Source organism: Variovorax sp. GW821-FHT09B01 (genome assembly GCF_059418345.1).
On sequence record NZ_JBWKPQ010000018.1, the window covers coordinates 1 to 109,487 of the forward strand.

The window sequence follows — 109,487 nt, forward strand, 5'->3', positions numbered from 1 at the left end:
TACGACTTCGCCGACAGCCGGGCTGGCCAGCATGCGCAGAACTTCCTGGGCGGCTGGCGCGGCGCGCTGGTCTGTGATGACTACTCCGGCTACAAGGCCCTGCTGGCCAAGGGCGTTGTCGAAGCTGGCTGCCTGGCCCATGCGCGGCGCAAGTTCGTCGAGCTGCACACAGCCAACAAGAGCCAGATCGCCGAGGCCGGAATCCAGTACTTCACTCGGCTCTACGAGATCGAGCGTGAGGTGAAACACTTGGACCCCGATGAGCGGCGTCGGATACGCCAAGCGCGGGGTCGACCGATCGCCGAGGCGCTGCATGCCTGGATGATCGCGCAGCGGCTCAAGGTTCCAGAAGGTTCAGGGACAGCCAAAGCACTGAACTACAGCCTGAAGCGCTGGGCCGCGCTGACGCGCTACCTGGACGACGGCAACTTGCCTGCAGACAACAACTGGGTGGAGAACCAGATCCGGCCGATCGCCGTAGGCCGCAACAACTGGCTGTTCGCCGGAAGCCTTCGTGCCGGGCAGCGGTCCGCCGCCATCATGAGCCTCATCCAGACCGCCAAACTCAACGGCCACGACCCCTACGCCTACCTCAAGGACGTCATGACGCGATTGCCAACGCATCGGGCGCGCGACATAGCGGAACTCCTGCCACATCGCTGGGACGCGGCTTAGTCACGGCAAGGCGTAGTTGTGGTGACGGAGGCAACTCTCCGTCATGTTTGGGTTCGGAAGATCGTCCAGTCGTGAACGCAGTAACCGACGACCGGTGTAGAGGCGTGCTGTGACACGTCGGCCTCCACAGCGACTATCGCGATTCCTGGGATGTACTCGCCCTCGCCATCGAGGCGGTAATACATCTCGTCTCCGCCGTCGAAGTCGAGCTCCATAGTCGGTGACAGCAGCGACAGCATGTCACCGACCCGCACTCCTTCGTAGGCGCCAAGATAGCCCTCGAAGACGTAAATGCACCTGAGCACCCCACCGGGAGAGAACACTAGCCGGACGACGTCTGAACCAAAGAATATGGCGGTTTCCCCAGGGTCGCCAAAGTTCCGAAGAACAAGAGCTCCCTTGTTCTCTGCCAGCGCGGCCACGAGGTGAAAGCCCGGTACATGGTCCTTCCTGCTTGCACCATGCAGCAAGGATTCAACACTTGACAGCGATTGCCCAATCTCGAATCCCGCGGCAGATGTTCCGGGTACAAGTGGGGCGTGGAGATCAAGCATTTGCACGTATCAGACCGTTTGAGAGCGACCATTGTGCGACCGCTACCCACCCACGGCAGAAGACGTCAACATGACTTCTCGGGACGCTTACGTCACGGTGTCAGCCATGGAAGCGGACCGCTCGGGTGCTGGCAGGATCGACGGTCCATGGACTGGAGCGTGATCGGCGAGCACCGCATCCAACTGCGCCTGCAGATCCTCGGATACCTCTGGTGTGAGTTCGGCCGGCGGGTGCGGGTCGAAGCTGGAATGAGTCGCTTGGAGGAGGCCCCTCATCTGCGAGGTATCGGCTCTCGCTCACAGGTCAGGTAGAGCTTGAGGGGCCCTTCGACTCAATGCGAACGCTGCTTCTTTCCGTGGAAGCTGCGATGCGCGGTTCGCGCCGCATAGGCTGCCTTCGCTTGATCTACCGCAACTTGCGAAAGCAACTGGACCTTGCCGCAGTTATCGCACAGGTAGGCGCGCATCCACCAGAACACCTTCATCCATCTGCGCCGCTCGATGCGGCCGAGGTGGTCGACGCTGCACGTGCAAGGGGTGAAAACGGTCATGGGAGGACTGCGTGTAGTGGTTAACCCCACTGATTCTGGTGGGTTTCCGTGACGTTTGTCTCCACTTCGTTAAAACCTAGTCCTACAGTCTGTTTCGAAACCCCGAAGTCACATTGTGAGCTTCGGGTCTTATGGGCTGTGCGACTCGGAGGAAATCGTTCCGATGGATCTGCTTCGTCGGATCGAACGCGCCACTCGACGAGAGGCTGTTCTGCCTCAGTGCCCGGTCGGATATACGAAATCAAGTTCGATGGGTACCGGCTGCTGGGAAAGGTTGATGGCCACGCGCCTTCGCACGGATGCGACGAAGCGGTTTCGGTAGGTCGTAGCCAAGTTGGCAAGCTGCTCGGCAAGCATGAATCTTGAAAGGGACGTCTGTGCGCTGGACAAGCGAAGCAGGAACGACTTCGACTGCCCAAAGGATTGGGCGACGCGCGGGCGTTGAGACGCCCGCTTTGAACTGATCGTATTCGGTGCATTCGACCTTCTGGTCGAACGTCGGATCGGCAGCGCCGGCAGCCACTGGTTGAGCGCAAGATGGCGCTCGCAGCACTTCTCAAGAAGGCCCCCGAGTACTCTACGTTGGGCATTTTCCAGCCCACCCAGGCCAGCTGGTCCTCCCAAAGGCGGTAATTCTCTGGACGTTAGAGGGCCTCATGGCGAGCTCGAGTCCAGCATCCACCAGCCTAGCATGTGGTTGCAAGCTTGGGGAAGTTGAAACGCCAGGGCGCTTTGCGCGTGGAACGGTTTAATCGCTGAAATTGCGCTCTTGACCGGAGATCCACCTAAAGGCATCTTTCTTCAGGGCTTCGGCGAGCTGAAGCCGGGTCCTGTAGACGCCAGAGGAATTGATGGTGGACTTGACGTGATCGCCTCGCAGAATCTCTGCTCGAATCTCGCCATCAGCTTGCGGTCGCCCTTCATGTCCTCGGTCATCGGCGTGAAGGTCAGGCTCGGGCAGACGGCGTTGAAGCGCACGCCGTCCTTGCCGTGGTCCAGCGCGAGGGCCTTGGTGAAGTTGACGATCGCGCCCTTCGAGGCGTTGTAGAACCCGAGCGCTCAATCGCCGCCGAGCCCCGAGATCGAGCCGGTGTTGACGATGCAGCCGCGGCTCGCGATCAGGTGCGGCATCGCCGCGCGGCAGCCATGGAACACGCCGCCGATGTTCGTCGCCATGGTCCTGCCCCAGCCACCCAGTGGCGCCTCGGTCACGCTGCCCTCGACCGCAATGCCTGCGTTGTTGAACAGCACGTGCAGCGCGCCGAAGCGCTTGATTGTGGCGGCCACCAGAGCTTGCACCTGCTTGTACTTCGAGACGTCGGCGACCTTGACCAGCGTGCGCTCGGGCGGCAGGTCGGCAGCGACGCGCTCGAGCTTGGCCTTGGTGCCGCCGGCGAGCACGACGCTGGCGCCCTCCTGCGAGAAACGGCGGGCAGTGGCTTCGCCGATACCGGAACCGGCGCCCGTGACGATGACAACGCGATCGGTGAAACGTTGCATGCTGCTGCTCCTAGATGTTGAGGTGCAGGAGCTTGTGGCGGGCATAAGGCTAGGATGTCGGCCTACGGCGATTGCGCTGTCGGACGCTTGCCTGTCGGTTCTCAGTCCCGATATCTGCGTACGCTGAGTTCGCCGTCACTTTCTAACCGCGCAATGCGTACCTCAGACAGATCCGAGATCCCTTTTTCGCGCAGCTTGGACAGCAACTCCTCCACGGTGATCAATTCGCGGCGCAGCGTGCGCTGAAGGATCCTGCCGTGTTTGACCAGTGGCTCGGCCGGGGGTTCTAGAAGCCGAGAAACCGTCGGGGAATGGTAGCTGGCCCAGTCCAATGCGTAGTTCCATGCGATCAGCGTCGAGATGAGTACGAGCCCATCCCCAATCGTCTTGTAATCACCCTGCATGGCGTTGCTAGACGCGTCGGCGATCAAGACGACAAATAGTAGGTCCGCCACGCCCAGTGATCCAACTCCCCGTCGCAGCAAGAAGCGGAAAACGATCAAAAGAAACCAGTAAACAGCCGTTCCTCGCAACACCATTTCCGAGAGAGGTGTCTCGATTCGCAGCAGATCCAGAAGTGATTGCATGAGTTCAGCCAAGCGGACACAGCACTCTGATGGTCCGAACGACGGTGCGTTGTCCCGCCGCCGTCTTGTGTAGGCCGGCGTGACGGCAGTGAGCCGGAAGATGGAACTTCCATCGTGCCGGGGCACCGGTGTCAGACGAGGCCGCAAATGACGCCACGTCGCATTCTCGGGAGTTCCTTCACGATGAAGAATAGCGAGGCGTCCATCAAGCAATGAGTTCGCTCCATGCCTTCACGAACCTCGGGCCTTCTCGCATCCGAAAGCGCGGCAGGCCATACCGCGTTGTTGATCATCGACATGATCAACTGCTGGGACTTTCCCGACGCTGACAAGCTGCTTCCTGGCGCTGCATCGATCGCGCCACGCATCGCGGCACTGAAGGCTCGCTGTCGTCGCGACGGTGTGCCGGTGATCTATGCGAACGACAACCGCGGCCGCTGGCGATCTGATTTTCCGGCACTGGTGGAGGAGGCGCTGCGCCAGGGCGGCCTTGGCTCAAAGATCGCTGCCGCTCTGAAGCCCGAGGCGGACGACTACTTTGTGCTGAAGCCCAAGCAGTCAGCATTCTTTGGCACTCCGCTGGAATTGCTGCTGCAGCATTTGAAGGCGCACCGTCTGATCCTGACGGGCGTCGCGAGCGATCAGTGCGTGCTCGTCACTGCGACCGAGGCTGGCATGCGCGATCTCGCAGTGGTGGTCCCCCGCGACTGCGTGGCGTCCCAATCGAGGATGCGAAACATGCTGGTGCTCCGCCAACTTGAAGAGTTTCAGAAGTTACCAACCACACCCAGCACGCGGCTGCGCTTGATCTCTGGTCCGCGCCGCGCTTGACGACACAGGCGCGACTGAGGCGGCCTGCACTACGGTCGCATGAAATGGCGATTTTCAGGAGGCAGCGAGGCTGCCCGTCACATTGCAGCGCTGCCATCCGGCGATCGTTGTTCGCTGCGCGTGCCAGGATTAGTCCATGCTGCGGCGTCGCCACCTTGCCGTCACCGTCGTTCAACCTGCTGCGGGCGCTTTCGGCCGGAGACTGGTGGAGTTCCTGTCAGGGGCCAGTGGAGCCCAATGAACGGACAACTCCATCCGGAAAAGGACTGCAGTGCTGCCATGGCGGCCGGCTTGCTCCGTTTGTAAGGAATGGTCGAAGAATCGAACGTCGGGCCGCGCGAGGACGAGATGGTTGTGCCTGCCGCAAAGAGGACATCGGCATGTTCGGATTCGGCTTCGGTTTAGCGAAGTAGCAGGGGGGCCAAGGCGCCGCGGCCCTCTAGAGTGCCTGCATCGGTACGCGCCGCCGTCCGACAGGCCGGTCCTGCGCGAGATCGCAACTTTGGCGCGTTCCCGTTATCGTTAAAAAGGAAGTGGCCATGAGACTCGAACAAGCCAGAAACGATGAGCGCGACAACCGGCGGATCTTTCGCTGGGGCGTTGGCGCGGTGATCGTGGTGGTACTGCTGGTGGTGGCCTACAACGTCATGTCGCACCGCCGCAATGACGCCCCACCAACGGGCGCACAGGGCATGACCCAGCCTGCGCCGCAATCGGCGCCGACGAGTCCGAGTGGCGGCGGTGCGGCGGGTGTCGGTGGCGTGACCGGCAATGGCGGTGGCGGCGGGCAGGGACAGACCAGTACGCAATGAATCCCGCCCTATCCCGGCCGACGCCTGCCTCCGGACCCTGTGTGAGACCATCACTCCAGACGATTGGGTAGAGCCGCATCGTGCTGGGATCACGCCGCGAGCAGCGGCATCCACTGCATCGCCGCCGCGCCGATCGCGGTCTGCGCGCTCACGCAATGCCACAGCGGCTGCGTGTTGTCGATCGTCGCGCGCGCATCGGTGCGCAGCCGTCCGCGCCACGAGCGCGCGAGCACATAGCCCCCCATCAGCAGCAGCACCGCGAGGTGGAAGCCCTGGTAGCCCAGCAGCATCGCCACGCTCGCGCTCCAGGCCTGCGCGCGCGGATCGAGGCCGGCGCCCGCATGGCTCCAGAGGTCGACCCCGTAGCCCGCGGCCGCGCAGGCCATCGCGAGCGCGACCAGCCAGCGCAGGCCGCGCTGCCGCGCCGCGTCGTCGTGGCGCAGGCCGCGCGCCGCGAAGGCCAGTGCAAGCGAGCCCGCGAGCATCAGCAGCACGGCCGCGGCGGGCCAGCGCAGTGCCGGCAGCGCGGCACCGGGTGGCGGGCAGACCTCGGCCGCCATCGACACATGCACGTGCGCCCACAACAGCGAGGCGAAGATGCTCATGTCGACCGCGACCAGCACCACCATGCCCCACCATGAATGCGAGGCCCGGCCGATCGCGCCGACCGGCAGCCGTCGGCCATGCCCCACGTCGGCCGTGGACACGGGCGGCGGGCTGTCCGATCCCCAGAGCCAGAACACGATGGCGGCCACCGCGAGCACGCCGCACAGCCCGGCGAGCAGCACCTGCTCGACCGTCAGCAGCAGGAAGAAGCCGGCCGTGCCCGCGGCCGCCACCAGCGGCGACCAGCCGTCGGTGGGCAGGCGCAGCAGGTGCAGCGGCCGTGCGTCGCGCGGGCTCGTGACCAGCGTCTCGCGGCCGCCGAAGACCGTGCCCGGCAGCCAGTGGCGGCCTTCCTCGACCTCGCGCGCCAGCGTGGGACGGCGCCACAGCGGATAGCGCGAGGCGATCTCGGGAATGCTGCGCACCGCGTACTCGCGCGCGGGCAGCCATTCGAGCGTGCCGGCGTTCCAGGGGTTGCCGTGTTCGCGCTCGGGCTTGCGCAGCGTGCGCGCCACGTCGACGACGAACAGCAGCACGCCCGCGGCGAACACGAAGGCGCCGATGGTCGACAGCAGGTTGAGCCCGTTCCAGCCGAGGTCGCCCGGGTAGGTGTAGACGCGCCGCGGCATGCCCATCAGCCCCGCGATGTGCATCGGGAAGAAGGCGAGGTTGAAGCCGCCGAACATCAGGCCGAAGACCCAGCGCCCGCAGCGTTCCGAGAGCCGGTGGCCGTTGAACAGCGGTGCCCAGTGATAGAGGCCCGCGAACACCGGGAACACCATGCCGCCGATCAGCACGTAGTGCAGGTGCGCGACGATGAAGTAGCTGTCGTGTGCCTGCCAGTCGAAGGGCAGCACCGCCACCATCACGCCGGTGAGCCCGCCCAGCACGAAGATGAAGTGGAAGCCCAGCAGGAACAGGGTGGGCGTGTCGAGCCGGATGCGGCCGCTCCAGAAGGTGGCGATCCACGAGAACACCTGCAGCCCGCTGGGCAGCGCCACCGCGAAGCTCGCGGCCGACACCAGCCGCAGCGACCAGGTGCCCAGGCCGGCCGTGAACATGTGGTGCACCCACAGCAGGAAGCTCAGGGCGCCCACGGCCATCAGCGCGATCACCACCGCGCGGTGGCCCACCAGCGGCGTGCCCGCGAGCGTGGCGGCCATCATCGAGACCAGGCCGGCGGCCGGCAGGAAGATGATGTAGACCTCGGGGTGGCCGAAGAACCAGAACAGGTGCTGCCACAGCACGGGATCGCCGCCGCGCGCGGCGATGAAGAAGGGCCAGTCGAAGGCGCGCTCCATCTCGAGCAGCAGCGTGGCCGCGATGACGGCCGGGAACGCGAACACGATCATCAGCGCGCTGACCAGCATCGCCCACGCGAAGATCGGCATGCGCGCGAGCGTCATGCCCGGCGCGCGCGTGAACAGGATGCCGATGATCAGCTCGATCGCGCCCGCGATCGCCGAGATCTCGATGAAGCCGATGCCTAGCAGCCACCAGTCCGCGCCGCGCCCCGGCGAGAACTCCTTGCCCGTGAGCGGCGGGTACATGAACCAGCCGCCGTCGGGCGCCTCGCCGAAGAAAAGCGTGCCGAAGAACACCAGGCCGCCGATCGCATAGGCCCAGAAGGCATAGGCCGACAGGCGCGGAAAGGGCAGGTCGCGCGCGCCCAGCATGCCCGGCAGCAGGTAGACCGCGATCGCCTCGACGATCGGCACCGCGAACAGGAACATCATCACCGTGCCGTGCATGGTGAAGAGCTGGTTGTAGGTCCTGGGGTCGACCAGGTCGTTGTCGGGCACGGCGAGCTGCGCGCGCATCACCAGCGCGAGCACGCCGGCGAGCACGAAGAACAGCATCGCGGTCGCGATGTAGAACACGCCGATCTGCGTGTTGTTGACGGCCGAGAGCCGGCGCCAGCCCGAGGGCGGGCGCCAGGCGCGCTCGAGGGCGTCGCGCCCGGCATCGGGTTGCGGCGCGTTGGCCGCCGGGTCCAGGGGGGTGTTCATGGCGGTGCTCATCGCAGCTGCGCGAGCCAGCGCGCGATCGATTGCAGCGTGGGCTCGTCGAGCCGTTCGTGCGAGGAGGGCATGCGCGCGCCGGGTTTGGCCTGCTGCGTGTGCGCGACCCAGGCCGCGAGCTGGTGGGGCGTGTTGGGCATGGTGCCGGCGCCGAGGTAGAGCCGGCTGCCGACGTGCGTGAGGTCGGGGCCGAGCCGGCTCTCCTCGCTCACGCCGCGCACCGTGTGGCAGGCGTTGCAGCGGTTCGCGAGGAAGGCGTCGCGCCCGCGCGCCAGATCGGGCGCGAGGGTGGCGCTCGCGGGCCGCGCCTGCGCCGCGAGCCAGGCATCGAAGGCCGCGGGTTCCTCGGCCACCACGTGCAGCGCCATGCGCGCATGCTGATCGCCGCAGTACTCGGCGCACTGGCCGCGCCAGGCGCCGGGCCGGTCGGCCTGCAGCAGCAGGTGCTGCACGCGGCCCGGCAGCATGTCCATCTTGCCGCCGAGCGCGGGCACCCAGAAGCTGTGGATCACGTCGGCGCTCGTGAGGCCGAAGTACACCGGCCGGCCCGCGGGAATGCGCACCTCGTTCGCGGTGCGGATCTCGGCGCCGCTGGCCGGGTCGCGGTAGCGCACCTCCCACCACCACATGTGGCCTGTGATGCCGATCACCAGCGCATCGGCCGGCGGCACCGGGCGCCACGCGGGGCGATGGCGCTCGCCATAGAAGAACAATGCGACCAGCACCACGGCCGGAAACGCGAGGCCGCCGCCATAGAGCCACCAGCGGGCCTGCGCGCGCGGCATCGCGCGCGGCGTGTTCCGGTGCGCGCGCCGCACCGCGAGCGCGAGCAGCGCCATCACGAGCACGAAGATCGCGGCGGCGCCGCCGATCAGCACCCAGCTGACCTCGAGCAGCATGTCGGCCATCGGTCCCGCGGCATCGAAGGCCGAAGGCGAGGGTGGCGTGGCGGCGGGCCGGCTCATTCGAGCGCCAGCAGGTAGGCCGCCATGTCGCGCGCGTCGCGCGGCGACACGCCCATCGACGGCATCGCGGTGCCGGGCACCAGCGCGGCCGGTGCCTCGATCCAGCGCGCGAGCGTCTCGGGCCGGTTCGGCAGGTGGCCCGCGATATAGCTGCGGCGGCCGAAGGCATCGAGCGGCGGCGCGAGGCTGGCGCGCGCCGCCGGCACCTTCGGGATCGCATGGCAGCTGCCGCACTGGTATTGCGCGAGCAGTTCGCGCCCACGCGCCAGTTGCGCCGCGGGCGCATCGCCGTACGGAAGCGGCGCGGGCCCGAACGCGGGCAGGCCGCGAGCCGAGAGTTCGCAGCCGCCCGCGAGCCCGATGGCCGCCACCGAAAGCGCGGCCAACGCGGCGCGGCCGTGGCGTGCGCGAAGCGGCGGGCGAGCGTGCGGCGCGAGGGGCATGGCCGATTCTTGCGGTGTCGGACGCGGTTTGCGCCGACAGGGCGGCCCGCACCCGCGTCGGACAATGCCGCCACATGAATGCGCCCAAGACCGTCGCGCTGACCCTGGCCGCGCTGGCCGGCGGCGCCGCCATCGGCGCGGCGGTGATGGTGTGGGGCGGCGTCTACGACGTGGCCTCGAACGTGCAGCACACCCAGCCCGTGTATTCGCTGCTCGAGACCGCGATGCGCCAGTCGGTGCGCTGGCGCGCGCGCGGCATCGAGGCGCCGCCGCTGGGCGACGCGCGGCAGCTCGCGCAGGGCGCCGCCTGCTATCGCGCGCGCTGCGTGCAGTGCCACGGCGCGCCGGGCGTGGCGCAGGACGACATCGGCAAGAGCATGCAGCCGCTGCCCGGCCCGCTGGTCGATGCGCGCCAGCGCTGGAGTGCGCGCGAGCTCTACTGGCTCACGCGCAACGGCATCAAGATGAGCGGCATGCCGGCGTGGGAATACCGGCTCTCGGACCAGGAGTTGTGGGCCGTGGTGGCCTTCGTCGAGCGGCTGCCCGACATGACGCCGCAGGCCTATGCGCAGGCCACGGCCTTCGAGCCCGTGCCCGGCACGCCGCGCACCGGGGCGACTGGCGCCGCGATCGGCTGCAACGCGCTGGCCGCGCAGCCCGCCACGCGGCCCGGCGATGCATTGCGCGGCCGCACCGCGCTGACGCAGTACGCCTGCAACGCCTGCCATGCGATCCCCGGCGTGACCAGCTCGCATCCCAACGTCGGCACGCCGCTGGCCGGCATCGGCGGGCGCGGCCTGATCGCGGGCCGGCTCGCCAACACGCCCGAGAACATGGTGCGATGGCTGCGTCACACGCGCGAAGTCGATCCGCTCACGGCCATGCCCGAGATGGGCGTGACCGAGCAGGACGCGCGCGACATCGCGGCCTACCTGGGTACATTGAAGTGAGTCTGCTACGCCAACGAATTCTGACGTCGGGGAATGTGTCGGAATCCGGGCCTGAGTAGCGCGCTCCGCAAGGTGTCTTAGCGGCTAAGGCAGGAATTCCCTCTCGCCTCGGTTGTCGCGAGGTCGCTTGGCAGGCTGACTATGCTCGGACTTGCGAGCCTTTGGTCCGGCCGCTTCCAACCCCATATGGTTCGGATCGGCCCTCCGATCCCTGCCGAGTCTTTGCCACGGCTCTTCCAATCCATGGTTCTTGGCAACCTTAGTGGCGCCGCGCGCAGTGTCGGCCCCGGTCTCTACATCGTGAGCAAAATTGCAGAGGCTCACGGCGGACGTGTCACCGTAACGTCGGACAGCGAAGCAAGGAAGGCGTTCACTTTAATCTTTCCCATAGAGGGACTTGGTCATTGCACCTGAACGGCACAGGATACCCTGCCAGGGTGACGCCTGATGGACGGAGAAGAACGTCGCGCATGCACTCTTTACTCCAAAAGACCCGGCTTGGCATTAATGTCACTCGACCCAGTTCGAGCAGGACTGGCTTGCCAATCAGCCAAGGCAAGCCAACTCATGAACTCGGCGATGGGGTACGGATTCCAAGGGCAAGGTCACTCGAGTGAAGTCTCTGCTCCTCAACACGGGTCCCGAAAGGGATGGGCATCATGACCAAACCGGAAGAGGCATCGGCTTCAGCAGACAATTTTCTTAGAACGGAAATGGCGCTGACTGTAGCTTTAAAGGCAATTATTAAGACCCAACCCCAGCCCGCTCTGTTGGCGCAAGAGTTGGAGCAGCAGCGGCAGTTTTCACAGGCACATTTGAGGCAACCCCCGTTTCAGATAAGGCCTTGGTGGGCTTTGAGCTCACCTGGGCCCTGATCCTTCATCAGGACCCGGCTCAGGAGGTAAGGCTCGTCACGACGGCCTGAACTTAGGGATGTTCTGAGAGCGCGCTAACCACGAGGCCGGCGGCATGTCTCTGTTGGGTGCCCGGCACAGGAGTCGGACTCCCCTGCGCATGTAGTCGTTGTGTTTAGAACAAGAAGTTGTAGATGTCCTACGAAGCGGCCCGAGAGCACGAGCTTCAGTTTCAGTTTGAATAATCATCGACCTTTTAATGCGATAAGGTGATATAATATTCCCCATGGCCACGGCAGCTTGCGCTGACTCGTCATTTCAAAGGTTGTATCGGGGCGGCGACATCCCGTAACTGCCAAGGTTGCGACCTTCGTCGCCCGGTTGGTCTGTTGAGCTGCAGCCAGCATCCCCCGATGCTCAGCGCAGGTGTCTTCTTACCTGCGATCACGATTGAAATAGATTCCTTCTCTCGCCATTTCCATTGGTAGGCTCGTCGTCTCGCCCGCGACACACACCAACGACTGCGGCCGCTTTCGCGCTTCTTTCTCGATCCATCGTTTCAAAGGAAACGGTAACTCGCACCGGGTGTTCCACTTTGATAAGGCTTTCGCTTCGCGCGAAGCTGCCCAAATTTTTGCGGTCACACAAGGCTGGCTGCGCGCGTGCATACAACCTGTTCTTGCGTGTTGATGGTCTGCTGTCGCAGATTGCCTTCGCGTTTGCCAGTTAGGCGTCTACTCGGCAGAAGCCGTGTCGGCTGCAGCGCGCGAGACAACGGTCCGTCGCGGCAGCCTCGCCTGCGCCGAGAACGAAGCGACGTGCTTGTCGGTGTCGCCACGCTTTTCTCGTCTTTCGCGCGTTTCGCGTCGATGACTTTTGCCGGGCAGGCTCGTAGCGCGATCGCGCCATCCACACGCTTTTGTTCCACCGGTGCGCCATTCGGTGCGTACCTTTATCCAGAAAGGCTTATTCAATGAGCAAAAAAATCTTCGTAGGCAACCTGCCTTTTTCCGTCACCAATTCCAGCCTTGAAAGCAACTTTGCTGAATTTGGCAGCGTCTTGTCGGCCAAGGTAATGATGGACCGTGAGACCGGCCGTTCCAAGGGCTTTGGCTTTGTGGAAATGACGTCGGCGGAATTCGCCCAGGCCGCCATCACTGGCTTGAACGGTATGTCCGTTGATGGACGCTCCATTGTCGTGAGCCTGGCGCGCCCGCGCGAAGCGGGTAATGGCGCGGGTAGTTACAGTGCGGCAGGCAACAGCGCGAGCAACCGGGCCGACATTGGGTACGGCAATGGCGGCTTCGGTGGCGGTCGTTACTGAGCACAGGACATCTCCCTGAAAAAGACCGGCTCTGATAGCCGGTTTTTTTGTGCCTAGATACCTTATGAAGACCATCGAGCGGAACGCGATTCTCTGAGTCGATCTTCGTTTTCGATGCTTCGCTTGATAGGGCCCCGCCGTGAACGTGCGCGACGATTTCTGGATGAGCGTCGACAGTGAAGCGCCATTGGAAACCGGGACTGGCTGTTTCTCCGTGGAGGTAGCGGCGAACGGGTTGGTTTGACTGACAGGGACAGGGTGGGGTGCACGGCGGCACCCTAGTAGCCTTCTTCATGACGATCGAGATGAGCGTGGCGCTGCGGAATGCCGGCAGTACCCAAATCGAGACGAGTATGGGTACGACGCCGAAAATGCAAATCCGCACCGGCGCACTGCCGGCCAACTATGCGCGACTGACACCGTTACGCTCCTCGCAGAATTTACCCCGGCGTCCGGTCGGGCGAGCCAGGCCGCCGGTGTCCCAATGTTCAGCGACGGGCGAGAGCGTGGGCGGGGTAGCGCGCAAATTTTGCTACTTCGACGACCCTTGACGGTGGGTTGTATGGTCACGCTCGGCGAGCCGCGGCACGGGAGTACGGCAACTCGGAGCTCGGCCGTGCCCACGACGTCGATCTTTAGCCGCACCGATCGCATCAGTGGCTTGATGATCGCGCATGAAGGCGAGCGATGCCTCGATTTGCGAAAGTACTGAGGTCCATGGAGTTCCTCAGCCATGCGCAGAAAACCGCCTCGTCCGAGTTTTCTGAGAGCCCTTACCGCGTTGCACAACTGGTCTCAGTGCAACCTAGGCTCTCGGTCCAGGACTGCAGTGCATGGGGATTGTGCAAGGCAATGAGCCTGCGATCGAACGCCGTCTTCTTTGAATCGTCTGCCATAAGGATCGCTTGGAGGTTGTTCGGTCACCGCCTCAGCCATCGGCGAAGGGGGCAACGAGAACGCGGATTGGTGCGCTGCCGTACAGACACCGGCCATCCTGGCGCAGAATGATGCGAACTTTGGAAGCGCTCCGCCATGGCATCGTCGCCGCGTTCGTCTTCACTGGAGGCGGCTGTCCCCCGCAACGGCCTGCTCGAGGCCATTCCCGCCGAGGTCATGGCCCGGATGGAACCCTTTCTCGAACGCGTGCCGTTGCGGCTTGGAGAGGTGCTCTACGAATCCGGTGTCGTGCAGCAGCATGTCTTCTTCCCGATCGACTGCATCATCTCGCTGCTCTACGTGCTGGAGAACGGGCAGTCGGCCGAGATCGCCGTCGTCGGCCTCGAAGGCATGGTGGGCGTGTCGCTGCTGATGGGCGGCGGCAGCACGCCCAACCGCGCGGTGGTGCAGAGCGCGGGCCACGCCCTGCGGCTGGGCGCGAGCCACGTCCGGGCGCTGACGGAGCAGGGCGGTCCGCTGCTTCACCTGCTGCTGCGCTACACGCAGTCGCTGATCACGCAGATGTCGCAAACGGCGGTGTGCAACCGTCACCATTCGCTCGAGCAGCAACTGTGCCGCTGGCTGCTGCTGAGCCTCGACCGCCTGCCCGGCAACGAGCTGGTGATGACCCAGGAGCTGATCGCCAACATGCTCGGCGTGCGGCGCGAGGGCGTCACCGAAGCGGCCGGCAAGCTGCAGCGCCTGAAGCTGATCCGATACGCGCGGGGTCGCATCACGGTGCTCGACCGCCCGGGCCTCGAGCAGCAGGTGTGCGAGTGCTACGAGGTCGTGAAGCGCGAGACCGATCGCCTGTTGCCGCGCCACCTGGCGACCTGAGCGCGCGGACGCGCACCGTTCCCATGTACGCCTTCGCACAGACGCGGTGGCCCCCCTCGGACAGAATGCGCTCGCTCGCGCATTCCCGCGCGGCGCTTCGCTACAGGCGGCTCAGTGACATCAGACCCGACCCGCCCCGTGCTCAATCGCCTGCTCGAGGCGCTCCCGCCGAGCGACAGGGCGCACCTGCTCGAGCGCTGCGACAGCGTGCCGCTCGCGCCGGCCCAGGTCCTCTACGAGCCGGGCGACGTCATCGATCACATCCATTTCCCCACCAGTGCCTTCGTCTCGCTGGTGTCCACCGCCGACGGCCACGATGGCCTGCAGGCGGGCATGGTGGGCAACGAGGGCGCGCTGGGCTGGGAGCTGTCGCTGGGCGTGCAGCGCGCGCCGCTGCGTGCGCTGGTGCAGGGCCCGGGCATGGCGTGGCGCCTGACGGCGCATGCCTTCGCGAGGGAGCTGTCGCGCAGCCCGCCGCTCGCGCGCGTGCTGCATCGCTACGTGTGCGTGCTGCTGACCGAGTTCGGCCGCTCGGGCCTGTGCCACCGCTTCCATGCGATCGAGGAGCGGCTCGCGCGCTGGCTGCTGACCACGCAGGATTGCGCGCATTCCACGCAACTCGCGCTGACCCATGAAGTGCTGGGCCACATGCTGGGCGTGCGCAGGGTCGGCATCACCAATGCCGCCACCGCGCTGCATGCGCGGCACCTGATCGACTACCGGCGCGGCGTCATCACGATCACGAACCGCGCGGGCCTGGAGCAGGCCGCGTGCGATTGCTACCGGGCCAACCGGCGCAGCTATGCGGAACTGATCCCCTGAAGGCTCGCGCCGCTAGCCCGTGCTGCGCAGATCGTGCTCCCGCAGCATCACGGGCGGCGTCGATCCCTGCGCCAGCCGGCGCCGCACGGCGGCATCGATCTCCTCGGCATGCGATGCATAGGTCTCGAGCGGATCGGCGTTGTCCCCGGTGCGGAAGTGGTAGTGCAGGGTCGTCTTGCCGATGCTGGCGCCCACGGAGTGGCCGTCGACCGTCACGAAGAAGCGGACCGCGTTCGAGGCATCGTGGAAGAAAGGGGCGTCAGGCATCGCGCCGGCTCCCATGGGAAGCGGGCGCGACCCGCGCAATGTGAGAAGAGGACGGGACAGCTGTGTCATGGCGAGCCTTCGAGGTGACGGGGAACGAGCGCATCCGGGCCGCGCGCCGTGCCGTCACCGGACGAACCCCGAGGGGCCACAGGCCCGCTCTTTTTCGGCCGCGATCGCCGACAGCCCCGCCGCCGTGATCTGGTGCACGCGCACGGCATACATGTCCGGTATCCGCTTCTCGGACCGGAGCTGGCCCGTGATCTCGATCATTCCGGCCCCGACCAGTCGCTTGGCCGCGGCGATATCGGCCGACAGGGCCAGTGTTCGGGGCGGCATCATGCGGCCGAGGCGAACCAGCAGCTGGATGTCCATCTCGTCGCCTTTGGACAGCTTCTCTCGCGCCGGCGGCCGCGGCTGCGGCCACCCGTGGGTCTGGGTCGTCGACATGCTCATTCCTTGTGGTCGCCGGTCTGCAGCAGCTTGCGTTCGAGTTGCAGTTCCAGCGCCTCGACCATGCCGTAGGCCTCCATGTACTTCTCGCTGGCGCCCACGGCGCGCCAGGCGTCGCGCTTTTCTTCCTCCTGCGCGATGCGCAGTTCGAGTGCGGCGATGTCGTGGGCCAATGTCATGGAGGTTTCCGGGCAGGTGGGACTCCAGCGTGCGCCGGCGATGCGCGCCTGTCCGTTCGCTGGCGCACCGAACTGCCGGTGGGCGCATGTTTTTTCCTGCAGCCCCCGACGCAGGCCTTCCGTGCGCAGGTAGCGGTGCAGCGCTTCAAGATCGACAGAGCACTCCAGCACCACCTGTTGAAGGCGATAGACGCTGGCCGCCGACGCCTCAACCGATCCTGTGCGAACGGCAGAACGCAACCGGACACTTAGTGCTTGCAGCAGGTCCATGCTGTTCTGGAATGCTTCGCCGCCTGAGGATGCGGGAGCCCTTGAGGAGGCTCGCGAGAATGCGCCGAACGAGGGAATGGGGGCGGTATGGATCATGGGATGCCGGGCCGAAGTGCTACGCGCGCGATATCCGCTTTTAGGCCGATGGGCATGCAGTGTCAGTGCGCTGGAGCGCATAACGTATCCGGGCCCTTATAAATGTGCCTCGATCACCCAGAGCGCGACCAGCACGGCGGTGTAAAGGACAACCGCAAGGACTAGCGCCGCGGAAAGCGAACTCATCTCGGCTTCGATCGGCGTGAGAACTGACGGGGATGGGGGATGGCGGGGAGGGGAGGGAGGGGAGGGAGGGGAATTCTCATGGAATTGCTTCTGTGTGAAGCCATCGCACCGGACGACGTGCATAGATCAAGTCGGCGATTTCGCATGGAGCGGAAGCCGGACCGAGAACTCGCTGCCACGTCCCTTGCCGTCGCAGCGAACCTCGACGAATCCGCCATGGGCGTGGACCAAGTCGCGACCCAAGGACAATCCCACGCCGAAGCCGCCTCCCGACCGGCTGTGATTCTCCTGCGTGAAGAGTTCGAAGATCACTGGCAGCAGCGCGGGATCAATGCCGATTCCCGTGTCCTGCACCTTCACCACGGCATGGTCGATCTCGACCGTGCACTGAATCCAGATCTGACCCGCTTCGGGCGTGCACTTGATGGCGTCGTGGAGCAGGTTGAAGAGGATTTGGTGAATCCGTTGCCGATCCGCGACGATCGCGACCGACGCGGGTATCAACCTTGTCTGACTAGCCAAATTTGACTACCCGGAAGCCCAGCCGCCTCTATGGCGAAAGCGCATGCCGCGAGTTTTCACCAAGCATCGTTGGCCCCCTCGGCCGCCGGGCGAGCAGGCAGCCCCGACGAGGATGCAGTAGGTATGGAAAAAGCCCGCGCAAGGCGGGCTTTTGAATGTGGTCGTGAACTCTTACGCGGTCCACGCTACGGCAAATTCTTTTGCATGAAGTCATTTTTGTTTTTCTCGTCGTGATGACTTCGACGCGCTGGTATGAGATTCAGCTTGCCTGGCTAGGCGAGCGCTCAGGAGATCTGAGTGCTATGTCGATTCTAACATTGGCCTGCTGTCCGCAGTCGTCGTCGGCCAGGAAGAGATGTGCGGAAGCGTCAAAATTCGGATTCGTGGCACGGGGGGTATGAAGCGTCTTCGAGCGCTGTCGCCGGTCACCGGCACGAGAAAATGCCAGGCAAGCAATACCGCCGTCGATGAACGAGCTGATTGAGTATTAGCGAGGGTTTCCCCAGGCCAAGTGCGTTCCTTCAGACCAATTGAACCGACACGAGGAATTGCAGTTTCGGGCGCCACAATCTTGTTTGTACCTTACTTTTCTTGCAGTTTTCCATCGATAAATATGACTTCAAGTCGTTGCGAGATGCGTAAATGAAAAGAGCCCTGGCTCCCAGTCGATTCACGTTTCGCCAAGAAAAGAGCGCGGACTGCGTCGGGAGAAATGCGCTGCCGGCAAAAAAACAAGTCACATTGGAAGTTGTTTTGAAAATTCGGATTGCTGGCACATTTTCCGTCATACCGGCTGCAAGGACAAAAATGGCTTGGCGCGGGCTCTAAGGGCCGCACTGTGTTCGATGACTGGGGGCTGATGATGTGGAACGTAATGTCGCGCGACAGCGATGCCGTGAAGCATGGTTCGTGAATGCGATCGAAGTCCATCGACCACGCTGACCGCAGCTGATCTCCAGCGGGTGGTGGCCCGGTAGCGGTCTTTCCACCACAGCGCAGCAAGCCCACCGCCTACGGTGTGTGGCAGGCCCCGGCCGCCCACTGCGTGGCCTTAGCCCCTTTTCCCCGTCAGGCCCCATGCTTCATACTGCCCCAAGCGCACCTCCCTCCTTTCTGCTGCTGCTTGAGGGCCGCGCGATGGCCGAAGTCGCAGCCACCTTCGCTTGCTGGCCGCTACTGCAGATGGCGCCGCGCGGCGACGGCCATCCCGTACTCGTGCTCCCCGGCCTGGGCTCCGATGACAACGCCACCCATCTTCTGCGCCATTACCTCGGTTCGCGCGGCTATGACGCCCACGGCTGGAAGCAGGGGACGAATTGGGGCATCCGGCCCGGTCTGGAAGCCCGGCTCGAAGAACGCCTTGACTATCTCGCGGCCACATCGAAGGGGAGTGTCAGCGTGATTGGCTGGAGCCTGGGCGGCGTGTACGCGCGGACGCTGGCAGTCCGCCGGCCCTCGGCGGTGCGATGCGTGATTACTCTGGGCGCGCCACTAAACGGGAGCGCAGCGAAGCGATCGTTGTCCGTACCCACGACTTCGATTTTCAGTCGAACCGATGGCATCGTATCCTGGCGATCGAGCATGCAGTCGCGCGAGGCTGCGACCAGCGAAAACATCGAGGTCCATGCGAGCCACTTGGGCCTCGGCAGTCATCCGTCGGTGCTCTATGCGATCGCAAACCGCCTTGCCCAGGGGCCCGGTGAATGGCGGCGATTCGTCGCACCGCGCCAACTGGCCGAACACTTTCCCGATCCGCACCGGCCCTGAAGCGAAAGCGTGGGCGCGGGTGCCGGAAGGCGCGTCCGCGAACCTGGCCAGATGGACGTTGCATGCCGTCGACAAACGTCGCAACACAGGACGTCGGCGCAGGCTGCTGACCGCTCCATGATGGATGCCCCACGTAGTGCCGGGCTCATGTCCGACGAACTGCCGCCGTCGCTTCCATAATTTAGCGGCCTCTCACTGCGGTTGTGCGTGCGAGCTAGAGCACTCTCAGCCAAGGATCACGATGACCGATCCCACGAACGAGCCCGCGTCCGCGCGGCGGGCGCCTTCGCGCCAGCTCCTGAGCTTGCGGATCAATGGCGCGCCGCAGGCGCTCGAGGTCGAGGCCTGGGTCAGCCTGCTCGATCTGCTGCGCGACCGGCGCGGAGTGACTGGCAAGGCCCTCGGCCGCACGTGTCAGAGGAACATTTTTCGTTACGCTCCCCTTTGAGGTGATGGTCAATATATTTGCGCAGCATCTTGAACTTGGCATCGAACTTCGCGTTGATCTCCTCGGCGTTCTGGATCTGGGCGATCAAGTCCTTGGCGCTGGCGCGCTCGACCTCGGCCCCTTCGAGCCGACGATTTGATCATAGGCCGCGAAGAGCGTCTTCACGTTCTTGTGATCCGCGCCGAGCAGGGTGCAAGCATCCGACTCGGCGCGCTGGGTGGTCATGAGAATTTTCTTTGCAGTTTGTGGGAGCCGTGACATTCAGCTCGAGCCTGCTGATCCGGCATGGGTCAGTCGACGCCGTTTTCCGGCTCCGTAGACGCGATCAGGAGCTTACGCGCCGCCGAGAGAGTCGCCGGATTTGGAGTGCGAATACTCTACGGCGGGTTTCCCTCTCGCACAGCCGACGTGCTGAGGCTCGCATACAAAGCCCGGAATTGCGCCATCTTCAGCAGCTGCAATGAAGCCCACGCTCGGGTCTGAGGCCACAACAACCGCCTAGTACGACAGAACGGCCCGTTTCACGACAGCTGACACGCAGCCCCAACGGGCGTGAACGTCACGCGAGGACACTTGCGAGACCGAGGCGACCGCAGGGCGGGCCCGCACGTTACTCGGCGCGCTACGCCCTGATCGGACTCCGGCACTTCATGCCCACGTACCTATAGCGACCGCTCCGGGCTTCGATGCAGTTCGGCTGCGCGCTGTGCACCAAATCTAGCAGCTCCTTCCTTTGTGCGGCCGCGAGCAGGCGGCCACGGCTGCATTCTTTCGGATGCATGCACGGACTTTTGAACTACCCCTTGCACCTGCGAACGAAAAACCGCACAATCCAAAAAAAACGAAGCCTCATTCATTTTGATAGGAGACAAATGCTAGTTCTTCGAGATCAACTTCGCGCGCACCGGCGCCCTGCTTGGCTGCGAGCCACGATCGCCATTGCCTGTGGCAGCGTGCATCTTTACGCCAGTGCGCAGTCAGAAGCATCACCGGCTGTGCCCGCCGCCGAGTCCGTTACCCCCAAATCAATTGAATCGATCAGCGTCACCGCGCAGCGGCGAAGGGAGCCTGCAAGAGAGGTCCCGTTGACGGCGGAGGTGCTCAAAGGAGAGGACATGGAGCGCGGCGGTTACCAGTCGCTGAGTGACCTGGCCGCGTTGCTGCCGGGCATGAACCACAACCAGTCGGGGGGTGGCACAGGCGGAAGCCAGATCACGATGCGCGGTATCTCGACGGGCTCGCAAGTCGGCGCGACGGTGGGCATGTACGTGGATGACGTTCCATTCGGCTCGAGCTCCGCCTATGCGGGTGGAGGCTCGTCCTCGCTGGACCTGGGCCTGTTCGATCTCGCGAGCGTCGAGTCGCTTCGTGGACCCCAGGGAACGCTGTATGGCGCCGGCGCCATGGGGGGGCTGATCAAGTATGTGGCAGTAGAGCCGGATCCGAGCGCGTTCAGCGGCCAGGTCACCGCTGAAGCCTCCGGCGTGCACGGCGGCAAGGCCGGGCACGTCATGCGCGGCATGCTGAACGCGCCGCTGAGCGACGGCGTCGCCGGCTTGCGGGCGACCGTTTATCAGCGTTCGGATGGCGGATTCATCCGTGACGTCAATCGCTCCGGACGCCTGGTGGACGGTTCGAAGACGGACGGTGCTCGCGTCGCCTTGCTGCTGACGCCTTCGAAGGACGTGACTGTCCGGCTGACCGCGTTGACCCAGAACCAGGAGCGTGACGGCGCCTCAACGCAAGACATGGACATCGCGACAGGTCGACCTCTCTACGGCGCACTGACGAAGCGGCTCATGTTGAGCGAGCCATCCGAGGTCCGCAACGACCTGGTATCCGCAGCACTCAAGGTGGACCTGAAGTGGGCCACGCTCGATGCGATCACCGGATGGCAGCGCACCTCGAGCGCGGGGCGCGTGGACACCTCCGCACTCTACGTGCCGTTGCTCGCTCCGCAAGGGATCGTCAACAGTGCCTACGGCATGGACTATGGCTTCAGCAACCGGAAGTTCACCCAGGAGGTGCGTCTGACCTCGCCGCGCAGTCGGCAGTTTGAATGGCTGGGGGGCTTCTTCTATACCGACGAAACCGGCTCCAAGACGCAGCATCTCAGCCCGTTCAACGCGTTCGCGCAGCCGACGAATCCGATTCTGGCGGATGCCAAATTTCCATCGACCTTCCGTGAAACCGCCATCTTCGGCACCGGCACTTACTACATCACGCCGGATGCCGACGTCACCATGGGGGTGCGCCACAGCCGTAACAGCCAACGCCTCGATCAGCAGTTCAGCGGCATCTTCGCGCCAAAGCCCCAGCCTGCGTCTCAGTCATCGGAGGGTGTGACGACCTGGTTGCTCACAGGAAGATGGCGTCCTGCCGAACATCAAGCGATCTATGTGCGCGCTGCGAGCGGATACCGCCCGGGGGGGCCGCTGCCGCTCATCGTGAATCCATTGACCGGCGCACCGCTCACGAACTCCTCCTTCAAATCCGACAGCTTGTGGAGCTATGAGCTGGGCTGGAAAGGCGACGTGATACCGGGCCGCTTGTCGACTGAGGTGGCGCTGTACCAGATCGACTGGAAGGACATGCAGGTGTTCACGTCGAGCGCGGGCTTCTCCGGCATCGGAAATGCGGGGCGCGCGCGTTCTCGCGGCCTTGAATGGACGATGCGGGCTGCCCCGATCGACTCGCTGCGATTGGCTACCTCGCTCAGCGTCATCGACGCGAAGCTGGTGGACGACAGCCCTGATCTGGGCGGAAGGGCTGGCGATCGACTGCCCAATACGGCGCGCGTATCGGCCGCGGTGCAGGCTGACTACAACTTCAGCGTCAGCGGCTATCCGGCGTACTTCGGCGCGACGCTGCGCTATACGGGCGACCGCTTGAACAGCTTCAAGTCCTCCCCCGGCATTCCGCAATACAGGTTGCCAGCCTACACCGCGATCGACCTGCGCGGCGGCGTACAGGTGGGTAAGGTCAATGTGGGTCTGTTCGTGCGCAACTTGACCAATCGCCGTGGACAGACGGCAGCGGACACCACGCTGAGCACTGCGGGCGGACCGGCACGGGTGAACCTGATCACGCCGCGCACCATCGGGTTGCAGTTTTCGATGGACTTCTCCTGAGGGTGAAGACGCGATGGAAATTCTCGCGTCCGCGCAGGACATCCTTTTCAAGCAGCCGTTGGCCATCGCCGGGCGTGTGCTGTCGGGTCAGTGCGTCCTGAACGTCGACGCGCGCCACGGGCCTCATGTCGTGCACGCGGAGGCTGCCGGTGTGTTCTACCGCGGCGAGGATGGCCTCCGAATGAAGCAAGACATCGAGGCCATGCGCGAATGGGTGCCGCAAGACCTTCTCGGCGCGTGGCGCGAAGTTCAGAAAATGCCCACAGGTGGCGCGCGCAATGCGCTCGATTGGGTGCTCTGGCAGCTCATGGCAGCGCACCGGGGAGAACCCGTCTACCGCATGGCATTTCTGCCCTCGCTGCGTCCACTCCTCACCATGGTGACGCTTGGCGTCGACGATCCGGAACAGATGACGCAGGTGGCGCGCTTGCATCCGAGTGCCAAAGCTCTCAAGCTCAAGCTCGAAGGCAACGACATCGATGTCGATCGGGTCAATGCGGTGCGTGCGGCACGGCCGGACGTCACGCTCTCCATCGACGCGAACGAGGGTTGGTCGATGGCCCATCTCGAGCGAATGATGGGTACGTTGCTCGCCTGCAGGGTGGCGCTCATCGAACAGCCACTGCCCGCAGCCAACGACCGCGATCTACAGGGCTACTTCTCGCCGATCCCGATCGCCGCGGACGAGTCGTTGCAGACCATCGAGGACCTGGACCAAGTCGCACAGAGATATCAGGTTGCCAATATCAAACTCGACAAGTGCGGCGGCCTGAGCGCTGCCATGCTGTTGATCCGCGCTGCACGCGAGCGCGGCATGAAAGTAATGGTCGGCTGCATGGGGGGACGATCTCGTGCCATCCAGCCGGCGTTCATCGCGGCCCAATGGGCCGATCTGGTCGATCTCGATGCGCCCCTGCTGATGGCTTCGGACACCGCGCCAGCGGCAACCTATGCGGATGGCTACATCGGCTTTGACGATACAGCCTTCGCCATCGAAACAAGTGAACGGCCGCCATGGGCTAACGCTTCACCTTCACGGGGGCGCCATGCAGCAACTTGATCAGCAGCCGTGCGGCCTTGAGTTTGGCTTCCGCATGGGTAGGAACCCCGATCAACATCTGAGCTTGAGCCGCTACAAGCAGCGCCAGCATCGATTCGCCGATGGCGAGCACTTCAGTGTCATCTCCATGACCAGATGCCTGGCCGATGCGCACCACGGCCTCGAGCAGGGCGCGGCGCAAGCTCTTGAAGTTTCTGGTGACAACGGCTTGGACCTCGGGGTTGCGTCGCGTGATGGCGGCTACTTCGAGTGCCGTGCGCGCCGTCTGGTTGCTGGCATCCGGCCGCTCCTGAGCCTTCAGCAGGCCCTCGACAAGACCGAGCAACTCGCCCGCACTGGTGCACTGCTCGAAAGGCGATGCATTGACGTCTGCCGCTTCGATCAACTGAAGCAGGACGTCCTCCTTTGCACGGAAGTGCACGTAGATGGTGCCGATCGAAAGGCCCGCTTGGGTGCTGATCTCGGCCATCGATGCGTCGGCGACTCCCTTGCGCTCAAAAACGACGCGGGCGGCGTCCAGGATTTGCTTGCGCACCGACGCCATGTGGCTCTCATCTCGTTTGGGCATGCCGCTTCAAAAAATAATGATTGATTGTTCATTTTAGGACTGAATAAATACCATGACCCTTGACCGCACAGAAAAGCTGGAAGCCGTGCTTTCCTCGCTCCACCGCAACGACGCTCCCGGCCTGGTGGCGAGCGTGCAGCACCATGGGAAAACGTTGCTGCGCCGGGGCTACGGCATGGCGAGCCTGGATTCGGGCGTCATCAATACGCCCTCCACAAAGATGCGTATCGGCTCGACGAGCAAGCATTTCGCCTGCGCGCTGGCGCTGCTGCTTCGCGATGAAGGCGTGCTTTCGATCGACGAGCCGGCGAGCCGTTGGCTGCCCGAGCTCCCAGCAAGCCAGGGCGTGCGCACGCTTCGGCAGTTCATGAACCACACGGGGGGCACGCGCGACTATTTGGACCTCTCGTTGTTGTCCAACGGAATGACCGTGGTGCCGAGCGAAGGGGCCTTCGAGTATCAATGCCGACAGCAAGAGCAAAACTTCGAGCCTGGCGAGCAGTTCATGTACAACAACGGTGGATACCGCATGTTGTCGAAGGTGCTCGAGCGTGTGCTTGGCGTATCGTTGGCGCAGGGGCTGCGAGAGCGGTTGTTCGAGCCGCTGTCGATGAACGACACCTTCCTATGGTGTACGGACCTCGATCCGCTGCTGGGCAGCGCAACATCGCACATTGCCAAGGCCGAAGGCGGGTTTTCAAAGGGGATTTTCCCTTCCGTCATTCTGGGCGAAGGTGGCATCGCTTCCACATTGGATGACATGCAGCGCTGGCTGAGCCATCTCATCACGCCCAGGATCTGGCCCCAGGCGCTGTCGCAGGAAATGATGGCGCCGACCGAGCTGAACAATGGATACCTCAATCCGTACGGCTTCGGTCTCATTCGTGAGACTTGGCGCGGCGTGCGGATCTTTCATCATGCCGGGGGCGTGGTGGGCGGGACATGTCAGATGCTCGCGGCGCCCGAGCATGGCGTACAGATCGTGGTCATGAGCAACCGCAGCGACGTGACCGCGGCGGAGATCGCACAACAGCTGCTGATCGTGATGCTCGAGGATGAGCTCGAACCGCCGGAGGCTCCGGTGAGCCCGCAGCATTCGGATGCGCTGTGCGGTGACTACCACTGCGCCTTGAACGGTCGCCACTTTGCCATCGCGAAGCACGAAGAGACCCTGGTCCTTCGCAGCTTCGGGCTTCCGCTGCCGTTGACTCAGGCGACATCGGATGTGCTGCGCGTGAACCTGCTGTCGGTGATTGCCTTGACGGTCGAACTCGTGCGCGGCGATACCGAAAGGGTTATCGCCATCGACGTTATCGAGCAAGGACGCCGCTATCGGTGTGATCGGGTTGGGGACGCCGAAAAGGGGCCGCAGGTCGTCGAGCGCTTCGCGGGTAAATGGCACAGCAATGAACTCGGTGGCGATGTCGTGATTGGCGAAGGGCGCCCCGAATCGATGCGCGTCGCGGGACTGTATGGCCGTAGCACGTACAAGTTGGAACCCTTGCTCGAAGACACATGTCTGATGGTCAGCGAAGACCCCGCAGTACCCCTGCACGGCACGCTGCGACTTGTGACTGGCAAGGATGGCCAACGCGAGATGCTGTTGGATACCGCACGCACACGACAGCTACGGTTCACAAGGGATCGCGCCCATGGCTGAGATGCGCGCGCCCTCGCGCATAGCCCTGGCTGGATTCGGTGCCGGGGCGTTCGGCTCGACTTTGAGTTCTGGCGTGGTGCCTCTGCTCTTTCTGTTCTACCTGACAGAGTTTGCAAAGATACCACCCGCACTTGCAGGCGTGCTGTTGGCCATTCCCAAGCTCGCTGATCTGCTGCTCGACCCATGGATCGGGCGCCGGAGCGACAACGCCGCGCGCGCGGCGGGCAGTCGAAGTCATCTGATTGCCTTCAGTGCCTTCTCGCTCCCCTTGATTCTGGTGCTGCTCTTTGTGCCAACAGTGGCCTTTCCGATGCCGGTCAGGATCTTTGTGCTGGGGTCCTTCTTGGTCCTGCAATCGCTGTTGCTCACCGTGTTCACTGTAGCCCACACTGCAATCGCGAGTGATATGTGCGATGGCATGGAACATCGCAGCACCTTGATGTCCTCACGCGCACTTGGACAAACCATCGCAGGACTTTTGGTGACCGTGTTGGCGCCGCAGATCGTCGCACGCTTCAGCGCATTTCATGGCGGTTACCTCGGCGCAGCACTGGTCCTCGCCGCCGGCGCTTTTGTCGCTTTGGGTGTCTGTTGGTGGGTTGTGCGGCGGGTTCCATTGCGCACCGGAGTCGAGCGAGAGCGGCCGCCGTCGCTGCCGAAGGCTCTGCGGGCAACGCTACGCAACAAGGCCTTCTACGGCGTCGCTCTGATCCTTGTGCTGCTCGGCACCAGTTCGACTGCGCTCTTCAGCGCCTTGCCCTACGCCAACAAGCATTTGCTCAAGGCAGGTCCAGAAAACCTCTCGGTACTGCTCACGCCGATCTTTGTCGCCCTGCTGGCGGGAGTCGCCGCGGCGCCATGGGTCGCGCGTCGCGTTGCACCCGCGCGCATCCTCGGCGGCGCGCTATTTTTGGCGCTCGTCGGCGTCGTCTGGTTCACGGCCGGGCCGCGCACGCTGACGTCGATGGTCGCCGGGGGCGCGATGTTCGGTGTCGCGTGCGGAGGACTTACGGTACTGATCACCACACTGGCAATGGAGACTGCCACGCGGTCGTCCGCGAAAGGCGAAAGCCTCGGGCTCTACCTCGGCGTTCTCTTTTCCGCCGAAAAGCTTGGCCAATCGCTCGGCGGCATCGTCGTCGGGATCGGGCTCGACTGGGTCGGGACCCTGGGCGCGACGCCCGATGCGCCTTCGCTACAGCGCCTGGCTTCGCTGTGGATGGCGGCGCCGGCTTCGGTACTCGTGCTCGCGCTGGTGATGGTCGCTTCGCTCGCGCCACGTTTGCGTGCGCTTTAAGACAGGCTTTTTCATGAAGATTTTTACTTCTGCGCTGGTCACGGAGACCAACACGTTCTCGGAGCATCCAACCACGCTCGCATCGTTCGAGGAGCTTGGCATCATTCGTGGGCCCACGCCGGCGCGAGCGCTGGGCGATGTTGGCCCGATTGTGGAGCAGTGGCGTCTTCGCGCGCGCCGCTATGGCGATGATGTGATCGAAGGCGTGTATGCCATCGCGCAGCCGGCGGGGCGCGTGAGGGCCGAGGCATACGCACAGTTGCGTGGGGAGATCCTCAACGCAGCGCGCGCAGCGATGCCGTTGGACATGGTGCTGTTGTTCCTTCACGGGGCCATGGTGGCCGAAGGCGAAGACGACTGCGAAGGAGATCTGATCCGGGCCATGCGCGAACTCGTGGGCCCGCAGTGCGTGATCGGCGTTGAACTCGATCCGCACTGTCACATGACGTCCACCATGACCCAGCATGCCGATGTCATCATCCTCATGCGCGAGTACCCGCATACCGACTACGAAGCCCGGGCCACGGAGCTGTTCGATGCGTGTCGGGCCGCGGCAAGCGGCGTCACGCGTCCGGTCATGGCTGTGGCGGATTGCCGCATGGTTGGCTTCTATCCCACGACCATCGAGCCGATGCGCGGGCTTGTGAACTGGATGAGCGAGGTGGAAGCGCGCCCTGGCATCCTGTCGGTGAGTCTCGTGCATGGATTTCCATGGGGCGATGTGCCGGATGCAGGGACCAAAGTGCTCGTGGTGGCGGACGGCGACGCCGCCTTTGCCATGGCCCAGGCAACGGAGCTCGCACAGGCGCTCTATCGGATTCGTCATGCGATGCTGCCCCGCCTGGAAACCGTCAGGCAGGCGCTCGATGGCTTCGATGCACAGGGCGGAAAGCCACGACTGTTGGCAGACGCAGGCGATAACCCGGGCGGCGGGGCGCCAGGCGACCACACCGTCCTGCTCGCCGAACTGGTGCAGCGCACGAAGTTGCGTAGCGCTGTGGGGATGTTGGTAGACCCGGAGAGTGTCCAGGCGTGCTTCGAGTCAGGTATCGGAGCCCGCTTGCAACTGAGCCTGGGCGGCAAGGGGGGCGCGGTATCAGGACAACCGCTCGAGGTCGAAGCAAGTGTTCGGGGACTCGCACTCGACCATGTTCAGTGGGTTGGGAATATTCGCGACCCACTCGGTCGCGCTGCATGGATCCGAGTCAACGCCACGGACATCGTCCTGAGCAGCCGACGGCAACAGACGCTGTCGCCCACCGCTTTTACCGGCCTGGGCGTTCCACTTCACGAAGCGCAGGTCATCGCGGTGAAGTCCAGCCATCACTACTACGCGGAGTTCTCCAAGCTATCGACCGACCGGCACGTGATCGAAACCGGTGCTGCACTGTCGATGGACTTTGCGCATCTTCCGTACCGCAATCGACATATGCACTTCTTTCCCGCGACGGACAACCCGTCTCCGCATTTGGCATGAATACCACTACCTCCCTCGCTGCCGGCGAACGACAACCCCGTCTTGTCGGGTCGCCCAGTGGCGCGTCGATGATGGTTGACGGGCGGGAACTGCTTTGCTTTGGCGGTTCGGCCTATCTCGGTCTGGGCGGCATGCCCGAGCTCGTCGAGGCAGGTTGCTCCGCATTGCGGCAGTTCGGCGCGAGCACCCATCTTCCGCGCCACTATGGTTTCAGCTCGGGCGCGAACCAGCAGGCCGAGGCTGAAGCCCGTCGATTCTTCGGCGCGGAAGCTGCGATGTACTTCGGAACCGGCTATTTGTTCGGCCTCGTTGCTCTCACCGGTCTAGCACTCGACTGCGATGTCATATACATCGACGAATCGGCTCACTACAGCCTGCGGGACGGTGCGCATGCGACGGGAAAGCCAATTCATTCGTTTGCCCACTGCGATGCGGAAGACCTGGCGCGCGTTCTCGTGCATACCCTCAAACGCGGTCAACGGCCACTTGTTGCAACAGACGGCATGTTCGCGACGACGGGTGCGATCGCGCCGCTTTCGGCTTACGCACAGGTCATCGCATCTTCAGATGGGTGGCTGGTCGTTGATGAGTCGCATGCCTTCGGAACGATCGGTCCGCAGGGGCGGGGCAGCGCGGAACTTGCGCAGCTGCCTTTCCATCGCCTGGTGGTCGGTGGCTCCGCGGCCAAGGCTTTCGGAGCGCACGGAGGACTGGCACTCGGTGATGCGCGGGCCATCGCACAACTCTGGCGGACACCGGTGGCGCGTGGCGCGGTGCTGGGTTGCTCCGCTGGCGCCGCAATGACCGCGGAGAGCCTGCGCCTGATTCGCAAGCGCCCCGAAATCCTTCAGCGCTTGCGAGAGAACGCGCGTTCGCTCAAGGCGGGGCTGCGCGCACTGGGTCTGACGGTAGAGGACAACGCCGGACCGATCGCTGCCTTCGTGCATGGGGACAGTCTTCGCATGCAGCGCATCCAGCGCGCACTCTGGGACCAGGGCATCTTCGTTGCGTATTCCACCTATGTGGGTGCCGGACCCATGGGCGTGCTGCGTTGCGCTGCCTTCGCGGACCACACGCCTGAGCAGATCGCCCGGCTGCTCGGGGCATTGCGCAAGCTGCTGTAAACCGCGCGCAGCCCGATCGCTCGTAACGCTGAGTCGAGCTTTTCATCTTTCAACCCAAAGAAGTTCTCTGTGCCCCAAGGGCGAGACAGAACACATCATGACTCTTACTGCCAACCAACTTCCGTTTTCCAAGCTTCGCAGTACGAATGGGCTGCTTTTCCTTTCCGGTGAGCTCCCGATTCCAGATGCCGGACCCATACCTGAGGACATTGCGCTTCAAACTGATCTGACACTCCATCGCATCGATGCCTCGCTCCGTGGTGTCGGCCTGAGCTTGGCGAGTGTTGTGCAGGTTACCGTTCACCTCGCGCGGGCGGAAGACTTTGCGGCGTTCAATGCAGCGTACCGCAAGCACTTTCAATCGCCGTATCCGACGCGCACGACCGTGGTCGCGCAGCTATTGCTGCCCGGAGCGCGCATCGAGATCACGGTGATCGCAGCCATGGAACCAGCAACTGAAGCCACATCCGATGCCAGATGAAATCGTGGTGTTGGGAGCGGGCATGGTCGGCACCTGCACGGCCCTCGAACTGACGCTGCGCGGGCATTCGGTCACGCTGGTCGATCGCTCGCCGATTGGTCGGGAGACGAGTTATGGCAATGCGGGTGTCATTCAGCGCGAGGCCGTCGAGCCCTACACGTTTCCGCGCGACTTGAAGGCACTGATGCGGGCTGCCCTGGGACATGGGCTGGACATCAACTATCACTTCACCGGCCTTTTGGCCGCTCTACCTCAATTGGTGCGCTACTGGAGGAACTCGGCCCCCTCCCAGCATCGGCGCATCAGTCGTGAGTATGCCGGTCTCATCGAACATGTCACCGATGAACACGGGCGCTACATCGCCCTTGCTCGAGCAGAAGATCTCGTGCGGCGCAAGGGCCTTCGCTTGATGTACCGAACTCAGGGCGCGTTCGAGGATGCGGTCGTTCAGGCCGAGCGTCTGAACCAAGAGTACGGCATCTCCTTTGACGCACTTGACAGCCATGACATGGCGTTGGCCGAGCCGTCGTTCCGAAGGCCCGTCGCCGGTGCTGTGCATTGGGTGCAGTCATGGAGCGTGAGCGACCCAGGGGCGCTGGTCGAACGCTACGCCAAAGCCTTCGCGCGACGGGGCGGCCATTTTTTGCGTGCCGATGCGATCGCGCTGCAGGAGCGTTCCGTTGGATGGGAGGCGCGCCTCGACGGGGGCATCCTGCACGCACGGCATGTGGTGGTCGCGCTTGGGCCTTGGTCCGATGCATTGATCAAGCCCTTGGGTTACCGGTTGCCGCTGTTCGTCAAACGCGGTTATCACAGGCACTACGTCGGGGGTGACGGGGTGCTGGTTCCGACGTTGGACGCCGAGCGCGGCTACGTGATGTCCTCGCAGCGCCGAGGCTTGCGCATTACGACAGGCGCAGAGATTGCACGCATCGATGCGCATCCGACCCCACGCCAACTCGCCGGTGCAGAAGCCGAGGCGCGCGAACTGTTGAGTTTGGGAATTCCCGTCGAAGACGAGCCTTGGATCGGCGCGCGGCCATGTTGCGCCGATATGAAGCCGGTCATCGGGCGAGCGCATCGACACCGGGGACTGTGGTTCAACTTCGGGCACGGGCACCACGGATTCACGTTGGGGCCGGCGGGGGCACGGCTTCTGGCTGACCTCATCGAGTGCAAGCAGCCATACACGGAGGCGAGGGCGTTCTCACCCTCGAGGTTCGCATGAACGGATCGCTCAACGCTTTTGTTGCCATCGATGCATCTGCATCGACTTGTTTCTTGCCGGCATCTGGTCGGCAGATCGACGGCTAGGGGATTGATCAATGGATTTCAGTGAAAGCCGAAGACCCGGAAGCAAGGTGGTCGGGTTCTGTATCGTGGTGGGGCTGCATCTGCTTTTGGGCTGGGCGCTGGTAAGCGGATTGGCGCGTCGGGTCGTGGAGGTCGTGAAACCACCCGTTGAAGTCAGCATCCTGGAGGAGCCCAAGGCACCGCCTCCCCCGCCGCCACCTCCCCCGCCGCCGCAAGAGCCACCCCGACGGCCCCCGCCTCCGCGCAAAGTGGCGCCGCCTCCGCCAAGCTACATGCCTCCGCCGGAGGTCAATGTTGCTCAGCCTGCAGACCCACAGCCGTCCATCACGGCCAGCTCTGTGCCGCCCCCTCCCGCGCCGGTGGTGATTGCGCCGCCAGCACCGCCCGCTGCGCCTCGAGCCTTGGGTACACCTGCACGGATCGACGTGTCGTCTTGCGAGAAGCCCGAATATCCGAGGTCGGCACTGCGTGCGGAAGTCACCGGGACCACACGCATACGCTTCACGATCGATGCCTCGGGACGCGTGGCGAAAGCGGAGATAGATCGACCCTCAGGACCCACCCGAGAGCACCGCTCGTTGGACGCGGCGGCGGTGGAGGTCCTGAGCAGGTGTCCGTTCAAGCCCGGTACCGATACCGAGGGGCAGCCAGTAGGCGGTGCGGTGGCCACCGTCGAGTACGTGTGGAAGCTCGAATAGTGCCTTGTCCGCCGCCGTGCTCCCCCCGCCCCACATCCGCGTCCCAGGTCGCCCGAGAAGCGGCCAGGCTCGATCCACGTGCCAGTGATGCACGTCCTATCAAATTTTCTAATGGAGAAGCTCTCATGACCCTCGTCAAATTCCTTCGCAGCACCATGCTTGCTGTCATATCTGTCGCCCTGCTTCTTGGCGCACTGGCTGCATCGGCCCAAAGTGCGCTGGGCCCGGCGGCGCCGGTAGCCAGTGCGACGCCAGCAGCAAACACCAACGCGAGCGTATCCTCATCGACGACAGGCGAAGGCCCGGGCAATGCCGCCGGTGCATCGTCTTCTACCCATGCCATCGAGAATCCCTACGGCTTGAGCGCCCTGTGGGCTCAGGGTGACTTTGTCGCCAGAGGCACGCTGATCATCATGGTGATCATGAGCATCGGCAGTTGGTGCATCATCTTCGTCAAGCTGTACGAACAGCAGAAACTGCTCAACGCCGCCAATGCGGCCAGCAAGTCGTTCTGGAAGGCCGGCAGTGTGCAGGCTGGCGCGCAAACATTGCGCAACGGAAGCGCTTTTCGCTATATCGCCGAGCAGGGCTTGACTGCCAGCCAGCATCACGAGGGGACACTGGTCGAGCAGATCGATCTGCACACCTGGGTGACGATGAGCATCCAGCGCGCTGTGGAGAAGGTGCAGAGCAGGCTGCAGGATGGGCTCGCCTTTCTTGCGACTGTCGGTTCTACCGCGCCTTTTGTGGGACTTTTTGGCACGGTCTGGGGCATCTACAACGCACTGACGGCGATCGGTGTATCTGGCCAAGCTTCAATCGACAAGGTGGCTGGCCCCGTCGGTGAGGCGTTGATCATGACCGCCATTGGCCTGGCTGTCGCGGTGCCTGCGGTGATGGGGTACAACTGGCTGATCCGGCGCAACAAGAGTGCCATGGAGCGGGTGCGCAATTTCAGTGGCGATCTTCACAATGTGTTGATCGGAGCCAAGCGATGAGCCTCGTCGTTCTCATACCGGCTTATCTGCTCCAGGCCTATGGAACGGTGGGCTTGTCGTCGCCGCCCGTCAAGACGGAGCCATGAAATGGGAATGAACGTCAGCGCCGACGGAGATGATGAGGCTTTGAACTCCAGCATCAACACGACCCCTTTGGTCGATGTGATGTTGGTACTGCTGATCATCTTCTTGATCACCATCCCGGTTGTGACTCAGTCCATCAAGCTCGAACTCCCGAAAGAGAGAAACGTCCCCACACAAACCAAGCCGGAAAACATCGTGCTTGCGGTCAGTCGCAATGGCGAAATGTACTGGGGAATCGAGCGTATGCCCGACGTGGAGACAGTGGTCGCGCGACTGAAGACCATCGCAGTCAAGGAGCCGCAGCCCGAGGTCCACATCCGCGGCGACGCGGAGGTTCCGTACGAGGCGGTCGGGCGACTGGTGGCGGCCTGTCGACGGGCAGGCATCCAGAAGGTTGGATTCATCACCGAGCCGCCTGCGGGTAGCGCGAGTCGATAGGAGAGCAAAAATGGCAATGAGTGCAAGCAGCGGCCACGGCGATGAAGAGATCATCGTCGACATCAACACGACACCGCTGATCGATGTCATGTTGGTCTTGTTGATCATGTTCATCATCACGATCCCCATCCAGACGCATGCTGTAAAGATGAACATGCCGATCCCGAGCAGTGATCCGCAACCGCCGATCGCTACGAAAGAGATCCGCATCGAGGTCGAAACCGATGGAACGATCGGATGGAACGGAGAAGTCGTTTCAGGGCGACCTGATCTCGAGCGACGGCTGGCGACTGTCGCCGCACAGCCCGATCAGCCCGAAGTGCATCTGCGTCCGAGCAACAGTGTTCCCTATAAGCATGTGGCAGGCATCATGGCCAGCGCGCAGCGCCTCGGTGTGGTCAAGATCGGGATCGTCGGCAGCGAGCAGTTTACCAACTGACACACTGTCGGAAAGAGGCGGGGCCGTCGCCTTCGCATCTGACCGGGCCTCGACGCCCCCAGGAGGCCGAAAGAGCGATCGGAAGACTTTTGGTCAGTTGTGGCCGCTCCTGAGAGTCCCGGCCCAGTACTGCCGGCGGTATTCACTCGGCGACATCTTGAGTACCCGCAAGAATGCCCGTCGCATGACTTCTTCTGCGGAAAAACCGCAGCGCAAGGCAATGGCTTTGAAGGACATCGGCGTTGTCTCGATCTCATCGCAAGCCCGGCTGAGACGGAGCAACTCCAGCGCGCGTGCCGGCGTGATGCCAGTGGTCCGAAGATAGAAGCGACCGAAGGTTCTTGGCGTCATCGACAACCTTTCGGCGAGCGTGTTCACTGACAGGCGCTTGTGCAGGTTTTCGACCATCCAAGCATGCAGGGCAATGACACGCGTGTCCCCAGTTGCGCGTTCGGGAAGGTCGCTGCGAAACCGAAACGGTGTAGCGATCGGCTCCCAGGAGGCGCCGATCTGCGCGGTCACCCTGATGGCGATAGGCTGCCCGAGGTCGTCTGCCACCAGCTTGAGCGCGAGCTTCATTCCCGAGGAGGCCGACACAGCATCCCACAGGCGCCGTGTATCCGATGGGGCTGCTCTTTGATGCGCGGCATCGGCGACTGTGAAGCCGATGGTCCCGACCGACGCGATGCGACCGATTTGCGATCGATGCTCGAGGATCCATTCTCTCGCTCGCCTCATGTGTATGGAGGAGTTGCCCAGCATGTTCCATGCTGCACCACCGATCACCATCGCCGTGTGAACTGCTTCGCTCATATTCGATGGCAATTCGCGTGCGTTCAGGAAGGCGCTGCCTGCGCCTTGGACCGGCGTTGGCGCAGGAACGAACGTGTGGATCTCATAGAACGATCTTCCATGGCTCTCAGAATGAGCAACATTGGCGGCCTCGAAGACCTGCATCGCCGCGGCAACATCGAACAGTTCGAATCCGTCGACAACGATCAGCCAGATTTGCGCCATTAAAAGAGACTTGCGGTAGTGGGCGCGCCGAGAAATTCGGGCTCAACGCTCGTGGTTGATCCTAGATGCCGTTGCTTCGAAATGACTGCGAACGTGCTGCCGTGGCGAGAAGGGTGGAATATTTGTCGGTGTGTCGAATAAAAACTGTTCTTAGACTGTCTTGCGTCCAATTGGTTTTTCCGTCTCCATGCCCTTTAGAGCTGCACGGTGATTGATGTAGAAATTCGTTCAATGAAAGTTCGACAGTGAAGAAAATTCGCTACCTACCATTTTTGGAACAACGCCTCGGCCGCACGCTGCGGCTCGCCAAGCCTCGACTGAGCGAAAGCTTCATTCGAACGAACAACTTCTTTCTGGAGATCCACGATGCGTTGAGACGAGCTTTGGGAGCGGCTTCCAAGTTCGAAGTGATTGCGCGGGGGGCGCGACGTTTGGGGTTTGAGCACTGCGCCTATGGCGTAAGGTTCTTCGACTCTTTCGCCCGCCCGAAGACGCTGATGATCAATAACTATCCGTCGATCTGGCAGCACCGTTATCGTGAACAGGACTATCTCGCGATCGATCCGACGGTGGCGCACGGAGTTCGCTCGCGCGCGTCGTTGGTCTGGCGTCAGGAAGTCTTCGAAGCCACGCCGCAGCTTTGGTCGGAAGCGCGTGAGGCGGGATTGCGTGTGGGTTGGGCCCAATCTTCCTTTGATCCGAACGGCAGCGTTGGGATGCTCACGCTGGCGCGATCGCGAGAGATGCTCTCGCCGGCAGAACTCCTGGGGCGAGGAGCGCAGATGCAGTGGTTGGCGGATGCTGCACACTTTCACCTTTCGGACGCGCTCTGGCCGGATCAACATCGGGTGTATCCGGCGCTCACGACTCGGGAGTTGGATGTCTTGCGATGGACGGCAGACGGGAAGACGTCGGAAGAGGTTGCCATCTTGTTAGGTGTTTCGCCTAACACAGTCAACTACCACGTGAAGAACGCAATCCGAAAACTGCATGTGACAAACAAGGCTGCGGCGGTCGCGCGTATGTTGCGTCTTCGGCTGCTGATGTGAGAATGCGCAAGGTGGTGACGACGTCGCTCGAGGGTCCGATCGCTACTCTGAGAGGGCTTGGCGTAGTAGACATACCACAAGCATCGAGCCAACATTCAGAGAACTGGTTGAAGGCATGAGCGGCTGCGCATCGAGGGCTCAATTTCGATCCGACATGCGTACACGAGAAGCTGGTTCAGGCAAACTGGTCTGCCCATGCGATGTGCAACGATACCGGCGCGTCGAAGAATGCGCTCAACCCCGAGCGGCGAAACCGTGATCAGTTCGTCCGCACCACTGAAGGCCGCGAGCCGCATGACGACGTCCAGCAATGCCAACGCGCGACCAGGTGCCTCGCCTGGCTCCTGGGTTGCTGTATCGGAAGCGTCGAGGTCGATGACAGCGAATCTGGAAAGCTCCCACACCTTCGCGCTGCGCGGAGGTGGATGGCCATCAAGCAGATCCGCAAAAACGTCGCTCAGCAGGTAGGGCCGATCGGTCGGAAGAAGTCTGGCAACGCCTCGCAACCGGGCGTCTCGTTCGCGAGCCATGACATACAGGGTGTCGGCACGGTCGAACTGATCGAGTTCGGTGATGCCATCGTTTGCGAGCTTCCAGCCAAGTTTCTCGACGAATACTCGATAGCGGTAGTGCGCCATTGCCGAAAATGCGCTGGTCGACAAATTGTTGGCTGTGCCTGCGACGATGTGCATGTTTCGCTTTCGCTGGGTTGACGAGCTTGATTAGATGAAAGCGAAAGCAGTTTAGGAACTACCAGATTTGACGAAAGCCATCGGCTGGGGCCGCCGCTCGGCCACCGCCTGCCGAGTCCGAACACGTTGTGGGGATCTGGGTAGGAGAAAAGTTCAGGACATCTCGTTGCGCGGTGGCACTGGATGGCCCGCCGCCGGGATTTTCGCGATGCCGGGGCCTTTGAGGGAAATTGCGTCGCACGAAACCCGTGCCGGTGCACAGCGGGATAGTCCTTGTACGGCGCGGCTTGGCGCTCGCTGCACGGTGAGATCCGAGCGCCTTGATTTGCTTGCCATGCAAGCCTTGCTGTCGATGGCGGAAGCGATAAGGATTGCGTCCAGGAACACTTTTCACCGGACGCATGCAATCACCATCCTCGTTCTACGCGCTTGACATTCAGGCACCAGGCGCCAGCTCCGATCAAGCGCTCGTTACTCTGAAAGCACTTCACGATCAGCTCGATGGTGTAGACGAGCGTCTGCTCCAGGCACTTCGCCAACGGCTGGACTGTTGCTGGCGCATCGGTCTTCACAAGCGCAAGCACGGTATGTCGCTTCTGGAGCCTCGGCGCATGGATCTGGTCCAGCGAAGGGCTGCGATATTTGGTGCCGACCACGGCATTCGCGGCGGCTTTATGCAAGCGCTTTATTCGCTGATCATCGATGAGGCATGTCACCTCGAGCTTGAAGCCATGAAGATGCCATGCGACAGCGGATTGAGCTGACGTCGCTTGGACGGCCGCGAGCGGCTGGATCGGATGCCTTGGTAAAACCTTTATCTACACACGGGGACGACACAGCAAGCCGCCCCGCGATCGGGGGTCCATCGAGACGGCCGAGTGCCCGATGGGATACGCAGAGCGGTAGGAACTTGTTCGATCTCCGTACGGCAGCTTGCCTGTCCCAAAAGCAGCTGGCCAGAATTGCCGGTGTGCCGTGCTCGATGATCTCTCGCATAGAACTTGGCCAAGTTCAACCGCCGCCGGACGTTCTTGAGCGAATCGCATGCGCGATCGATCTGGTGGTGGCGGGTCGTTTTTGCTCCCTGTAGGAAGTCGTTGGTGGGAGTGGGCAGACGCCAAGGGACGGGGGAAGGCCGCACTGTGCGGGGTCTTCCAGCCCAGATCTCTTGATGGGACGATAGTTAGAATGGGTGAGGGTAGAGCGTCCGGCATCGCAGGCTTGCACGTGTCGTCCGACAAGGCATGCTGCGACGCCGCTATCGTCCTGTCTCCGAGATTCCACATGAAAACTCACCGCCAACGCTTGCAGCGCGCGCACTTCGCGTTCATGCGGGCGTTGATTCAGGGGCTCGACGCCCGAGCGAGCTGGGATCGGTATCTGCGTCTTGAGGGTGAGTCGGCAGACATGCGCAACGTGAGGCGCACGATCGGCTGGATGCGCGATGCCTTCGCGGCTGCTGCGCGGCGTGAGCGCCGCCCCGGTACTGCACGGCTGATCCTGCTGGATCCTGAACGCTTTGCAAGCTCGCCCAAGCTGCCGACGCTGGAGGATTTCGCCCGCGAGCAGGGATTGGAAGACTTTTCCCATGCCGAGCAGATCGAGGCTTACGAGGCGGCGCATCCAGGCGCCGGTCCCAGCGATGGTGTCGGGCAGGGCGTCGCAAGTTCGCGTCGCGCGCGGGTTGTGCAACGCCAGCTTGAAGCGCTGCGCTGGCTCGAAGACCTGACTGCTGAAGATCCTCGACCTGACGATCCGGTAAGCGCTTGGTTGAATCCCTTACTGGCTGGCCGGTTGGAGCGAAGTGGGTTACGTACGCTGCGGGAGTTGGTGGAGCACGTCAATCAGAGCGGCGCGCGCTGGTGGGTCAGGGTACCCGGGATCGGTGCGCACAAGGCGGCGCGAGTGGCTGAGTGGCTTCAAGCGAATGAGCAAGCACTCGGCCTGCGCGTGGGGCGACACGCGCTGCGAAAGCGTTCGCAACTTGCCTTCGACGAGCTCCATGCGGCGGTGCAGCCTGCGATGGAGCTTCGGCCTCTTGAGAAGTTGATGCTGCCCCCTTCTCTGGACGGCAGCCGAGGGGCATTTCGGTGTGCTCCTTCGATTGAAGGCAAGTCGCCTGAGAGCAACGATGTCGAGGCTGTTCTTGAATGGCTTCACAGCCGGGGTGCGTCATCGGGTTTGGAGATCTCGTCGATGCCGCCGGTGCTCAGCGCCACACAGCGGTCCTATCGCAAGGAAGCCGAACGTCTGCTTCTGTGGGCCACGCTCGAGCGTGGCAAGCCACTGTCGTCGCTCACGGCAGATGACGTTGGTGCTTACGCAGATTTCCTCGTCTCACCGCCCGCCGCATGGTGCGGTCCGCGTCACCATCAACGCTGGTCGCCGATGTGGCGACCTTTCGAAGGCGCGCTCTCTCCTTCGGCACGGCGCCAGGCGCTGGTGATCCTGCGTAGCCTTTTTTCACATCTCGTGCATCGCGGGTATCTCACATGCAGCCCCTTTGCGACCCACGCTTTGCCTGTGATTCCCCCGGTGGCAGTGCAGTCTGATCAAGCAGATCCAATGCAGTGGGATCACCTAGACCGGCAGTTGGGACTACAGAGCGACGAGGAGGCGGTGCGCCGGCTGCGTCGGGCGCTGCGATGGATCCGTGCCACCGGTTTGCGGATCGGTGAAGTGGTTTCGCTACGTTGCGAAGACCTTATTCCGCCCAGAGTCGAGGAAACTGCCGACGCCGAAACGGCGTGGCTGCTCGAGGTCAAGGATGCCGCAGGCATGACCAGGCGACTGCCGATTGCGGCCGCGCATGTGCGCGAACTGGAGGAGGAGCTGGCGCGCCATGGACTCGAGCCACATGTGGACGCGCAAAGCAATCGCGGCATTGCGGTACTTGCGCGCTTCGCTGCTGGGGTGCCTCGGCCTCCCCCCTGGTCCGCCTCAGGCTTGCACAAGGCGATGAAGCGTTTCCTGCTCCAAGCGGCACAGGGACTGGACGAGGCACAGGCAGCACAGGTTCGACGTCTCAACACGCACGATCTGCGCCGCGTTGCGCGACGCGCGACGCCCGGATCAGCCGCGGCATGAGTCGCGGTGGGGGCACGTCTGACTACGTCCAAGGTCATCGACAACCCAGGCGTCGCGTCGCATGATGGCCGACGTCGGCCGGCCCGTTGGGCCCCGGCGCCCCTCCCGGATTCGAAAGCCTTTCCCATGCCCACAGCAGAGACCCTCGAGAAATTCATCGCGCGCGTGGAGTCCAACTTCCACGCCGAAGCCCTCGCCGAGTTCTACACCGAGGACTCGTCCATGCAGGAGAACCAGTCGCCCCCGCGCGTGGGCCTGGCCGCCAACATCGCGCGCGAGCGCGCCACGCTGGCCCGCGCCTCCGCGGTCCGTTCGCAGTGCGTGCGGCCGGCCTTCGTGCAGGGCGACCATGTCGCGATCCGCTGGATCTTCGAGTTCGACTGGCTCGACGGCAGCAGCAGCCGCATCGAGGAGATCGCCTGGCAGCGCTGGTCGGGCGAGCGCATTGCGGCGGAGCAGTTCTTCTACGACCCCGCGCAGATGGCGCCGAAGAAGCCCGCGCCATGAGCGAGCCCAAGCAACTGGCCTACGCACGCTCGGTGCTGCAGGCCCAGCCCTTCAGCGTGCTGCTGGGTACCGAGATCCTGGCCTTCGGCCCCGCACTCACCGAACTGCGCCTCGCGCTGCGACCCGAGCTCAAGCAGCAGCACGGCTTCGCCCATGGCGGCGTGCTCAGCTACCTGGCCGACAACGCGCTGACCTTCGCGGGTGGCAGCGCGCTGTCCGATGCCGTCGTCACCGCCGAGTACAAGATCAACTATGTGCGCCCCGCGCAGGGCGACACGCTGCTCGCGCGCGCTCGCGTGCTGCACGGCGGCAAGCGCCAGGCCGTCTGTGCCTGCGAGATCTTCGCGATCGACGCCGAAGGCGGCGAGAAGCTGGTGGCCGTCGCCCAGGGCACGATCTCCGCGATGGGCGAGCGGCCGGCCGTGTGAGCATCGCGCTGATCCTGCGCCGCACGCGGCTCGAGCACGGCATCAGCCAGCTCGAGCTGGCGGGGCGTCTCGACGTCTCGCAGCGGCACATCAGCTTCCTCGAATCGGGTCGCGCGCTGCCGAGCCGCAGCCTGATCCTCGCGTGGATGGCCGAGCTGGGCGTGCCGGTGTCGGTGCGCAACGCAGCGTTGTTGCAATGCGGCTTCGCACTGCCGCAGCCCGACGAGGACACGCAAGGCGCCGAAGCCACCCTCGTGCGCGAGGCCGTGCGTCGCACGCTCGAGGCGCACCTGCCGCATCCGGGCCTGGCCTTCGATGCCGACTGGAAGACGGTGGAGCAGAACCGTGGCGCGCGCTGGCTGTCGTCGGTCGTGATGCCCGGGCTCTGGCGCACGGCCGGCGGTGGCGGCATGGGCCTGGACATCATCACGGCCATCGGCCATCCGCAGGGCCTGTTGTCGCGCGCCCGCGAACCCGAGGCCACGGCCGCCGCGCTGCTCACGCAACTGCGCGCCGAAACCTGGAGCCGGCCTGCGCTCGCCTCGCGCGTCGAATGGCTTGCGCGCGCGCTCGAGCGCCGCTATCCGGGCCGCATGCCCGAACGCGGCCGCGCGGTCGGCGTGCCGTATTTCAGCTTCGTCTTCGACACCGAGTTCGGTGCGCTGTCCTTCGAGGTCATGCAGAGCGTGTTCGCGCTGCCGCAGGACGTGACGCCGGCCTCGCTGCGCGTGGAGATGTGGTTCCCGCGCGATCGGGCCACCTCCGAGGCGATGGCGCGCCACGTTCCCTTGGCGCCCGCGCTTCAGGTGCCGTAGAGCACGAACGGCGCCCAGTAGGCGGGCTTGCGCAGGCGTTCGCCGTATTCGCCCTCGGCGAAGGCACGCTTGGTCTCCGCCAGCGCGCGTTCCACCGGCAGCCTGCGCTCGATGCGCGCGAAGAAGGCCTCCATGAAGCGGGCCGTGCTCTCGTCGCTGACCGGCCACAGCGTCATCACCGTGTTGACGTTGCCCGCCACGTACAGCGCATAGGGCAGTCCCATCACGCCGTCGCCCGCCACCACCTTGCCGATGCCGGTCTCGCAGGCCGACATCACAACCAGGTCGCTGCGCAAGGTATAGCCCGGCCATTCCGCGGCCGTGACATAGCCGTCCACCGACGGCGGGTTGTCGACCTGGCCCAGCACCAGCGCGCTCAGCGCCGGCACGCTCGGGCTCAGGTAGCCGTGCACCGAGAACAGCAGGTGCCGGTACTTCGCGAGCTCGCCGCCGCGGTCGAGCCGCTGCAGGTTCTGCTCGGTCGCGTCGGCGCCGCTGATCACCTCGACCTGGCGATGCCGGAACACGCGCGCGATGCTCTCGAGTTCGCGCTGCGTGCCAGGCAGGTTCTCCCAGCTGTTCTCGCGCAATTCCTCGACCGCCGCGCCGATGCCTTCCTCGCTCTCGGCCGAGGCCCGGGCCGACAGCAGCGCGTCGTCGCCGGCGGCCGCGCCGCGTTTGGCCGAAGGCTGTGCCGCCCGTGCATTGCCTTCGTACACCGGATTGCCGATCGCCAGCATCGCCTTGCGCGGCGGCAGGCGGCCGTAACTGGCCGCGCGGCGCTGCAGCAGTTCCATCATCGAGAGCGACTGCACATAGCCCACGCTGTGGCGCTGCGCGAGCAGCTCGCCGTCGACGGGCAGCGCCTCGAAGGGCAGCATCGCGAGCGCGCCATCGGGAGAGACGATCAGCCGCCGCCGTGTGCCGATGCTCGCCTGCAGCGGCGCGATGAGCCGCCGCGACAGCCATTGCCCGATCGGCGCCGTATCGCTCACGCGTTGCGCGCCCTCCTGCGGCGGCTGCGCGGCCGGTGCCACGCGATAGCGCTCGGGCCCGAGCTGCCACACCGCCTGCCCCTCGCCGAGCGCATCGCCCACCAGCCGGCGGTAGGCATCGATGCTGTCGGCCAGGCCGGGTAGCGGTGCGAGCTCGGTGGCCTGCAGCAGCCCGCTGCCGTCGACCACGAAGGCCATCACGCGGTCGCCATCGAGCAGGTAGCTCACGAACACGCTGTCGGCCGGCAGCAGCCGCTTCGCATCGGCCAGCGAGGCGAGGTGCGGCTGCGACTGCTGCGCGTACTTCGGATGCTGCGAACGCAGCCGCCGCTGCAGGTCGGCATAGGACAGCACCACGCGGTTGCGCTCGGCCTCCAGCGTCTGGCGCCGGTCGACCTGCGCGCCGGTCTCGTCGAGGCTGCGGTCGATGCGCGCCAGCTCGGCCTCGTGCCGGTCGACCGCTTCCTGCTCCTTCGCGGGCAGCAGCCGGCCGCGGTTGGCCTGCTGCAGCGCCGTGCTCTCGATCAGCGTGCGCGCCTTCGACAGCTCCGCGATCTCGAAGGCCCGCGCGTTCTCGCCGTCGCGCACGCTGGCCAGCGCATGGTGGCGATAGCCTTCCACGTAGCGTTCGAACAGCGCGCGCCGGCTCTTCACGCTCAGGCCGTGCTGCGCCCGCAGCGCTTCCACGTCGCGCTGGAACTGCGGCATCAGCGGCTTCACCGTGTCGAGCCGGTCGGCTGCCAGCGCGGCGCCCATGCGCTCGATCAGCGACAGCAGCGTTTCGGGATGCGCGTCGCCCAGCAGCGCGCGCCGGCCCTCGTGCGCGCGCTCGAACAGCGCGAGCGCCTCGTTCGCATCGCCGGCCGACAGCACCGAGCGGCCCAGGCTGTGCACCGCGGCCAGCGTCAGCGGATGTTGCTCGCCCATCAGCGCGACGCGGATGTCGAGCGCCTCGCGCGAGCGCTGCGCCGCTTCTTCGTGCCGGCCCTGCGCCTCGAGCACGCTCGCGTAGACGTTGAGCGCGTAGAGCGTGTCGGGATGGCCCGCGCCGCGCGCGGCCGCGAGCTGCGTCCAGGCCATGCGCGCCTTGTCGTGCGCCGCGCCGAGCCGGCCCATGCGCCGCAGCTCTATGGCCTCGGCGCTCGCGGCCCGCGCGCTGCGCGGATCGGCGTCGCCGTGGGCCGCGGCCGTGAGCTCGTGCACGCGCTGCGCATAGGCCAGGGCCTCGCGGTGGCGGTACAGCGCCGAGTAGGTGGCCGACAGGCTGGCCAGCGAACTCAGCGTGTCGGGTGCCTGCGCGCCCAGAACGCGGCGGCGCGCTTCGTAGACCTGCTCGTGCAGCTTCAGCGCCTCGGCGAAACGGCCGAGGTCGGTGAGGTTCACCGCCACCGCATTGCGCATGCGCAGCGTCGTCGGATCGTCGGCGCCCCATTGCGCCTGCGCGGCTGCCGCAAGCTCGTCACCGATCGCCAGCGCCTCGCCGTAGCGGCCCGATTCGCCGAGCGTGCCCGCGAGGTTGTGGCGCGCGACCAGCGTGTTGCGCGCGGCCGGGCCGGCCGATTTCAGCGTAAGGCGATGGATCTCCTCCTGCAGTGCGAGCGCCTCGCGGCAGCGGCCGACCTTGCACAACTGCAGCGCGAGTGCGTTGCGGCCCGACAGCGCCGCATTGGCCTCGCGGCCCCAGAAGGCATCGCGCCAGGCTGCGCGCTGTTCGAGCCATGCCAGCAGGGCGGCATCGTCGGCGCGCGCATCGCTGTTGTCGGCGAGCCGGCCGAGGATCAGGTCCTTCGCGAGAAAGGCCTCCATCGACAGCGAAGTCGCCTGCTCACGCGGCAACTGCCGCAGCGCGCGGCGGAGCAGTTCGTCGCTGTCGCGAAAGCGGCCGGCTTTCTCGAACTCGTCGGATTCGCGCACGAGGCCGCCGACTTCCGAATAGGCCGCGCCCAGCGGCGGAAACGGCGGTGCGGCCGCGGCGGCCAGCGGCAGCAGGAGCACTGAAAGAAGGAGGCGGTGGAGCAGCGTGGGCAATGACATCTTTCGCGCGGTGGATGCCCCGAAGCTAAGGGCGCCGGCGCGGCTTCACGACTACGAGCTTTCGTAGCGCGAGGCCCGCTGCGATGGCGCGAGACTTTGGTCTTCGGCAATGGCGAATGGCGAGGCAATCGATGTTCAAAGGAAAGTTCTCAACCCTGGTCTTCCTGCTCTGCGGCGCGGCGTACTGCCATGCCGCCTCCAGCCTCGAGCTGATCACCGATGCCGAAGCGAAGCTGCCTTCGGCCTATCTGGAGAACAAGCGCGCCGGCCTCACGCGCGGGCCCGGCATCGAGGTCGCGAGCCCGAGCACCGAGGCCGGCCGCGAGGCGGTCGCGCTGAAGATCGGCTTCAAGCCGCGCGGCGGCGTCGTGATCGATCCGAAGACGGTGAAGGTGCAGTACATGAAGGAACCGGTGGTCGATCTCACCGAGCGCGTGCGGCCCTACATCAGCGACACCGGCATCGCGATCGATGCCGCACGCGTGCCCGCGGGCGAGCACCAGCTGCGCGTGCAGGTCGGCGATGCCGAGGGTCGCGTCAGCAGCAAGTTGATCCAGTTCAAGGCGCAGTAGGCCGCATGGGCGTTGCCGCAACCTCGCCGGACGCGCCGCGCACGGTCGCCTGCCCCTACTGTGCCGAACCCATCGCCGAGCAGGCGCTGGCGTGCCGGCACTGCGGGCGCGACCTGTTCTTCTTCGCGCCGTTGCGGCGCGAGCTCGAGGCGCTGTCGCGGCGGGTCGCGGAACTCGAGGGGGCGCTGAGTGCATCGCGCAGCGCGGCGGCGATGCCCGTTGCCGCTCCCGTGGACGCGCCGGTCGCGGCACCGGAAGCAGCCGAGCCCGCGATCCCGCCAACCCCGGCACAACCCCAGCGCCCCGGCATCGGCTCGGTGCTGCTGTTCCTCGTGCTGCCCGTGCTGTGCCTGGTCGCGATGCATGCCGTCACCATCGTGCTGCTCGACCTCAACGAGCTGTACCTGCGCGTGGCCTCGGTGATGCTGCCGCTGGGCCTGGGCATGCTGTTCGTCGCGCTGTTCAGGGTGCGGCTGCCCTACCAGCTGCTGATGGCCGTGGCCATCGCCGTGCTGTCGGTGCTCGGCATGGCGGCTGTCATCGCCTACACCGACGACGTGCCGCTGATGCCGCAAGGCGCGCGCGAATGGCGCGAGATCCTCTACTACGTGACGAGCATCGCGTTCAGCCACATCACGGGCATCTTCACCGGCCTGCTGGTGTTCCATCGCCGCAACCGCGGCATCGACCGGCTCTCGCACCGCCTCGCGAGCGCGCTCACCGACGGTTCGCCCGCACCGGGCAAGGCGCAGCGGCTGCGCCAGTACACCGAGCGCATCCGCGACTTCATCACGCTGGTCACGCCGATCGTGACCGCCATCGTCTCGGTGGTCACGGGCATCGTGACCTTGCTCAAGAAGTAGGGAAGCACCGGCCGACCATGGCCAATGTCCTGCATGCGCTGTCGCCGAAGGATGGCGTGCCGCGCCGTGCGCGCTGGCGAGGCTGTGCGTTTCACCCGCACAAGCCCGCCAAAGGAGGTCCCATGGCAGCCAATACCCGCAGCGCCGAGCACGCAGAGAACACCGAGCCGCTTCCGCGCGAGGAGCCCGAGGTCACCCGCGAGGAGTCGGTGCCGACCGACGGCCGCGACACCGAAGGCGAGAAGCTGATGAAGGAAGTGAAGAACCCGAAGCTCCACGAGCCGGGTCTGGCCGAACACAAGACGCCCGAGAAGGCCGAGGGCGGCAAGAAAGCCGCCTGATCCTCGGTCAGTCGAGCACGAGCTGCGTCTGCGTCACCAGTGCACAGAGCCGCCCGTCGGCATTGGTGACCGAGGTCTGCCACACCATCGTCGTGCGGCCCCGGTGCAGCGCCACGCAGGTGCCGGTCACGGTCGTGCCCAGCTTCGCGCCCGCGATGAACTTGGTGCTCGAATCGGTGGTGGTCGTGCGCTTGCCCTCGGGCAGGTTCGCGATCGTGCCGACCGCGCCCAACGTGTCGGCAAAGGCCATGTAGGCGCCGCCGTGCAGGATGCCGCCGGCGGTGCAGAGGTCGGCACGCACCTCCATCTGCGCCACCACGCGATCGGGTTCCAGCACGGTGAGGCGCACGCCCATCAGGCCGGGGAAGATCGGTTCCAGCAGTTGCTGGAGCGAGGCGATGTCGAGCATGCGGGTCTCCTTGCGTGTGCGTCGATCCTAGCCAGCAGCGGGCGCATCGCCAGGCGGGTTTTCCGCGTCGCTGCCCGCGCGCGGAAAGTGCTTGACCTCCAGTGCACTCGAGCCCTTGCAATGGCGGCGGCCCCGATGGGCCGATGCTTCCACCGCCATTGAAAGGACCTCTCCCGATGACCCATGCACCGAGCTCCACGCTGTTCCACAACCCCGCGACCCTGCCGCCACCGGTGGGCTACTCGCACGTGGTGCAGTCCCGGGGCGGCCGCCTCATCCACGTGTCGGGTCAGGCCGCGCGCGACGCCGATGGCGCGCTGGTCGGCGAAGGCGACTTCACCGCGCAGCTGCATCAGTGCTTCCTCAATATCCAGCACGCGCTCGAAGCCGTGGGCGCGTCGATGGCCGACCTCGTCAAGCTCAACTACTTCTGCGACGAGCGCGTGCCCCAGGTGGACCTGCGCTCGGTGGTCGTCGTGCGCGACCGCTTCGTGAACACGCAGCGGCCGCCGGCCAGCAGCTTCGTCGTGGTCAAGCGCCTGGTGCGGCCCGAGTGGCTGATCGAGATCGAGGCCGTGGCGCATGTCGCCGCAATCGAAGGGAGCGACGCATGATCGCGGTGCTCGGGCATATCGAGGTCGACCCTCGGGCCGCCGAACGCCTGCGGCAACTGGGCATGGTGCTCGAGTGCGCTACGCGCGCGGAGCCGGGCTGTCGCCACTACGCCATCGGATTCGACGCGCAGGTGGCGGGGCGTGCATGGCTCAGCGAGCTGTGGGACGACGACGGCGCCCTGCAGGCCCATTTCGAGACGCCCCACATGAAGGAATTCCGCGCCTGCCTCGCGGCGCTGCCGGGACTGGCGGTCGATGCGACGCGCTACCGCGTCGAGGCCGGCGAGGTGCTTGTGCGGCGCGGGCATCGGACATGAGAGCGCCGCGGGCGACGCCTTCAGAGCGTGAGCCCGCCGTCGATCGTGAAGCTCGCGCCGGTCACGTAGCGGGCTTCGTCGCTCGCCAAGTAGGCGATCAGGCCCGCGATCTCGCGCGGCTGCGCGACCCGCTTGAGCGGGCTCATGCCGGCCAGCGCGTCGATCGCGCCGGCATTCATGTCGGTGTCGGTCGGGCCGGGCTGGACGTTGTTGACCGTGATGCCGCGCGGCGCGAGGTCCAGCGCCACGCCCTTGACCAGGCCCGCGACTGCGGTCTTCGTCAGCTGGTAGACGCTCGCGCCGGCCAGGCCGGTGCGGATCGCCACGTTGCTGCCGATCGTGACGACGCGTGCGCCGTCGCGCAGGTGCGGCAGCGCGGCCTGGATCGCGAGGTAGACGCCGCGCACGTTCACGTCGAGCATGCGGTCGAGGTCCTCGAGGCTCACCGTGTCGATGGTGCCCATGCGCAGCAGGCCGGCGTTGACCACCAGCACGTCGATGCTGTCGAAGCGCTCGACCGCGCGCGCCACGGCGTGGCGGATTGCCGCGGGATCTGCGCTGTCCGCCTCGATCGCCAGCGCCTGTGCGCCGCCGGATTCCACGGTGGCCACCACTTCGCTGGCCTTGTCGGGGCGCGACACGTAGGTGAAGGCCACGGCATGGCCGTCGGCCGCGAGGCGCTGCACGGCGGCGGCACCGATGCCGCGTGCCCCGCCGAAGACCAGTGCCGTCTTCACGCCGTTAGTGCCCTTTGTGATGTTCATGTCGTTCATGGCGTGCTCCTTCTCAACGGCTCGCAGCCTCGACGATCACGCGCGTGACCGCCTCGGGCTGCGAGGTCATCACCACATGCGAGGCGCCCTTGACCACCACCGTCTTCTTCGCATGCGCGCGCTCGGCCATAAAAGCCATCGCGGCCGGCGGAATGTTCTTGTCGCGATCGCCATAGACGAACCACGAGGGCACCGACTTCCAGGCCGGCGCCTGCGCCGCTTCGTTGAGCGCGGCCTCGGCGATCGGGCGCTGGCCCACGGCCATCAGGCGCGCCTGGGCCAGCGGCACGTCGGCGGCGAACTGCGCGGGAAACTTGCCCTGGTCGATGTAGAGGTCCTTGCCGCCGTCGGCCAACGGCACCGGCGGTGCCAGCGTCGGGCCGAGCGTGCTGCCCGGAAACTGGCCGGTGAGACCGAGCGCGGTTTCGCCGGCCTCGGGCGCGAAGGCCGCCACGTAGACCAGCGCCTTCACGTTGGGCTTGCCGTTGGCGGCCGCCGTGATGACCGAGCCGCCATACGAGTGGCCCACGAGCACCACGGGCCCCTTCACCGAATCGACCACGGCGGCGACCGAGGCCGCGTCGGAGGCCGGACCGCGCAGCGGATTCGCGGCCGCGATCACGGGGTAGTGGCGTTTCTGCAGGTCGCGCACCACGCCGTCCCAGCTCGACGAGTCGGCGAAGGCGCCGTGCACCAGCACGATGGTGGGTTTGGGCGCCGGTGCGCCGGGCGCGGGCTGCGCGAAGGTGGCCAACGGCGCGAGGGCGGCGAGGCCGAAGGCGCCGGCGAGGAGGGTGGCGCCGAGGCGGCGGGAGATCGGGGTCATGGTGTCTTTCCTTGCTTGAACAGGGGGAGGAGGGTGGTCGGCATCGGCCGATGGCGCTGAATCTAGGGGTGCTGCCGCACGTGCCCGCCGCGCTCTGTATGCCTGTGTGTCCAGGCGACCCATGAGCACATTACTTTTCATGCCGGGGTGTCAAAACCCCGCTTCGGCGCCGTCGCCTAACAACGCCTAACACCCGCCAACGCCAGCCGCCGTCGCTGCGCGACCAGCGCGGTTCCAATCGAAGCCGACAGTCAGAAGCAGCCGAGGGACCGGGAAACATGGACGGCGCATCTGCATCGCACGGCCGCCGTGGCGGCCCGCTCAACGCAGGAGGCTCACACCATGCAGGATCAGGAACTCGGTGAACGCAACCCGGCGGCGGCGCCCGATCCGCTCGAACGGCAGGCCATGCCGTTCCAGGACTTTCGCGAGCTCAGCGGCGGCATGCCGCGGCTCGAACGCGCGCGGGCCGGCGCCGGGCCCACGTCGCTGGTCGCGGGTCGGGGCCAGGCCACGCCGGCCGCGGCCGCGCTGCTGCAGCGCGAGTACGGCATGCGCCATGTGCTGCGCGACGACTGGGCCGCGCTTCCCGTCGCGCTGATGCCGCACGGCGAAGGCGCGCTGCTGGTGCTGCGCGATCCGGGTGGCGAGACCGTGCGCGGCAGCGGCGCGCGCGCCAGCGACACGGCGGCCTTCCTCGATCTCGCGCTGCGGCTTGTCGCCGCCGTCGGCGCGATGCATGCGGCCGGCGTGCTGCATCGCGCGATCACGCCCGACCGCCTGCTGCTCGCGCCCGACGGCCGCGCCTGCCTCACCGGCTTCGGCCATGCCGCCACCCTGTCGGACGCCGAGGCCGCGCCCGATCACGGCGAGGCCGCCTGGGACGAGGACTGCTTCCATTACATGGCGCCCGAGCTGGGCGCGCGCATGAACCTGCGCGTGGACGCGCGCGCCGATCTCTATTCGCTGGGCTGCGTGCTCTACGAGTTGCTGACGGGCCGCCCGCCGTTCCAGGGCGAGGATGCCGCGGCACGCGTCCATGCGCATGCGACCCGCACCGCGCGCGCGCCCGGCGAGCTGGTGGCGGGCGTGCCCGAGCAGCTCTCGCTGCTGATCATGAAGCTGCTCGAGAAGGCGCCCGAGCAGCGCTACGCGGACGCCGCCGGCGTGCTGGCCGACCTGCGCCGCTGCGACACCCTGCTGCGCGAGCGCGGCGGCATCCCGCGCTTCGCGCTCGATGCCCATTCGGCGCTGCGCCGGCTGCCGCGCCTCACGCGCGTGCTGGGCCGCGATGCCGAACTCGAGGCGCTGCTCGCGCTGTACCGTGGCGTTGCGCTCGATGCGCGCTCGCGCGTGGCCTGGGTCTCGGGCCACTCGGGCATCGGCAAGTCGACGCTGCTGCGCGAGGCCATGCTGCGCATGCAGCAGTCGTGCGCGCCGCTGCTGGCCACGGCCAAGAGCGAGGAGGGGCGCCGCGGCCGGCCCTATGCGCTGGTGGTCGATGTGCTCGAGCAGCTGCTGCAGTTCGTGCTCGGTTGCGCCGAGGACGAGTTCGCGCTCTGGCGCCGCCGCATCGCCGCCGCGGCCAAGCCGGTCGACCGCACCCTCGCGGGGCTGCTGCCCGCGCTCGCCGTCGTGCTCGGCGCACAGCCCGAGCCACCCGATGCGCCCGACGCCGCTCCCGGCCTCGAGCGCGAACGGGTGCTCCAGGGCATGGCGCGGCTGCTGGCCTGCTTCGCGAGTTCGGCGCGGCCGCTCGTGATCCTGCTCGACGACCTGCAATGGGCCGATGCCGGCACCCTGCAGGTGCTCGAGCGCCTGCTGCACCAGCACGAGGACGCGGCCCTGCTGCTGGTGGGCGCCTACCGCGCGGGCGAGGTGGCCGAGGACCATCCGCTGCGCGCCGGCCCGCTCGCGCAGGTGCCCGGCGCCGCGCGCATCGAACTCGGCCCGCTCGACGAAGCCGCGCTGCGCGAGATGATCGCGCAGGCGCTGCAGCAGGCTCCCGACGAGGTCGACGAACTCGCGCGCGCCATCGGCCACAAGACCGGGCGCAATCCGCTCTTCGCGCACCACCTGCTGCATCTGCTGGCCGACGACGGCGTGCTCGTCTACGACGCGGACAGCGCCTCATGGCGCTGGAGCCTCGAACGACTCGCCTCGCACCCGGGTGTGGACAACGTGGCCGAGCTGATGGCGCGCCGCTTCGAGTTGCTGCCTGCGTCCGCGCAGGCGGCGCTGCGCGTCATGGCCTGCCTCGGCCACCGTGCCTCGGCCGAGTCGCTCGCGGTGGCCATGGGCCTGGCGCCCGGCGCCGAGGCGACGCGCGCGCTCGATGCGGTGCTCGAACCCGCGCTCGAGGCCGGCAGCGTGCACTGCGAGGGCGAGGACTGGGTGTTCTGGCACGACCGCATCCGCGAAGCCGCCTACCTCTCGCTCGCGGCCGGCGAGCGTCCGGGCCTGCACCTGCAGATCGTGCGCCGCCAGCTCGCGAATCAGGGCATGCACCAGGGCACGTATCAGGGCGCGCCGTCGCAGCGCTTCACGCTCGCCGTGCAGGCCAGTCTCGCGCGACCGGCCGTCGACGCGCCCGAGGAGCGGCGCGCCTTCGCGCGGCTCAACCTCGAGGCCGGCCGGCAGGCCAAGGCCGCCACCGCCCATCACTCGGCGCTCGGCTTCTTCCGTGCCGCGCTGGCCTTCCTGGGCGAAGACGACGCGAGCGAGGACGGCCTGCATGCACGCGCCCTGTGCGGCGAGGCCGAGTTCATGACCGGTGCGCTCGAGGTGGCCGAGGCACGGCTGGCGGCGCTCGAGCAGGTCGCGGGCGAGGGCATCTTCGGCGCCGATCTCACGCGTCTGCGCGCGGCGCTTTACACCACGCTGGGCCGTTTCGACCGCGCGCTCGACGTCGGCCTGGCCTTCCTGCGCAAGGCCGGCATCGAGCTGCCGCGCCAGCCCGATGCCGCCGCGGTGGACCGCGAGCATGCGGCCCTGCAGGCCTGGATCGAGCGCCACGGCATGGCCGCCTTCCGGCAGTTGCCGATCGTGGCCGACCCGCTGCGCCGCGCCATCACCGACATCTTTGCCGACCTGATCCCGCCCGCGCTCTACACCGACCAGAACCTGGTCGACCTGATCCTGCTGCACATGGCGCGGCTGGGCATCGCGCACGGCCATGCCGATGCCTCGGCCGACGGCTACGTCTGCATGACGCAGGTGTTCGGCGTGCGCTACGGCGACTACGCCACGGCGCGCGAGTTCGGCGCGCTCGCGCTGCACCTGGTCGACGAGCGCGGCCTCGCGCGCTACCGCGGCCGGGTCTACATGACCTTCGGCACCATGGTCGTTCCGTGGTCGCAGCCCGCGCGCGCGGCACGTGACTACATCCGGCGCGCCTACGAGCTCGCCGTGGCGAGCGGCGACCACACCTTCGCGATCTACTGCGGGCGCAACCAGGCCACGGGCATGCTGTTCGCGGGCGAGCTGCTGGGCGACGTGCGCGACACGGTCGAGCGCGGCCTGGCGATTGCGCGCGACGCCAACTTCCAGCTCGTGATCGACGCGTTGCTCGCGCAGAAGCAGCTGTTGTCGCAACTGCAGGACGGCAGCGACGGCGACCCGCAGGCGCAGCCGCGCGTGCCACGCGAGGGCGATCCCGCCACGCTCGTGGACTTCGCGTTCTGGGTCTATCGCCTGCAGGCCGCGCTGCTGTTCGGCCGGCTCGACGAGGCACTCGAGGCGCGCCGCCGCGCCGAGGCCTGCGCCGATTCGGCGCGCACCTTCGCCGAGAGCGGCGACCTGCCGTTCTACGGCGCGCTGGCGCTGCTCGCGCTGCCCGAACGCGACGCCACGCAGCAGGCCGCGCTGCGGCGCGACCTGGCCCAGCTCGAGACCTGGGCCCTGGCCTGCCCCGGCAACTTTCTCGCGCGGCACGAACTGGTGCGCGCAGAGCGCCTGCGCATCGATGGCGATCCCGCGGCCGCGGTCGAGGCCTATGCGCGCGCCGTGACGCATGCGCGCCGCCACGGCTTCACGCAGGTGGAGGCGCTGGCGGCCGAACGTGCCGGTGCCTTCCATGCGGCGCGCGGCGACGAGCTGTCGGCCTACGGCAATCTGCGGCATGCGCGCGGCGCCTGGCAGCGCTGGGGCGCCATGGCCAAGGTGCGGCTGCTGCAGGCCGAGTACCCCGGCCTGTTCGAGAGCGACGAGCAGGTGGGCGCCGGCAGCCGGCTGCAGGCGCTCGATGCGCAGGCCGTGCTGCGCATCTCGAACGCGCTGGCCAGCGAGATCGTGCCCGAGCGCCTGGTCGACACCCTGCTGCGCACCGCGCTCGAGAACGCCGGTGCCGAGCACGGCACGCTGGCGCTGCTGCGCGAGGACGCCTGGCAACTGCGCGCGCGGGCCTCGGTGGTCGACGGCACGATCGCCGTCACGCAGGAGGCCGCGGCTTTCGGGCCCGACGTTCTGCCGCTCGGCATCGTGCAGGCCGTTGCACGCACCCAGCAGCACATGGTGATCGACGATGCGCGCGAGAACGCCGCGCTTGCGCAGGACGACTACATCCGCCGGCGCCGGCCGCGCTCGGTGCTGTGCGTGCCGCTGATGCGCCATGCGCGCCTGGTCGGCGTGCTCTACCTCGAGAACAACCTCGCCTCGCACGTCTTCACCCCGGCCAAGGCCGAGGTGCTCGAGGTGATCGCCTCGCAGGCCGCCTTCGCGCTCGAGAACGCTCGCCTGTACGAGGAACTGGTCGACCAGAACCGGCAGCGTGCCCGTGCCGAGGAGCAGTTGCGCGGCGCGCTCACCGACCTCGAGCGCGCGACCCGGCTCAAGGCCATGGGCGAGCTGGTCGCGTCGATCGTGCACGAGGTCGGCCAGCCGATCGCCGCCGTCGACACCTCTGCGAGCGCCGCGCTGCGCTGGCTCGACCGCAGCCCGCCCGACATCGCCGAGGCGCGCGAGATGCTCGCCCACATCGGCAAGAGCGCGCTGCGCGCGCGCAGCATCATCCAGGCCCTGCGCGCCAAGGCACGCAATGCCGAGCCGCGGCTCGCGGCCTTCGACCTCAACGAGGCGCTGCGCGAAGCGGCCGTGCTGGTGGCCGGCCCGCTCGACACGCTCGGCGTGGCGCTCGAGCTGCGCGGCCTGGAGGCCCCCGTGCTGGTGCATGGCGACCGCGTGCAGCTGCAGCAGGTGGTGGTCAACCTGCTGATGAACGGCGCCGAGGCCATGGCTTTGCTGCCGCCGGGCCCGCGTCCGCTGTGCCTGAGCTGTGGCGGCGATGGCGAGGGCCGCGTGCGCGTGACCGTGGACGACGCCGGCACCGGCATCGGCGCAGAAGCGGGCGAGCACCTGCTGAAGCCGCTGTTCACGACCAAGGCCGATGGCATGGGCATGGGCCTGGCGATCTGCAAGTCGATACTCGACGCGCATGGCGGCACCTTGTCGCTGTCGCGGCGCGAGCCTGCGGGCACGCGCGCCGTCTTCACCTTGCCCCTGTCCGAACCCGGCCTCGCCCCATGACCTCTTCCCAAAACCTCCTCACCAGATCCCCGGGCACCCCGCTGGCCGGCGACGCGCGCGTGGTGTTCGTCGTCGACGACGACGACCTGGTGCGCGCCGCCATCGGCAGCCTGCTGCGCTCGGTCGACCTCGAGGTGCGCGCCTTCGCCACCACCGAGGAGTTCCAGGCGGCACCGCGCGCGCCCGGGCCCTCGTGCCTGGTGCTCGACGTGCGCCTGCGCGGCCAGAGCGGCCTTGCGTTCCAGCAGGCCCTGCGCGAGGCCGGCCGTCCGCACATGCCGATCATCTTCATGACCGGCCACGGCGACATCGCGATGACCGTGCGCGCCATGAAGGCCGGCGCCGTCGACTTCCTCACCAAGCCCTTTCGCGACCAGGACATGCTCGACGCCGTGGCCGCCGCGCTCGATGCCGATGCCGGGCGGCTCGACACCGACCGCGCGCTCCAGGCCTCGCGCGACTGCTGGGCCCTGCTCACGCCGCGCGAGCGCGAGGTGGTGCAGCACGTGGCCTCGGGCCTCATGAACAAGCAGATCGCCGACCGCATGGGCATTGCCGAGATCACCGCGAAGATCCACCGCGGCCAGGCCATGCGCAAGATGGAATCGCGCTCGGTCGCCGAGTTGGTGCGCAAGATGGAAGCGCTCGGCGTCGTGCAGGGCCTGCCGCGCGCGCAGCCGGCCGTCGCGCACCATACCTAGAGATGATGGCGCCGCGCCGTGCCGCCGGTATTCTGCAAGCCCGGGTCGTGCCCGCGTGTCCTGCGCCATCGTCCAGAGCCCGGTAGAGAACGGGAAGCCTCTTGTCCCTGTCAGCCATCGATCTCGTTTCCATCGTCGACGACGACCCCTTCGTGCGCGCCGCCACCAGCAGCCTGGTGCGCTCGTTCGGCTGGGAGGCGCGCGCGTTCGAATCGGCAATGGACTTCCTGGCCTCGGGCCTGCAGCGGCAGACCCGCTGCCTCGTGTGCGACATCCGCATGGAGGCCATGGACGGCATCGAACTGCTCGAGCGCCTCGACCGCGACGGCCTGCGCGTGCCCACGCTGTTCATCACCGCCTATGCCTCGGCGCACACGCGCGAGCGCGTGCGCGCCAGCACCGCGCTGTGCCTGATCGAGAAACCGATCGACGCCGCCGAACTCGAGGCCTGGATCCGGCACGCCTTGCACGACGCCGAGGCGCGGCGCTGAGGCGCAGCGCCCGCGCCATCGTCTCTTGCCGCGCCAGCCGCGCGCATGCCGGGGGCAAACCTTCGTAGGGGTTGGGCGAACGCTGGTGCGATGGTGGGCGGCCCACCTCGCGTGATGTCATCGCTTCCATGCCGGCCGGTGCGTCGGCGACAGGAGATTTCAGATGACACGCAGCCTTCAGACCCCCATCGCCCTCGAATCCGAAACACCCGCCAAGGCGATCCCGCGCACGCAGGGCCTGGCCTTGTACGCCGCTCGCGCGTTGGCACTTGCCGCCCTCGGCCAGAACACGCACGCCGCCACGCTCGCGCCCATGGTCTGCAGCATCGACGACGGCCTGCTGTGGATCCTCGGCGTATCGGTGCTCGTCGTGCTCGCGCTGATCGGTGCCGGCCTCGGCCTCGAGCTCCTGGCCTACCGCGCCGGCGCCGTGCGCATCGCCCGCGCCCTCGAATCGCACGGCGGCGATGCCCGCATGCCCGAACTGCCCGAGAGCGGCCCGCGCGCCATTGCACGACTGGCGCGCGCCATCAACAAGGGCCGGCGCCGCCGCGTCGAACGCGAGGCCGAGCACCTCGACGTGCAGGCCGCCTATGCCCACGACCTGCGCACCCCGCTCACCCGCATGGGCCTGCGCTGTGAGATGCTCGACGACCCCGCGCTGCGCGAAGCGATGCAGCGCGATCTCGCCGAGATGCAGGAGCTGGTCGAGGCCAGCGTCGCCAGCGCGCGCATGCAGCGCAGCGTGGCCGAGCCACTGCAGCGCGTTGATGCCGACGGCCTGCTCGACAACCTCGTGCGCGGCTACCGCGACGCCGGCCGTGCCATCGCACTCGACGGCCGCATCGGCCAGCCCGTGGTCGCCTGCCCGCTCGCGCTGCGGCGCGTGCTGGCGAACCTGATCGACAACGCGTTGCGCTATGGCAGCGACGTGCGGGTGTGCGCGCACGTCGATGCGCAACGGCTGGTGCTGGCGGTGGTGGATTCGGGGCCGGGGATCAAGCCGGCGCAGATCGATGCGGTGTTCGCGCCGTGGGTGCGGGGGCGGCAGGGGCAGGAGGACAAGCCTGGGTCTGGGCTTGGGCTGGCGATTGCGCGGCGGTTGGCGCGGTCGATGCAGGGGGAGTTGTCGCTGCAGAACCGGCGTACTGGAGGGTTGGAGGCGCGGTTGACGTTGCCGTTGGTGGTGGCGTGACGCCGTGGCAGAGGAGAGTGGGGCGGGTGCGATTGGGGCGGCGCGGATTTGTCACCCTCAGTGTGGTGCGGACGGAGAAGGGCTATAGATCGAGACGCGCCGGGGTTCCCTTATTCAGTCTTACGTCGCATCGCGGGCGAATAAAGCATCCCTGGTTAGCGACCGGCTCAAGGGGCACGGCCGGTGGTTCGTTACGAAAAGGATTTGGAGATATGAACGCCTGAGGCGAGCACCGCGTCGGCGCATGACGACAGCATCCGAATCGTCTCCCGCATGTCGCTCTCAGTGGCATCCGGATGAATGGCACAGATTCGCAGCACGGTTCGATTGCGCAAGCGCGTCGTCAAGACCGTCGCAAAACCCTCCTGAAGTGCCCGCGATGAAATCTCGCTGTTCAGCGCATCGAGCGCCTCCGGGCTCATGGCCGCATCCGTCATGCGGAAGGTGACGATGCCCAACTGCGCGGGCGACACGATGTCCCAGCGAGGATCCTTCTCGAGCTCGTCCTGAGCCCAGGTTGCCAACCGGCAACCATGCGCAATCGCCTCGCCCATGGCGTCCGACCCCAGCACCTGCAAGGTGAGCCACAGCTTCAGTGCGCGTGCCGGCCTGGTGAGTTCGACGCCGAGGTCCCAGAAATTGATCTGTTCGGCGTCGGTGTCGGCATGCGCATCGAGCAGGTATTCGGGGCGGGTATGGAAGACCTGCGAGAGGTGCTTGCGCTGACGCACGAAGACCATCCCACAGCCGTAGGTCTGGAACAGCCACTTGTGCGCATCCCAGCTCAGGCTGTCGGCCTCGCCGATGCCGTCGAGCAAACCCCGATGCGATGGCGACAGCGCGGCGGATGCACCGTACGCGCCATCCACGTGCATCCACATGTCGTGTGCGTCGCACAGTGCGCGAATCCGTCGCAGTGGATCGATGCTGCCGGTGTTCGTCGTGCCTGCGCTCGCAACCACGGCAAAAGGCCTGAGCCCATCGGAGATGTCCTGCTCGACCGCGGCCGCCAGAGCTGTCATGTCCATGCGGAACGCGGCGTCGGTAGGCATGCGGCGAATCTGATGCGGCAGAAGCCCGAGGATCTTCAGCCCCTTGGCAACGGATGAATGGGTTTGCTCCGAAACGTAGGCAACGCCTTGCAGGCGCTGCGCCGGCTCGAGCTTGAAATCGCGCGCCATCGCAAGCGCCGTCAGGTTGGCCATGGAGCCCCCCGACACGAACAGGCCGCCGGCCGAAGGCGGGAGCCCGACCTGTGCCGCCAGCCACTGAATGAGCGCCGCTTCGATGACGCTGGCCCCCGAACTCTGCAGCCAGCTGCCGGCGTGGACGTTGTGAACAGCGGTCAAGTAGTCGCCCAGGGCCGACAGCGGCGAAGACGGTCCCGGAATGAAGGCCAGGAACCGGGGATGGTCCATGCGCGCACGCCAGGGGTAGACCTCGTCCAGCATCTGGTCGATCACCTCTTCCAGCGGCCGGGCCTGTGCGGGCACGCCGATCGCGCGAAGCGACTCGGCGCTGGCGTGATCGATCACTTCCACCGGACGTTGTTCGCGGGATGAATGGCCGACCGGACTCATGCGAGACAGGACCCGCGCCCATGCTTCCGGTGGCACCTCTCCGAGCAGGCGGCTGGGTGGGGCTCCCTCTGATGCTGGGAGAGGAAGAGCGAGGTCCGAAAGTGGAGGCATGTTGTTCACCGAATGATGTTCTGTCTTTGGCTTATTCTCCCGAACATCATTCAGCTGCCCTAGCGCTTTCAGAACCATGGCCAAAAATGCGAACCAGCTTCAACCGGAGAGCAAGGCACCCGCCCGGCTGGACTCCGTCGACCGAAGACTGTTAGGGCTTCTGGCGAACGACAGCACGCTCAGCTATGCCGCGCTGGGTGAATTGCTTCATCTGTCGGCGCCCGCGGTGCACGAGCGGGTGAAGCGGCTCAAACGCGACGGGGTGATCCTCGCGACCGTGGCGCGCCTCGATGGCGCGAAGCTGGGGCGGCCGCTGCTGTGCTTCGTGCAGGTGATCACCAGCACCGTCAAGCGTGCGCGCCAGGTTGCGGCGCTCGAATCGCTTCCCGATATCGAGGAGATTCACATCGTCACCGGCGACAGCGGCCTGCTGTTGAAGGTGCGCACGCGCGATGCACAGGCGCTGGAAGTGCTGCTGGCGCGCATCCACGAGGTCGAGGGCGTGGAAGGAACGCGCACGCAGATGGCGCTGCGCACGCTGGTCGAACGAGGGCCCAGTCCGCACGCGGCGGATTGACGACAGGGCCCGCGCGTTCGGCTCAGCGCAACGACCTGAATGCCGCCCGCACCTCACGGCTGAACAGCTTCGGTTGCTCCCAGGCCGCGAAGTGCCCGCCGTTGTCGACTTCGTTCCAATAGATGAGCTTGTGATAGGCCCGGTCCGCCCAGCTGCGCGGCGCCTGATAGATCTCGCCCGGAAACACCGTCACGGCCGCGGGCAGCGAGATGTCCACCGCATTGAAGTTGTTCGAGTGATCTTCCCAATAGATCTGCGCCGCCGAGGTCGCGCTGTTGGTGAGCCAGTACAGCGAGATGTCGTCGAGCATCTCGTCGCGCGGGAGCACGCGCTCGGGCACGCCGCCCGAATAGGTCCAGGTCGCGAACTTGTCGTAGATCCAGGCGGCCTGGCCCACGGGTGAGTCGGCGAGGGCGTAGCCCAGGGTCTGGGGGCGCGTGACCATCATGGCGGAGTAGCCCGAACTGTTCCTGTAGAAGTCGTCGAGCTTGTCGAAGGCGGCGCGCTCCTTCGGCAGCAGGCCGGCGGGCGCGGGGCCGCCCGCGGCGAGGATGGCGGCGATCTCGGCGGGCACGGTGCCGGGCATGTTGACGTGGATGCCGATCAGGCCCGGCACCTTCTGGATCGCCATGCGGTGCGAGATCACGGAGCCGCAGTCGCCGCCCTGCGAGACGAACTGCCTGTAGCCCAGCCGCGCCATCAGCACGCCCCAGGCGCGCGCGATGTGGTTGGAGTCCCAGCCGGTGGCCTCGGGCTGGCCCGAGAAACCGAAGCCCGGCAGCGAGGGCAGCACGAGATGGAAGGCATCCTCGGCGCGGCCGCCATGCGCGGTGGGGTCGGTCAGCGGGCCCACGACCTTGAGCAGCTCGAAGATGGAGCCGGGCCAGCCGTGGGTCATGATCAGCGGCATCGCATCGGCGTGGCGCGAGCGGATGTGGGCGAACTGGATGTCGAGGCCGTCGATGGTGGTCACGAATTGCGGCACGGCATTGAGCCGCGCCTCGCCCTTGCGCCAGTCGTAGTCGGTGGCCCAGTAGCGCACCAGCGAACGCAGGGTGGCGAGGCGCACGCCCTGCGAAGTGTCGGTCACGGTCTCGGCACTCGGCCAGCGCGTGGCGGCGAGGCGACGGCGCAGGTCGACGAGGGTCTCGCGATCGACGGCGACGCGGAAAGGCCGCACCGAGGTGTCGTCGGGGCCGGTGGCCGAAGGCGGGCGCAGCATGGCGAAGGCGCCGGTGGCGGCCGACGCGGCGCTGAAGGCCATCGAGGTGGCGAGCAGGCGGCGGCGCGTGAGGGAGGAAATCGGTTCGGTCATGGCGTGGTCTCTATGAAGTGAAAGCCACTCGATTGAAGCCAGCCGATGTATCCCGCATGTGTGAAGAATCGGCCGATTCGCATGCCTGTGTATTCGAAGGGCGACGCGACACACGGCCATACAAATCCGCCGCGCGCCGGCCCCGCGAAGCCCGCGCCGGCAGCATGCGGCTCGGGTATCCTCGGCGCGCCCCGACGCCCGCAGATTCCCCACCCGCCATGAGCGACGCACCGCCCTCCGGGGCCGACGACATCCTTCACTTCGGACCCTTCACGCTGCGCGTGGGCGAACGCCTGCTCGCGCGCGACGGCGAACCGGTGGAGCTCGGCGGTCGCGCGATGGACGTGCTGCTGGTGCTGGTCGCGAAGGCCAACGCGATCGTGAGCAAGCAGGAGTTGATGGCGCGCGCCTGGCCCGGCATGGTGGTGTCCGACGGCAGCCTGCGCTACCAGATCACGATGCTGCGCCAGGCCTTGAACGACGGCCAGGACGGCGCGCGCTACCTGTCGAACGTGGTGGGCCGCGGCTATTGCTTCGTCGCACGCGTCACGCGCGGCGAGGCCGTGGCCGAAGTCCGAGCCGACGCAGCAGCGACGGTGGGGCCGATCGAACCGGGCCTGCCGGCGCAGCCGCTGGAACTGCTGGGCCGCGCCAAGGACCTGGCGGCGATTCCGGCCCAGCTCGCCAGGAGCCGCTTCGTCACCATCGTGGGTTCGGGCGGCGTGGGCAAGACCTCGGTCGCGATCCGCGTGGGGCAGGACATGTTGAGCGGCTTCGACGGCGCGGTGGTGTTCGTCGACCTCTCGATGCTGGCCGACCCCGGCCTGGTGCCGAGCGCCATTGCCTCGATGCTCGGGCTGTCGGTGCGCTCGGCCGATCCGGTGCCCAGCCTCGTCGCCTACCTGCGCGGGCGGCGGATGCTGCTGATCCTCGACAACTGCGAGCACGTGATCGCGGCGGCTGCGTCGCTGGCCGAGCGCATCTTCCAGGCCGCGCCCGGCATCCACCTGCTCGCGACCAGCCGCGAGGCGCTGCGCGTGCCGGGCGAGCACATCCATCCGCTCGACCCGCTGGCCACGCCGCCCGACCAGCCCGGCCTGCTCGCGCGCGACGTGCTGCTGTACCCGGCCACGCGCCTGTTCATGGACCGAGCCGGCGCGAGCGGCGCAATGCCGGCGCTCGACGATGCCGACGCGCAGGTCGTCGCGGGCATCTGCAGGAAGCTCGACGGCCTCGCGCTCGCGATCGAGCTCGCGGCGCGCCGCGTGACCACCTATGGCCTGCGCCAGACCGCCGCGCTGCTCGACGAGCGGCTGGCGTTGTCGTGGCTCGGCCAGCGCACGGCGCGGCCGCGCCACCAGACGCTGCAGGCCACGCTGGACTGGAGCTACGAGCTGCTCGACCCGCGCGAGCGCGAGGTGCTGTGCCGGCTCGCGGTCTTCGTCGGCCGCTTCTCGCTCGAGGCCGCGCGGCAGGTGGTGGCCGACGAGGCGCTGACGCAGGCGCAGGTGGTCGACGCGATCGCGAGCCTGGCCGAGAAATCGCTGCTCGCGGTGCATCGCGCGGGCGGCTCCGCGCAGTACCGCCTGCTCGAGAGCACGCGCGCCTATGCGCTCGCCAAGGCCGATGAGCAGACCGCCGAGGCGAGCGCGCGCCGCCATGCGCTGCACTTCCGCACGCGGCTCGAGCGCATGGCCGCCGAGCACGATGCGTTCTCGGGCGACACCGCGCGTGCCTCGGACCTGGCCGACCTCGGCAATGTGCGCGCGGCGCTCGCCTGGTGCTTCGACCGCGGCGGCGACAGAGACCTGGGCCTCTCGCTGGCGGTGGCGGCCGTGCCGGCCTTCATGGCGATGTCGCTGCTGGCCGAGTGCCATGGCTGGTCGAAGCGCGCGCTGGCCGAACTCACGCCCGCCGCGCGCGGCAGCGCGGTGGAGATGCACCTGCAAGCGGCCGTCGGCCTCTCGCAGATGTTCACGCGCGGCAACAGCGACGAGGTGCGGCATGCGCTCGAGCGCAGCCTGCAGGTGGCCGAGGTGCTCGGCGACGGCGCGAGCCAGGTCCAACTGCTGGCGCGGCTGCAGATCTTCCACGAGCGCATCGGCGACTTCGTCGAGTCGCTGAGCCATGCGAATCGCTGTGCGCGCGTGGCGGCCTCGATCGACGACCCGACCGCGCGGGCCATCGCGGATTCGCTCGTGGGGTTGTCGAACCACCTGCTGGGCGACCAGGCCGGCGCGCGGCATTTTCTCGAGGCCGCGATCGCGGGATCGACGCTGTCGCGGCAGGGCACCAGCATCTACTCGGGCTTCGACTTCCACAACCGCGCCTGCATCTCGCTGGCCCGCACCCTGTGGCTGCAGGGCCACCCGTCGCAGGCGATGGCGCTGGCGCAGCGCGCGGTCGACGAGGCGCGCGAACTCAACCATCCGGTCACGCTGTGCATCGCGCTGATCTGGGCCGTGTCGGTCTATCTCTGGGCCGGCGATCTCGAGCGCGCCGAGCGCGACATCGACAGCTTCATCGCCTTCGCCGAATCGCATTCGCTGACGCCCTACCTCGCGGTGGGCCGCGGCGTGAAGGGCGAGCTCTGCGTGCGGCGCGGCGATGCCGAGCAGGGCGTGCGCGCCTTGCAGGGCTGCCTGGTCGAGCTGCGCGAATCGCGCTACGAGCTGCTGACCTCTGCCTTCAACCTCACGCTCGCGGAAGGCCTGGTCATGACCGGCCGGCACGACGAAGCCCTGGCCCTGATGGACGACACGCTCGCGTTGGTCCATGCCAAGGGCGACCTCTACAACCTGCCGGAGTTGCTGCGCGTGAAGGCGCGCGCGCTGTCGGGCGGGCCGGCCCCGCGTCTTGCGCAGGCGCAGCAATGTCTGGACGAGGCGCTGGCGGTCAGCCGCCAGCAGGGCGCGCGTTCGTGGGAGCTGCGCGTGGCGATGGACCTGGCGTGGCTGTGGGCCGATGGCGAGCGCGCGCAGGAGGGCCGCGATCTGCTCGCGGACGTGTTCGCCCGCTTCACCGAGGGCTTCGAGACGACCGACCTGCAGGAGGCCGCGCGCCTGCTCGACGGCGCGGAGGATGCGGCGGGCTGAACGCGGCGTTCGTCGCTGTCTTGCTCACTGGAGCCGCACGGCCTCCACCGTCGTCGCCAGTTCCTGCAGCCGCCGCAGGCAGTCGCCCTCGGGATAGCCGAGCACCTTCCAGCGCGGCACGGCCAGCGGCAGCCGCTCGATCAGGTGGCCCGCATGCTCGGCGAAATGCGGCCACGCGACGATGGTCGGGGTTTCGCCCGCGACCTCGCAGAGAAAGACCAGGTCGGCTTCGGGCAGCCAGGTGTCGACGCCCTTGGGCAGCACGGCATAGCTGATCACGGCGCCATCGGAGTCGCGCTGCAGCAGGCTGTGCTTGGCGACGAAGACGTCGACGCCGGCCGCCACGTGGGCCTTCTCCAGCACCTCCTGCTGGTCGTTATAGTCGACCGCCTTTTCCTCGCGCAGCAGCGCCGTGAGCTGCACACCGGCCTGCCCGGGCGGGGTCCACAGCGACCATGCCTTGTCGCGCAGCCTGAACATCTCGGCGCTCAGCGGGCGCGACTGCTCGCGCAGCACCCGGCGCGCGGTGGCGATCATGTTCTCGAGCGCGTCCGCATCGCCGGCACCGCAGACCAGCAGGCAGGTGCGGTTCGGCGCCATCGCCACCGGGTCGCCGTCGAGCGGCAGCTGCCAGGCAAGCTCGTGCAGGAAGATGCGGCCGGCGTCGTAGTAGTCGCCGTAGTTCGACACGTAGAGCCCGGGCGCGAGCTGGCCGAAGGCCGGCGCGGCCTTGTGGCGCAGGTTTTCGACCGCGATCTCGAAGGCCTGCTCGAAGCCGATGCCCCAGCGCTTGAGGTCGTGGGGGCTCACCTGCGCGATCGCATGGTCGCTGTCGATGGCGACGGCCGCGCCGAGCGTCGGCGAGAAGGGGGTCCACACCATGGTGTCCTCGAGCTTCTTCGAGAAGTCGCCATGCGAGATCCGCGCGAGGTCCACGCCGGCGAGACGCCGCAGGATCGGCAGCAGCCGCGGCCGCGCTTCTTCGAAATCGGCGGGCCGGTCGCTGCCGATGCCCGCGACCCCCAGCGCAAAGCGCGCGATCTGCTCGCGGCGCTCCGCCGGCCGGGCCTGGCAGTAGTCGGTGTAGAGGTTGTGCAGGTAGATCGTGCCGCCGTCGGCGCGGCGGATCAGGAACTGCTCGGGATCGAGGACCAGCTTCTCTTCGGGGAGAAGGCGTTGCAGCTCCTGCAGGAGCAATCGGGCGACCTGTTCGGTGCCGGGCTTCCGGTCGAAAAGGCGGCGGATGAATGACAGCATGTTCCCCTCCTGCGAACCAGTATAGGCAGCGCCCGTGTCACGCCGGCACATCCTTCCGGGCGAGGGTCGATGCAACGAAGCATGTATGATTCATATATGTTTCGTATATACGACATGCATTGAAGGTGTTGAGTACCCATGGCATCCGGCATCCACATCAAGTCCCCCGAGGAGATCGAGAAGGCGCGCCAGGCCGGCCGGCTCGCGGCCGAAGTGCTCGCCATGATCGAGCCGCACGTGGTGCCGGGCGTGAGCACCGAAACGCTCGACCGCATCTGCCACGACTACATCGTGAACGTGCAGGGCCTCATCCCGGCCAACGTGGGCTACCAGGGGTATCCGAAGACCATCCTCACCTCGGTCAACCAGGTGGTGTGCCACGGCATTCCCTCGCCCGACAAGATCCTGAAGAAGGGCGACATCGTCAACATCGACGTGGCCGTGATCAAGGACGGATGGTTCGGCGACACCAGCCGCATGTACTTCGTCGGCGCGCCCAGCGTGCTCGCGCGCCGGCTGGTGGAAACGACCTACGAAGCGATGCGCGCCGGCATCCTCGCCGTCAGGCCGGGCGCCACGCTCGGCGATGTCGGCCATGCGATCCAGTCGGTAGCGCAGCGCGAGCACTTCGGCGTGGTGCGCGAGTTCTGCGGCCATGGCATCGGGCAGGTCTACCACGAGGACCTGCAGGTGCTGCACTACGGACGCCGCGGCGAGGGCCTGCGGCTCGTGCCGGGCATGGTGTTCACCATCGAGCCGATGCTCAACGCGGGCGGGCGCGAGATCCGGCACCTGCCCGACGGGTGGACGGTGGTGACCAAGGACCGGTCGCTGTCGGCCCAGTGGGAGCACATGGTGGCCGTGACGCCCGAGGGGCATGAGGTGCTCACGTCCTGGCCCGGGGGCACGGGGAGCTACGCGCCGGTCTGAGGTGCCTGTCGAGGCAATCCGCATTCGTAGACATCGATGGCGGCCCGGATGCGCGAATTTCCTACTTCCGACGCGCCCGATGGCTCCCAGTCTGTGCGCCTGTCTCCCAAGGATTTCAAGGAAACGACGCACATGGCAACCAGCAGCATCCTCGGCGGCGAGCACGCCCCGACCGCCCCCAAGGGCACCGACGCCGGCGCCCTCGGCCCCAGCGATTCCAGCGACAGCGGCAGCGATGCCGCGGGCGACGACCGCGCCATCATCGACGGCGGCGAGGAACCGGCGACCAACGCGGACATCCTGCCCGACCGCGTGGGCGTCTTTCCGGACGCCGCGACGGAAGTCGCCGACGCCGTCGACGACCCCGAAGCGCTGAGCGCCGAGGAACTTGCCGACGAGAACGACGGCGAGGACGACGACGAAGAGACCGCCTGATGCCAAGCGTTCCCGATGCGGCGGCGCGCCTCAAGCACACGCTGCGCCACGTGTTCGGCCATGCCCGCCTGCGCGCGGGCCAGGCCGAGGTCATCGAGCGCGTGATGGCCGGCCGCTCGACGCTGGCCGTGATGCCCACCGGCGCCGGCAAGTCGCTGTGCTACCAGCTGCCGGCCCTGCTGCTCGAGGGCCGCACGCTGGTCGTGTCGCCGCTCATCGCGTTGATGAAGGACCAGTGCGACAAGCTGCGGACGCTGGGCATCGCCGCCGTGCAGGTCAACAGCGCACTGGGCGCCGAAGAGCTGGAACGGGCCGAGCAGGCGATCGACGACGGCAGCGCGCGCATCGTGCTGGTCACGCCCGAGCGGCTGTCGGACCCCGCGTTCGTGCGGCGCTTGTCGACCCATCCCGTGGCGCTGGTCGCGGTCGACGAAGCGCATTGCATTTCCCAATGGGGCCATGACTTCCGGCCCGCTTTCCTCGAGATCGGTCCGGCCGTGCGCGCGCTCGGCGGCCCGCCCGTGCTCGCGCTCACGGCCACCGCGGGCGAGGAGGTGGCGGCTGACGTCATGAAGAACCTGGGCATTCCGCGCGCCGGCCTGATCGATACCGGCGCCTACCGCGCCAACCTGCAGTTCGCGGTCGAGCAGATGACGCAGGAGCCGGATCGCCAGCGGCGCATCGTCGAACTGGTGCGCGAGGAGGCCGGCAGCGGCATCGTCTACGCCGCCACGGTGAAGGCCGCGCAGGAGGCCTTCGATACCCTGAAGGCGGCCGATCAATCGGTCGCGCTCTATCACGGCAAGCTCGGTGCGCGCGAACGCGCCGAGGCGCAGGAAGCGTTCATGGCGGGCAGCGCGCGCGTGATGGTCGCGACCAATGCCTTCGGCATGGGCATCGACAAGCCCGACATCCGCTTCGTCGTGCATTGCCAGATGCCGTCGAGCCTGCATGCCTACTACCAGGAGGCCGGCCGCGCGGGTCGTGACGGCGAGCGCGCGCGCTGCGTGCTGCTGTTCCATGCCAAGGATCGGTCGGTGCAGCAGTTCTTTCTCGCGGGCCGCTATCCGCAGCTCGAGGACCTCGATGCCGTGTACCGGCAACTGCTGGCGGAGCCGCCCGCGCCCGAGGGCTGGACCGCCGCGAACCTGCTCGATGCGCTGGAGCGTCCGCGCACGCGCATGCAGGCGGCGATCGCCTTGCTGCGGCAGCAGAAGCTGCTGGCCATCGACCGGCGCGGGCGCATCTCGCTGCGTCAGGCGATGGCCGAGCGCGCCGACTTTGGCGCGATGCTCGACGGCTACAAGGCGCGGCGCGAGCAAGACCGCGAGACCCTAGAGCGCATGCTGGCCTATGCGCAGTCGGGCCAGTGCCGCTGGCAGCTGCTGCTCGACGATCTCGATCCCTCGGCCACCGCGAAGCGCTGCGGCACCTGCGACAACTGCCGGCGCATCGCGGCGCACGAGGCCGCCATGGCGCAGCCCATCGTGGTGAGCGAGCAGACCGCGAAGGCCGCGACGCGTGAGCGCGCGCCTTTCGCCGAGAGCGATCCGGTAAAGGTCAAGCGCTTCGGCGCCGGCGTCGTCGTGGCATCGACCGACGGGATGGTGACGGTGGCTTTCGAGGATGGCAGCCGGCGCTGCTTTCATCCCGACTACGTGAGCCGCCGGCGCGCGTCGCGCAAGAGGGCGGCCGGACTCGCGGCGGCTGGCGCCGCTAGCTTCGCGGTGCCCGCACCGGCCTGATCCGCCGCGTGCGGCGCGTCGCCAGCGCCATGAAGAGCGCGCCGCTGGCGAACACGGCCAGTGTCGATGCCAGCCCGCGCGATGCGCGATGGCCATCCTCCGACAGCACGCGCGCGCTCGGGCCCTGGCTGTCCGTGCCCACCTCCGCCTGCCGCGCGGCTTCCTCTGTGGCCGCCTGCGCCTTGCCTGCGGCCACCGACCCATGGGCATTGGCATAGACCTTCGTGAACTCCGCCCCCAGCAGGAAGATCTGCGCCGCGTAGTAGACCCAGGCCAGCAGCACCACCAGCGAGCCCGCGGCCGCGAAGGATTCGTTGACGCCGCTCTTGCCGAGGTACAGGCCGATCAGCACCTTGCCGATCTCGAACAGCACGGCAGTCACGCCGGCGCCGATCCACACGTCGCGCCAGGCAATGGGCGCGCTCGGCATGAACTTGAAGATCATCGCGAACAGCACGGTGAGGATCGCGAGCGAGACGAGGACGTTGAGGCCCTGCAGCAGCACCTCCCATCCCGGCAGCAGCGCGGCGCTCCAGCTTCCCAGGGCGGCCAGCGCCGCGCTCACCACGAGTGAGACCATGAGCAGGAACGCGAGGCCGAGGATCAGCCCGAACGACAGCACGCGCGCACGCAGGATGCCCCACACGCCCTGCGGCTTCACGCGCTCGGGCACATGCCAGATGCGGTCGAGCGCGCTCTGGAGTTCGGCGAAGACCGTGGTGGCGCCGACCACCAGCACGACGATGCTGATCGCGCCGGCCACCAGCCCGCGCGAGGGTTCGCTGGCGCTGCGGATCAGCCCCTGCACCGCGAGCGCGCCTTCCGCGCCGATCAGGCCCGAGAGCTGCGCCGCGATCTGGCCCTGCACGGCTTCGGCGCCGAACAGCGCGCCGGCCACCGCGATCACGATCACCAGCAGCGGCGCCAGCGAGAACATCGTGTAGTACGAGATCGCCGCGCCCATGCTCGGCGCGAAGTCGTCGATCCATGCCATCACGGCGTCCTTGCACAGGCTGAGAAGACCGGGCGAGCGGGCGGTGCGGGTCGAGGAGGAGGCCATGGCCGGTACCGTGCCCGCGCGTTCGCGGAACGGCCGTAGGAAACCGGCGGCTCATGGCGTGGGTCGCGTGGGGTGCGCGTTGGCTGACAGGGGAGGGCGCGGATGCCCCACCCGGGCGGATGCGGCATGGCGGTTCATTGAAGTCTTCTCTTCACCACTTCAGGAAAGTCTTCTTCATGAACCGAATCACCCGAATCCTTTGCGTTAGCGGTTTTGCTCTGGCCGTCGTGCCCGCCCTGGCTCAATCCGGTGGCAGCGGCGGCGGCGGGCCGGGCCTGAACAGCTCGGACAGCGTCGCGACGCAACCGAAGAATGGCGGCACCTCGGCCACCACCCAGCCTTCCGCGACCAGCCAGGGCAATTCGATGTCGGGTGGCAACCTGAACCCGCAGGGCAAGGCGTCGAACCAGAAGACGCGCCCCGGCACGAACTCGTCGATGGGTTCGAAGGCGGGCGAGAACCCCAACACGCAAACCACGGGCCAGGGCCGGACGACCAGCCCTCAGTAAGCGGGCGCGGAGGTCACTCCGGCTCGATGCCGGCGGCCTTGATGACCTCGCTCCATCGGCGCGACTCGGTGGCCTGGAATCTCGCAAGCTCTTCGGGCTCCGTGGTCCACGCGGAGGCGCCCGAGGCCTGCAGGAAGCTTTGCGTCCGAGGTCCACCGACGGCGGCGGTCAACGCCTCGCGCAGCTTCGACACCACGGGCGCCGGCGTGGCGGCCGGCACATAGGCGGCGAACCAGTAGCCGAGGTCGTAGCCCTTGATGCCCGATTCGTCGAAGGTGGGCACGCCGGCGAGCGCCGGCACCCGCCTGGCGGACGAGACGGCGATCGCGCGCAGGCGCCCGCCCTCGATCTGGGGAATGCCGGTCACGGTGTCGACGATCATCATGTCGAGCTGCCCGCCGATGAGGTCGGTCATGGCGCTGGGGTTGCTGCGATAGGGCACGTAGAGCAGGTCGGTGCCGCTCATCTGCTTGAACATCTCGCCGGCGATGCGGCTCGACGAGTTGCCCGCGCCGAAAGAGAGCTTGCCCGGTGCAGCGCGCGCGGCGGCGATGACGTCGGCGAGGCTTTTCAGGCGCGAATCCGGGCGCACCACCAGCACCATGCCGCCGCGGCCCAGGCCGGTCACCGGCTTGAAGTCTTTCACGGGATCGTAGGGAAGCTTCTTGAACAGGTGCGGGTTCGCGACCTGCGTGGTGTTGGTCGTGATCAGCACCGTGTAGCCGTCGCCCGCGGCCCGGGCCACCTCCTGGCTCGCGATGAGCCCGCTCGCGCCGCCCTTGTTCTCGACGACGACCGGCTGCTTGAGGCGTTCCGCGACGCTGGCGCCGACCGCCCGCGCGAGCTGGTCGGTGGCGCTGCCCGCGCCGAAGGGAACGACGAGCACGATCGGCTTGCTCGGATAGGGGGCGGCTTGCGCCCACACGGCGGGCATCGCCATCGTCGCGGCCGCGAGGACGCAGGCCGAACGGACGATCCGGAAAAGCTGGCTGGCGGTGTTGTTCATCTGCTTGTCTCCTGTCTTGCTTGTTCTCGATGGCTACCGGGCGCCGCGCTCGTTCGCGAGGAAGCCGCGCACCGCGTTCTTGTGCTCGTCGCCGCACAGCAGGATGGCCTGCATCGAGGCTGCCTGCTCGAGCGCGCCGGCCAGCGTCGATTGGCTGGCATCGCGAACGAGGCGCTTGGCCATGCGCATCCCATGGGGCGGGTTCTTTGCGATCCGCTCAGCGAGCTTGCGTGCTTCCTCCTGGAGCTGGCCCGCGCCGAACACCTGGGAAACGACGCCCAGGCGCAGGGCGGTCTGCGCGTCGATGAACTCGCTCGTCAGCGTGAGCTCCATGGCCTTCGACAGGCCGACGAGGCGCGTCAGGAACCAGGCGCCGCCGATGCCCGACACCAGCCCGAGGCGCAGGAAGCTCTCGGAGAAGCGGGCGTCCTCGCTGCACAGGCGCACATCGCACATGAGCGACAGGTCGAAGCCCGCGCCGATCGCGAGGCCGTTGATCGCGGCGATGACCGGCACCTCGATGCCGTGCACCGCATGCGTGATGCGATGCAGGCGCTTGAGCAGCCGTTCGCGCACCTGCGTCGTGCTGCCCGCCATCAGGTCGATGCCGTCGCGCATGTCGTTGACGTTGCCGCCGGTGCAGAAGTTCTTGCCGCTGGCGCGCAGGACCACGCAGCGGACCTCCTCGTGCGCATTGACGCGCTCGAGCGCATCGGCGAGCGCCGAAGTCATCGCGAGGTTCAGCGCGTTGCCGGTGGCGGCGGACTGCATGGTGATCGTGAGAACGGGGCCGTCGATGCGCGATGCGACGAGGTCGGAAGGGGAGGAGGTCATGCGGTGAGGCTTTGGGAGGGAGGGGTGGTGATGGCGCCGCAGCGAAGCAGCGCGTCGATCTCTTGCTGGGAGATGCCGTAGGCCGTGAGAACGGCCGCGGAGTGCTCTCCCACGAGTGGCGGCGGTGTGGCGCGCGCGCCCTCACCGCCTGCGTTTCCGATCGCGAATCCGGGCATGCGCACCGCTCCGGCGATCGGATGCTCGATCACGGTTTCGACGCCGCTGCCGCGGTACTGGAGCGAGGACGTGACTTCCGCATAGCCGGCGATCGGCGCGCAGAGGATGTCCACTGCTTCGAGCGTCGAAAGCCAGGCCTCGGTCGGGCGCTGCTGGAACGCCGCGGCCAGTTGCTGGAACAGCGCGTCGCGATGCCTGACCCGCGACACGTTGTCTGCGAACAGCGGATCCTTCTCGAGCGCGGGCTGGCCGATGGCATGGCAAAGGGCGCTCCATCGCTCGGGCTGGTAGGCCGCGACCATGATCCAGCCATCGGCGGTCGGAAAGGCTTCGTTCGGTGCCGCATACGGTGCGGCGCTTCCGCTCTTGCCGGGCTCGATGCCGCTGGCCAGGTAGGACGCAAGCCCCACCTGCTGGAGCATCAGCGTCGCGTTGTAGAGGCTGACGTCGATGTGCTGGCCCTCGCGTCCCTGCTGCACCGGGACGAGGGCACCGAGGATCGCGATGGTCGCCAGGTAGCCGGTCGCCATGTCGGCGATGGGGCTCGGGACTTTCGAGGGTGGCGACCCCGCCGGGCCGAGGGTGCTCATCAAGCCCGCGACCGCCTGGATGATCCCGTCCACGCCGGCCTTGCCACTGGAAGGACCGTGCTGCCCGTAGGCCGAGATCGAGCAGTAGACCAGCGAGGAATTGGCGTCGCGCACGCTGTCGAAGTCGAGGCCGAAGCGCTTCATCACGCCGGGCCGGAAGCTTTCGATGACCACGTCCGCGCAAGCCATCATGCGCCGCATGAGGTCCCGGCCCTGCGGTGTCTTGAGGTCGACCGCGAGGCCCTGCTTGTTGCGGTTCACGCTGAGCGAGATCACGCTCTCGCCGTGGATCCAGGGCGGTCCGATGCGCCGTCCCATCTCTCCTTCGGGCGACTCGATCTTGACGACCTCGGCGCCGAGATCGCCGAGCAGCATGCCGCACAACGGACCCGCGACGACGTGCGAGAAGTCGAGCACGCGCAGCCCGGCCAAACTGGTTCCCAACATCTGTTCTTGCCTCTTGTTCTCGAAGCCGGCGGTATGCCGGCGTCCACCGTCAGCGGGTGGTTTCAACGAGGCTCGAGAATAGAAATCGGCTGCCCCGCGGGCAAACGACATTTGCTGCCGAGGCTTTGACTTTTTGTTAAAGCGCCGAGGGCATCGTGGTGCTCGACGCGGCGACCGCGTCCGCCAGCCAGCGCCGGAACGCCGCCAGCTCGACCGATTCCTCGCGTTCGCGGGGCGAGGCGAAGTAGTAGGTGTGGTCGCCGCGATCGAGCGCGAGCCCGAACGGCATCACCAGCCTTCCCTCGGCGAGGTCCTTCTCGACCAGCGCCTTCTGCGCCATGGCCACGCCATGCCCCTCGACCGCCGCCTGGTAGGACAGCAGCGAGGTCTCGTACTTCATGCCCTGGTAGGTGTTGACGCCGGGCGCGCCGGCCGCGCGCAGCCACAGCGCCCAGTCGTCGATGCGCGCGAGCGAGTGCAGCAGCGTTTCGGAGGCCAGCTCGCGCGGCTCCCGCGGAACGGTGGCGCCCGCGCGCGGCGCCATCACCGGCACGAGTTCGTTCGGCACCAGCTTCTGCACGATCAGCCGCGGCCAGTGGCCGTCGCCGAGTTCGATGCCGGCGTCGATGTCCTCCCGGCTGAAGTCCAGCGGCGCCGCCGATGCGGTCAGCTGGACGTCGATGCCCGGATGCAGCTGATGGAAGCCCGCGAGCCGCGGAATCAGCCAGCGCACCGCGAAGGTGGCTGGCGAGCGGATCCGCAGCACGCGCCGCCGGTAGCCGCCACCCATCGCGGCGTTGGTGGTCTCCCGCAAGGCCATGAAGAGGGGCGTGATCTCCGACAGGTATTTCGCGCCCGCGGGCGTCAGCGACAGGCCGCCATGCTCGCGGCGGAAGAGCTGGAAGTTCAGGAACTCCTCGAGCACGCGGATCTGCCGGCTGACGGCCGCCGGCGTCACGAACAGTTCCTCGGCCGCCTTCGAGATGCTCAGCAGGCGCCCCGCGGCCTCGAACATCTTCAGCGGGTTGAGCGGCGGAAGCGGTGTCATGGTCTTCAGTGCGCGGCCACGTACAGCGCATGCGGCGAGGGATCGGGCCGCGCGAACGCCTCGCGCATGCGCGCGGCCTCCTCGGCCGGGCCGCGGCCGAACATGCGCTTGAACTCGCGGCTGAACTGCGAGGGGCTTTCGTAGCCCACCTGCGCGCTGGCATGCGCGGCCGTGACCTGGTGCCGGGCCATGATCAGCCGGGCCTGGTGCAGGCGCGTGGTCTTCAGGTACTGGATCGGCGAGGTCGACGTGACGGCCTTGAAGTGCGAATGGAACGAGGTGGGGCTCATGCCCGCTTCGTCGGCGAGACCGTCGATGTCGAGCTTCTGGTCGAAGCGCGCATGGATGGTGCGGATGGCCTTCGCGATCTTGCCGAAGTGGCCCTGGCGCGTGAGCGAGGCCCGGATGGCGCTGCCCTGCTCGCCGGTGAGAACGCGGAAGTAGATCTCGCGAACCAGGTCGGGGCCGAGGATCGGCGCCTCGAGCGGCGAGTTCATCGCTTCGAGAAAGCGCAGCACGGCGCGGGCCAGGCGCTCGTCCATCGGGGTCGACATCAGGCCCTTGGGCGCCGCGCCTTCGGCCAACCCGTGCTCGTCGAGCTTCATCATCAGCTCCGCCGCGACCTGGAAGTCGAGGCGAAAGTAGATCGCCAGCAGTGGCTCCTGCGCCGATGCGTCCGTGTCCATCGAGAAGGGAACGGGCACCGACACGGCCAGGTAGTGCTGCGCGTCGTAGAGGTAGACCTCGTCGCCGAGAAAGCCGCGCTTGCGGCCCTGCAGCACGATGACGATGCCGGGCTCGTAGAGCACCGGCGCGCGGGCGAGCGGCCGGTCGGACCGGAGGATCCGGACATCGGGCAGCACGGTGAGGTTGTAGCCTTCGATCGGCGCCAGGGGCTGCACCAGATCGACCATCTGCCGCTGCACAGGGGAGACCTTCGGCGGTGCGTTGCGTGGACGAGCGTCATTCATGGGAGCCGCGAATCTGCCACAGCCGGGCCGCCGGGTCCACGGCTTCGTAGTTTTAGGCAAGCCATGTGTGCGACTCGGCATATCGCGACCGTGCTGCGATTTCTACGATCGGTGCCTGATCTTCAAGGAGCCGACCATGACCCAGACCTCATCCAAAACCTTCCTCATCACGGGCGTCAATTCGGGATTCGGAAAAGCCTTCGCGGCAGCCGCCCTCGCGCAGGGGCACACGGTGCTCGGTACCGTGAGGAATGAAGGCAACAAGGAAGCCTTCGAGCGCAGCGTGCCGGGCCGATCGCATGCCGTGGTGCTCGACGTCACCGATTTCGACGCGATCGAGCGTTCCGTTCCCCAGCTGCTCGCCGAGCACGGGCCCATCGACGTGCTGGTCAACAACGCGGGCTACGGGCACGAGGGCACGCTCGAGGAGTCCAGCCTGGCCGAGATGCAACGCCAGTTCGACGTGAACGTCTTCGGCGCGGTCGCGATGATCAAGGCCGTCCTGCCCTCGATGCGCACGCGCCGCCGCGGCCACATCGTCAACATCACCTCGATGGGCGGCTTCATCACCATGCCCGGCATCGCCTACTACTGCGGCAGCAAGTTCGCGCTCGAGGGCATCTCCGAGGTGCTCAGCAAGGAAGTCGCGGGCTTCGGCATCCATGTCACCGCGGTCGCGCCGGGCTCGTTCCGCACCGACTGGGCCGGGCGCTCGATGGTGCGATCGGAGCGCAGCATCGCGGACTACGACGCGCTCTTCGATCCGATCCGCGAGGCCAGGCAGGCCAAGAGCGGCGCGCAAACTGGCGATCCCGCGAAGGCGGCGCAGGCGTTGCTCGCGCTGGTCGAGGCGCCGAATCCGCCGGCGCACCTGCTGCTGGGCACCGACGCGCTGGAGCTCGTGCGCGCCAAGCTCGCGGCGATGTCCGATGAGATCGATGCCTGGGAAGCGGTGACGCGCTCGACCGATCACGCCTGAGGTTCGCGCAGCAGCGCATGCAGCGCCGCCGCCATGTGGGCCTGCATGGCGGCCGCGGCGCCGGCCACGTCGCCCTCGCAGATGCGGGCCACGAGTTCGGCGTGGCCGTCCTGCACCTGCTGCAGGCTCTTGCGGGTCTTGCGCCGTTCCATGCCCTGGCGCGACAGCGATTCCAGCGACGCGCGGATCGAGCCGATCATCTGCCACAGCAGGGGGTTGCCGCTGGCGCGCGCGATCTCGACGTGCAGTTCGGTGTCGAGCGCCGCGTAGGTGGCCGGGTCGCGCAGGCAGCCCTGCATGCGCGTCACCAGCGCCGTCATGCGCTCGATCTGGGCCGGCTGCCGGCGCGCGGCCGCGAGCGCCGCGGACTGGCCTTCCAGCGCCGCGCGCACGGCCATCAGGTCCTCGGTGGAGTTGTCGAGCACCTGCAGCGCGCGCGCGAAGTAGATCGACATCGCGGTGGCGTCGAGGTCGCGCCGGATGATCGGGCTCTTGCCGTTGGCGATGTCGACCACCCCCATGCCCTTGAGCGTGCGCAGCGCCTCGCGCACCACGGGCCGGCTCACGCCGAGGATCTCGGCCAGCCGGCCTTCGCCGGGCAGCGCGGCGCCGGGCGCCAGCCGCGAGCGCTCGATGTAGCCCAGCAGGCTCTGCACGGCCTGCTCCGACAGCGGCACGCGCTCGAGCTTGTCCAGGACGAAGGGGTGGGCGGTCATCGGCTACCTATCATATAGGGTGAGAGCTTGCGACCCGGGCGGGCGCCCCGTTCAATCGGGCCATTGATCGACTGGCTGACCGAACGAACGAGACAAGCATGTGGAAAGACGATGACGAGCTGTTCCAGCTCATGAAGACCAAGCTGTTCCCCGCCGTCGTGGGCGACATCCTCGACACCATGGGGCTGCTGCGGCAGTTCCTGCCGCCGGCCATCCGGCCGGTGGAGCGCTCGATGGTGATCGCAGGCCGCGCGATCCCGGTGCTCGAGACCAACTGCTTCGCGCGCACCGAGCCCGAGGGCAAGACGCCGCTGAGCCGCCAGCCCTTCGGGCTGCTGTTCCAGGCGCTCGACGACCTGAAGCCCCACGAGGTCTATGTCGCGACCGGCTGCGCGCCGCAGTTCGCGCTCTGGGGCGGGCTCATGACGACGCGCGCCCAGCACCTGAAGGCGGCGGGCGCGGTGCTCGACGGCTACTCGCGCGACACCAACGAGGTGCTGGAGCTCGGCCTGCCGGTCTTCTCGCTCGGCGGCTATTCGCAGGACCAGGGCCCGCGCGGCAAGGTCGTCGACTACCGCGTGCCGGTGGAGATCCAGGGCGTGCGCGTTCGTCCGGGCGACATCGTGTTCGGCGACCAGGACGGCGTGCTGATCGTGCCGAAGGAGGCCGAGGTCGAGGCCTTCCGCCGCGCGCTCGAGAAGGCCAGCACCGAGAACGCGGTGCGCACCGCCATCCGCAACGGGATGAGCACGGTCGAGGCCTTCGAGACCTTCGGCGTGATGTGACGAGCTCGCTTCGCCCTTCCCTCGTTCCCCGCCGACCCATTCACAAGGAGACTCAGATGTTCGATTCGATGTCGCGCCGGCAACTGCTGGCGGTCGCGGCCGGTGCCGCCATGGCCGGCCTGTCCGGTGCCGCCGTGGCGCAAAGCGCCGCGGAAATCCAGAAGAAGGGCCAGCTCACGATCGGGCTGCTCGTGGACTTTCCGCCCTACGGCACCACCAATGCGCAGAACCAGCCCGACGGCTACGACGCCGATGTCGCGCGGCTGCTGGCCAAGGACCTCGGCGTCAAGCTCAACCTCGTACCCGTCACCGGGCCGAACCGCATCCCGTTCCTGCTGACCAACAAGGTCGACCTGCTCGTGGCCTCGCTCGCGATCACGCCCGAGCGCGCCAAGCAGGTCGACTTCTCGGCGCCTTATGCGACCGCCACCGTGATCCTGTATGGCGCGAAGAAGGTCGACATCAAGAGCGCGGCCGACCTCAAGGGGCGGCGCATCGGCGTGGCGCGCGCGAGCGTGCAGGACGTGGCGCTGACCGCCATGGCGCCCGAGGGCACCGAGATCCGCCGCTTCGACGACGATGCCTCGGGCATGCAGGCGCTGATCTCGGGCCAGGTCGATGCGATCGGCTGCTCCACCACCGTGGCCGCGCAGATCGCCAAGCGCGTGCCGCCCGACACCTACGAGAAGAAGTTCACCGTGCGCGAGCAGGTCATGGCCATCGCCATGCGGCCCGGCCAGGCCGAGCTGAAGAAGACGCTCGACGAGTTCGTCGCGCGCAACCGCGCGAATGGCGAGCTCAACAAGCTGTACCAGAAGTGGCTGGGGACGGACTTTCCGGTGATTGCGGCGTCCTGACGCCCTCGCGGCGTCAGGTGTTCAATGGAAGAACAACGCGATGAGGATGATCACCGGGATCGGCACGCCGAGAAAAAGCAGCAGAAGTGAGCGCATGGGGATCTCCTGAAAGGTTTCGGGGGGCGAGTCAGAGATCGCGGCGGCGGCCACCGTAAGTCGCCGCGAAGCTCGCGACGAAGGCACCGATCAGCATCGAGACCACCAGCCACAGCGCCGTGTAGGCCGAGGCTTTGCGGGCTGCGTCGGCCGCTTGCTTGGTCTTGGCTTGAGCATCCCGCAGCGCGGCCTGTGCCTTCGCATAGACATCGTTCACGCGCTTTTCCGCGTCTTGCTGAGTCATGCCGGTGCGTTGCGCTACGACCTGGCCGACGTATCTCGTGTCTTCAGGAGGCAGCGCGCCGGTACCGATGCTGTTGACGAAGATCCGCGCGATCTCCGCATTCGAGGCCGTGCGATCCTGCGGGGCTGGCGGCGAGACGGCAAGCGTGCCGGCATCGCTCGCGGTGGTCGACGTCGCGCCGGCATCCTGACGGAACAGCGAGTCGACGAAGTAGCCGAGCGGACCGGTCGATGACCCGGACCCGGACTGCGACGTCGATGCCGCGACTCCCGCACTTCCCCCGGCAGCGGCAGCAGCGGTGGCCGCACCGCCCGCGACGGCACTTCCGGCCTGTACGCCAGCGCCAAGAATGGCGCCCACCGCGGAGCTCAGGAGCGCCGCGGTCAGCAGGGTGGCGACGGCCCAGGCGAGAAAGCCATGGGCCGTGTCGCGGAAGTACACCTCGTCTGTATGAACCCCCGCCCACTTCGTGCGCAGTCGCCCCGCCAGGTAGCCGCCCAGGCCGGAAGCGGCGAGCTGCGTGAAGCTGAGCCAGAGGATGGTCGCGATGCCAATGGCGCTTGCACTCGCGCCTTCACGGGCCCAGGGGCTGACGGACGACATGCCCAGGCCGGTGCCGAGCAGCAGCAGAACCAGCGACAGCGAAGCCGCACCCGCCGCGCCGGCGATGATGGCGCCCCACGATACGCCGCTCTGGCTGACGGACCCTTCAATCGTATGGACCGGTGAATCGACGCCGTAGGGGGACATGGCTGCTCCTTGTTGTAGACCTTGCACTCTCGACGTCGGCACGACCCTCGGGGTCGGCTTTCAGCGCGAGCGAAAGTAGGTAGCAATCCCGTGGCCGTCATCCAGGGGGCCGTTCCCGGAGGCGCAGCGAGCCGGACCGGTTTTGCGTTAGGGTCGGCGCATGAATCCAATGGCAACCGCGCCCGTCCTCGTCGTCAAGAACTTGAGCTTCGCCTACCCGGGTCGCCCCGCGCTCCTGTCCACCTGGAGCGCCAGCATCGGCGCCGGCCTGACCCAGCTCTACGGTGGCGACGGGAGCGGAAAGTCGACGATCCTCCGGCTGCTTGCAGGGAGCCTTCGCGGCGAAGGCCGACTGGAGCTCGCTGGAGCGCGCCTGGACCAGGAGCCCGAGGCCTATGGCCGGAACGTGTTTTTCGTCGACCCGGAGACCGACGCCTTCAACGACATCCCGGCGACGCAGTGCACCGCGTCGTTGAGTGCCGGCGATCCAGGCTTCGATGAAGCGAAGTGGCGCGCCCTCGTGGAGGGCTTCTCCCTGACGCCGCACCTTGAGAAGCCGATGTACATGCTCTCCACCGGATCGAAGCGAAAGGTCTGGCTGGCGGCCGCGCTCGCGTCGGGACGCGCGCTCACCTTGCTCGACGAACCGACCGCGGCGCTCGATGCCAACTCGATCCGCTTCCTGTGGCGCACGCTCGCCGACGGCGCTGGCCGGCCCGACCGCGCGATCGTGATCGCGAGCGCCGAACGCATCGAAACCGTGCCGCTGTCGGGCTTGATCGAGCTACCGTCTTCCTAAGGCAACGCGCGGTGCTCGTCGCAGCCCGAACGCCGATCACGCGACTGGCAACCCCACGTTTGGGGGATGCGACGAAGAACATGGTGTCCCGGGCTTTTGCGAAAATCCGCGCATGCTTCTTCCTCCTCCGAGCGGTACGGACCGCGTGCAGGGCCTCGCGGCGCGGCTTGGCTGCACAGTGGCCGAACACTGCGAACCCTATGGACAATTCAAACCCGCCGTGCTGGGCAGCCTCTCGGGGCTCGCGTTGACGCTCAAGGAGTTCGGCGGGCGCTGGGACAGGGTCGAGCGTGTCTACGTATTCGCCAACTGGCCGATGCTCGAGGCGGCGCTCGAGTACTGCGTGAGGCACAAGGACGAAGCGCGCGCGTCCGCTTGAACGGCACGCTTCCGTCCGTGGGAGGCGGTGGCCGTCAGGCGACCGCCGGCTTGCCCAGGAACTGGGAGGCCACCACGTTCAGCAGCGCATCGGCGAAGCCTCCCGGTGCACGCGCCACCTTTCTCGCGCTCGTGCAAACGCGTGGCCGCGCGCTCCAGCAGATCCTCGCGCCGGTGCGCTCCAGCTCGGTCACCAGGGCGACGTCCTCGCTGCAGGCCAGCTCCTGGAAGCCTCCGGCACGCAGATAGGCGTGCGCGGCCACGCCGAGGTTCGCGCCGTGCACATGACGATGCCCATCGACATCGAGGTAGCTCGTGGCGAAGTGCCGCGACAGAAAGAGGGCGTTCTCGCCATGGGGCGTCCAGTCGGTCACCTCGACCGTGCCGCACACTGCCTCGGCGTCGAGCGCGAGCTGCTGCGACAGCCAGTCCTCGGCGACCAGGGTGTCGGCATCGGTGAAGGCCAGCCAGCGCGCGCCGAGCGCGAGCAGCGCGCTGGCACCGGTGGCCCGGGCCAAACCGACGTTGCGCGCGTCGACGTCCAGCACGCGCGCGCCCGACCGCGCGGCGATCGAAGCCGTCGCGTCGCTGCAGCGGTCCGCCACCACGACGATCTCCACGCGTTCGCCGCCAAGGGCGGGGTCGCGGGCGCAGGCCCTTGCCCGCGCGAGGCAAGGCCCGATCAACATCTCTTCGTTGTGCGCGGGAATGACGATTCCGATCATGGTCCTGCTTCAGAAGGCCTCGGTGGAGGCGACAAGGAACTGGCGCAACCATCGCTGCGCGACAGGCGCGCATCAGTTCTTCGGCGGATCGTTCTCGCGCTCGAAATGGCGCAGCGGCATGGCGGCGATGAAGGCCGCGATCGCCGCATCCGCATCGGTGGCGTCCGCGAGGACCAGTCCGGCATCCGCCGAGCCATCGGGCAGCGCCAGCGGGATCTGAGCCTCGGCCAGCAGGGCTTCCGAGGCACCGAAGGCCAGGATCGTCTTGCAGTGCCAGTACTGCGCGCGCAGGAACTCCAGCGTGTGGGCATCGGCGTCCAGGGATTCCACCGCGGCGGCGCCATCGGGCAGGACGAGCGCGTCGAACAGGAAGCCCGGCGAGTTCTCCATCGTGGCGTCCGCTTCGAAGCTCTCGCCCGCGGCACCGCTGTAGGTTCCGAGCCTTGCGGCAACGAGGCGCGGCACGGCACCGGCCTCGACCAGTGCGCTGATTAGCTTCGCGAGCGACGTTCCTTCCACGCCATGCGCGATCAGGATCGCCACCTTGCGCGTGCGGATGCCGCCATCGCCCGGTCGCGCCAGCAGTGACAGCGGCGGCGACACCTCGACCTCGGGCTGGGCCGGGTTCTCGAGTGCCTTGGGCAGAGGCGCGGGCAGTGCCATGCCCAGGTCCTGCGCGAGCCGCGCCGCCAGTTCGGGCGATGCATTCGCGAGGCTCGCGACCACGCGCTCGCGGATCGCGGGCACCGTCACCTTGGACAACTCGAAGCGGAACGCGTTGCCGATGTGGGCTTTCTCGACGTCCGACTGGCTCTCGAAGAACAACCGTGCCTGGGTGTAGTGGTCGGCGAACTTCTCGGGCTTGATGCGCACCTTGTCGGCGCTCTCCTTCGCATCCAGGCGCTTGGCGATGCTGGTGAAGCCCTGCGCGGCGCCGGCCTGGAACGGGCAGCCGCCCGCCAGCGAGTTCGGCTCGTAGGCGACACGGCCGCGGTGGATGGCCTGCCGGTGCATGCCGTCGCGCTGGTTGTTGTGCACCTGCGCGATCGGCGCGTTGATCGGCAGTTCGTGGAAGTTCGGTCCGCCCAGGCGGCTGATCTGCGTGTCCACATAGGAGTGGATCCGGCCCGCCAGGAGGGGGTCGTTGGTGAAGTCCAGGCCGGGCACGATGTGCGCGGTGCAGAAGGCCACCTGCTCCGTCTCGGCGAAGAAGTTGTCGGGGTTGCGGTTGAGCACCATGCGCCCGACGATCTGCACCGGCACCAGCTCCTCGGGGATCAGCTTGGTGGCGTCGAGGATGTCGAAGCTGAACTGCTCGGCCTGTTCCTCGGTGAAGATCTGCAGGCCCAGTTCCCACTCCGGGTAGTCGCCGGCCTCGATCGCCTCCCACAGGTCGCGGCGATGAAAGTCCGGGTCGGCGCCCGAGATCTTCACGGCCTCCTCCCACACCAGCGAGTGGGTGCCGAGCTTGGGTTGCCAGTGGAACTTGACGAGGAAGGACTCGCCCGCGTCGTTGACGAGCCGGAAGGTATGGACCCCGAAGCCCTGCATCATCCGGTAGCTGCGCGGGATCGCGCGGTCCGACATCTGCCACATCAGCATGTGGGTCGACTCGGGCATCAGCGAGACGAAGTCCCAGAAGGTGTCGTGCGCGCTCGCTGCCTGCGGCATCTGGTGATGCGGCTCGGGCTTCACGGCATGGACGAGGTCGGGGAACTTGATCGCATCCTGGATGAAGAACACCGGCATGTTGTTGCCGACCAGGTCCCAGTTGCCTTCGTCGGTGTAGAACTTGACGGCGAAGCCGCGCACGTCGCGTGCCGTGTCCTTGGAACCGCGTTCGCCCGCGACGGTCGAGAAGCGCACGAACACCGGCGTGATCTTTCCCGCCTCCTTGAACGGCGCAGCTTTGGTGTACTTCGTCAGCGGCTCGTAGGCTTCGAAGAAGCCATGCGCGCCCGAGCCACGCGCATGGACGATGCGCTCGGGAATGCGCTCGTGGTCGAAGTGCGTGAGCTTCTCGCGCAGGATGAAGTCCTCGAGCAGCGCCGGCCCGCGCGCGCCTGCCTTCAGGGAGTTCTGGTTGTCGGCGATCGGCACGCCCTGGTTGGTGGTGAGCGCCTGGCCCGAGGCGTCCACCCTCACGCGGTCCAGCGAATCGATGGTCGCATTCACGCCCTCGAGCGCCGCACTGCCCGTCTTGGCCGAGGCATTCGCCTCCGAGAGCGTGCTCCCCGTGGGCAAGCGCGATGCCGGGGTGGCGGTCGCGCCCACGGGCGCGGACTGTGCATTCGCCAGGCCATGCTCGAGCGCCTTGTTCGGATTGGCGAGCATGGCGGCGGCGAGCGCCTGCGCGTCGATCATCTTCTGCGCGGGAAGGTCGTCCTTCCCAGCGGCTGTGGGCGCCGGTGCAGCGGGACCGCTGTCCGTGTTGCGTGCTGCCGCGCGCGCCGCATCGAGGTTGGCAACGGAAGGGGTGGCTTTTTTCTTGGACATGGGGAGGGGCCTCGCTTGGAGATGGGTCGTGGAAGGAGCGCGACTCTGAGGACCGGCGCCGACCCCGTGCGTAGGACAAAAACCTCTTTGATCCGAATTTGCCGCGTCGCGTTTTCGCGGGCTCAAACTTGATGCAGGTTAATGCGACGTGCCGCGATGCGGTGCACCATCCGACATGAGGACTCTTCCATGCTGACCGAGAACGTACTTCGCAACCGTGCTGCAGAAATCTCCAACGCCGAACGCGACCTCCTGGAAGGCGCGATCTCCCACACGCAGACCTACCCGGCCGGCAGCCTGGTCGTTCGCCAGGGGGTGCCGGTCGACATCAGCACGCTGCTGGTGAAGGGGCTCATGACGCGCCACGTCGATGCGCCGGATGGCCGCCGCCACCCGGTGGCGCTGCATGTGCCCGGCGATTTCGTCGATCTGCATGCCTATGCCCTGAAGAAGCTCGACCACGATGTCGCCGCGTTGACGGACATCACCGTCGCGGTCTTTCGCCACGCCTCGCTCGAAGAGATCCAGGCTTCGCAGCCCGGTCTCGCGCGGCGGCTGTGGTTTCTCACGCTGCTGGACGCGGCGATGCACCGGCAATGGATCTACAGGCTGGCAAGCCTCAACGCGGCGCAGCGCGTGTCGCACTTCCTCTGCGAGACCCATGCCCGCCTGCTGGCGATCGGCGCGTCCGAGGGCCACGCCTTCACGTTGCCCATGACGCAGGCCGATATCGGCGAGGTCTGCAGCCTCACGAATGTCCACGTCAATCGCGTGCTGCGCGAACTGCGCGAAGCCGGCCTGTGCAATGTCCGCGGCGCGAACGTGCAGATTCTCGACCTGACGGGCCTGGTCGAAAGAGCCCGGTTCGATCCGCAGTACCTCTACCTCAACCCTGAGACCGCGGCACGCGCGGTCGGCCAGACCGGGAGTCCCCATGAGTGATCGCCGCACGATTCCCGGACCGCGCGAAGACGCCGGCCACGCCACCGCCGAGGATGGCGTGGTGATCCTGGATGGCCCCGATGGGGTGGCCGTGACGATGACGGCGGATGCTGCCGCCTTGACGGCGGAGCGTCTGCACGCGGCTGCGCTGCAGGCGCGAGAGCAGATGGCCGCCGCGAAGCCTGGAGTCGAAGGTCAGCCGCGTGCGTAGAAAGGCATTGAACGAGCGCGAGTTGCGCGTGCTGGCGAGCATGAAGCTGCTTTCATATTTCAGGCAGCAGCAACTGCCCGCCGAATGCACGTCGAGGGAGGACATCGAGCGGCTGCTCGGCCTCCATGCCGCCAATCTCGTCAGGGCCAGCTTCGATGCCCCGGTGCGGGAACGTTCGGGCGATGTCTACATCCCGCGCGCGGTCGTGTCGGAAGTGACGGCGGAAGGGCATTCGGCATTGGCGCGCGCTCGGCGGCAGCAGCCCGAGCATTTCGACGACATGCCGGCACGCCAGCCGCGCGCGAGACGCGCTTCAAAGACGGCCAACGAGGGTGCCGAGAAGGGGATGGAAACCGTCCGGGCGCCTGGCGAGGTCTTGGTGCTACCCCGAGATTCTTCCAATTCCTGATCTATCCTTCGCGACCGCCGGAGGACTGCAACATGCCCATGGATTTTCTTCGCCGTATCAAGGACTCCCAGTTTCCGCTCGCGCTGCACGACGAGGCCGACATCCGCAACGCGATCGTGCTCGAGGCCGCAGGGCTGATCGAGGCACAGCTTCCTTCCCCGGACGTGCCGCTGACACACGGCACCTCGATCATCTTCCGCATCACGCCCGAAGGCCGGGCTGCGATTTCGAAGGCCGAGCGATCGCAGTGAGGATGGGGCTGGGTCCGGCCGCGCAAAGCTACCAGTTGCGCAGCGAAGCTTCCGGCTGGCTCGCGGACCAGTGCTTGGCCGAGCCGATCTGTCGCGGCCCTTCGCGCACATCGCTCGCCAGTTCCATCAGAGCGGCCATGCCGTCGGTCAAGGCATGGTTCCAATGCCTGCAAGGCCGCTGGCTCCTCAGCAATTCGCGCCAGGTGGACGGATCGGCGCCTTGCTCCAGGAGCACCCAGAAATAGCGGCCGGGGTCGGGTTCGACCACATGGACGGAAATGCGCCGCAGCGGGCTCGCGGGCGCGTCGTCGGTTGGCGGTGGACTCTGGTGTTCTGTGCCGTGGGCAGCATCGGCCATGCGTGTGTCTCGGGTCATCGGGTTGAATGAATGGAGCCGCGAACACTCCTACCTCGCAGCACTTTCTCGCGTAGGCGCTCCGCGCTTCGCGCGGCAGGGCGCGGCGCACAGCCCATTCCCTGGCTGAATGTCCTACGCCCGCGTGGGTGAAGCTCGGGCGCCTGGGACCCCGCCTGTCCTCTAGCTTGATGAAGCGACGGATCTCGAACCATCCCGATGCACGCAGGTCCGTCCTTTCGCATGCTGCTGGCGGCCGTGGTGGCACCCCGTTCATTCGCCCGCGGGCGACAGCCTGGAGACTTTCGAATGACGAACGAACATGCTTTTGTGTACGGCGGCCATGCCTTCCGGCTGGTACTCGAGCCGGATTCGCGTGGGCCCTGCAAGGTCGCGGTGGATTGGATGGCGCAGCCGGACCAGCCAACGCGCTTGCCGCAGGACGCCGATCCCTATGCGACCGCCGAAGAAGCGTTGCGGCATGGCCAACAGCAAGCCATGCGGTGGGTTCACGACCGAACAGGCGACGGGCAGGGACGGGCTTAAAGGATCCGGGCTTCTCGTTTCCACGCGCGCGCAGCACTCACGCCGTCAGAGGCGAACCGGTGGTCCGCCGCCGGCTTCGACATCGCTTCCGCACTCGCCCCTCGCGAGTGCCTTTCATCCACCCCTTCACAGGAGACACCATGGCATCCACCCATCACCCATCCCAGAGCATCGATACGAAGAGCGCTGCGGACATCAAGGAACTCGCCCGCAAGCTCGACGCCACCCACGAGCAGGTCGAGGAAGCCATTCGCGCCGTCGGTTCGAACGCCTCGGACATCGAACTTCATCTGAAGGGGTCGCGCAGCACCACCAATGCCGAGCGCGTCGACGAGGCGAAGAGGAGTTGACCCTGGCGCAGCTCAGCCCAACAGGGCCGCACGCACCGCGTCGTAGCTCGCGCGATCGGCGGTGCAGATCAGCCCGCCGGTCCGGTGCGCAGGCCGGTACGCCGAGCCGTCGTGATGCGCCGCGTAGCCGCCCGCTTCGCGATGCAACAGCCAACCCGCGGCATGGTCCCAGGGCATGAGCTTGTTGTAGAACAGGGCGTCGATGTCGCCCGCGGCCGCGAGCCGGTACTCGTGCGCGGCGCAGCGGAACCAGTTGGTCATGCCCAGGCGCGACAACCGCGCATTGACTTCGCTGCGAAGCGGCTCGGGCAGGAAGTTCGTGCCGACGATGGCTTCCATTTTGTCGACGGGCACGGCGGGCGCGACCTGCAGCTGGTGCTTCGTGCCCGTGGCCGATTCGATCCACGCGCCCTCGCCGCGGATCGCGAAGGCCGTGTCGGCGCGCACCGGATCGTGGATCGCCGCGGCGACCACCTCGCCGCGCACGGTCACGGACGCCATCGTGCCGAACAGCGGCAGGCCGTTCGCGAAGTTCTTGGTGCCATCGAGCGGGTCGACGATGAAGGCCAGCTCGGCGTCGTCGATGGCGTCGAGCAGCGCGGGGTCGCGCGTGCAGGCCTCCTCGCCGATCAGCACGGCCTCGGGGTGGCGCGCGCGCAAGGCCGTGAGCACTGCGGCCTCGCAGGCCTCGTCGGCGTCGGTCACGATGTCGAAGGACGAGGTCTTGCGCCGGCGGTCGACGGTGTGGAGCGTCTGGAAGCGCGGCATGATCTCTTCGCGCGCGGCAGTGGCGAGAAGCGATCCCAGGAACGCGAGGTCGTCGGAAGTGAAAGGCGAGGCAGGCATGCGAGGTACCAGGGGAGTGGGCCCGCAGAAGGATAAGGCGGTTCCTTCAGCCCCGCTTGAGCACCGGCAACACCTCTTGCGCGAACAGACGCATCCCGCGCATCGCCACCGAGGGGTCGAGCACCCCGTTGCCATTGAAGACGCAGCGCAGTTGCCGAATGCCGGTGCGTGCGGTGAGGGCCTGTATCTGTTCCAGACAGGAAGCCGGATCGCCGACGATCGCCTGCGTGCGCAGCACCTCGGCAGGATCGCGCATCGCCAAGGTGCCCGGGGCTTGCCCGCGCAGGATCGCGAAATGCTCGCGCCGCCGGTGGAGCAGGGGCAGCAACTCGTCGAACTGCCGACGCGCCTCGGCCGGGGTCGCGCCGATACAGACGTAGCGCGACAGCGAGGAACGCGCGAGGAACGAGGCCCGTCGCGGTGCCACCGTTTCACCGTCGAGCGCAGCGAAAGCCGCCTCCACATGCGCGAGCTGCGCCTGCTCCGGTGGCTCCAGGCTCAACAGCAGCGGCAGGTCCTCGCTGACGGCAAAGCGCATCGTCTCCTCGGTCGAGCCCGCGATGTACAGCGGCGGTGCCGAGGTCGTGAGATGGCGGATCTGCTGCGCCTCGAAGCGCCAGGGGCCGTCGCTCGACGACACGCTCTCGCCGCGCAAGGCCGCGACCACGAGGCGGCAGCCGTGCGCGAAGCGCTCGCGCGTCTGCTGCGGGTCGATCTCGAGCGCGCGCAGGGTCGATGCATCGGTGCCGCGCCCCAGGCCCGCATCGAAGCGGCCATCGCTCTGCAGCCCGAGCTGCGCGATCTCCTCGGTCAGCAGCAGCGGATGGTGCAGCGGCACCACCAGCGCGGAGATGCCGATGCGCAGCCGTTCGGTGCGCGCGAGCAGCGCGGCCGCCAGCAGCAGGGGCGAGGGATAGGGGCCGCCTTCGGCCAGCAGGCGGAATTCGTGGAACCACGCACCGTCGAAGCCCAACCGCTCGGCCTCCTCGAAGAACGCGAAGAACTCGCGCGACGGGCCGAGCGTGGCCTCGCGCGACCAGCCGGCCAGGTCGATGCGCAGCGCGGGTGCCGTCATGGCGCGGGGGCGGCCGTGAAGAAGCGCAGGCCGCCGCTCGAGAAGGCGGCGATGCCCGGGCCATAGGCCTGCGCCAGGCGTTCGTCGCTCAGCACCTCGGTGGGCGTTCCGGTCGCCACCAGCCGGCCCTGGCCGAGCAGCGCGAGCTGGTCGCACCAGGTGCTCGCCACATGCAGGTCGTGCAGCACCACGAGCACGGCGCGCGTGCGGGCGCTGTCGCGCAGCAGGGCCATCAGGCGGTGGTGGTGCGGAATGTCGAGGTGGGCCGCGGGCTCGTCGGCCACCAGCAGGCGTGGGTCGTGCGCGAGTGCACGCGCCACGCCGACGCGGGCGCGTTCGCCGCCCGACAGCGAGGCATGGCGGCGGTCGATCAGCGCATCGAGCTCGAAGCGTGCGACCAGCGCGGGATCGGGTGCGCGGCCCGGGCGCTGCAGCTGCAGCATCTCGCGCACGGTCAGGTCCCAATGGCTCTCGCCGTGCTGCGCGACATAACCGATGTGGCGCGCGAGCTCGGCCGGTTTCCATCGGTCGAGCGCGCGCCCGAGCAGCGCAATGCGGCCCTCGCGCGGGCGCACCAGCCCGAGCGCGGCGCGCAGCAGCGTGGTCTTGCCCGAGCCGTTGGGGCCGACGATGCCGAACAGGCCGCGTTCGGGGATCGCGAGGTCGATGCCATCGAGCAGGGTGCGGCCCGAGGCCCGCACCCGCAGGCCTTCGAGGCGCAGGGCGTCGGCCGTCATCCGCGCCTCCACAGCAGCAGCGCGAGGAAGAAGGGGCCGCCGATCAGTGCCGTCAGCAGGCCCGCGGGGATCTCGCTCGGGGCCATGGCCGAGCGCGCCAGCGCATCCACCAGCACCATGAGACCGCCGCCCGCGATGGCGCAGGGAATGGTGAGGCGCGCATGCAGCGGGCCGATCCACCAGCGCATTACGTGCGGCACGATCAGGCCCACGAAGCCGATCAGGCCGCCCCAGCTCACGGCCAGCGCGGTCGCGAGCGAGGCCACGAGCACGGCACGCGCCGAGAAGGAGGCGGCGCGCACGCCCATCGCATGGGCCGAGTCCTCGCCCAGCCCGAGCGCGTCGAGGCCGCGGCCCAGCGCGCGAACCAGCAGCACCAGCACCAGCAGCACGGGTGCGAGCACGGCGATCTCGGCGCTCGTGGGCGTCTGCACGCCACCGAGCTGCCACGAGATGATGGCGCGCAGGTTGGTCGACTCGTCGCCGAACACGATCACGATGAGGCTGCGCAGGGCGGCCAGGATCGCGGCCAGGCCGACGCCCGCGAGCAGCAGGCGGTTGCTCTGCCAGCCACCGCCGAGCCTGCCGGCCAGCAGCACCAGCCAGCTCGCGCCCCAGGCGCCCGCGAAAGCCAGCACCGGCAGGCTCAGCGCGGTGGGCACCAGCGCCGGCAGCAGCAGCGAGACCGCGGCGCCCACGGCTGCGCCGCTGGCGCTGCCGAGCAGGTAGGGTTCGGCCAGCGGGTTGCGGAACACGCCCTGGAACACCAGGCCCGCCAACGACAGGCAGGCGCCGACGAAGAAGGCCCCGGCCACGCGCGGCGCGCGCCACACGCGCACCAGTTCGGCCTGCAAGGTGTCGGTGCCCCACCACTGCGTGGGCCAGACCGTGGCGGCGCCCACGCTCAGCGCGAGCACCACGGCCGCGGCCAGCAGCAGGAGCAACACGAGCCACACCGTGGCCATCGAAGCACGTCGGCCGTCGGTCGCGTGCCTCATGCGAAGCGCTCCGGATGCAGCGCGCGTGCGTACTGCTCGACGGCCTCGATCTGGCGCGGACCGGGAATCAGCTTGTGGCCGCGCTCGAGCACGACCACGCGCTTCGTGCGCACGGCGCGCAGCGTGTGCCAGCCGGGGCGCTGGCCGATCAGCGCCGGATCGCGCGGCACCTGCTGCAGCGAGACGATCACGTCGGGGTCGCGCGCGAAGATCGCTTCGGCACTGACCTGGGCCGCGCCCTGGAGGTCGGCGAACACGTTGCGTCCGCCGGCCCAGCCGAGCGCGTCGTTGGCATAGTGGCCCGTGCCCACGGTCTGGAAGGCGCCGCGCGCGGCGGCGGCGGTCTCGAAATAGACGCTGCGGCGCGGCGCGCCCTCGAGCCGGCGTTCGATCGCGGCCAGCCGCGCCTGCATGTCCTCGCGCACCCGGCGGGCCTGTTCGTCGGCACCCGTCGCGCGTCCGAGCAGGTCGATGTTGCGGAACACCGAGGGCAGGTCGGGATGCGCGAGCACCACGCAGGGCAGCTTCGCGCGGTCGAAGGCATCGACCAGCGACAGCGCCGAATGGTGCGAGGGCGTGACCACGAGCAGGTCGGGCCGGAAGGCGGCCACCGCCTCGGCCGAGTAGCCGAGCGCGCCGCCGATGCTGGGCTTGGCACGCGCGTCCTCGGGCCAGCGCACGCGCCCGCCGATGGCCACCACGCGGTCGGCCAGGCCCAGGGCCCAGGCCAGCTCGACGTTGCTCGGGAACACCACGACGATGCGTTGCGGCGCGCGCGGCACGACCACGCGCCGGCCCAGCGCATCGACGAGTTCGCGCGGGAAGCCGCCCGACGGCGCCTCCTCGGCGCCCGCGGGCAGAACGGCCGTCATGCACACCATGCCGAGGATTGCGTCGCGCCGGTTCACGCTCAGAAGGTGTAGCGCGCGCGGACGAACACCGTCCTCGGTGCGCCGGCGTTGCCGGCTTCCTGCGCCGACAGGTCGTCGGCGATGTAGTACTTGTTCGTCAGGTTGTTCACCCCGGCCTGCAGTGTGAGCGAAGGATTGACGCGATAGGCCACGGCTACGTTGAGCAGCAGGTAGCCTGGCAGCTTCTGCGGATTGACCGCATTGTCGCGGAGGTAGCGGCTGCCCACGTAGCTGGCCGTGCCGGTCACGGCCCAGGCGCCGTGCGCATAGGTCAGGCCCGCGCCCGCGATGTTGTGGGCCGACATGCGCACGCGGTAGCCGCCGAAGTTGGTGCTGCGCGCGCCGGTGTCGGTGTAAGTCTGGAAGTCCTTGAGCCGCGCGTCCTGCCAGGTGTAGTGCAGGTAGCCGTTCCAGCGCGGCGAGAGCTGGAACTGCAACTGGGTTTCGATGCCCTTGGTGCGCGAGGTCGCGTTGCTGAAGACGAAGGAGTCGGGGCCGTTGCGGTAGGCGCGCTGGCCGTCGATCTTCTCGGCCTCGAACAGGCTGAGCTGGTAGCTCCAGCGGTCGTCCGCCGCGCGGCCCTTCAGGCCCACTTCCTTGCTGCGCGTGATCTCGGGCCGCAGGATGTCGGGCACCACCACGCCCCCGCGCGTGTTGAGCGCCACGGCCTGCGGCCGGAAGCCTTCGCTCCAGTTCGCGAACACGGCGTGCGAGGAGGCATCGCCCTGCAGGAACAGCCAGTCCACGCCGGCGCGCGGGCTGGTGTGGCTGCCTTCCTGCGCCGAGATCACCTGCGTGCCCGTGCGGGCCAGGGTCTGCTCGAAGCGGTCGTGGCGCACGCCCAGCGTGAAGCCGACCGGGCCGTACTCAAAGCGGTCCTGCAGATAGACGCTGCGCACCTCCTGGTCGAAGCGCGAGGAGGTGATGCTGCCGCGCACGCCGCGCGGATCGTTGCGCACGTTGCTCACGGGGATGTCGTAGAACGGCCCGCGGTAGGTGGGCGCGTTGCTGAAGCTCGGCGAGTCGAGGCCCTGCCAGCCGCGTTCGAGGTTGAAGCCGGCCTGGAACTCGTTGCTCCAGCCCTTGCCCGCCATCAGGTGCGTGGCCGCGAGCTCGTGATACACGCCGCGGTCGGCGGTGTAGCTCTCGGAATAGCCCTTGCTCACGGCCGCAGGCGGCGGAACGATGGTGATGCCGCCGGCGAAGAAGCGGTTGTAGCGCGCGAAGCTGCTCAAGTGGTTGATCGACCAGCCGGCGCCGAGCTCGAAGCGGTTCTTCCATGAGAACGACTGGTAGTCGCCCGTGACGTAGGAGTCGGGAATGCCGTAGTTGTTGCGCGACGTGATGCCGAAGATCGGCTTGCCGTTGACCAGCGGCACGATCGAGCCGCGGTCGCCGCGCACGCGCGTGTCGTAGAGCTGGAAGCCGGTGGTCCAGTTGCGCGTGACGGCGAAGTCGCCGCCGACCAGCAGGGCCGACTGCGCGCGGCCGGCATCGCGCTGGAAGCCGTTGTAGTCGCTGTTGGCCACGCCGATGTAGAGGTTGCCGCGCTCGAAGTCCCAGCGGTAGCGCAGGCTGCCGTCGAGGCGGCCGTAGCTGCCGACGGTGGCCGTGAGGCTGCCGCCCGCGCGCTCGGGCTTCATGAAGAACTGCGCCACGCCGCCGATCGCGTTCTTGCCGTAGAGCGCCGAGGCCGGGCCCTTGATGAACTCGAGCCGGTCCACCAGGTCGGGCGCGATCAGCGTGATGTCGGCATTGCCCTGCAGCAGGCGCAGCGGCACGCCGTCCATCAGCACCAGCACGTCCTGCGTGTCGCGCAGGCCGCGGGTCTCGAAGCGCGAGTAGTAGTTGCCCTGCGTGCCGTACTGCAGGCCCGGCACGCTGCGCAGCGTGTCCTCGAGCGTGACGGCGCCCACTGCGTCGAGCTGCGCGCGTTCGACCGAATAGGTGGCGAAGGGCAGCCGCAGCGTGTCGGCCTCCTGGCGCGTGGCGGTGGAGATGGTCTTGCGGTCGCTGACGGTGGTGGGCGGCAGCGAGCCGGCGCCCTCGGCGTCCTGCGCCGAAGCGACCGAGGCGAGTAGCATGACGCCGGATCCGATGAGGGCTTGGTGGGGTCTGACGCGACCGCGCCTGGAGATGTTGCGCACGTGGGCTTCCTTCGGGCCCGCGCTCCCGCGGGCCATGAGAACAAACCGGGCGCCGATGGATGCTGCAAGCGACCGGGTCCGCGCCCACGCGTGACCGGCCCGGCTTGCCTGCACTCCCGCAGCGACCGAACGAGGCGAAGGCCGGTATCCGGGCTTGCGGAGCGCCGCGAGGCATCGAGCGATGCTTCGCGGCCGCGATCCTCGCCTTCCCATGCCGAGGCACAGTGGCCGCCGGTGCCCGCGAAGGCATCGACCGTGAGGACCGCGAATCCGCCGACCGTTGCGGGGGCAGCGCAGGAATGGGGCCCCGTGGAGCTCGTCACCTGCTTCCCGTTTAACGCCGGTCACGGGACCGGCGCACCTTCGCGCACGCCGGCTTGGGTGATGCTTTCGTTTGCATCGGCCGGCGGGGCGGATTATAGGAGCGGGTCTTGCGCCGTCTGGCGCGAAAAGCTCAGGGTGTGGGCGTGTGTGGCAGCCGCACCGTGAACACCACGTAGCCGTCGTCGTGCGCATAGCCGATGCTGCCGCGGTGCGAGCGCACGATGGCCTGCGCGATGTGCAGCCCCAGGCCCAGTCCGCCCTTGTTGCGCTCGTTGGGCACGCTGCGCTGCTTGAAGGCGCTGAACAAATCGGGCACCAGCGCGGCGTCGATCGGCGGCGCGCGGTTGGCCACGCTGAACACCACGTGCGCGTCGACCTGCTCGAGCCGGACGCGCACCGCCTCGCCGGGCAGGCCGTGGTGGCGCGCATTGCTCACGAGGTTGCCGATCAACTGCGCCATGCGGTCGGGGTCGGCCAGCACGGGCAGCGATCTGGGTGCGTCCAGCTCGAGCTGCGAGCCCGGGTAGGCAGTGCGCGACTCGTCGACTGCGTCTTCCAGCAGCCGCGCCAGGTCGATCTGGACCGGCACCATCTGCAGGCCCATGCCGCTTTGCAGGCGCGAGGCGTCGAGCACCTGGCCGATCAGCCGCGCCATGCGGCTGCTCGAGGTCTGGATGCGCTGGCCCAGCCGCGCGCCGGCGTTGCTGCCGTCGGGCAGGCTGCGTTCGAGCAGCTTGGCGGCCATCGTGATCGACTGCAGCGGGTCGCGCAGGTCGTGGCCGAGCACGGCCAGCAGCTCGGTGCGGGCCTTGTAGGTGTCGGCCAGCCGCGCCGCGCTGGCGCGGATCAGCTCGTCGCGCAGCTGGCGCGCGAAGTCGAGATCGTTGACGCCCCAGGGCACGCTGGTGTCGCGCACGGTCTGCTTCCAGACGTCGAAGGAGCCGCGCGGCGTGAGCCGCGGCCCGAGCGGGCCGCTCACGTAGTGCTTCTCGGGCTTGCCGCCCCAGTTGATGGTCTCGACCTGTTCCTTGCGCGCGAGCACCAGCCAGCCGTTGTCGATCGCGTCGAAGCGCAGCGCGAGAAAGCCGCACCACACGCCGCCCAGCGAACGCAGGTTCTCAGGCAGTTGCTCGCGCTCGTGCAGCGCCACGATCTCGTCGCCGTTCTTCGACGCGGTGAGCCACTGCATCAGCGCCGCCGCGGCCTCGCGCGGCGTATCGCCTTCCACGTGCAGCCGCGACTGCTCGGCGATCACCGCCGCCTGCGCGTCGAAGGCATCGGCCAGCGGGCGCGCCAGGCCGATCAGAGCGCTGAAGGTGTCCTCGGCATGCAGCACGGCCTCGATCAGCGAGCCGCGCAACTGCGCCGCGCTCGAGGCTCGGCCCGCCTGCTCGCGCGCCAGCAGGCTCTGCACGTTCGAGGCCAGCACCTGCGCGAGCACGTCGCAGGCCATGCGGATGGCGTAGGGCACCTGGTGGGCGCTGCGATGGTGGCAGGCCAGCATGCCCCAGAGCTGGCCGTTGATGACGATCGAGATGCTCATCGACGCGCCCACGCCCATGTTGCGCAGGTACTCGATGTGGATCGGCGACACGCTGCGCAGCGTGCACTGGCTCATGTCCAGCGGCGGCAGCTGCGGATCGGCCACGTCGAGCCCGACCGGCGCGGACTGCACGTCGGCGATCAGGCGCAGGGTGTTGATCACGTAGAGCCGGCGCGCCTGGGCCGGGATGTCGCTGGCCGGATAGCGGCGGCCCACGAAGGGCTCGAGCGCCTCGTGGCGGCGCTCGGCCACCACCTCGCCGCTGTCGTCGTGGCGGAAGCGGTAGGCCATCACGCGGTCGAAGCCCGTGAGTTGCCGCACGGCTTCCACCGAGAGATTGAGCAGGCCGTCGATCGAGCCCTGGCGCTTGAGCCGGTCCATCGCGCGGTGCGCCTTGAGCGCGAAGTCCGAGACCGCGTCCGCCGTGGCGTCGCGGGCTTCGAATTCGGCCACCAGCTCGTAGCCGACGCGGTGCAGGATCAGGTCGAAGCGGCGCTCGCCGAGTCTGACCTCGAAGTTGATCGGCGAGCCCTCGCCGGTATCGACCGCGACGCCGTTGGCCTCGTGCAGTGCCTCGTGCACCAGCGCGTCGCCCATGAAGTGGCTGGCCGACAGGCGTTCGCCCAGGGCGGGTGCCGTGTCGCCCAACAGCGCACGGGCATTGGCGCTGACGCGCGTCAGCGTGAGGGTCGAGGCATCGAACGCGAACAGTGCGCCATGGTGCTGCACCAGGCCCGGGATGTGGATGGGCTCGCTGTCGCAGTTCGCCAGGGTGACGGGCTGCGTCGGTGTGGGATGGGGCGGCCGTTCCAAGTGGCGGTGAGCGCTTCGCGCGTTGTGTGAGGGTGAGAAAGTCACGGGTCGCGCCGGGTGCGCGAAGGTGGAACAGGGCATTCTGCCTGACCTGCCGACGGGGCTTCGGCAGGCGGGCGCACAGGGGCCAAACATAAGCTTCTCTTATCGAATCCCGGGCAAGTTCTAACTGGAAATGTCCTGGCAAGGCGCCCATCATCGAGTTCCAGAGAGACATGACTTGCCGCCTCGACGCGAGCGATGCGCCCAGCGCTTCACAGGACAAGATGAACCCAGCGAACAACGACCAAGAGACGAGCCCGCGCACTTCGGCTGCGATGCCGACGGCCGGCGAGCGCAACCGCGAGCACATGCTCGCGATGTTGAACCAGGTGCGGGCGCTCGAACAGCGGGCGGTCGACAAATCCGCGAGATCGGCCGAGGCGTTTCACGCGCGAGGCAAGCTGCTGCCCAGGGAGCGGCTGGCCCACCTGCTGGACGCGGACCGTCCTTTTTTCGAGCTGATGACGCTGTGCGGCTACTGCGGGATCGAGGACCCGGACCCGGCCACCAGCGTGCCGGGGGCCGCCCTCATCGTCGGCATCGGTCACATCGAAGGCGTGCGTTGCATGGTGGCGGTGAACGACGCGGGCATCAGCGCTGGCGCGATGCAGGCGCTGACGGGCCAGAAGCTGATACGGGCGCAGGAGATCGCCCTCGCCCAGAAGCTGCCCTTCGTGCAACTGGTGGAGAGCGCAGGCGGCAACCTGCGCAAGTACCGGGTCGAGCGCTTCGTGGTCGGGGGCGGCATGTTCTACAACCTGGCGCGGCTGTCGGCGGCCGGCGTTCCCGTGGTGTCGCTGATCCACGGTTCCTCCGCCGCCGGCGGTGCCTATCTGCCCGGCCTGTCCGATCACGTGATCATGGTGCGCGGACAGGCCCATGCCTATCTCGCCGGTCCGTCGCTGTTGCGGGCGGCCACCGGCGAGGAAGCCAGCGACGAGGAGCTCGGCGGCGCCGACATGCATGCCGGCGTGTCCGGCCTCGCGGACCATGTGGCCGACAACGACCTGGACGGCATCGCGCGTCTTCGCGACGTGGTCGACACGATCGGCTGGCGCGACGCGCCCGAGAGCCGGCGCTGGGACGAGCCGCTGGACGCCGCCGAAGACCTTTTGGGCCTCATGCCAGCCGACACCCGCACCCCGATCGACATGCGCAGCGTGATCGCGCGCATCGTCGACGGCTCCCGGTTCAAGGAATTCAAGGCGATGTACGGCGCACACACTGTTTGCGGCCACGCCCATATCGAGGGGCACCCGGTCGGCATCCTGACGAACAACGGGCCGCTCGACTGCGACGGTTCCACCAAGGCGGCCCAGTTCATCCAGCTTTGCGTGCAGCTGGGCCGGCCCCTGGTCTTCCTGCAGAACATCACGGGCTTCATGGTCGGCCGCGATCATGAGCAGGCGGGGATGATCAAGCACGGAGCGAAGCTGATCCAGGCGCTGTCCAATGCGACGGTGCCTCGTCTGACGGTGCTGTGCGGCTCGTCCTTTGGCGCGGGCAACTACGGCATGTGCGGGCGCGCTTTCCGTCCCGACTTTCTCTTTTCGTGGCCGACCGCACGCACCGCGGTCATGGGCGGCGAGCAGGCGGCGATGACGATGCGCCTGGTCGCCGAGAACGCCGCCCGCCGCCATGGCCGCGCCATCGACGAACAGGCCCTGGAGGCGGAAAGCCGGGACATCGTCGCGACCTTCGATCGCCAGTCGAGCGCGATCCATACCAGCAGCCTGCTGCTTGACGACGGAATCATCGATCCGCGGCACACGCGCTCCTGGCTGGGCATGGCCTTGGCCACGTCCGCGCAGGCGAGGCAGCGCGCGGTGCAACCGATGCAGTTCGGCGTCGCCCGCCTCTGACCCCCTTCGGCGTCGACTGCGGGCAGGGCCTCGAGGCCCGGGCCCGGCGGCTCGCCGCCCCCAAGGCTTTTAACTCAAGGAGACACCTTCATGATGACCCCCGAACACGTGGCGCTGCAGGACAGCGTGAAGAAGCTGATCGAGCGCGAGATCGAGCCCTTTGTCGATCAATGGGAGGCCGACGAGATCTTCCCGGCGCACGAGGTGTTCAAGAAGCTCGGCACCGCGGGCTATCTGGGCGTGAACAAGCCGACGGAATTCGGCGGCATGGGGCTCGACTACTCCTACGAGATCGCCTTCTGCGAGGCGATCGGTGGCATCAGCTCAGGCGGCGTGGGCATGGCCATCGCCGTTCAGACTGACATGGCCACGCCGGCGCTGGCGCGCTTCGGTTCCGACGAGTTGCGCGAGACCTTCCTGAAGCCCACTGTCGCGGGTGACTTCGTCGTGTGCCTGGGGGTGTCGGAAGCGGGCGCAGGCTCGGACGTGGCCTCTCTCAAGACCACCGCACGCAAGGACGGCGACGACTATGTCATCAACGGCTCGAAGATGTGGATCACGAGCGGCCTGCAGGCCGACTGGATGTGCCTGCTGGCCAACACCAGCGACGGCGACGTCCATCGCAACAAGTCGCTGATCTGTCTGCCGTTGCGGGAGAACGGCAAATTGCGCCCCGGCATCACGATGAACAAGATCAAGAAGGTCGGCATGTGGTCGTCCGACACGGCCCAGGTGTTCTTCGACGAGGTCCGGGTGCCGCAGCGCTATCGCATCGGGGAGGAGGGCAAGGGCTTCACCTACCAGATGCGGCAGTTCCAGGAGGAGCGCCTGAGCGGCGCGACCCGCCGCGTGACGGCGCTGACCCACGCGATCAGCGAGACCATCGAGTACACGCGCGAACGCAAGGCCTTCGGGCGCTCGATCCTCGACAACCAGGTGGTGCATTTCCGGCTGGCCGAGCTCAAGACGGAGGTCGAGATGCTGCGTTCGCTGATCTATCGCGCCGCGCAGGTGCACATGTCGGGTGGCGACATGACTGAGCTGGCCTCGATGGCGAAGCTGAAGGCTGGCCGGCTGTGCCGCGAGGTGACCGATTCCTGCCTGCAGTACTGGGGCGGCATGGGATTCACCTGGGAGAACCGCGTGTCGCGCGCCTGGCGTGACCTGCGGCTGATCTCCATCGGCGGTGGCGCGGACGAAATCATGCTGACGATCATTTGCAAGCACATGGGCATCCTGCCGATGCGGCCGGCCTGATCCGCGGAGAGCAAGATGCGTTTCGACACACTGCTCGTCGCCAACCGCGGCGAGATCGCATTGCGAGTGCTGCGCAGCGCGCGCAAGCTCGGCTTGCGCACCGTCGCGGTCTACTCGGATGCCGACGCCGGCAGCCTGCACGTGCGCGAAGCCGACCTGGCCGTGCGCATCGGGCCGGGCGATGCCGCCCGCAGCTACCGCAACGGCCAGGCGCTGATCGAGGCCTGCCGGCGCAGCGGCGCGCAGGCCATTCACCCGGGCTACGGCTTCCTGTCCGAGAACGCCGAATTCGCTCGAGCGGTCGCGGACGCCGGCCTGACCTTCGTGGGTCCTTCGGCGGAGGTGATCGCACTGATGGGCAACAAGGCCCAGGCGAAGACGGCGATGCAGAAGGCGGGCGTGCCGACCGTGCCGGGAGAGCAGGGTTGCGCGACGGACGAACAGGCGGCGGCGGCGGCCGAGCGCATCGGCTTTCCGGTCATCCTGAAGGCCGCCGCCGGCGGCGGCGGACGTGGCATGCGGGTCGTGCGCGATGCTTCGGGCCTGGCCGCCGCGCTGCGCCAGGCACGCTCGGAGGCGCTGGGCGCGTTCGGCTCCGACGAGATCATCATCGAGCGCGCGATCGTGCGCGGCCGCCACATCGAGATCCAGGTGCTGTGCGACGAGCATGGCCGCTGCCTGCACCTGGGGGAGCGAGACTGCTCGACGCAGCGGCGTTTCCAGAAACTCGTGGAGGAGGCGCCCTCGCCGGCGGTTGATGCCGGGCTGCGCCGCGCGATGGGCGAAGTCGCCGTGCGCGCCTGCGAAGCCATCGGATACCACGGGGCCGGCACGCTCGAGTTCCTGCTCGATGACCAGGGCCGCTTCTATTTCATGGAAATGAACACGCGGCTGCAGGTCGAACACGGCGTGACCGAACTGGTCACGGGCCTTGACCTGGTGGAGCAGCAGTTGCGCATGGCGCGCGGCGAGCGACTCGCTTTCGCGCAGGAGGATGTCCGCATGCGCGGCCATGCCATCGAGGTGCGCCTGTGCGCGGAGGATCCCGCCGCGGGCTTCCTGCCGCAGGTCGGCCGCGTCGATCTCTGGCGGCCCTCGCCCGACATCCGGGTCGACAGCGCCTTGCACGACGGCATGGAGATCGGCTCGAACTACGACTCGATGGTCGCCAAGCTCATGGCCTGGGGCGAGACACGCGAGGAGAGCACCAGCCGCCTGGCACGGGCCTGCGAGCGCACGGCGCTGCTGGGCGTGCGGACCAATCTCGGCCTTCTTTCGCGCTGCCTGCGCCACCCCCGCTTTGCCGCGGGTGAGGTCACGACGGACTTCCTGGCCGGCGAAGAGATGGGAGGGCCCGGCTGGCAGGCCCGGCCATCGGTGCATGCGCGCGCGGCCGCGGCCCTGCTGCTGGCCGGTGCCGTGGGGCGGGATGCGCACGGACTGCGGGTGCTGCCGGCCGGGCCGGGCCAGGCGCGCGCGCTGTGGCTCGCGGACGTGACGCACACGCCGGCCGCGGAAAGCGCGGAGTCGGCAGCCGCCTGCGCCGTCGAGCTGCGGCCATCGGCGGACGGCCGCGCGGTGGGCATCGTCTTGCGCCCGGGTGAACCCGTGCCTCTGCGCGATGCGAAGCCCGGCGGGAAGCACGACGCCGAACTGGTCGTCGAGGTGGGCAACGTGCGCTGGGAACCCGTCCCCGGTCCCTGCCCGGGCGGCACGCTCGGGCTCGCGGTCGATGGCGTGTATCGACAGCTCATGTGCACGTCGCCTCGCGCGGACGAATGGTGGCTGCAGGATGCGGCGGATTCGTTCGTGTTCCGGCGGCTGTCGCGCTTCGAGGCAGGCGACGCGCAATCCCGGGATGGCAGCCTGCGCGCGCCGATGAGCGGACGCGTGATCGCTGTGATGGTGGCGCAGGGCGACCTCGTCGAACGCGGCCAGACGCTGGCGGTCCTGGAGTCCATGAAGATGGAAATGCCGCTGTCGGCGCCGCGCAGCGGGCGTGTCTCGAGCCTGTCGGTTCGAGAGGGCATGCAGCTCAACGCCGGTCAGGTGCTGGTCGAGATCCTCGGATCGCAGGAGCGCGCGAATGGGTGAGAACGCAAAGTCCGAGCGCGCGATCGTGATCGGTGGCGCATCGGGATTCTGGGGCGACTCGCAGATCGCCGTTCCGCAGCTGCTGCAGGAGCAGGACCTCGGCTACCTGGTCTTCGACTACCTGGCCGAGACGACCATGGCGATCCTGCAGCGCGCGCGTCTGCGCACGCCCGAGCTGGGTTACGCCACGGATTTCGTGAGCGCTGCGCTCAAGCCCAACCTGCGCGAGTTGAAGCGGCGCGGCGTGCGACTGGTGTCCAACGCCGGCGGCCTCAATCCCGCGGCATGCCGCGATGCCATCCTGGCGCTGGCCCGCGAGCAAGGGGTGGATCTGACGGTCGCGACCGTGTCCGGCGATGACGTGCTCGCGCTGCAAGAGCGCTTCCTGCCCTGGCCCGGCAGCGATGCGCCGGCGACGCCGCCGCGGTTGATGTCGGCGAACGCATACCTCGGCGCCTTGCCGATCGCCCGCGCGCTGGCCGGTGGCGCCGACATCGTCGTCACGGGACGCTGCGTGGACAGTGCCGCGCTGCTGGGCATCGCTATCCACGAGTTCGGCTGGTCGATGCAGGACTACGACCGCCTCGCGCAGGCGAGCCTGGCCGGCCACCTGGTGGAGTGCGGCGCCCAGGCCACGGGCGGACTGGCCACGGACTGGGAGCGTGTGCCCGATTGGAGCGACATCGGATACCCGCTGGTGCGCATGACGGGCGATGGCCTGTTCGAGCTCTACCAGCCGGCCGGCGCGGGCGGGCTGGTGACGCGACAGACCGTGGGCGAGCAGTTGCTCTACGAGATCGGCGATCCGAAGGCCTATGCGTTGCCCGACGTGGTCTGCGACTTCTCCGAGGTTCGCATCGAGGAACTCGCCGGCTTCGAGGCCAGCGGCGGCCGCGTGCGCGTGACCGGTGCGCGCGGCGCGGCGCCCAGCGACTTCTACAAGGTGACCGCGACCTATCAGCAGGGCTACCAGATCGCGCTGATGATGGCTATCCGTGGGCAGCGAGCGCTGCCCAAGGCCGAGCGCACTGCGCAGGCCCTGCTGTCGCGCAGCCGTGCGTTGATGGCCGGTGCCGGTCACGCCGACTACAGCGACACCCTGGTGGAGCTGCTGGGCGCCGAATCGATGTACGGGCCGCATCGACGCGTACGGGACAGCCGCGAGGTGGTGCTGCGCATCGCCGCCCAGCACGACGAAAAGCATGCGCTGGCCTTTCTGCAGAAGGAGGCCGCGTCGGCCGGTACCTCGATGGGACCGGGAACGCGCAGCCATTTCGGCGGCCGCTCGGACATCCAGAGCGTGATCCGCACGGCGTCCTTCCTGTTGCCCAAGCAGGAGGTCTCGGTGCAGTGGCAGATGGGCGGCGCGACGGCGCGGGTGGCCTCGGAGCCGGGAATGCCCGGCGCGGAGCGCGCGAGCGACGCTGCGCCACCGACCCGGCGGACGGAGCAGACCGATGGGAAGACCGCGGCGCGGCAACTCGTGCGCGTGCCGCTCGGCACGCTGGCGGTGGGCCGCAGCGGCGACAAGGGCGACGACGCCAACATCGGGCTCATGGCACGCGATGCGGCGTGGCTGCCCGTCATCGGCGCGCAAGCCACCGCCGAGCGGGTGCACGCGTACTTTGCGCATCTGGTCGACGGGCCGGTTACGCGCTATGCGCTGCCGGGCATCGGCGCATTCAACTTCGTGCTCGAAAAGGCGCTCGGCGGCGGGGCCTCCTGCAGCCTGCGCTCGGATCCGCTGGGCAAGTGCTACGCGCAGATGCTGCTGGACATGGAGATCGAATGCCCCGCCGATCTTCTGCCCGAAGGGCCGGGCGCAGCGCCCTGAGGGCGCACACACCGCCATTCGATCCCACCCAACCAGAAAACCAGGAGACAGACACCATGCCCATCACACATCCGTCCGTTCGCCACTCTGCGTCCAGTCGCCCGTGGCGCCATGACCGACTGCGTCGTACAGCCGTGGCCGGGCTGGCGATCGCCTTGTGCGCGACGGCCGCCCTGGCCCAATCCGGCCCGGCACCGGTGGCCGAGCGACTGGACAAGCCCGTGCGCATCATCGTCGCCTATGGCGCGGGCAGCGCCTCCGACAGCATCGCCCGGCTCGTGGGAGAGGGCTTGTCCAGGCGCTCGGGCAAGCCGGTGATCGTCGAGAACAAGGCGGGTGCCGACGGCAACATTGCCGCCGAAGCAGCGGTGCGTGCGCCGACGGACTCGCACACGCTGCTGGTGTCCGGCTCGTCGACGCATGCGGCCAATGCCACGGTCTACAAGAAGCTGGCCTACGACCCCGAGGCCGATTTCACGCCGCTGGCCACGATGGCGAGCACGCCCTTCGCGCTGCTGGTCAATCCCAAGCGCGTGCAGGCGGCGACATTCAAGGACTTTCTCGCCTGGGCCAGGAGCGAGAACGCGTTGTCCTTCGCGAGTGCCAACGTGGGCGGGCGCATCACCGGCGAGCTGTTCAAGCAGAGGGCCGGCCTGAAGGCGGTGAACGTGACCTACAGAAACAGCAGCCAGGCCATGACCGACCTGATAGGGGGGCAGTTCGACTACTACCTGTGCGACATGGTCACGGCGCTGCCGCAGATTCAGGGCGGGACGGTTCGCGCCCTGGCCATTTCCAGCCCCGAGCGCGTGAGCTCGTTGCCTGACGTGCCGTCGCTCGCGGAGAGCGGCTTCGCGGACTTCGACGTCAGCTCGTGGATCGCCATCTGGAGTGCCAACGCTTCCACGCCGCAGCCCACGTCGAGGCTGTTGTCGCGTTGGGTCGGCGAGATCCTCGATTCGCCGGAAGGGCGTCGCTTCCTCGTCGGCAAGGGCCTGGTGCCCGCCAGGGTCGAGGCATCGCACCTGCTGGAGCTGCAGCGTCGCGACACCAGGCTCTGGGGCAAGATCATCATCGACGCGGGCATGCAGCAGCCATGAAGGTGGCTCCTTCAGCGCGGAGAGACGAGGCGACTGACGTCCAGCGCGCTTTCGCTCAACTTGCCCGGTCGGGCGTACAGCCGGTAGCCGATGGTCGGCAGCGCGGGCAGTCCCGCGTGGGGGTCCAGGACCTTGAGGTCGGGCGCGAGCATCTCCACGGTGCGCGGCGTGATCCCCATGCCGGCGCGCAGCGCCGCGCGTATGCCCGCGAGCGTCGACGTCTGGAAGGCGGTGCGCCATGGAATACCTGCCTCGGACAGCGCCTTGATCGCCATGTTGCGGAACGGGCAGCTGCCCTCGATCAGGATCAACGGCACCGGTGCGCCGGCCTGGTGGTGGTAGCGCGCGCCGGCGATCCAGGTCACGGGGGAGGTGCGCAACACCACCTGGTCGAACTCCGGGTTCGGTACCGGATCGAGCATGACCACGAGATCGACCTCCCCGCGGCGCAGGGACGAGGTCAGCCAGCGGCTGCGCCCGACCTGGATGTCCACGCGCAGGCCCGGAAACGCCTCCGCGCACATCTCCAGGTAGCCGGGGATCAGCGAGTCGACGGAGTCCGCGCAGGCGCCGACCTTCACGGGTTCGTCGAACGCCCGTTGCGCCATCGCGCGATAGGCCTCGTCGTTCAGGCCCACGATGCGGCGTGCGTACTCGAGAAAGCGGCTGCCCTCGGTGGTCAGGCGCTTGTTGCGCCCGACGCGCTCGAACAGCGCGCAGCCCAGCACCGTTTCGAGCTTCTGCATCTGCTGGGACACCGCAGCCTGGGTGCGGAAGACCTTCTCCGCCGCGATCGCGAAGTTCTCTTTCTCCGCCACCGCGACGAAGGTACGCAGCAGGCCGATGTCGAGGTTGCGGAAGCTCATGGAGTCGGCATCGACGCGCGTGCAGCAGAAGAGACGAACGCCTTGATTTTCAACATGCAGGATCGAACAGCGTGAATTCCAACTCCACCCCCACCCCTGGTGCTTCCGCAGGAATGCCTGTGACCGAAAGCGCGCCGTTCGTGCTGACGGCGGTCCACGGCGCCATTTTCCGAATCGAGCTTAACAGAGGCGATGCGAGGAATCCGCTGGGTGCGGACATGGTCAAGGCCCTGTCGCTGGCACTCGACCATGCCGAGCGATCGGACGCGGTGCGGGTCATTCTCTTCACCGCCTCGGGCAAGGCATTCAGCGCGGGCGGCGACCTCGGCAACATCGCGGACCGCCTCGCGGTGAAGCCTGGCGCCGACGGGCAGGACCCGATCGCGGCGGGCAATCGCCGCTACGGCGACTTTCTGACGCGGCTGGTCCGCACGCCCAAGATCACGGTTGCCTGTGTTCACGGTGCTGCGATGGGCGGCGGTGCCGGCCTCGCCTGCGCGGTGGACATCGCCATCGGCTCGCCCGCGGCCCGCTTCGGCTTTCCCGAAGCAGGCATCGGCCTCGTGCCGGGGCAGATCCTGCCCTTCGTCAGCGCTCGGCTGGGCGCACAGGCGGCGCGCCGGCTCATGCTGACGGGCGAGCGGATCGACGGGGTCGAGGCCCACCGCATCGGCTTGCTGGACTACCTCGCAGAATCGGATGAGGCACTGCCCGCACGCACGCGCGACGTGCTGCAGCTGCTCGTTGCCACCGCACCCGCGGCGAGCGCGGCGACCAAGCGCATGACCGCGCAGGTGCGCACGCTCGATGCACAGCCGCCAGAGGCACTCATGTGCTACCTCGACGCCGCGTCACTCACCTTTGCGCAGCAGATGCGCTCGGAGGCCGTGGAAGGCGTCACCGCCGCGCGTGAGCGTCGGCGTGCGCGATGGAACACGGGGGCCGAACTGCCCTTGCTTGCAACGCACTGAACGGCGAACAGCGCCTCACACACACTGGAGAACGAAAGACATGGCATCGCTCGATGGTTTGAAGGTCGTGGACCTGTCCCGGGTCCTGGGTGGCCCGCTGTGCGCCCAGATCCTGGGCGACCACGGCGCCGACGTGATCAAGGTCGAAGGTCCGATGGGCGACGAAACGAGGACCTGGGGGCCGCCTTTCGACGAGGCCGGCATGGCCTCCTATTTCGCGGGCATCAATCGCAACAAGCGGACCGTGTGCCTGGACCTGGGCATGCAGCAAGGGCGCGAGGTGCTGATGCAGTTGCTCGGCGATGCCGACGTGCTGATCGAGAACTTCAAGATCGGCACGCTGGAGCGCTGGGGCATGGGCTTCGATGACGTGCTCTCGAAGCGCTTTCCGCGGCTGATCCATTGCCGGGTCACCGGCTTCGGGGGCACCGGCCCGCTGGGTGGGCTGCCTGGCTACGATGCCGCGGTGCAGGCGCTGGGCGGCATCATGAGCATCAACGGCGACCCCGAGGGAGAGGCCACCAGGGTCGGCGTGCCGATCGTCGACGTGACGACGGGCCTGAGCGCCGTCATCGGCGTGCTGCTTGCGCTGCACGAGAGAGAGCGAAGCGGGAGGGGGCAGTCGATCGAGTCCGCGCTGTACGACAACGCGCTGTTCTCGCTTTATCCGCATTCGATCAACACGCTGTTCACGGGGCGGGCACCCGTGCGATCGGGCAACGGCCATCCCAACATCGCGCCCTACGACACCTATGCGACGGCCACGGAACCGATCTATCTCGCGGTGGGCAACAACGGTCAGTTCGGGCGGCTGTGCGAGGCCGTGCAGCGAAGCGATCTCGCCGCCGATCCGCGCTATGCCACCAACGCGCAGCGGGCCGTTCATCGTTTCGAGCTCAAGCGGGACCTGGAGGCGGCGTTCAGCGCGTTCGAGGCGCAGCCGCTGTTCGAGCGACTGGTGGCGGTGGGTGTGCCGTGCGGCGTGATCCACAACGTCGTGGAAGCGCTGAACCATCCGCACACTGCGCATCGCGGCATGGTGGCCCGGATCGGTACCTTCAAGTCGGTGGCATCGCCGGTCAAGCTTAGCCGTACGCCGGCGAGCTACCGGGCGGCGCCGCAGGAAATCGGCGCCAGCACGGTGCAGGTGCTGCGGGAGGCGGGTCTGACCGAATCGCAGATCGAGCAACTGCTGGCGCAGGGCGTGGCGCTGCAACGCAAGTGAAGCCGTCGTCCGCCAGCCGCTCGGCGGCCGATGTGGCATCCGATGGCGGAAAGACCGGGCCGCTGCGAGGGCTGCGGGTCCTGGACATCTCCACCATCGTGGCCGCGCCCACCGCGCCCACCGCGGCCGCGCTGCTCGGTGACTATGGCGCGCAGGTGACAAAGATCGAGTTGCCCGGCAGCGGTGACGGGCTGCGCAATTTCGCGCCCTTCAAGGAGGGCAGGTCGCTGTGGTGGAAGGCGACCAATCGCGACAAGAGGCTGTTGACGCTGGACCTGCGCCATCCGCGTGCCAGGCCGATCTTTGGCGCGCTGCTGGCGGAGACGGACGTCCTGATCGAGAACTTCCGCCCTGGAACCCTCGACGGCTGGGGGTGGTCGCGCGACGCGTTGTGGCAGGCCCAGCCTCGCCTGGTCATCCTGCGCGCGACCGCGTTCGGCCAGGATGGCCCCTATGCCGCGCGCCCGGGTTTCGCACGGGTGTTCGAGGCGATGGGTGGCCTGGCCTACATCACGGGGTCGCCCGAAGGGCCGCCGATGCATGCGGGCTATCCGATCGGGGATGCCATCGGTGGATTGTTCGGCGCGCTGGGCGTCATGGCCGCGCTGTGGAAGCGTGCGCGTGCACCCGATCTCCCGGGCGAGGACATCGATTTGTCCCTGACCGAGGGCGTTCTGAAGCTGCTGGATTTCTTGACGCTCAAGCAGGAACTGCTGGGCGAATCGCACGAGCGATCGGGCAACCTGAGCCAGTACGCCGCGCCCGGCGGCGTGTACCGCAGTCGCGACGGGCAATGGGTGTCCCTGTCCGGCAGCACCGATGCGATCTTCGCCGCCAATTGCAAGGCGATCGGCCGTGAGGACTTGGCCGCAAACGCGCGCTACGCCACGAACCGGCATCGATGCGAATCGGCCGCGGTGCTCAACGCCGTTTTCGGGGATTGGTTCGCGCTGCACGACCTCGACGAGATCGTCCGTCTGTTCGAGCGAGCCGGCGGCACCCTGGCGCCCGTGTATTCGGCGCGCCAGATCGCCGAGGATCCGCAGATGCGGGCGCGGGGATTTCTCCAGGCCGTGGAAGACCCGGATCACGGCCGGGTGCATCTGCCGGGCGTCGTGCCTCGATTCGCGCTCGATCCGTGTGCGATTCGGCGCACGGCAGGTGGCCTGGGCGTCGACAACGCCGATGTCTACGGGGGCCTGGGCCTCGCCCCGGCGGAACTCGAATCCCTGGCGCGCCAGCGCGTGATCTGAACACCTCGGGGCACCCTTGGGGCGCCCCGCGACACCGAATTCTCATTGCAGGAGACCGACCATGGATTTCACGTTGACCGGGGAACAGCGCGCGCTGGTGCATGCCATCGAGCGGCTGTGCGAGGACTTCCCGATCGAGTACTGGCGCGAGCAGGACGAGAAGGCGGTGTTCCCGCATGCCTTTCACCAAGCCGTAGCCGCCAGCGGGTTTCTTGGCATCGCGATGCCCGAGGCCCAGGGCGGTGCAGGGCTGGGCATCACCGAGGCGGCGCTGATGATGCGCACGATCAGCGCGAGCGGCGCCGGCATGACGGGCGCCTCGGCGATCCACATGAACATCTTCGGCCTCAACCCGGTGGTGGTGTTCGGCAGCCCGGCGCAGAAGGCGCGCTTCCTGCCGCCGCTGATCGAGGGCACGGAGAAAGCCTGCTTCGCGGTGACCGAGCCCGATGCGGGGCTGGACACCGCGCGCCTGAAGACACAGGCGCTGCGACAGCCGGATGGCAATTACCTGCTCCATGGCCGAAAGATCTGGATCTCCA

107 protein-coding genes, 1 pseudogene and 1 riboswitch (1 of these 109 running past the window's edge) are annotated in these 109,487 nt (G+C 67.3%); of the genes and pseudogenes, 66 read left to right on the forward strand and 42 right to left on the reverse strand.

Translation table 11 applies throughout. The annotated features are described in order from the left end of the window. The coding region (tnpC, locus tag AC07RV_RS33345) for an IS66 family transposase (protein ID WP_492715149.1) at positions 1 to 675 on the forward strand (675 nt) is incomplete at its 5' end. A gap of 41 nt (positions 676 to 716) precedes the next feature. On the opposite strand, the gene AC07RV_RS33350 is transcribed toward tnpC, so the two are convergent. The 4 genes and pseudogenes from AC07RV_RS33350 to AC07RV_RS33365 all read right to left on the reverse strand — a co-directional run bounded on the left by AC07RV_RS33350 (position 717) and on the right by AC07RV_RS33365 (position 3,867). Beyond that, complete coding sequence (locus AC07RV_RS33350) at positions 717 to 1,229, reverse strand: hypothetical protein (RefSeq protein WP_296779176.1); 513 nt, start codon at positions 1,227 to 1,229, stop codon at positions 717 to 719. 332 nt (positions 1,230 to 1,561) lie between these two features. Further along, on the reverse strand, positions 1,562 to 1,780 hold the full coding sequence (locus tag AC07RV_RS33355; RefSeq protein ID WP_296779178.1) for a hypothetical protein: 219 nt from the start codon (positions 1,778 to 1,780) through the stop codon (positions 1,562 to 1,564). Positions 1,781 to 2,581: 801 nt separating this feature from the next. Beyond that, positions 2,582 to 3,325 (reverse strand): annotated as a pseudogene (gene budC, locus AC07RV_RS33360) (meso-2,3-butanediol dehydrogenase). Positions 3,326 to 3,381: 56 nt separating this feature from the next. Further along, the gene (locus tag AC07RV_RS33365; RefSeq protein WP_208512602.1) at positions 3,382 to 3,867 is read right to left on the reverse strand and encodes a DUF421 domain-containing protein; all 486 of its coding nucleotides are present in this window, start codon (positions 3,865 to 3,867) and stop codon (positions 3,382 to 3,384) included. A 225-nt stretch (positions 3,868 to 4,092) separates the two neighbouring features. Here AC07RV_RS33365 and AC07RV_RS33370 point away from each other — a divergent pair, with 225 nt between their 5' ends. After that, a complete protein-coding gene (locus AC07RV_RS33370; RefSeq protein WP_296779183.1) occupies positions 4,093 to 4,698 on the forward strand; it encodes a cysteine hydrolase family protein in 606 nt (201 codons plus the stop codon). A 539-nt stretch (positions 4,699 to 5,237) separates the two neighbouring features. Next, the gene (locus tag AC07RV_RS33375) at positions 5,238 to 5,510 is read left to right on the forward strand and encodes a hypothetical protein (RefSeq protein ID WP_296779185.1); all 273 of its coding nucleotides are present in this window, start codon (positions 5,238 to 5,240) and stop codon (positions 5,508 to 5,510) included. An 89-nt stretch (positions 5,511 to 5,599) separates the two neighbouring features. On the opposite strand, the gene ctaD is transcribed toward AC07RV_RS33375, so the two are convergent. Genes ctaD through AC07RV_RS33390 form a run of 3 tightly spaced genes read right to left on the reverse strand, consistent with a single transcriptional unit; the run spans position 5,600 to position 9,545 of the window. Beyond that, positions 5,600 to 8,125 (reverse strand): cytochrome c oxidase subunit I, encoded by a 2,526-nt coding sequence (gene ctaD, locus AC07RV_RS33380; RefSeq protein WP_296779188.1) that lies wholly within the window; start codon positions 8,123 to 8,125, stop codon positions 5,600 to 5,602. 8 nt (positions 8,126 to 8,133) lie between these two features. After that, positions 8,134 to 9,102: a cytochrome c oxidase subunit II gene (coxB, locus tag AC07RV_RS33385; protein WP_296779190.1), complete on the reverse strand. Its 969-nt coding sequence runs from the start codon at positions 9,100 to 9,102 to the stop codon at positions 8,134 to 8,136. Then, a complete protein-coding gene (locus AC07RV_RS33390; RefSeq protein ID WP_296779192.1) occupies positions 9,099 to 9,545 on the reverse strand; it encodes a c-type cytochrome in 447 nt (148 codons plus the stop codon). The genes coxB and AC07RV_RS33390 overlap by 4 nt, the downstream gene beginning before the upstream one ends. Before the next feature lie 74 nt (positions 9,546 to 9,619). On the opposite strand from AC07RV_RS33390, the gene AC07RV_RS33395 reads away from it, so the two are divergent. The 4 genes from AC07RV_RS33395 (at position 9,620) to rbp (ending at position 12,673) form a co-directional block, all read left to right on the forward strand. Then, complete coding sequence (locus AC07RV_RS33395; RefSeq protein WP_296779194.1) at positions 9,620 to 10,495, forward strand: c-type cytochrome; 876 nt, start codon at positions 9,620 to 9,622, stop codon at positions 10,493 to 10,495. Between the two features lie 186 nt (positions 10,496 to 10,681). Next, positions 10,682 to 10,909, forward strand: a complete 228-nt coding sequence (locus tag AC07RV_RS33400; RefSeq protein WP_366929001.1) for an ATP-binding protein — start codon at positions 10,682 to 10,684, stop codon at positions 10,907 to 10,909. A gap of 920 nt (positions 10,910 to 11,829) precedes the next feature. Further along, positions 11,830 to 12,039 carry a hypothetical protein gene (locus AC07RV_RS33405; RefSeq protein ID WP_296779598.1) on the forward strand — a complete coding sequence of 70 codons (210 nt, stop codon included), beginning with the start codon at positions 11,830 to 11,832 and terminating at the stop codon, positions 12,037 to 12,039. 283 nt (positions 12,040 to 12,322) lie between these two features. Then, positions 12,323 to 12,673, forward strand: coding sequence for an RNA-binding regulator (gene rbp, locus AC07RV_RS33410; protein WP_296779195.1), 351 nt, complete (start codon positions 12,323 to 12,325; stop codon positions 12,671 to 12,673). A gap of 773 nt (positions 12,674 to 13,446) precedes the next feature. On the opposite strand, the gene AC07RV_RS33415 is transcribed toward rbp, so the two are convergent. Beyond that, positions 13,447 to 13,569 carry a DUF3606 domain-containing protein gene (locus AC07RV_RS33415; protein WP_296779197.1) on the reverse strand — a complete coding sequence of 41 codons (123 nt, stop codon included), beginning with the start codon at positions 13,567 to 13,569 and terminating at the stop codon, positions 13,447 to 13,449. 136 nt (positions 13,570 to 13,705) lie between these two features. Here AC07RV_RS33415 and AC07RV_RS33420 point away from each other — a divergent pair, with 136 nt between their 5' ends. Further along, positions 13,706 to 14,446, forward strand: coding sequence for a Crp/Fnr family transcriptional regulator (locus tag AC07RV_RS33420; RefSeq protein ID WP_296779199.1), 741 nt, complete (start codon positions 13,706 to 13,708; stop codon positions 14,444 to 14,446). Between the two features lie 138 nt (positions 14,447 to 14,584). Next, complete coding sequence (locus AC07RV_RS33425) at positions 14,585 to 15,268, forward strand: Crp/Fnr family transcriptional regulator (RefSeq protein ID WP_296779202.1); 684 nt, start codon at positions 14,585 to 14,587, stop codon at positions 15,266 to 15,268. A gap of 12 nt (positions 15,269 to 15,280) precedes the next feature. Here AC07RV_RS33425 and AC07RV_RS33430 read toward each other — a convergent pair whose 3' ends face one another. The 3 genes from AC07RV_RS33430 to AC07RV_RS33440 all read right to left on the reverse strand — a co-directional run bounded on the left by AC07RV_RS33430 (position 15,281) and on the right by AC07RV_RS33440 (position 16,434). Next, complete coding sequence (locus AC07RV_RS33430; protein WP_296779204.1) at positions 15,281 to 15,535, reverse strand: DUF1488 family protein; 255 nt, start codon at positions 15,533 to 15,535, stop codon at positions 15,281 to 15,283. A 123-nt stretch (positions 15,536 to 15,658) separates the two neighbouring features. Beyond that, a complete protein-coding gene (locus AC07RV_RS33435) occupies positions 15,659 to 15,982 on the reverse strand; it encodes a hypothetical protein (RefSeq protein ID WP_296779206.1) in 324 nt (107 codons plus the stop codon). A gap of 2 nt (positions 15,983 to 15,984) precedes the next feature. Then, the gene (locus AC07RV_RS33440) at positions 15,985 to 16,434 is read right to left on the reverse strand and encodes a hypothetical protein (protein WP_296779208.1); all 450 of its coding nucleotides are present in this window, start codon (positions 16,432 to 16,434) and stop codon (positions 15,985 to 15,987) included. A gap of 360 nt (positions 16,435 to 16,794) precedes the next feature. On the opposite strand from AC07RV_RS33440, the gene AC07RV_RS33445 reads away from it, so the two are divergent. The 3 genes from AC07RV_RS33445 (at position 16,795) to AC07RV_RS33455 (ending at position 19,453) form a co-directional block, all read left to right on the forward strand. After that, complete coding sequence (locus AC07RV_RS33445) at positions 16,795 to 17,244, forward strand: hypothetical protein (RefSeq protein WP_296779212.1); 450 nt, start codon at positions 16,795 to 16,797, stop codon at positions 17,242 to 17,244. Positions 17,245 to 18,375: 1,131 nt separating this feature from the next. Beyond that, positions 18,376 to 19,005 (forward strand): lipase family alpha/beta hydrolase, encoded by a 630-nt coding sequence (locus AC07RV_RS33450; protein WP_296779215.1) that lies wholly within the window; start codon positions 18,376 to 18,378, stop codon positions 19,003 to 19,005. 241 nt (positions 19,006 to 19,246) lie between these two features. Further along, complete coding sequence (locus AC07RV_RS33455) at positions 19,247 to 19,453, forward strand: (2Fe-2S)-binding protein (protein ID WP_296779218.1); 207 nt, start codon at positions 19,247 to 19,249, stop codon at positions 19,451 to 19,453. 84 nt (positions 19,454 to 19,537) lie between these two features. On the opposite strand, the gene AC07RV_RS33460 is transcribed toward AC07RV_RS33455, so the two are convergent. After that, positions 19,538 to 19,678 carry a hypothetical protein gene (locus AC07RV_RS33460; protein WP_296779220.1) on the reverse strand — a complete coding sequence of 47 codons (141 nt, stop codon included), beginning with the start codon at positions 19,676 to 19,678 and terminating at the stop codon, positions 19,538 to 19,540. A gap of 647 nt (positions 19,679 to 20,325) precedes the next feature. On the opposite strand from AC07RV_RS33460, the gene AC07RV_RS33465 reads away from it, so the two are divergent. Further along, positions 20,326 to 22,584 carry a TonB-dependent receptor gene (locus tag AC07RV_RS33465; RefSeq protein WP_366928996.1) on the forward strand — a complete coding sequence of 753 codons (2,259 nt, stop codon included), beginning with the start codon at positions 20,326 to 20,328 and terminating at the stop codon, positions 22,582 to 22,584. A gap of 13 nt (positions 22,585 to 22,597) precedes the next feature. Next, positions 22,598 to 23,644, forward strand: a complete 1,047-nt coding sequence (locus tag AC07RV_RS33470) for an enolase C-terminal domain-like protein (RefSeq protein WP_296779225.1) — start codon at positions 22,598 to 22,600, stop codon at positions 23,642 to 23,644. On the opposite strand, the gene AC07RV_RS33475 is transcribed toward AC07RV_RS33470, so the two are convergent. Beyond that, a complete protein-coding gene (locus AC07RV_RS33475; protein WP_296779227.1) occupies positions 23,604 to 24,188 on the reverse strand; it encodes a TetR/AcrR family transcriptional regulator in 585 nt (194 codons plus the stop codon). The genes AC07RV_RS33470 and AC07RV_RS33475 overlap by 41 nt on opposite strands. A gap of 76 nt (positions 24,189 to 24,264) precedes the next feature. On the opposite strand from AC07RV_RS33475, the gene AC07RV_RS33480 reads away from it, so the two are divergent. The 10 genes from AC07RV_RS33480 (at position 24,265) to AC07RV_RS33525 (ending at position 34,222) form a co-directional block, all read left to right on the forward strand. Next, the gene (locus tag AC07RV_RS33480; protein ID WP_296779229.1) at positions 24,265 to 25,872 is read left to right on the forward strand and encodes a serine hydrolase domain-containing protein; all 1,608 of its coding nucleotides are present in this window, start codon (positions 24,265 to 24,267) and stop codon (positions 25,870 to 25,872) included. Beyond that, complete coding sequence (locus AC07RV_RS33485) at positions 25,865 to 27,169, forward strand: MFS transporter (RefSeq protein ID WP_296779232.1); 1,305 nt, start codon at positions 25,865 to 25,867, stop codon at positions 27,167 to 27,169. The genes AC07RV_RS33480 and AC07RV_RS33485 overlap by 8 nt, the downstream gene beginning before the upstream one ends. 13 nt (positions 27,170 to 27,182) lie before the next feature. After that, positions 27,183 to 28,646 (forward strand): M81 family metallopeptidase, encoded by a 1,464-nt coding sequence (locus AC07RV_RS33490; RefSeq protein WP_296779234.1) that lies wholly within the window; start codon positions 27,183 to 27,185, stop codon positions 28,644 to 28,646. Next, a complete protein-coding gene (locus tag AC07RV_RS33495) occupies positions 28,643 to 29,770 on the forward strand; it encodes an aminotransferase class I/II-fold pyridoxal phosphate-dependent enzyme (protein WP_208512614.1) in 1,128 nt (375 codons plus the stop codon). The genes AC07RV_RS33490 and AC07RV_RS33495 overlap by 4 nt, the downstream gene beginning before the upstream one ends. Positions 29,771 to 29,867: 97 nt before the next feature. Continuing rightward, positions 29,868 to 30,251: a RidA family protein gene (locus AC07RV_RS33500; protein ID WP_296779237.1), complete on the forward strand. Its 384-nt coding sequence runs from the start codon at positions 29,868 to 29,870 to the stop codon at positions 30,249 to 30,251. After that, positions 30,241 to 31,479: an NAD(P)/FAD-dependent oxidoreductase gene (locus AC07RV_RS33505; protein ID WP_296779239.1), complete on the forward strand. Its 1,239-nt coding sequence runs from the start codon at positions 30,241 to 30,243 to the stop codon at positions 31,477 to 31,479. The genes AC07RV_RS33500 and AC07RV_RS33505 overlap by 11 nt, the downstream gene beginning before the upstream one ends. A 358-nt stretch (positions 31,480 to 31,837) precedes the next feature. After that, the gene (locus AC07RV_RS33510; RefSeq protein WP_281078575.1) at positions 31,838 to 32,263 is read left to right on the forward strand and encodes an energy transducer TonB; all 426 of its coding nucleotides are present in this window, start codon (positions 31,838 to 31,840) and stop codon (positions 32,261 to 32,263) included. Positions 32,264 to 32,388: 125 nt separating this feature from the next. Beyond that, complete coding sequence (locus tag AC07RV_RS33515; protein WP_296779243.1) at positions 32,389 to 33,261, forward strand: MotA/TolQ/ExbB proton channel family protein; 873 nt, start codon at positions 32,389 to 32,391, stop codon at positions 33,259 to 33,261. 87 nt (positions 33,262 to 33,348) lie between these two features. After that, positions 33,349 to 33,783: an ExbD/TolR family protein gene (locus tag AC07RV_RS33520; protein WP_208512619.1), complete on the forward strand. Its 435-nt coding sequence runs from the start codon at positions 33,349 to 33,351 to the stop codon at positions 33,781 to 33,783. A gap of 10 nt (positions 33,784 to 33,793) precedes the next feature. Then, positions 33,794 to 34,222 carry an ExbD/TolR family protein gene (locus AC07RV_RS33525; RefSeq protein WP_208512620.1) on the forward strand — a complete coding sequence of 143 codons (429 nt, stop codon included), beginning with the start codon at positions 33,794 to 33,796 and terminating at the stop codon, positions 34,220 to 34,222. A 93-nt stretch (positions 34,223 to 34,315) separates the two neighbouring features. Here AC07RV_RS33525 and AC07RV_RS33530 read toward each other — a convergent pair whose 3' ends face one another. Further along, complete coding sequence (locus tag AC07RV_RS33530) at positions 34,316 to 35,239, reverse strand: GlxA family transcriptional regulator (protein WP_208512621.1); 924 nt, start codon at positions 35,237 to 35,239, stop codon at positions 34,316 to 34,318. Between the two features lie 245 nt (positions 35,240 to 35,484). On the opposite strand from AC07RV_RS33530, the gene AC07RV_RS33535 reads away from it, so the two are divergent. After that, positions 35,485 to 36,288 carry a LuxR family transcriptional regulator gene (locus tag AC07RV_RS33535; protein ID WP_208512622.1) on the forward strand — a complete coding sequence of 268 codons (804 nt, stop codon included), beginning with the start codon at positions 35,485 to 35,487 and terminating at the stop codon, positions 36,286 to 36,288. A gap of 95 nt (positions 36,289 to 36,383) precedes the next feature. Here the strand turns inward: AC07RV_RS33535 and AC07RV_RS33540 are convergent, their stop codons facing one another. Beyond that, positions 36,384 to 36,980 (reverse strand): acyl-homoserine-lactone synthase, encoded by a 597-nt coding sequence (locus tag AC07RV_RS33540; RefSeq protein ID WP_296779248.1) that lies wholly within the window; start codon positions 36,978 to 36,980, stop codon positions 36,384 to 36,386. 401 nt (positions 36,981 to 37,381) lie between these two features. Between AC07RV_RS33540 and AC07RV_RS33545 the strand changes: the two genes are divergently transcribed. The 6 genes from AC07RV_RS33545 to AC07RV_RS33570 all read left to right on the forward strand — a co-directional run bounded on the left by AC07RV_RS33545 (position 37,382) and on the right by AC07RV_RS33570 (position 41,817). Then, complete coding sequence (locus AC07RV_RS33545) at positions 37,382 to 37,744, forward strand: chorismate mutase (protein ID WP_208512624.1); 363 nt, start codon at positions 37,382 to 37,384, stop codon at positions 37,742 to 37,744. Then, complete coding sequence (locus AC07RV_RS33550; protein WP_366928998.1) at positions 37,723 to 38,070, forward strand: helix-turn-helix domain-containing protein; 348 nt, start codon at positions 37,723 to 37,725, stop codon at positions 38,068 to 38,070. Before AC07RV_RS33545 ends, AC07RV_RS33550 begins: the two co-directional genes overlap by 22 nt. Positions 38,071 to 38,264: 194 nt before the next feature. Then, a complete protein-coding gene (locus tag AC07RV_RS33555) occupies positions 38,265 to 40,067 on the forward strand; it encodes a phage integrase family protein (RefSeq protein WP_296779251.1) in 1,803 nt (600 codons plus the stop codon). A 126-nt stretch (positions 40,068 to 40,193) separates the two neighbouring features. Further along, a complete protein-coding gene (locus AC07RV_RS33560) occupies positions 40,194 to 40,574 on the forward strand; it encodes a nuclear transport factor 2 family protein (protein ID WP_296779253.1) in 381 nt (126 codons plus the stop codon). Further along, a complete protein-coding gene (locus AC07RV_RS33565) occupies positions 40,571 to 41,002 on the forward strand; it encodes a PaaI family thioesterase (protein WP_296779255.1) in 432 nt (143 codons plus the stop codon). The genes AC07RV_RS33560 and AC07RV_RS33565 overlap by 4 nt, the downstream gene beginning before the upstream one ends. Next, the gene (locus tag AC07RV_RS33570) at positions 40,999 to 41,817 is read left to right on the forward strand and encodes an MmyB family transcriptional regulator (RefSeq protein WP_208512629.1); all 819 of its coding nucleotides are present in this window, start codon (positions 40,999 to 41,001) and stop codon (positions 41,815 to 41,817) included. Before AC07RV_RS33565 ends, AC07RV_RS33570 begins: the two co-directional genes overlap by 4 nt. On the opposite strand, the gene AC07RV_RS33575 is transcribed toward AC07RV_RS33570, so the two are convergent. Next, complete coding sequence (locus AC07RV_RS33575) at positions 41,805 to 44,807, reverse strand: CHAT domain-containing tetratricopeptide repeat protein (RefSeq protein WP_296779260.1); 3,003 nt, start codon at positions 44,805 to 44,807, stop codon at positions 41,805 to 41,807. The two genes, AC07RV_RS33570 and AC07RV_RS33575, sit on opposite strands and share 13 nt — an antisense overlap. Before the next feature lie 170 nt (positions 44,808 to 44,977). Here AC07RV_RS33575 and AC07RV_RS33580 point away from each other — a divergent pair, with 170 nt between their 5' ends. The 3 genes from AC07RV_RS33580 to AC07RV_RS33590 are packed head-to-tail and all read left to right on the forward strand — an operon-like array spanning position 44,978 to position 46,622. Continuing rightward, entirely contained in the window at positions 44,978 to 45,418 is a 441-nt protein-coding gene (locus AC07RV_RS33580) for a hypothetical protein (RefSeq protein WP_296779262.1), read from the forward strand. Positions 45,419 to 45,423: 5 nt separating this feature from the next. Continuing rightward, a complete protein-coding gene (locus AC07RV_RS33585; protein ID WP_296779263.1) occupies positions 45,424 to 46,281 on the forward strand; it encodes a zinc ribbon domain-containing protein in 858 nt (285 codons plus the stop codon). Positions 46,282 to 46,298: 17 nt separating this feature from the next. Then, positions 46,299 to 46,622, forward strand: coding sequence for a hypothetical protein (locus tag AC07RV_RS33590; protein WP_296779265.1), 324 nt, complete (start codon positions 46,299 to 46,301; stop codon positions 46,620 to 46,622). Between the two features lie 7 nt (positions 46,623 to 46,629). Here AC07RV_RS33590 and AC07RV_RS33595 read toward each other — a convergent pair whose 3' ends face one another. Beyond that, the gene (locus AC07RV_RS33595) at positions 46,630 to 47,031 is read right to left on the reverse strand and encodes a PaaI family thioesterase (RefSeq protein WP_296779269.1); all 402 of its coding nucleotides are present in this window, start codon (positions 47,029 to 47,031) and stop codon (positions 46,630 to 46,632) included. A 176-nt stretch (positions 47,032 to 47,207) separates the two neighbouring features. Here AC07RV_RS33595 and AC07RV_RS33600 point away from each other — a divergent pair, with 176 nt between their 5' ends. Together AC07RV_RS33600 and AC07RV_RS33605 are read left to right on the forward strand one after the other, a co-directional pair. Beyond that, positions 47,208 to 47,645, forward strand: a complete 438-nt coding sequence (locus AC07RV_RS33600; protein ID WP_296779274.1) for a RidA family protein — start codon at positions 47,208 to 47,210, stop codon at positions 47,643 to 47,645. Next, on the forward strand, positions 47,642 to 47,962 hold the full coding sequence (locus AC07RV_RS33605; RefSeq protein ID WP_208508169.1) for a putative quinol monooxygenase: 321 nt from the start codon (positions 47,642 to 47,644) through the stop codon (positions 47,960 to 47,962). Before AC07RV_RS33600 ends, AC07RV_RS33605 begins: the two co-directional genes overlap by 4 nt. Before the next feature lie 20 nt (positions 47,963 to 47,982). Here the strand turns inward: AC07RV_RS33605 and AC07RV_RS33610 are convergent, their stop codons facing one another. Both AC07RV_RS33610 and AC07RV_RS33615 read right to left on the reverse strand, forming a co-directional pair. Next, positions 47,983 to 48,735, reverse strand: coding sequence for an SDR family oxidoreductase (locus AC07RV_RS33610; RefSeq protein WP_296779282.1), 753 nt, complete (start codon positions 48,733 to 48,735; stop codon positions 47,983 to 47,985). 13 nt (positions 48,736 to 48,748) lie between these two features. Then, the gene (locus AC07RV_RS33615) at positions 48,749 to 49,561 is read right to left on the reverse strand and encodes an alpha/beta fold hydrolase (protein WP_208508171.1); all 813 of its coding nucleotides are present in this window, start codon (positions 49,559 to 49,561) and stop codon (positions 48,749 to 48,751) included. 408 nt (positions 49,562 to 49,969) lie between these two features. On the opposite strand from AC07RV_RS33615, the gene AC07RV_RS33620 reads away from it, so the two are divergent. The 4 genes from AC07RV_RS33620 (at position 49,970) to AC07RV_RS33635 (ending at position 57,471) form a co-directional block, all read left to right on the forward strand. Then, positions 49,970 to 55,084 carry a trifunctional serine/threonine-protein kinase/ATP-binding protein/sensor histidine kinase gene (locus AC07RV_RS33620; RefSeq protein WP_296779601.1) on the forward strand — a complete coding sequence of 1,705 codons (5,115 nt, stop codon included), beginning with the start codon at positions 49,970 to 49,972 and terminating at the stop codon, positions 55,082 to 55,084. Beyond that, positions 55,081 to 55,785 carry a response regulator transcription factor gene (locus AC07RV_RS33625; RefSeq protein ID WP_296779293.1) on the forward strand — a complete coding sequence of 235 codons (705 nt, stop codon included), beginning with the start codon at positions 55,081 to 55,083 and terminating at the stop codon, positions 55,783 to 55,785. Before AC07RV_RS33620 ends, AC07RV_RS33625 begins: the two co-directional genes overlap by 4 nt. 101 nt (positions 55,786 to 55,886) lie before the next feature. Next, on the forward strand, positions 55,887 to 56,276 hold the full coding sequence (locus tag AC07RV_RS33630; protein ID WP_296779298.1) for a response regulator transcription factor: 390 nt from the start codon (positions 55,887 to 55,889) through the stop codon (positions 56,274 to 56,276). A 163-nt stretch (positions 56,277 to 56,439) separates the two neighbouring features. Then, the gene (locus AC07RV_RS33635; protein ID WP_296779302.1) at positions 56,440 to 57,471 is read left to right on the forward strand and encodes an ATP-binding protein; all 1,032 of its coding nucleotides are present in this window, start codon (positions 56,440 to 56,442) and stop codon (positions 57,469 to 57,471) included. Positions 57,472 to 57,662: 191 nt separating this feature from the next. On the opposite strand, the gene AC07RV_RS33640 is transcribed toward AC07RV_RS33635, so the two are convergent. After that, positions 57,663 to 59,051, reverse strand: a complete 1,389-nt coding sequence (locus tag AC07RV_RS33640; protein WP_495338101.1) for a pyridoxal phosphate-dependent decarboxylase family protein — start codon at positions 59,049 to 59,051, stop codon at positions 57,663 to 57,665. Positions 59,052 to 59,238: 187 nt separating this feature from the next. On the opposite strand from AC07RV_RS33640, the gene AC07RV_RS33645 reads away from it, so the two are divergent. Continuing rightward, the gene (locus AC07RV_RS33645) at positions 59,239 to 59,739 is read left to right on the forward strand and encodes an Lrp/AsnC family transcriptional regulator (protein ID WP_296779310.1); all 501 of its coding nucleotides are present in this window, start codon (positions 59,239 to 59,241) and stop codon (positions 59,737 to 59,739) included. A gap of 22 nt (positions 59,740 to 59,761) precedes the next feature. Here the strand turns inward: AC07RV_RS33645 and AC07RV_RS33650 are convergent, their stop codons facing one another. Further along, on the reverse strand, positions 59,762 to 61,054 hold the full coding sequence (locus tag AC07RV_RS33650) for an epoxide hydrolase family protein (protein ID WP_444813540.1): 1,293 nt from the start codon (positions 61,052 to 61,054) through the stop codon (positions 59,762 to 59,764). A 218-nt stretch (positions 61,055 to 61,272) separates the two neighbouring features. On the opposite strand from AC07RV_RS33650, the gene AC07RV_RS33655 reads away from it, so the two are divergent. Beyond that, positions 61,273 to 64,149, forward strand: a complete 2,877-nt coding sequence (locus AC07RV_RS33655) for an ATP-binding protein (RefSeq protein WP_296779313.1) — start codon at positions 61,273 to 61,275, stop codon at positions 64,147 to 64,149. 24 nt (positions 64,150 to 64,173) lie between these two features. Here the strand turns inward: AC07RV_RS33655 and AC07RV_RS33660 are convergent, their stop codons facing one another. Further along, the gene (locus AC07RV_RS33660) at positions 64,174 to 65,406 is read right to left on the reverse strand and encodes a DUF1444 domain-containing protein (protein ID WP_296779315.1); all 1,233 of its coding nucleotides are present in this window, start codon (positions 65,404 to 65,406) and stop codon (positions 64,174 to 64,176) included. Between the two features lie 138 nt (positions 65,407 to 65,544). On the opposite strand from AC07RV_RS33660, the gene map reads away from it, so the two are divergent. The 3 genes from map to AC07RV_RS33675 all read left to right on the forward strand — a co-directional run bounded on the left by map (position 65,545) and on the right by AC07RV_RS33675 (position 68,516). Then, the gene (gene map / locus AC07RV_RS33665; protein ID WP_296779318.1) at positions 65,545 to 66,336 is read left to right on the forward strand and encodes a type I methionyl aminopeptidase; all 792 of its coding nucleotides are present in this window, start codon (positions 65,545 to 65,547) and stop codon (positions 66,334 to 66,336) included. A 132-nt stretch (positions 66,337 to 66,468) separates the two neighbouring features. Beyond that, positions 66,469 to 66,771, forward strand: a complete 303-nt coding sequence (locus tag AC07RV_RS33670; RefSeq protein WP_296779319.1) for a hypothetical protein — start codon at positions 66,469 to 66,471, stop codon at positions 66,769 to 66,771. Next, positions 66,771 to 68,516, forward strand: a complete 1,746-nt coding sequence (locus AC07RV_RS33675) for a RecQ family ATP-dependent DNA helicase (protein WP_296779322.1) — start codon at positions 66,771 to 66,773, stop codon at positions 68,514 to 68,516. Before AC07RV_RS33670 ends, AC07RV_RS33675 begins: the two co-directional genes overlap by 1 nt. On the opposite strand, the gene AC07RV_RS33680 is transcribed toward AC07RV_RS33675, so the two are convergent. Beyond that, positions 68,488 to 69,576 carry a YihY/virulence factor BrkB family protein gene (locus AC07RV_RS33680; RefSeq protein ID WP_296779325.1) on the reverse strand — a complete coding sequence of 363 codons (1,089 nt, stop codon included), beginning with the start codon at positions 69,574 to 69,576 and terminating at the stop codon, positions 68,488 to 68,490. The genes AC07RV_RS33675 and AC07RV_RS33680 overlap by 29 nt on opposite strands. 176 nt (positions 69,577 to 69,752) lie before the next feature. Here AC07RV_RS33680 and AC07RV_RS33685 point away from each other — a divergent pair, with 176 nt between their 5' ends. Beyond that, complete coding sequence (locus tag AC07RV_RS33685; protein WP_296779328.1) at positions 69,753 to 70,085, forward strand: hypothetical protein; 333 nt, start codon at positions 69,753 to 69,755, stop codon at positions 70,083 to 70,085. Positions 70,086 to 70,098: 13 nt separating this feature from the next. Here AC07RV_RS33685 and AC07RV_RS33690 read toward each other — a convergent pair whose 3' ends face one another. Genes AC07RV_RS33690 through AC07RV_RS33710 form a run of 5 tightly spaced genes read right to left on the reverse strand, consistent with a single transcriptional unit; the run spans position 70,099 to position 75,158 of the window. After that, positions 70,099 to 71,091: a Bug family tripartite tricarboxylate transporter substrate binding protein gene (locus AC07RV_RS33690; RefSeq protein ID WP_296779330.1), complete on the reverse strand. Its 993-nt coding sequence runs from the start codon at positions 71,089 to 71,091 to the stop codon at positions 70,099 to 70,101. 33 nt (positions 71,092 to 71,124) lie between these two features. Further along, the gene (locus AC07RV_RS33695) at positions 71,125 to 71,925 is read right to left on the reverse strand and encodes an enoyl-CoA hydratase-related protein (protein ID WP_296779332.1); all 801 of its coding nucleotides are present in this window, start codon (positions 71,923 to 71,925) and stop codon (positions 71,125 to 71,127) included. After that, on the reverse strand, positions 71,922 to 73,250 hold the full coding sequence (locus AC07RV_RS33700; protein ID WP_492715169.1) for a CaiB/BaiF CoA transferase family protein: 1,329 nt from the start codon (positions 73,248 to 73,250) through the stop codon (positions 71,922 to 71,924). Before AC07RV_RS33700 ends, AC07RV_RS33695 begins: the two co-directional genes overlap by 4 nt. Positions 73,251 to 73,275: 25 nt before the next feature. Further along, on the reverse strand, positions 73,276 to 74,187 hold the full coding sequence (gene gcvA, locus AC07RV_RS33705; RefSeq protein ID WP_296779339.1) for a transcriptional regulator GcvA: 912 nt from the start codon (positions 74,185 to 74,187) through the stop codon (positions 73,276 to 73,278). A 5-nt stretch (positions 74,188 to 74,192) separates the two neighbouring features. Beyond that, positions 74,193 to 75,158, reverse strand: coding sequence for an AraC family transcriptional regulator (locus AC07RV_RS33710; RefSeq protein WP_296779342.1), 966 nt, complete (start codon positions 75,156 to 75,158; stop codon positions 74,193 to 74,195). A gap of 136 nt (positions 75,159 to 75,294) precedes the next feature. On the opposite strand from AC07RV_RS33710, the gene AC07RV_RS33715 reads away from it, so the two are divergent. Next, entirely contained in the window at positions 75,295 to 76,137 is an 843-nt protein-coding gene (locus tag AC07RV_RS33715; RefSeq protein ID WP_296779344.1) for an oxidoreductase, read from the forward strand. On the opposite strand, the gene AC07RV_RS33720 is transcribed toward AC07RV_RS33715, so the two are convergent. After that, positions 76,128 to 76,853, reverse strand: a complete 726-nt coding sequence (locus AC07RV_RS33720; protein WP_203207964.1) for a FadR/GntR family transcriptional regulator — start codon at positions 76,851 to 76,853, stop codon at positions 76,128 to 76,130. The genes AC07RV_RS33715 and AC07RV_RS33720 overlap by 10 nt on opposite strands. A 98-nt stretch (positions 76,854 to 76,951) precedes the next feature. On the opposite strand from AC07RV_RS33720, the gene AC07RV_RS33725 reads away from it, so the two are divergent. Both AC07RV_RS33725 and AC07RV_RS33730 read left to right on the forward strand, forming a co-directional pair. Beyond that, positions 76,952 to 77,638, forward strand: coding sequence for an RraA family protein (locus AC07RV_RS33725; protein ID WP_296779351.1), 687 nt, complete (start codon positions 76,952 to 76,954; stop codon positions 77,636 to 77,638). A gap of 56 nt (positions 77,639 to 77,694) precedes the next feature. Continuing rightward, positions 77,695 to 78,495 (forward strand): transporter substrate-binding domain-containing protein, encoded by an 801-nt coding sequence (locus AC07RV_RS33730; RefSeq protein WP_093352892.1) that lies wholly within the window; start codon positions 77,695 to 77,697, stop codon positions 78,493 to 78,495. 21 nt (positions 78,496 to 78,516) lie between these two features. Here AC07RV_RS33730 and AC07RV_RS33735 read toward each other — a convergent pair whose 3' ends face one another. Both AC07RV_RS33735 and AC07RV_RS33740 read right to left on the reverse strand, forming a co-directional pair. Then, the gene (locus tag AC07RV_RS33735) at positions 78,517 to 78,645 is read right to left on the reverse strand and encodes a hypothetical protein (RefSeq protein ID WP_431513502.1); all 129 of its coding nucleotides are present in this window, start codon (positions 78,643 to 78,645) and stop codon (positions 78,517 to 78,519) included. Then, positions 78,623 to 79,585, reverse strand: a complete 963-nt coding sequence (locus AC07RV_RS33740) for a hypothetical protein (RefSeq protein WP_296779354.1) — start codon at positions 79,583 to 79,585, stop codon at positions 78,623 to 78,625. The genes AC07RV_RS33735 and AC07RV_RS33740 overlap by 23 nt, the downstream gene beginning before the upstream one ends. A gap of 169 nt (positions 79,586 to 79,754) precedes the next feature. Between AC07RV_RS33740 and AC07RV_RS33745 the strand changes: the two genes are divergently transcribed. Together AC07RV_RS33745 and AC07RV_RS33750 are read left to right on the forward strand one after the other, a co-directional pair. After that, entirely contained in the window at positions 79,755 to 80,384 is a 630-nt protein-coding gene (locus AC07RV_RS33745; protein WP_366929000.1) for an ABC transporter ATP-binding protein, read from the forward strand. A 112-nt stretch (positions 80,385 to 80,496) separates the two neighbouring features. Then, complete coding sequence (locus tag AC07RV_RS33750) at positions 80,497 to 80,763, forward strand: hypothetical protein (protein WP_208508194.1); 267 nt, start codon at positions 80,497 to 80,499, stop codon at positions 80,761 to 80,763. A 34-nt stretch (positions 80,764 to 80,797) separates the two neighbouring features. On the opposite strand, the gene AC07RV_RS33755 is transcribed toward AC07RV_RS33750, so the two are convergent. Together AC07RV_RS33755 and AC07RV_RS33760 are read right to left on the reverse strand one after the other, a co-directional pair. Beyond that, entirely contained in the window at positions 80,798 to 81,487 is a 690-nt protein-coding gene (locus AC07RV_RS33755) for a glycosyltransferase family 2 protein (protein WP_296779361.1), read from the reverse strand. 72 nt (positions 81,488 to 81,559) lie between these two features. Then, a complete protein-coding gene (locus AC07RV_RS33760; RefSeq protein WP_296779364.1) occupies positions 81,560 to 83,983 on the reverse strand; it encodes a catalase in 2,424 nt (807 codons plus the stop codon). 189 nt (positions 83,984 to 84,172) lie between these two features. Between AC07RV_RS33760 and AC07RV_RS33765 the strand changes: the two genes are divergently transcribed. The 4 genes from AC07RV_RS33765 to AC07RV_RS33780 are packed head-to-tail and all read left to right on the forward strand — an operon-like array spanning position 84,173 to position 85,796. Further along, positions 84,173 to 84,925, forward strand: a complete 753-nt coding sequence (locus AC07RV_RS33765; protein WP_296779367.1) for a Crp/Fnr family transcriptional regulator — start codon at positions 84,173 to 84,175, stop codon at positions 84,923 to 84,925. Further along, entirely contained in the window at positions 84,918 to 85,136 is a 219-nt protein-coding gene (locus AC07RV_RS33770; RefSeq protein ID WP_208508198.1) for a hypothetical protein, read from the forward strand. Before AC07RV_RS33765 ends, AC07RV_RS33770 begins: the two co-directional genes overlap by 8 nt. A 7-nt stretch (positions 85,137 to 85,143) precedes the next feature. After that, positions 85,144 to 85,545, forward strand: a complete 402-nt coding sequence (locus AC07RV_RS33775) for a hypothetical protein (RefSeq protein ID WP_296779370.1) — start codon at positions 85,144 to 85,146, stop codon at positions 85,543 to 85,545. Positions 85,546 to 85,577: 32 nt separating this feature from the next. After that, the gene (locus AC07RV_RS33780; RefSeq protein ID WP_296779373.1) at positions 85,578 to 85,796 is read left to right on the forward strand and encodes a hypothetical protein; all 219 of its coding nucleotides are present in this window, start codon (positions 85,578 to 85,580) and stop codon (positions 85,794 to 85,796) included. A 28-nt stretch (positions 85,797 to 85,824) separates the two neighbouring features. Here the strand turns inward: AC07RV_RS33780 and AC07RV_RS33785 are convergent, their stop codons facing one another. Beyond that, the gene (locus AC07RV_RS33785; RefSeq protein WP_296779376.1) at positions 85,825 to 86,154 is read right to left on the reverse strand and encodes a hypothetical protein; all 330 of its coding nucleotides are present in this window, start codon (positions 86,152 to 86,154) and stop codon (positions 85,825 to 85,827) included. Between the two features lie 306 nt (positions 86,155 to 86,460). Between AC07RV_RS33785 and AC07RV_RS33790 the strand changes: the two genes are divergently transcribed. Beyond that, a complete protein-coding gene (locus AC07RV_RS33790) occupies positions 86,461 to 86,697 on the forward strand; it encodes a hypothetical protein (protein ID WP_208508202.1) in 237 nt (78 codons plus the stop codon). Between the two features lie 140 nt (positions 86,698 to 86,837). Continuing rightward, the gene (locus tag AC07RV_RS33795; RefSeq protein ID WP_296779379.1) at positions 86,838 to 87,047 is read left to right on the forward strand and encodes a DUF3606 domain-containing protein; all 210 of its coding nucleotides are present in this window, start codon (positions 86,838 to 86,840) and stop codon (positions 87,045 to 87,047) included. A 12-nt stretch (positions 87,048 to 87,059) separates the two neighbouring features. On the opposite strand, the gene AC07RV_RS33800 is transcribed toward AC07RV_RS33795, so the two are convergent. The 7 genes from AC07RV_RS33800 to AC07RV_RS33830 all read right to left on the reverse strand — a co-directional run bounded on the left by AC07RV_RS33800 (position 87,060) and on the right by AC07RV_RS33830 (position 96,441). Beyond that, positions 87,060 to 87,893 carry an inositol monophosphatase family protein gene (locus AC07RV_RS33800; protein WP_296779383.1) on the reverse strand — a complete coding sequence of 278 codons (834 nt, stop codon included), beginning with the start codon at positions 87,891 to 87,893 and terminating at the stop codon, positions 87,060 to 87,062. Between the two features lie 46 nt (positions 87,894 to 87,939). Then, the gene (locus AC07RV_RS33805) at positions 87,940 to 88,968 is read right to left on the reverse strand and encodes an LLM class flavin-dependent oxidoreductase (protein ID WP_296779385.1); all 1,029 of its coding nucleotides are present in this window, start codon (positions 88,966 to 88,968) and stop codon (positions 87,940 to 87,942) included. Then, entirely contained in the window at positions 88,965 to 89,705 is a 741-nt protein-coding gene (locus tag AC07RV_RS33810) for an ABC transporter ATP-binding protein (RefSeq protein WP_296779387.1), read from the reverse strand. The genes AC07RV_RS33805 and AC07RV_RS33810 overlap by 4 nt, the downstream gene beginning before the upstream one ends. Beyond that, positions 89,702 to 90,703, reverse strand: coding sequence for a FecCD family ABC transporter permease (locus AC07RV_RS33815; protein ID WP_296779390.1), 1,002 nt, complete (start codon positions 90,701 to 90,703; stop codon positions 89,702 to 89,704). Before AC07RV_RS33815 ends, AC07RV_RS33810 begins: the two co-directional genes overlap by 4 nt. Next, positions 90,700 to 91,575, reverse strand: coding sequence for an ABC transporter substrate-binding protein (locus AC07RV_RS33820; RefSeq protein WP_296779393.1), 876 nt, complete (start codon positions 91,573 to 91,575; stop codon positions 90,700 to 90,702). Before AC07RV_RS33820 ends, AC07RV_RS33815 begins: the two co-directional genes overlap by 4 nt. A gap of 38 nt (positions 91,576 to 91,613) precedes the next feature. Next, a complete protein-coding gene (locus AC07RV_RS33825) occupies positions 91,614 to 93,698 on the reverse strand; it encodes a TonB-dependent receptor (RefSeq protein WP_296779395.1) in 2,085 nt (694 codons plus the stop codon). Positions 93,699 to 93,884: 186 nt separating this feature from the next. Beyond that, a riboswitch (cobalamin riboswitch) is annotated at positions 93,885 to 94,141 on the reverse strand. A 74-nt stretch (positions 94,142 to 94,215) separates the two neighbouring features. Continuing rightward, positions 94,216 to 96,441 carry an ATP-binding protein gene (locus AC07RV_RS33830; protein WP_296779398.1) on the reverse strand — a complete coding sequence of 742 codons (2,226 nt, stop codon included), beginning with the start codon at positions 96,439 to 96,441 and terminating at the stop codon, positions 94,216 to 94,218. A gap of 317 nt (positions 96,442 to 96,758) precedes the next feature. On the opposite strand from AC07RV_RS33830, the gene AC07RV_RS33835 reads away from it, so the two are divergent. The 5 genes from AC07RV_RS33835 (at position 96,759) to AC07RV_RS33855 (ending at position 104,630) form a co-directional block, all read left to right on the forward strand. Continuing rightward, positions 96,759 to 98,345: an acyl-CoA carboxylase subunit beta gene (locus AC07RV_RS33835; RefSeq protein ID WP_296779608.1), complete on the forward strand. Its 1,587-nt coding sequence runs from the start codon at positions 96,759 to 96,761 to the stop codon at positions 98,343 to 98,345. 90 nt (positions 98,346 to 98,435) lie between these two features. After that, positions 98,436 to 99,602 carry an acyl-CoA dehydrogenase family protein gene (locus tag AC07RV_RS33840; RefSeq protein ID WP_296779399.1) on the forward strand — a complete coding sequence of 389 codons (1,167 nt, stop codon included), beginning with the start codon at positions 98,436 to 98,438 and terminating at the stop codon, positions 99,600 to 99,602. 15 nt (positions 99,603 to 99,617) lie between these two features. Continuing rightward, positions 99,618 to 101,696: an ATP-binding protein gene (locus AC07RV_RS33845; protein ID WP_296779402.1), complete on the forward strand. Its 2,079-nt coding sequence runs from the start codon at positions 99,618 to 99,620 to the stop codon at positions 101,694 to 101,696. Continuing rightward, positions 101,689 to 103,530, forward strand: coding sequence for an acyclic terpene utilization AtuA family protein (locus AC07RV_RS33850; RefSeq protein ID WP_296779406.1), 1,842 nt, complete (start codon positions 101,689 to 101,691; stop codon positions 103,528 to 103,530). Before AC07RV_RS33845 ends, AC07RV_RS33850 begins: the two co-directional genes overlap by 8 nt. A gap of 56 nt (positions 103,531 to 103,586) precedes the next feature. After that, positions 103,587 to 104,630, forward strand: coding sequence for a Bug family tripartite tricarboxylate transporter substrate binding protein (locus AC07RV_RS33855; RefSeq protein WP_296779408.1), 1,044 nt, complete (start codon positions 103,587 to 103,589; stop codon positions 104,628 to 104,630). An 11-nt stretch (positions 104,631 to 104,641) separates the two neighbouring features. Here the strand turns inward: AC07RV_RS33855 and AC07RV_RS33860 are convergent, their stop codons facing one another. Beyond that, positions 104,642 to 105,496: a LysR substrate-binding domain-containing protein gene (locus AC07RV_RS33860; RefSeq protein WP_296779411.1), complete on the reverse strand. Its 855-nt coding sequence runs from the start codon at positions 105,494 to 105,496 to the stop codon at positions 104,642 to 104,644. A 71-nt stretch (positions 105,497 to 105,567) separates the two neighbouring features. Here AC07RV_RS33860 and AC07RV_RS33865 point away from each other — a divergent pair, with 71 nt between their 5' ends. The 4 genes from AC07RV_RS33865 to AC07RV_RS33880 form a co-directional block, all read left to right on the forward strand. Next, positions 105,568 to 106,467 (forward strand): enoyl-CoA hydratase/isomerase family protein, encoded by a 900-nt coding sequence (locus AC07RV_RS33865; RefSeq protein ID WP_444813538.1) that lies wholly within the window; start codon positions 105,568 to 105,570, stop codon positions 106,465 to 106,467. 40 nt (positions 106,468 to 106,507) lie between these two features. Further along, the gene (locus tag AC07RV_RS33870; protein ID WP_208508213.1) at positions 106,508 to 107,692 is read left to right on the forward strand and encodes a CaiB/BaiF CoA transferase family protein; all 1,185 of its coding nucleotides are present in this window, start codon (positions 106,508 to 106,510) and stop codon (positions 107,690 to 107,692) included. After that, on the forward strand, positions 107,689 to 108,945 hold the full coding sequence (locus AC07RV_RS33875) for a CaiB/BaiF CoA transferase family protein (protein ID WP_296779423.1): 1,257 nt from the start codon (positions 107,689 to 107,691) through the stop codon (positions 108,943 to 108,945). Before AC07RV_RS33870 ends, AC07RV_RS33875 begins: the two co-directional genes overlap by 4 nt. A 61-nt stretch (positions 108,946 to 109,006) precedes the next feature. Next, positions 109,007 to 109,487, forward strand: the beginning of a protein-coding gene (locus AC07RV_RS33880; protein ID WP_296779427.1) for an acyl-CoA dehydrogenase family protein. It continues 689 nt past the right edge of the window; the window shows 481 of its 1,170 coding nt (coding positions 1–481); its start codon is at positions 109,007 to 109,009; its stop codon lies beyond the right edge, outside the window.

What these genes read in the sequence shown, in the direction of transcription:
- AC07RV_RS33350 (WP_296779176.1), bottom strand. Translation starts at nt 1,229, where the DNA reads ATGCTTGATCTCCACGCCCCACTTGTACCCGGAACATCTGCCGCGGGA.
- AC07RV_RS33355 (WP_296779178.1), bottom strand. Translation starts at nt 1,780, where the DNA reads ATGACCGTTTTCACCCCTTGCACGTGCAGCGTCGACCACCTCGGCCGC.
- AC07RV_RS33365 (WP_208512602.1), bottom strand. Translation starts at nt 3,867, where the DNA reads ATGCAATCACTTCTGGATCTGCTGCGAATCGAGACACCTCTCTCGGAA.
- AC07RV_RS33370 (WP_296779183.1), top strand. Translation starts at nt 4,093, where the DNA reads ATGCCTTCACGAACCTCGGGCCTTCTCGCATCCGAAAGCGCGGCAGGC.
- AC07RV_RS33375 (WP_296779185.1), top strand. Translation starts at nt 5,238, where the DNA reads ATGAGACTCGAACAAGCCAGAAACGATGAGCGCGACAACCGGCGGATC.
- ctaD (WP_296779188.1), bottom strand. Translation starts at nt 8,125, where the DNA reads ATGAACACCCCCCTGGACCCGGCGGCCAACGCGCCGCAACCCGATGCC.
- coxB (WP_296779190.1), bottom strand. Translation starts at nt 9,102, where the DNA reads ATGAGCCGGCCCGCCGCCACGCCACCCTCGCCTTCGGCCTTCGATGCC.
- AC07RV_RS33390 (WP_296779192.1), bottom strand. Translation starts at nt 9,545, where the DNA reads ATGCCCCTCGCGCCGCACGCTCGCCCGCCGCTTCGCGCACGCCACGGC.
- AC07RV_RS33395 (WP_296779194.1), top strand. Translation starts at nt 9,620, where the DNA reads ATGAATGCGCCCAAGACCGTCGCGCTGACCCTGGCCGCGCTGGCCGGC.
- AC07RV_RS33400 (WP_366929001.1), top strand. Translation starts at nt 10,682, where the DNA reads ATGGTTCGGATCGGCCCTCCGATCCCTGCCGAGTCTTTGCCACGGCTC.
- rbp (WP_296779195.1), top strand. Translation starts at nt 12,323, where the DNA reads ATGAGCAAAAAAATCTTCGTAGGCAACCTGCCTTTTTCCGTCACCAAT.
- AC07RV_RS33415 (WP_296779197.1), bottom strand. Translation starts at nt 13,569, where the DNA reads ATGGCAGACGATTCAAAGAAGACGGCGTTCGATCGCAGGCTCATTGCC.
- AC07RV_RS33420 (WP_296779199.1), top strand. Translation starts at nt 13,706, where the DNA reads ATGGCATCGTCGCCGCGTTCGTCTTCACTGGAGGCGGCTGTCCCCCGC.
- AC07RV_RS33430 (WP_296779204.1), bottom strand. Translation starts at nt 15,535, where the DNA reads ATGCCTGACGCCCCTTTCTTCCACGATGCCTCGAACGCGGTCCGCTTC.
- AC07RV_RS33435 (WP_296779206.1), bottom strand. Translation starts at nt 15,982, where the DNA reads ATGTCGACGACCCAGACCCACGGGTGGCCGCAGCCGCGGCCGCCGGCG.
- AC07RV_RS33440 (WP_296779208.1), bottom strand. Translation starts at nt 16,434, where the DNA reads ATGGACCTGCTGCAAGCACTAAGTGTCCGGTTGCGTTCTGCCGTTCGC.
- AC07RV_RS33445 (WP_296779212.1), top strand. Translation starts at nt 16,795, where the DNA reads ATGGAATTGCTTCTGTGTGAAGCCATCGCACCGGACGACGTGCATAGA.
- AC07RV_RS33450 (WP_296779215.1), top strand. Translation starts at nt 18,376, where the DNA reads ATGGCCGAAGTCGCAGCCACCTTCGCTTGCTGGCCGCTACTGCAGATG.
- AC07RV_RS33455 (WP_296779218.1), top strand. Translation starts at nt 19,247, where the DNA reads ATGACCGATCCCACGAACGAGCCCGCGTCCGCGCGGCGGGCGCCTTCG.
- AC07RV_RS33460 (WP_296779220.1), bottom strand. Translation starts at nt 19,678, where the DNA reads ATGACCACCCAGCGCGCCGAGTCGGATGCTTGCACCCTGCTCGGCGCG.
- AC07RV_RS33465 (WP_366928996.1), top strand. Translation starts at nt 20,326, where the DNA reads ATGCTAGTTCTTCGAGATCAACTTCGCGCGCACCGGCGCCCTGCTTGG.
- AC07RV_RS33470 (WP_296779225.1), top strand. Translation starts at nt 22,598, where the DNA reads ATGGAAATTCTCGCGTCCGCGCAGGACATCCTTTTCAAGCAGCCGTTG.
- AC07RV_RS33475 (WP_296779227.1), bottom strand. Translation starts at nt 24,188, where the DNA reads ATGGCGTCGGTGCGCAAGCAAATCCTGGACGCCGCCCGCGTCGTTTTT.
- AC07RV_RS33480 (WP_296779229.1), top strand. Translation starts at nt 24,265, where the DNA reads ATGACCCTTGACCGCACAGAAAAGCTGGAAGCCGTGCTTTCCTCGCTC.
- AC07RV_RS33485 (WP_296779232.1), top strand. Translation starts at nt 25,865, where the DNA reads ATGGCTGAGATGCGCGCGCCCTCGCGCATAGCCCTGGCTGGATTCGGT.
- AC07RV_RS33490 (WP_296779234.1), top strand. Translation starts at nt 27,183, where the DNA reads ATGAAGATTTTTACTTCTGCGCTGGTCACGGAGACCAACACGTTCTCG.
- AC07RV_RS33495 (WP_208512614.1), top strand. Translation starts at nt 28,643, where the DNA reads ATGAATACCACTACCTCCCTCGCTGCCGGCGAACGACAACCCCGTCTT.
- AC07RV_RS33500 (WP_296779237.1), top strand. Translation starts at nt 29,868, where the DNA reads ATGACTCTTACTGCCAACCAACTTCCGTTTTCCAAGCTTCGCAGTACG.
- AC07RV_RS33505 (WP_296779239.1), top strand. Translation starts at nt 30,241, where the DNA reads ATGCCAGATGAAATCGTGGTGTTGGGAGCGGGCATGGTCGGCACCTGC.
- AC07RV_RS33510 (WP_281078575.1), top strand. Translation starts at nt 31,838, where the DNA reads ATGCCTCCGCCGGAGGTCAATGTTGCTCAGCCTGCAGACCCACAGCCG.
- AC07RV_RS33515 (WP_296779243.1), top strand. Translation starts at nt 32,389, where the DNA reads ATGACCCTCGTCAAATTCCTTCGCAGCACCATGCTTGCTGTCATATCT.
- AC07RV_RS33520 (WP_208512619.1), top strand. Translation starts at nt 33,349, where the DNA reads ATGGGAATGAACGTCAGCGCCGACGGAGATGATGAGGCTTTGAACTCC.
- AC07RV_RS33525 (WP_208512620.1), top strand. Translation starts at nt 33,794, where the DNA reads ATGGCAATGAGTGCAAGCAGCGGCCACGGCGATGAAGAGATCATCGTC.
- AC07RV_RS33530 (WP_208512621.1), bottom strand. Translation starts at nt 35,239, where the DNA reads ATGGCGCAAATCTGGCTGATCGTTGTCGACGGATTCGAACTGTTCGAT.
- AC07RV_RS33540 (WP_296779248.1), bottom strand. Translation starts at nt 36,980, where the DNA reads ATGCACATCGTCGCAGGCACAGCCAACAATTTGTCGACCAGCGCATTT.
- AC07RV_RS33545 (WP_208512624.1), top strand. Translation starts at nt 37,382, where the DNA reads ATGCAATCACCATCCTCGTTCTACGCGCTTGACATTCAGGCACCAGGC.
- AC07RV_RS33550 (WP_366928998.1), top strand. Translation starts at nt 37,723, where the DNA reads ATGCGACAGCGGATTGAGCTGACGTCGCTTGGACGGCCGCGAGCGGCT.
- AC07RV_RS33555 (WP_296779251.1), top strand. Translation starts at nt 38,265, where the DNA reads ATGAAAACTCACCGCCAACGCTTGCAGCGCGCGCACTTCGCGTTCATG.
- AC07RV_RS33560 (WP_296779253.1), top strand. Translation starts at nt 40,194, where the DNA reads ATGCCCACAGCAGAGACCCTCGAGAAATTCATCGCGCGCGTGGAGTCC.
- AC07RV_RS33565 (WP_296779255.1), top strand. Translation starts at nt 40,571, where the DNA reads ATGAGCGAGCCCAAGCAACTGGCCTACGCACGCTCGGTGCTGCAGGCC.
- AC07RV_RS33580 (WP_296779262.1), top strand. Translation starts at nt 44,978, where the DNA reads ATGTTCAAAGGAAAGTTCTCAACCCTGGTCTTCCTGCTCTGCGGCGCG.
- AC07RV_RS33585 (WP_296779263.1), top strand. Translation starts at nt 45,424, where the DNA reads ATGGGCGTTGCCGCAACCTCGCCGGACGCGCCGCGCACGGTCGCCTGC.
- AC07RV_RS33590 (WP_296779265.1), top strand. Translation starts at nt 46,299, where the DNA reads ATGGCCAATGTCCTGCATGCGCTGTCGCCGAAGGATGGCGTGCCGCGC.
- AC07RV_RS33595 (WP_296779269.1), bottom strand. Translation starts at nt 47,031, where the DNA reads ATGCTCGACATCGCCTCGCTCCAGCAACTGCTGGAACCGATCTTCCCC.
- AC07RV_RS33600 (WP_296779274.1), top strand. Translation starts at nt 47,208, where the DNA reads ATGACCCATGCACCGAGCTCCACGCTGTTCCACAACCCCGCGACCCTG.
- AC07RV_RS33605 (WP_208508169.1), top strand. Translation starts at nt 47,642, where the DNA reads ATGATCGCGGTGCTCGGGCATATCGAGGTCGACCCTCGGGCCGCCGAA.
- AC07RV_RS33610 (WP_296779282.1), bottom strand. Translation starts at nt 48,735, where the DNA reads ATGAACGACATGAACATCACAAAGGGCACTAACGGCGTGAAGACGGCA.
- AC07RV_RS33615 (WP_208508171.1), bottom strand. Translation starts at nt 49,561, where the DNA reads ATGACCCCGATCTCCCGCCGCCTCGGCGCCACCCTCCTCGCCGGCGCC.
- AC07RV_RS33620 (WP_296779601.1), top strand. Translation starts at nt 49,970, where the DNA reads ATGCCGTTCCAGGACTTTCGCGAGCTCAGCGGCGGCATGCCGCGGCTC.
- AC07RV_RS33625 (WP_296779293.1), top strand. Translation starts at nt 55,081, where the DNA reads ATGACCTCTTCCCAAAACCTCCTCACCAGATCCCCGGGCACCCCGCTG.
- AC07RV_RS33635 (WP_296779302.1), top strand. Translation starts at nt 56,440, where the DNA reads ATGACACGCAGCCTTCAGACCCCCATCGCCCTCGAATCCGAAACACCC.
- AC07RV_RS33640 (WP_495338101.1), bottom strand. Translation starts at nt 59,051, where the DNA reads ATGAGTCCGGTCGGCCATTCATCCCGCGAACAACGTCCGGTGGAAGTG.
- AC07RV_RS33645 (WP_296779310.1), top strand. Translation starts at nt 59,239, where the DNA reads ATGGCCAAAAATGCGAACCAGCTTCAACCGGAGAGCAAGGCACCCGCC.
- AC07RV_RS33650 (WP_444813540.1), bottom strand. Translation starts at nt 61,054, where the DNA reads ATGACCGAACCGATTTCCTCCCTCACGCGCCGCCGCCTGCTCGCCACC.
- AC07RV_RS33655 (WP_296779313.1), top strand. Translation starts at nt 61,273, where the DNA reads ATGAGCGACGCACCGCCCTCCGGGGCCGACGACATCCTTCACTTCGGA.
- AC07RV_RS33660 (WP_296779315.1), bottom strand. Translation starts at nt 65,406, where the DNA reads ATGCTGTCATTCATCCGCCGCCTTTTCGACCGGAAGCCCGGCACCGAA.
- map (WP_296779318.1), top strand. Translation starts at nt 65,545, where the DNA reads ATGGCATCCGGCATCCACATCAAGTCCCCCGAGGAGATCGAGAAGGCG.
- AC07RV_RS33670 (WP_296779319.1), top strand. Translation starts at nt 66,469, where the DNA reads ATGGCAACCAGCAGCATCCTCGGCGGCGAGCACGCCCCGACCGCCCCC.
- AC07RV_RS33675 (WP_296779322.1), top strand. Translation starts at nt 66,771, where the DNA reads ATGCCAAGCGTTCCCGATGCGGCGGCGCGCCTCAAGCACACGCTGCGC.
- AC07RV_RS33680 (WP_296779325.1), bottom strand. Translation starts at nt 69,576, where the DNA reads ATGGCCTCCTCCTCGACCCGCACCGCCCGCTCGCCCGGTCTTCTCAGC.
- AC07RV_RS33685 (WP_296779328.1), top strand. Translation starts at nt 69,753, where the DNA reads ATGAACCGAATCACCCGAATCCTTTGCGTTAGCGGTTTTGCTCTGGCC.
- AC07RV_RS33690 (WP_296779330.1), bottom strand. Translation starts at nt 71,091, where the DNA reads ATGAACAACACCGCCAGCCAGCTTTTCCGGATCGTCCGTTCGGCCTGC.
- AC07RV_RS33695 (WP_296779332.1), bottom strand. Translation starts at nt 71,925, where the DNA reads ATGACCTCCTCCCCTTCCGACCTCGTCGCATCGCGCATCGACGGCCCC.
- AC07RV_RS33700 (WP_492715169.1), bottom strand. Translation starts at nt 73,250, where the DNA reads ATGTCGTTTGCCCGCGGGGCAGCCGATTTCTATTCTCGAGCCTCGTTG.
- gcvA (WP_296779339.1), bottom strand. Translation starts at nt 74,187, where the DNA reads ATGACACCGCTTCCGCCGCTCAACCCGCTGAAGATGTTCGAGGCCGCG.
- AC07RV_RS33710 (WP_296779342.1), bottom strand. Translation starts at nt 75,158, where the DNA reads ATGAATGACGCTCGTCCACGCAACGCACCGCCGAAGGTCTCCCCTGTG.
- AC07RV_RS33715 (WP_296779344.1), top strand. Translation starts at nt 75,295, where the DNA reads ATGACCCAGACCTCATCCAAAACCTTCCTCATCACGGGCGTCAATTCG.
- AC07RV_RS33720 (WP_203207964.1), bottom strand. Translation starts at nt 76,853, where the DNA reads ATGACCGCCCACCCCTTCGTCCTGGACAAGCTCGAGCGCGTGCCGCTG.
- AC07RV_RS33725 (WP_296779351.1), top strand. Translation starts at nt 76,952, where the DNA reads ATGTGGAAAGACGATGACGAGCTGTTCCAGCTCATGAAGACCAAGCTG.
- AC07RV_RS33730 (WP_093352892.1), top strand. Translation starts at nt 77,695, where the DNA reads ATGTTCGATTCGATGTCGCGCCGGCAACTGCTGGCGGTCGCGGCCGGT.
- AC07RV_RS33740 (WP_296779354.1), bottom strand. Translation starts at nt 79,585, where the DNA reads ATGTCCCCCTACGGCGTCGATTCACCGGTCCATACGATTGAAGGGTCC.
- AC07RV_RS33745 (WP_366929000.1), top strand. Translation starts at nt 79,755, where the DNA reads ATGGCAACCGCGCCCGTCCTCGTCGTCAAGAACTTGAGCTTCGCCTAC.
- AC07RV_RS33750 (WP_208508194.1), top strand. Translation starts at nt 80,497, where the DNA reads ATGCTTCTTCCTCCTCCGAGCGGTACGGACCGCGTGCAGGGCCTCGCG.
- AC07RV_RS33755 (WP_296779361.1), bottom strand. Translation starts at nt 81,487, where the DNA reads ATGATCGGAATCGTCATTCCCGCGCACAACGAAGAGATGTTGATCGGG.
- AC07RV_RS33760 (WP_296779364.1), bottom strand. Translation starts at nt 83,983, where the DNA reads ATGTCCAAGAAAAAAGCCACCCCTTCCGTTGCCAACCTCGATGCGGCG.
- AC07RV_RS33765 (WP_296779367.1), top strand. Translation starts at nt 84,173, where the DNA reads ATGCTGACCGAGAACGTACTTCGCAACCGTGCTGCAGAAATCTCCAAC.
- AC07RV_RS33770 (WP_208508198.1), top strand. Translation starts at nt 84,918, where the DNA reads ATGAGTGATCGCCGCACGATTCCCGGACCGCGCGAAGACGCCGGCCAC.
- AC07RV_RS33780 (WP_296779373.1), top strand. Translation starts at nt 85,578, where the DNA reads ATGCCCATGGATTTTCTTCGCCGTATCAAGGACTCCCAGTTTCCGCTC.
- AC07RV_RS33785 (WP_296779376.1), bottom strand. Translation starts at nt 86,154, where the DNA reads ATGGCCGATGCTGCCCACGGCACAGAACACCAGAGTCCACCGCCAACC.
- AC07RV_RS33790 (WP_208508202.1), top strand. Translation starts at nt 86,461, where the DNA reads ATGACGAACGAACATGCTTTTGTGTACGGCGGCCATGCCTTCCGGCTG.
- AC07RV_RS33795 (WP_296779379.1), top strand. Translation starts at nt 86,838, where the DNA reads ATGGCATCCACCCATCACCCATCCCAGAGCATCGATACGAAGAGCGCT.
- AC07RV_RS33800 (WP_296779383.1), bottom strand. Translation starts at nt 87,893, where the DNA reads ATGCCTGCCTCGCCTTTCACTTCCGACGACCTCGCGTTCCTGGGATCG.
- AC07RV_RS33805 (WP_296779385.1), bottom strand. Translation starts at nt 88,968, where the DNA reads ATGACGGCACCCGCGCTGCGCATCGACCTGGCCGGCTGGTCGCGCGAG.
- AC07RV_RS33810 (WP_296779387.1), bottom strand. Translation starts at nt 89,705, where the DNA reads ATGACGGCCGACGCCCTGCGCCTCGAAGGCCTGCGGGTGCGGGCCTCG.
- AC07RV_RS33815 (WP_296779390.1), bottom strand. Translation starts at nt 90,703, where the DNA reads ATGAGGCACGCGACCGACGGCCGACGTGCTTCGATGGCCACGGTGTGG.
- AC07RV_RS33820 (WP_296779393.1), bottom strand. Translation starts at nt 91,575, where the DNA reads ATGACGGCCGTTCTGCCCGCGGGCGCCGAGGAGGCGCCGTCGGGCGGC.
- AC07RV_RS33825 (WP_296779395.1), bottom strand. Translation starts at nt 93,698, where the DNA reads ATGCTACTCGCCTCGGTCGCTTCGGCGCAGGACGCCGAGGGCGCCGGC.
- AC07RV_RS33835 (WP_296779608.1), top strand. Translation starts at nt 96,759, where the DNA reads ATGCCGACGGCCGGCGAGCGCAACCGCGAGCACATGCTCGCGATGTTG.
- AC07RV_RS33840 (WP_296779399.1), top strand. Translation starts at nt 98,436, where the DNA reads ATGATGACCCCCGAACACGTGGCGCTGCAGGACAGCGTGAAGAAGCTG.
- AC07RV_RS33845 (WP_296779402.1), top strand. Translation starts at nt 99,618, where the DNA reads ATGCGTTTCGACACACTGCTCGTCGCCAACCGCGGCGAGATCGCATTG.
- AC07RV_RS33850 (WP_296779406.1), top strand. Translation starts at nt 101,689, where the DNA reads ATGGGTGAGAACGCAAAGTCCGAGCGCGCGATCGTGATCGGTGGCGCA.
- AC07RV_RS33855 (WP_296779408.1), top strand. Translation starts at nt 103,587, where the DNA reads ATGCCCATCACACATCCGTCCGTTCGCCACTCTGCGTCCAGTCGCCCG.
- AC07RV_RS33860 (WP_296779411.1), bottom strand. Translation starts at nt 105,496, where the DNA reads ATGAGCTTCCGCAACCTCGACATCGGCCTGCTGCGTACCTTCGTCGCG.
- AC07RV_RS33870 (WP_208508213.1), top strand. Translation starts at nt 106,508, where the DNA reads ATGGCATCGCTCGATGGTTTGAAGGTCGTGGACCTGTCCCGGGTCCTG.